General features: G+C 38.4%; 117 protein-coding genes (2 of these 117 cut by a window edge). 48 read left to right on the forward strand and 69 right to left on the reverse strand.

Features of this window, described 5'->3' with window-relative positions; translation table 11 throughout:
* Positions 1-3, reverse strand: the 5' portion of a protein-coding gene (locus JN11_RS18650; protein WP_144914997.1) for a hypothetical protein. The gene continues 1,167 nt to the left of window position 1, outside the view; only the first 3 of its 1,170 coding nucleotides appear in the window; it begins with the start codon at positions 1-3; the stop codon falls past the left edge of the window.
* A 151-nt stretch (positions 4-154) separates the two neighbouring features.
* Here JN11_RS18650 and JN11_RS18655 point away from each other — a divergent pair, with 151 nt between their 5' ends.
* Positions 155-892, forward strand: a complete 738-nt coding sequence (locus JN11_RS18655; protein WP_144914998.1) for a DUF5020 family protein — start codon at positions 155-157, stop codon at positions 890-892.
* Positions 893-898: 6 nt separating this feature from the next.
* Here JN11_RS18655 and JN11_RS18660 read toward each other — a convergent pair whose 3' ends face one another.
* Positions 899-1,252, reverse strand: coding sequence for a SnoaL-like domain-containing protein (locus JN11_RS18660; protein WP_144915000.1), 354 nt, complete (start codon positions 1,250-1,252; stop codon positions 899-901).
* Between the two features lie 456 nt (positions 1,253-1,708).
* Between JN11_RS18660 and gltB the strand changes: the two genes are divergently transcribed.
* The 4 genes from gltB (at position 1,709) to JN11_RS18680 (ending at position 10,111) form a co-directional block, all read left to right on the forward strand.
* The gene (gene gltB / locus JN11_RS18665; RefSeq protein ID WP_144915001.1) at positions 1,709-6,229 is read left to right on the forward strand and encodes a glutamate synthase large subunit; all 4,521 of its coding nucleotides are present in this window, start codon (positions 1,709-1,711) and stop codon (positions 6,227-6,229) included.
* Complete coding sequence (locus JN11_RS18670; RefSeq protein WP_144915003.1) at positions 6,229-7,707, forward strand: glutamate synthase subunit beta; 1,479 nt, start codon at positions 6,229-6,231, stop codon at positions 7,705-7,707. The genes gltB and JN11_RS18670 overlap by 1 nt, the downstream gene beginning before the upstream one ends.
* Positions 7,708-7,916: 209 nt before the next feature.
* Positions 7,917-8,714, forward strand: a complete 798-nt coding sequence (truA, locus tag JN11_RS18675; protein WP_144915005.1) for a tRNA pseudouridine(38-40) synthase TruA — start codon at positions 7,917-7,919, stop codon at positions 8,712-8,714.
* Between the two features lie 86 nt (positions 8,715-8,800).
* The gene (locus tag JN11_RS18680) at positions 8,801-10,111 is read left to right on the forward strand and encodes a DEAD/DEAH box helicase (RefSeq protein WP_144915006.1); all 1,311 of its coding nucleotides are present in this window, start codon (positions 8,801-8,803) and stop codon (positions 10,109-10,111) included.
* Positions 10,112-10,140: 29 nt separating this feature from the next.
* Here JN11_RS18680 and JN11_RS18685 read toward each other — a convergent pair whose 3' ends face one another.
* The 3 genes from JN11_RS18685 to JN11_RS18695 all read right to left on the reverse strand — a co-directional run bounded on the left by JN11_RS18685 (position 10,141) and on the right by JN11_RS18695 (position 11,552).
* Positions 10,141-10,362 carry a VF530 family protein gene (locus tag JN11_RS18685; protein ID WP_144915008.1) on the reverse strand — a complete coding sequence of 74 codons (222 nt, stop codon included), beginning with the start codon at positions 10,360-10,362 and terminating at the stop codon, positions 10,141-10,143.
* Positions 10,363-10,424: 62 nt separating this feature from the next.
* On the reverse strand, positions 10,425-10,853 hold the full coding sequence (locus tag JN11_RS18690; RefSeq protein ID WP_144915009.1) for an SRPBCC family protein: 429 nt from the start codon (positions 10,851-10,853) through the stop codon (positions 10,425-10,427).
* 39 nt (positions 10,854-10,892) lie between these two features.
* Positions 10,893-11,552 (reverse strand): YdeI/OmpD-associated family protein, encoded by a 660-nt coding sequence (locus JN11_RS18695; RefSeq protein WP_144915011.1) that lies wholly within the window; start codon positions 11,550-11,552, stop codon positions 10,893-10,895.
* 109 nt (positions 11,553-11,661) lie between these two features.
* Between JN11_RS18695 and JN11_RS18700 the strand changes: the two genes are divergently transcribed.
* Together JN11_RS18700 and JN11_RS18705 are read left to right on the forward strand one after the other, a co-directional pair.
* Positions 11,662-12,270, forward strand: a complete 609-nt coding sequence (locus tag JN11_RS18700) for an HAD hydrolase-like protein (protein WP_144915012.1) — start codon at positions 11,662-11,664, stop codon at positions 12,268-12,270.
* Positions 12,271-12,335: 65 nt separating this feature from the next.
* Positions 12,336-13,904 (forward strand): S41 family peptidase, encoded by a 1,569-nt coding sequence (locus JN11_RS18705; RefSeq protein WP_144915014.1) that lies wholly within the window; start codon positions 12,336-12,338, stop codon positions 13,902-13,904.
* Between the two features lie 78 nt (positions 13,905-13,982).
* Here JN11_RS18705 and smc read toward each other — a convergent pair whose 3' ends face one another.
* Positions 13,983-17,522 (reverse strand): chromosome segregation protein SMC, encoded by a 3,540-nt coding sequence (smc, locus tag JN11_RS18710; RefSeq protein ID WP_144915016.1) that lies wholly within the window; start codon positions 17,520-17,522, stop codon positions 13,983-13,985.
* A gap of 213 nt (positions 17,523-17,735) precedes the next feature.
* Between smc and JN11_RS18715 the strand changes: the two genes are divergently transcribed.
* Entirely contained in the window at positions 17,736-18,374 is a 639-nt protein-coding gene (locus JN11_RS18715; protein ID WP_144915017.1) for an NAD(P)-dependent oxidoreductase, read from the forward strand.
* Positions 18,375-18,421: 47 nt separating this feature from the next.
* Here the strand turns inward: JN11_RS18715 and JN11_RS18720 are convergent, their stop codons facing one another.
* From JN11_RS18720 to JN11_RS18750, 7 genes are all read right to left on the reverse strand, one after another.
* Complete coding sequence (locus JN11_RS18720) at positions 18,422-19,207, reverse strand: PhzF family phenazine biosynthesis protein (RefSeq protein ID WP_144915019.1); 786 nt, start codon at positions 19,205-19,207, stop codon at positions 18,422-18,424.
* Positions 19,208-19,264: 57 nt separating this feature from the next.
* Complete coding sequence (locus JN11_RS18725; RefSeq protein WP_170227792.1) at positions 19,265-20,635, reverse strand: hypothetical protein; 1,371 nt, start codon at positions 20,633-20,635, stop codon at positions 19,265-19,267.
* Positions 20,636-20,712: 77 nt separating this feature from the next.
* Entirely contained in the window at positions 20,713-21,687 is a 975-nt protein-coding gene (locus JN11_RS18730) for a pepsin/retropepsin-like aspartic protease family protein (RefSeq protein ID WP_144915022.1), read from the reverse strand.
* A 138-nt stretch (positions 21,688-21,825) separates the two neighbouring features.
* Positions 21,826-22,686 carry a sigma-70 family RNA polymerase sigma factor gene (locus tag JN11_RS18735; protein WP_094570678.1) on the reverse strand — a complete coding sequence of 287 codons (861 nt, stop codon included), beginning with the start codon at positions 22,684-22,686 and terminating at the stop codon, positions 21,826-21,828.
* Positions 22,687-22,845: 159 nt separating this feature from the next.
* Positions 22,846-23,685, reverse strand: coding sequence for an MBL fold metallo-hydrolase (locus tag JN11_RS18740; protein WP_144915024.1), 840 nt, complete (start codon positions 23,683-23,685; stop codon positions 22,846-22,848).
* A gap of 79 nt (positions 23,686-23,764) precedes the next feature.
* Positions 23,765-24,061 (reverse strand): ATP-grasp domain-containing protein, encoded by a 297-nt coding sequence (locus tag JN11_RS18745; protein ID WP_144915025.1) that lies wholly within the window; start codon positions 24,059-24,061, stop codon positions 23,765-23,767.
* 13 nt (positions 24,062-24,074) lie between these two features.
* Complete coding sequence (locus JN11_RS18750; RefSeq protein WP_144915027.1) at positions 24,075-24,728, reverse strand: ABC transporter ATP-binding protein; 654 nt, start codon at positions 24,726-24,728, stop codon at positions 24,075-24,077.
* A 155-nt stretch (positions 24,729-24,883) separates the two neighbouring features.
* On the opposite strand from JN11_RS18750, the gene sucC reads away from it, so the two are divergent.
* The 8 genes from sucC (at position 24,884) to JN11_RS18790 (ending at position 32,664) form a co-directional block, all read left to right on the forward strand.
* A complete protein-coding gene (sucC, locus tag JN11_RS18755; protein ID WP_262713294.1) occupies positions 24,884-26,107 on the forward strand; it encodes an ADP-forming succinate--CoA ligase subunit beta in 1,224 nt (407 codons plus the stop codon).
* A gap of 99 nt (positions 26,108-26,206) precedes the next feature.
* Positions 26,207-26,410 carry a fructose-6-phosphate aldolase gene (locus JN11_RS18760; RefSeq protein ID WP_144915235.1) on the forward strand — a complete coding sequence of 68 codons (204 nt, stop codon included), beginning with the start codon at positions 26,207-26,209 and terminating at the stop codon, positions 26,408-26,410.
* Positions 26,411-26,542: 132 nt separating this feature from the next.
* Complete coding sequence (locus JN11_RS18765; RefSeq protein ID WP_144915030.1) at positions 26,543-27,226, forward strand: cell division ATP-binding protein FtsE; 684 nt, start codon at positions 26,543-26,545, stop codon at positions 27,224-27,226.
* 256 nt (positions 27,227-27,482) lie between these two features.
* The gene (locus JN11_RS18770) at positions 27,483-28,037 is read left to right on the forward strand and encodes a nucleotide exchange factor GrpE (protein WP_144915237.1); all 555 of its coding nucleotides are present in this window, start codon (positions 27,483-27,485) and stop codon (positions 28,035-28,037) included.
* A gap of 150 nt (positions 28,038-28,187) precedes the next feature.
* Complete coding sequence (gene dnaJ / locus JN11_RS18775) at positions 28,188-29,354, forward strand: molecular chaperone DnaJ (RefSeq protein WP_144915032.1); 1,167 nt, start codon at positions 28,188-28,190, stop codon at positions 29,352-29,354.
* A 77-nt stretch (positions 29,355-29,431) separates the two neighbouring features.
* Positions 29,432-30,424: an ABC transporter ATP-binding protein gene (locus JN11_RS18780; protein WP_246139055.1), complete on the forward strand. Its 993-nt coding sequence runs from the start codon at positions 29,432-29,434 to the stop codon at positions 30,422-30,424.
* A 3-nt stretch (positions 30,425-30,427) separates the two neighbouring features.
* A complete protein-coding gene (locus JN11_RS18785; protein WP_144915035.1) occupies positions 30,428-31,663 on the forward strand; it encodes an ABC transporter permease in 1,236 nt (411 codons plus the stop codon).
* 74 nt (positions 31,664-31,737) lie between these two features.
* Entirely contained in the window at positions 31,738-32,664 is a 927-nt protein-coding gene (locus JN11_RS18790; protein WP_144915036.1) for a Ppx/GppA phosphatase family protein, read from the forward strand.
* A gap of 16 nt (positions 32,665-32,680) precedes the next feature.
* Here the strand turns inward: JN11_RS18790 and JN11_RS18795 are convergent, their stop codons facing one another.
* The 4 genes from JN11_RS18795 to JN11_RS18805 are packed head-to-tail and all read right to left on the reverse strand — an operon-like array spanning position 32,681 to position 35,080.
* Positions 32,681-32,944: a hypothetical protein gene (locus tag JN11_RS18795; RefSeq protein ID WP_144915038.1), complete on the reverse strand. Its 264-nt coding sequence runs from the start codon at positions 32,942-32,944 to the stop codon at positions 32,681-32,683.
* Complete coding sequence (locus JN11_RS24785) at positions 32,944-33,492, reverse strand: hypothetical protein (RefSeq protein ID WP_246139056.1); 549 nt, start codon at positions 33,490-33,492, stop codon at positions 32,944-32,946. The genes JN11_RS18795 and JN11_RS24785 overlap by 1 nt, the downstream gene beginning before the upstream one ends.
* 12 nt (positions 33,493-33,504) lie before the next feature.
* Complete coding sequence (locus JN11_RS24790; RefSeq protein WP_246139057.1) at positions 33,505-34,341, reverse strand: radical SAM protein; 837 nt, start codon at positions 34,339-34,341, stop codon at positions 33,505-33,507.
* Positions 34,334-35,080, reverse strand: a complete 747-nt coding sequence (locus tag JN11_RS18805; RefSeq protein WP_144915039.1) for a prolipoprotein diacylglyceryl transferase — start codon at positions 35,078-35,080, stop codon at positions 34,334-34,336. Before JN11_RS18805 ends, JN11_RS24790 begins: the two co-directional genes overlap by 8 nt.
* Positions 35,081-35,198: 118 nt before the next feature.
* Between JN11_RS18805 and JN11_RS18810 the strand changes: the two genes are divergently transcribed.
* The 3 genes from JN11_RS18810 (at position 35,199) to JN11_RS18820 (ending at position 39,449) form a co-directional block, all read left to right on the forward strand.
* On the forward strand, positions 35,199-37,199 hold the full coding sequence (locus tag JN11_RS18810) for a M1 family metallopeptidase (RefSeq protein ID WP_170227793.1): 2,001 nt from the start codon (positions 35,199-35,201) through the stop codon (positions 37,197-37,199).
* Positions 37,200-37,337: 138 nt separating this feature from the next.
* Positions 37,338-38,090: a helix-turn-helix transcriptional regulator gene (locus JN11_RS18815; RefSeq protein ID WP_144915041.1), complete on the forward strand. Its 753-nt coding sequence runs from the start codon at positions 37,338-37,340 to the stop codon at positions 38,088-38,090.
* 105 nt (positions 38,091-38,195) lie between these two features.
* Positions 38,196-39,449, forward strand: coding sequence for a M48 family metalloprotease (locus JN11_RS18820; protein WP_144915042.1), 1,254 nt, complete (start codon positions 38,196-38,198; stop codon positions 39,447-39,449).
* 27 nt (positions 39,450-39,476) lie between these two features.
* Here JN11_RS18820 and JN11_RS18825 read toward each other — a convergent pair whose 3' ends face one another.
* The 16 genes from JN11_RS18825 to JN11_RS18900 all read right to left on the reverse strand — a co-directional run bounded on the left by JN11_RS18825 (position 39,477) and on the right by JN11_RS18900 (position 53,845).
* A complete protein-coding gene (locus JN11_RS18825; RefSeq protein WP_144915044.1) occupies positions 39,477-40,043 on the reverse strand; it encodes a Maf family protein in 567 nt (188 codons plus the stop codon).
* Positions 40,044-40,099: 56 nt separating this feature from the next.
* Positions 40,100-40,621, reverse strand: a complete 522-nt coding sequence (locus JN11_RS18830) for a KdsC family phosphatase (protein ID WP_144915045.1) — start codon at positions 40,619-40,621, stop codon at positions 40,100-40,102.
* A gap of 80 nt (positions 40,622-40,701) precedes the next feature.
* The gene (gene iscX / locus JN11_RS18835) at positions 40,702-40,944 is read right to left on the reverse strand and encodes a Fe-S cluster assembly protein IscX (RefSeq protein WP_144915047.1); all 243 of its coding nucleotides are present in this window, start codon (positions 40,942-40,944) and stop codon (positions 40,702-40,704) included.
* 60 nt (positions 40,945-41,004) lie between these two features.
* Positions 41,005-41,337 carry a 2Fe-2S iron-sulfur cluster-binding protein gene (locus tag JN11_RS18840; protein ID WP_144915048.1) on the reverse strand — a complete coding sequence of 111 codons (333 nt, stop codon included), beginning with the start codon at positions 41,335-41,337 and terminating at the stop codon, positions 41,005-41,007.
* A 23-nt stretch (positions 41,338-41,360) separates the two neighbouring features.
* Positions 41,361-42,140, reverse strand: a complete 780-nt coding sequence (locus tag JN11_RS18845) for a Rossmann-like and DUF2520 domain-containing protein (RefSeq protein ID WP_144915050.1) — start codon at positions 42,138-42,140, stop codon at positions 41,361-41,363.
* A gap of 113 nt (positions 42,141-42,253) precedes the next feature.
* Positions 42,254-42,973 (reverse strand): phytanoyl-CoA dioxygenase family protein, encoded by a 720-nt coding sequence (locus tag JN11_RS18850; RefSeq protein WP_144915052.1) that lies wholly within the window; start codon positions 42,971-42,973, stop codon positions 42,254-42,256.
* Positions 42,974-42,983: 10 nt separating this feature from the next.
* Positions 42,984-45,452: a cytochrome c biogenesis protein CcsA gene (gene ccsA / locus JN11_RS18855; protein ID WP_144915053.1), complete on the reverse strand. Its 2,469-nt coding sequence runs from the start codon at positions 45,450-45,452 to the stop codon at positions 42,984-42,986.
* Positions 45,453-45,460: 8 nt separating this feature from the next.
* Positions 45,461-45,871, reverse strand: a complete 411-nt coding sequence (locus JN11_RS18860; protein WP_144915055.1) for a cytochrome c maturation protein CcmE domain-containing protein — start codon at positions 45,869-45,871, stop codon at positions 45,461-45,463.
* Between the two features lie 223 nt (positions 45,872-46,094).
* Positions 46,095-47,531, reverse strand: a complete 1,437-nt coding sequence (locus tag JN11_RS18865; protein ID WP_144915057.1) for a Glu/Leu/Phe/Val family dehydrogenase — start codon at positions 47,529-47,531, stop codon at positions 46,095-46,097.
* 153 nt (positions 47,532-47,684) lie between these two features.
* Complete coding sequence (locus JN11_RS18870; RefSeq protein WP_144915058.1) at positions 47,685-47,894, reverse strand: CcmD family protein; 210 nt, start codon at positions 47,892-47,894, stop codon at positions 47,685-47,687.
* A gap of 11 nt (positions 47,895-47,905) precedes the next feature.
* Positions 47,906-48,580, reverse strand: a complete 675-nt coding sequence (gene ccsA / locus JN11_RS18875; protein ID WP_394348832.1) for a cytochrome c biogenesis protein — start codon at positions 48,578-48,580, stop codon at positions 47,906-47,908.
* 127 nt (positions 48,581-48,707) lie between these two features.
* Positions 48,708-49,892: a carboxypeptidase-like regulatory domain-containing protein gene (locus JN11_RS18880; RefSeq protein ID WP_144915060.1), complete on the reverse strand. Its 1,185-nt coding sequence runs from the start codon at positions 49,890-49,892 to the stop codon at positions 48,708-48,710.
* Between the two features lie 123 nt (positions 49,893-50,015).
* Positions 50,016-51,293, reverse strand: a complete 1,278-nt coding sequence (locus JN11_RS18885; RefSeq protein WP_144915062.1) for a porin — start codon at positions 51,291-51,293, stop codon at positions 50,016-50,018.
* Positions 51,294-51,376: 83 nt separating this feature from the next.
* Positions 51,377-51,805, reverse strand: a complete 429-nt coding sequence (locus tag JN11_RS18890) for a Rieske (2Fe-2S) protein (RefSeq protein ID WP_144915063.1) — start codon at positions 51,803-51,805, stop codon at positions 51,377-51,379.
* A gap of 3 nt (positions 51,806-51,808) precedes the next feature.
* The gene (locus tag JN11_RS18895) at positions 51,809-53,041 is read right to left on the reverse strand and encodes a di-heme oxidoredictase family protein (protein WP_144915065.1); all 1,233 of its coding nucleotides are present in this window, start codon (positions 53,039-53,041) and stop codon (positions 51,809-51,811) included.
* Between the two features lie 120 nt (positions 53,042-53,161).
* The gene (locus JN11_RS18900) at positions 53,162-53,845 is read right to left on the reverse strand and encodes a heme exporter protein CcmB (protein WP_144915066.1); all 684 of its coding nucleotides are present in this window, start codon (positions 53,843-53,845) and stop codon (positions 53,162-53,164) included.
* Between the two features lie 95 nt (positions 53,846-53,940).
* Between JN11_RS18900 and JN11_RS18905 the strand changes: the two genes are divergently transcribed.
* A complete protein-coding gene (locus JN11_RS18905; protein WP_144915068.1) occupies positions 53,941-54,426 on the forward strand; it encodes a methylated-DNA--[protein]-cysteine S-methyltransferase in 486 nt (161 codons plus the stop codon).
* A 22-nt stretch (positions 54,427-54,448) separates the two neighbouring features.
* Here the strand turns inward: JN11_RS18905 and JN11_RS18910 are convergent, their stop codons facing one another.
* The 7 genes from JN11_RS18910 to JN11_RS18940 form a co-directional block, all read right to left on the reverse strand.
* Positions 54,449-55,036 (reverse strand): chemotaxis protein CheB, encoded by a 588-nt coding sequence (locus JN11_RS18910; RefSeq protein WP_170227794.1) that lies wholly within the window; start codon positions 55,034-55,036, stop codon positions 54,449-54,451.
* Complete coding sequence (locus tag JN11_RS18915) at positions 55,026-55,856, reverse strand: CheR family methyltransferase (RefSeq protein ID WP_144915071.1); 831 nt, start codon at positions 55,854-55,856, stop codon at positions 55,026-55,028. The genes JN11_RS18910 and JN11_RS18915 overlap by 11 nt, the downstream gene beginning before the upstream one ends.
* A gap of 2 nt (positions 55,857-55,858) precedes the next feature.
* Positions 55,859-59,299, reverse strand: coding sequence for a response regulator (locus JN11_RS18920; RefSeq protein ID WP_144915073.1), 3,441 nt, complete (start codon positions 59,297-59,299; stop codon positions 55,859-55,861).
* Between the two features lie 110 nt (positions 59,300-59,409).
* Entirely contained in the window at positions 59,410-59,826 is a 417-nt protein-coding gene (locus JN11_RS18925; protein ID WP_144915075.1) for a hypothetical protein, read from the reverse strand.
* A gap of 2 nt (positions 59,827-59,828) precedes the next feature.
* On the reverse strand, positions 59,829-60,161 hold the full coding sequence (gldC, locus tag JN11_RS18930; RefSeq protein WP_144915076.1) for a gliding motility protein GldC: 333 nt from the start codon (positions 60,159-60,161) through the stop codon (positions 59,829-59,831).
* 7 nt (positions 60,162-60,168) lie between these two features.
* Entirely contained in the window at positions 60,169-60,435 is a 267-nt protein-coding gene (locus JN11_RS18935) for a hypothetical protein (RefSeq protein ID WP_144915078.1), read from the reverse strand.
* A gap of 93 nt (positions 60,436-60,528) precedes the next feature.
* Complete coding sequence (locus tag JN11_RS18940; RefSeq protein ID WP_144915079.1) at positions 60,529-61,881, reverse strand: DEAD/DEAH box helicase; 1,353 nt, start codon at positions 61,879-61,881, stop codon at positions 60,529-60,531.
* 138 nt (positions 61,882-62,019) lie between these two features.
* Between JN11_RS18940 and JN11_RS18945 the strand changes: the two genes are divergently transcribed.
* Positions 62,020-62,631 carry a GDSL-type esterase/lipase family protein gene (locus JN11_RS18945; protein ID WP_144915081.1) on the forward strand — a complete coding sequence of 204 codons (612 nt, stop codon included), beginning with the start codon at positions 62,020-62,022 and terminating at the stop codon, positions 62,629-62,631.
* Positions 62,632-62,665: 34 nt separating this feature from the next.
* The gene (locus JN11_RS18950; protein WP_144915083.1) at positions 62,666-63,394 is read left to right on the forward strand and encodes an esterase family protein; all 729 of its coding nucleotides are present in this window, start codon (positions 62,666-62,668) and stop codon (positions 63,392-63,394) included.
* A gap of 14 nt (positions 63,395-63,408) precedes the next feature.
* Here JN11_RS18950 and JN11_RS24510 read toward each other — a convergent pair whose 3' ends face one another.
* Positions 63,409-63,573 (reverse strand): hypothetical protein, encoded by a 165-nt coding sequence (locus tag JN11_RS24510; protein WP_170227795.1) that lies wholly within the window; start codon positions 63,571-63,573, stop codon positions 63,409-63,411.
* Between the two features lie 243 nt (positions 63,574-63,816).
* On the opposite strand from JN11_RS24510, the gene JN11_RS18955 reads away from it, so the two are divergent.
* On the forward strand, positions 63,817-65,778 hold the full coding sequence (locus JN11_RS18955) for a glycoside hydrolase (protein WP_211360837.1): 1,962 nt from the start codon (positions 63,817-63,819) through the stop codon (positions 65,776-65,778).
* 24 nt (positions 65,779-65,802) lie between these two features.
* Positions 65,803-66,030 (forward strand): hypothetical protein, encoded by a 228-nt coding sequence (locus tag JN11_RS18960; protein WP_144915084.1) that lies wholly within the window; start codon positions 65,803-65,805, stop codon positions 66,028-66,030.
* A 17-nt stretch (positions 66,031-66,047) separates the two neighbouring features.
* On the opposite strand, the gene JN11_RS18965 is transcribed toward JN11_RS18960, so the two are convergent.
* Together JN11_RS18965 and JN11_RS18970 are read right to left on the reverse strand one after the other, a co-directional pair.
* Positions 66,048-66,599 (reverse strand): ferritin, encoded by a 552-nt coding sequence (locus JN11_RS18965; RefSeq protein ID WP_144915086.1) that lies wholly within the window; start codon positions 66,597-66,599, stop codon positions 66,048-66,050.
* A gap of 74 nt (positions 66,600-66,673) precedes the next feature.
* Complete coding sequence (locus JN11_RS18970) at positions 66,674-67,015, reverse strand: hypothetical protein (protein WP_144915088.1); 342 nt, start codon at positions 67,013-67,015, stop codon at positions 66,674-66,676.
* Positions 67,016-67,296: 281 nt separating this feature from the next.
* On the opposite strand from JN11_RS18970, the gene JN11_RS18975 reads away from it, so the two are divergent.
* Positions 67,297-67,680: a VOC family protein gene (locus JN11_RS18975; protein ID WP_144915089.1), complete on the forward strand. Its 384-nt coding sequence runs from the start codon at positions 67,297-67,299 to the stop codon at positions 67,678-67,680.
* A 9-nt stretch (positions 67,681-67,689) separates the two neighbouring features.
* Here JN11_RS18975 and JN11_RS18980 read toward each other — a convergent pair whose 3' ends face one another.
* Positions 67,690-68,043: a VOC family protein gene (locus JN11_RS18980; protein ID WP_144915091.1), complete on the reverse strand. Its 354-nt coding sequence runs from the start codon at positions 68,041-68,043 to the stop codon at positions 67,690-67,692.
* Between the two features lie 125 nt (positions 68,044-68,168).
* Between JN11_RS18980 and JN11_RS18985 the strand changes: the two genes are divergently transcribed.
* The gene (locus JN11_RS18985) at positions 68,169-68,954 is read left to right on the forward strand and encodes a class I SAM-dependent methyltransferase (protein WP_144915093.1); all 786 of its coding nucleotides are present in this window, start codon (positions 68,169-68,171) and stop codon (positions 68,952-68,954) included.
* A gap of 6 nt (positions 68,955-68,960) precedes the next feature.
* Here JN11_RS18985 and JN11_RS18990 read toward each other — a convergent pair whose 3' ends face one another.
* The 3 genes from JN11_RS18990 to JN11_RS19000 all read right to left on the reverse strand — a co-directional run bounded on the left by JN11_RS18990 (position 68,961) and on the right by JN11_RS19000 (position 71,377).
* On the reverse strand, positions 68,961-69,713 hold the full coding sequence (locus tag JN11_RS18990) for a copper homeostasis protein CutC (RefSeq protein ID WP_144915095.1): 753 nt from the start codon (positions 69,711-69,713) through the stop codon (positions 68,961-68,963).
* Positions 69,714-69,876: 163 nt separating this feature from the next.
* Positions 69,877-70,884 (reverse strand): N(4)-(beta-N-acetylglucosaminyl)-L-asparaginase, encoded by a 1,008-nt coding sequence (locus tag JN11_RS18995; RefSeq protein WP_144915096.1) that lies wholly within the window; start codon positions 70,882-70,884, stop codon positions 69,877-69,879.
* A 106-nt stretch (positions 70,885-70,990) separates the two neighbouring features.
* Complete coding sequence (locus tag JN11_RS19000) at positions 70,991-71,377, reverse strand: putative signal transducing protein (RefSeq protein WP_144915098.1); 387 nt, start codon at positions 71,375-71,377, stop codon at positions 70,991-70,993.
* 59 nt (positions 71,378-71,436) lie between these two features.
* On the opposite strand from JN11_RS19000, the gene JN11_RS19005 reads away from it, so the two are divergent.
* The 4 genes from JN11_RS19005 to JN11_RS19020 are packed head-to-tail and all read left to right on the forward strand — an operon-like array spanning position 71,437 to position 73,821.
* Positions 71,437-72,399 (forward strand): helix-turn-helix transcriptional regulator, encoded by a 963-nt coding sequence (locus JN11_RS19005; protein WP_144915100.1) that lies wholly within the window; start codon positions 71,437-71,439, stop codon positions 72,397-72,399.
* 49 nt (positions 72,400-72,448) lie between these two features.
* Entirely contained in the window at positions 72,449-72,862 is a 414-nt protein-coding gene (locus JN11_RS19010) for an EVE domain-containing protein (RefSeq protein ID WP_144915102.1), read from the forward strand.
* Positions 72,863-72,921: 59 nt separating this feature from the next.
* Positions 72,922-73,353, forward strand: a complete 432-nt coding sequence (locus tag JN11_RS19015) for an SRPBCC family protein (RefSeq protein WP_144915103.1) — start codon at positions 72,922-72,924, stop codon at positions 73,351-73,353.
* Positions 73,354-73,821 (forward strand): GyrI-like domain-containing protein, encoded by a 468-nt coding sequence (locus JN11_RS19020; protein WP_211360839.1) that lies wholly within the window; start codon positions 73,354-73,356, stop codon positions 73,819-73,821. It abuts the gene before it with no gap.
* A 77-nt stretch (positions 73,822-73,898) separates the two neighbouring features.
* On the opposite strand, the gene JN11_RS19025 is transcribed toward JN11_RS19020, so the two are convergent.
* Both JN11_RS19025 and JN11_RS19030 read right to left on the reverse strand, forming a co-directional pair.
* Positions 73,899-74,819: a helix-turn-helix domain-containing protein gene (locus tag JN11_RS19025; RefSeq protein ID WP_144915105.1), complete on the reverse strand. Its 921-nt coding sequence runs from the start codon at positions 74,817-74,819 to the stop codon at positions 73,899-73,901.
* Between the two features lie 15 nt (positions 74,820-74,834).
* Positions 74,835-75,722: an NmrA family NAD(P)-binding protein gene (locus tag JN11_RS19030; protein WP_144915106.1), complete on the reverse strand. Its 888-nt coding sequence runs from the start codon at positions 75,720-75,722 to the stop codon at positions 74,835-74,837.
* A 286-nt stretch (positions 75,723-76,008) separates the two neighbouring features.
* Between JN11_RS19030 and JN11_RS19035 the strand changes: the two genes are divergently transcribed.
* The 5 genes from JN11_RS19035 to JN11_RS19055 all read left to right on the forward strand — a co-directional run bounded on the left by JN11_RS19035 (position 76,009) and on the right by JN11_RS19055 (position 81,794).
* Positions 76,009-77,103 (forward strand): YncE family protein, encoded by a 1,095-nt coding sequence (locus JN11_RS19035; RefSeq protein WP_211360843.1) that lies wholly within the window; start codon positions 76,009-76,011, stop codon positions 77,101-77,103.
* Between the two features lie 71 nt (positions 77,104-77,174).
* Positions 77,175-78,185: a YncE family protein gene (locus tag JN11_RS19040; protein WP_144915108.1), complete on the forward strand. Its 1,011-nt coding sequence runs from the start codon at positions 77,175-77,177 to the stop codon at positions 78,183-78,185.
* A 224-nt stretch (positions 78,186-78,409) separates the two neighbouring features.
* On the forward strand, positions 78,410-79,084 hold the full coding sequence (locus JN11_RS19045) for a vWA domain-containing protein (protein WP_144915110.1): 675 nt from the start codon (positions 78,410-78,412) through the stop codon (positions 79,082-79,084).
* Complete coding sequence (locus JN11_RS19050; protein ID WP_144915111.1) at positions 79,081-79,845, forward strand: PP2C family serine/threonine-protein phosphatase; 765 nt, start codon at positions 79,081-79,083, stop codon at positions 79,843-79,845. The genes JN11_RS19045 and JN11_RS19050 overlap by 4 nt, the downstream gene beginning before the upstream one ends.
* Positions 79,845-81,794 (forward strand): protein kinase domain-containing protein, encoded by a 1,950-nt coding sequence (locus JN11_RS19055; protein WP_144915113.1) that lies wholly within the window; start codon positions 79,845-79,847, stop codon positions 81,792-81,794. Before JN11_RS19050 ends, JN11_RS19055 begins: the two co-directional genes overlap by 1 nt.
* A gap of 6 nt (positions 81,795-81,800) precedes the next feature.
* Here JN11_RS19055 and JN11_RS19060 read toward each other — a convergent pair whose 3' ends face one another.
* Entirely contained in the window at positions 81,801-82,604 is an 804-nt protein-coding gene (locus tag JN11_RS19060) for an SDR family NAD(P)-dependent oxidoreductase (protein WP_144915114.1), read from the reverse strand.
* Positions 82,605-82,732: 128 nt separating this feature from the next.
* Between JN11_RS19060 and JN11_RS19065 the strand changes: the two genes are divergently transcribed.
* On the forward strand, positions 82,733-84,637 hold the full coding sequence (locus JN11_RS19065) for an AAA domain-containing protein (protein ID WP_144915116.1): 1,905 nt from the start codon (positions 82,733-82,735) through the stop codon (positions 84,635-84,637).
* A 143-nt stretch (positions 84,638-84,780) separates the two neighbouring features.
* Here JN11_RS19065 and JN11_RS19070 read toward each other — a convergent pair whose 3' ends face one another.
* Positions 84,781-86,178 carry a DUF4403 family protein gene (locus JN11_RS19070; protein ID WP_144915117.1) on the reverse strand — a complete coding sequence of 466 codons (1,398 nt, stop codon included), beginning with the start codon at positions 86,176-86,178 and terminating at the stop codon, positions 84,781-84,783.
* Positions 86,179-86,596: 418 nt separating this feature from the next.
* Between JN11_RS19070 and JN11_RS19075 the strand changes: the two genes are divergently transcribed.
* From JN11_RS19075 to JN11_RS19085, 3 genes are all read left to right on the forward strand, one after another.
* Positions 86,597-87,409 carry an oxidoreductase gene (locus JN11_RS19075; RefSeq protein ID WP_144915119.1) on the forward strand — a complete coding sequence of 271 codons (813 nt, stop codon included), beginning with the start codon at positions 86,597-86,599 and terminating at the stop codon, positions 87,407-87,409.
* Between the two features lie 37 nt (positions 87,410-87,446).
* On the forward strand, positions 87,447-88,268 hold the full coding sequence (locus JN11_RS19080) for a helix-turn-helix domain-containing protein (RefSeq protein WP_144915121.1): 822 nt from the start codon (positions 87,447-87,449) through the stop codon (positions 88,266-88,268).
* A gap of 100 nt (positions 88,269-88,368) precedes the next feature.
* Positions 88,369-88,884, forward strand: a complete 516-nt coding sequence (locus JN11_RS19085; RefSeq protein WP_144915122.1) for a hypothetical protein — start codon at positions 88,369-88,371, stop codon at positions 88,882-88,884.
* Position 88,885: 1 nt separating this feature from the next.
* Here the strand turns inward: JN11_RS19085 and JN11_RS19090 are convergent, their stop codons facing one another.
* Entirely contained in the window at positions 88,886-89,629 is a 744-nt protein-coding gene (locus tag JN11_RS19090) for a hypothetical protein (protein WP_144915124.1), read from the reverse strand.
* A gap of 241 nt (positions 89,630-89,870) precedes the next feature.
* Between JN11_RS19090 and JN11_RS19095 the strand changes: the two genes are divergently transcribed.
* Positions 89,871-90,590 (forward strand): DUF4397 domain-containing protein, encoded by a 720-nt coding sequence (locus JN11_RS19095; RefSeq protein WP_144915126.1) that lies wholly within the window; start codon positions 89,871-89,873, stop codon positions 90,588-90,590.
* Between the two features lie 111 nt (positions 90,591-90,701).
* On the opposite strand, the gene JN11_RS19100 is transcribed toward JN11_RS19095, so the two are convergent.
* From JN11_RS19100 to JN11_RS19145, 10 genes are all read right to left on the reverse strand, one after another.
* Positions 90,702-91,541, reverse strand: a complete 840-nt coding sequence (locus JN11_RS19100) for a universal stress protein (RefSeq protein ID WP_144915127.1) — start codon at positions 91,539-91,541, stop codon at positions 90,702-90,704.
* Positions 91,542-91,599: 58 nt separating this feature from the next.
* Positions 91,600-92,058: a MarR family winged helix-turn-helix transcriptional regulator gene (locus tag JN11_RS19105; protein WP_144915129.1), complete on the reverse strand. Its 459-nt coding sequence runs from the start codon at positions 92,056-92,058 to the stop codon at positions 91,600-91,602.
* Between the two features lie 141 nt (positions 92,059-92,199).
* Complete coding sequence (locus tag JN11_RS19110; RefSeq protein WP_144915131.1) at positions 92,200-93,024, reverse strand: universal stress protein; 825 nt, start codon at positions 93,022-93,024, stop codon at positions 92,200-92,202.
* A gap of 46 nt (positions 93,025-93,070) precedes the next feature.
* Positions 93,071-94,492 carry an inorganic phosphate transporter gene (locus tag JN11_RS19115; protein WP_144915132.1) on the reverse strand — a complete coding sequence of 474 codons (1,422 nt, stop codon included), beginning with the start codon at positions 94,490-94,492 and terminating at the stop codon, positions 93,071-93,073.
* Between the two features lie 232 nt (positions 94,493-94,724).
* Positions 94,725-95,297 carry an NADPH-dependent FMN reductase gene (locus JN11_RS19120; protein WP_144915134.1) on the reverse strand — a complete coding sequence of 191 codons (573 nt, stop codon included), beginning with the start codon at positions 95,295-95,297 and terminating at the stop codon, positions 94,725-94,727.
* 223 nt (positions 95,298-95,520) lie between these two features.
* Positions 95,521-95,709 (reverse strand): DUF3606 domain-containing protein, encoded by a 189-nt coding sequence (locus JN11_RS19125; protein ID WP_170227796.1) that lies wholly within the window; start codon positions 95,707-95,709, stop codon positions 95,521-95,523.
* Positions 95,710-96,010: 301 nt separating this feature from the next.
* Positions 96,011-97,420: an efflux transporter outer membrane subunit gene (locus JN11_RS19130; protein ID WP_144915137.1), complete on the reverse strand. Its 1,410-nt coding sequence runs from the start codon at positions 97,418-97,420 to the stop codon at positions 96,011-96,013.
* A gap of 104 nt (positions 97,421-97,524) precedes the next feature.
* Positions 97,525-100,740 (reverse strand): efflux RND transporter permease subunit, encoded by a 3,216-nt coding sequence (locus tag JN11_RS19135; protein ID WP_144915139.1) that lies wholly within the window; start codon positions 100,738-100,740, stop codon positions 97,525-97,527.
* A gap of 79 nt (positions 100,741-100,819) precedes the next feature.
* Positions 100,820-101,956, reverse strand: a complete 1,137-nt coding sequence (locus JN11_RS19140) for an efflux RND transporter periplasmic adaptor subunit (protein ID WP_144915141.1) — start codon at positions 101,954-101,956, stop codon at positions 100,820-100,822.
* Positions 101,957-102,294: 338 nt separating this feature from the next.
* On the reverse strand, positions 102,295-102,894 hold the full coding sequence (locus JN11_RS19145; protein WP_144915143.1) for a TetR/AcrR family transcriptional regulator: 600 nt from the start codon (positions 102,892-102,894) through the stop codon (positions 102,295-102,297).
* A 464-nt stretch (positions 102,895-103,358) separates the two neighbouring features.
* On the opposite strand from JN11_RS19145, the gene JN11_RS19150 reads away from it, so the two are divergent.
* A complete protein-coding gene (locus JN11_RS19150) occupies positions 103,359-104,735 on the forward strand; it encodes a sensor histidine kinase (protein WP_144915144.1) in 1,377 nt (458 codons plus the stop codon).
* A 6-nt stretch (positions 104,736-104,741) separates the two neighbouring features.
* Here the strand turns inward: JN11_RS19150 and JN11_RS19155 are convergent, their stop codons facing one another.
* From JN11_RS19155 to JN11_RS19170, 4 genes are all read right to left on the reverse strand, one after another.
* A complete protein-coding gene (locus JN11_RS19155; RefSeq protein ID WP_144915146.1) occupies positions 104,742-105,638 on the reverse strand; it encodes a cation diffusion facilitator family transporter in 897 nt (298 codons plus the stop codon).
* Between the two features lie 37 nt (positions 105,639-105,675).
* Positions 105,676-106,167 (reverse strand): TspO/MBR family protein, encoded by a 492-nt coding sequence (locus JN11_RS19160; protein WP_144915148.1) that lies wholly within the window; start codon positions 106,165-106,167, stop codon positions 105,676-105,678.
* Positions 106,168-106,231: 64 nt separating this feature from the next.
* Positions 106,232-107,653, reverse strand: coding sequence for an ATP-dependent DNA helicase (locus JN11_RS19165; RefSeq protein ID WP_144915150.1), 1,422 nt, complete (start codon positions 107,651-107,653; stop codon positions 106,232-106,234).
* A 90-nt stretch (positions 107,654-107,743) separates the two neighbouring features.
* Positions 107,744-108,256 carry a GtrA family protein gene (locus JN11_RS19170; RefSeq protein WP_246139058.1) on the reverse strand — a complete coding sequence of 171 codons (513 nt, stop codon included), beginning with the start codon at positions 108,254-108,256 and terminating at the stop codon, positions 107,744-107,746.
* 148 nt (positions 108,257-108,404) lie between these two features.
* On the opposite strand from JN11_RS19170, the gene JN11_RS19175 reads away from it, so the two are divergent.
* Both JN11_RS19175 and JN11_RS19180 read left to right on the forward strand, forming a co-directional pair.
* The gene (locus tag JN11_RS19175; protein WP_144915153.1) at positions 108,405-109,217 is read left to right on the forward strand and encodes a DUF3822 family protein; all 813 of its coding nucleotides are present in this window, start codon (positions 108,405-108,407) and stop codon (positions 109,215-109,217) included.
* A complete protein-coding gene (locus JN11_RS19180; protein ID WP_144915155.1) occupies positions 109,193-109,747 on the forward strand; it encodes an RsmD family RNA methyltransferase in 555 nt (184 codons plus the stop codon). Before JN11_RS19175 ends, JN11_RS19180 begins: the two co-directional genes overlap by 25 nt.
* On the opposite strand, the gene JN11_RS19185 is transcribed toward JN11_RS19180, so the two are convergent.
* A complete protein-coding gene (locus JN11_RS19185) occupies positions 109,731-110,483 on the reverse strand; it encodes a DeoR/GlpR family DNA-binding transcription regulator (RefSeq protein ID WP_144915157.1) in 753 nt (250 codons plus the stop codon). The two genes, JN11_RS19180 and JN11_RS19185, sit on opposite strands and share 17 nt — an antisense overlap.
* A gap of 59 nt (positions 110,484-110,542) precedes the next feature.
* Between JN11_RS19185 and nudK the strand changes: the two genes are divergently transcribed.
* Positions 110,543-111,121: a GDP-mannose pyrophosphatase NudK gene (gene nudK / locus JN11_RS19190; protein WP_144915158.1), complete on the forward strand. Its 579-nt coding sequence runs from the start codon at positions 110,543-110,545 to the stop codon at positions 111,119-111,121.
* A 1-nt stretch (position 111,122) separates the two neighbouring features.
* Here the strand turns inward: nudK and JN11_RS19195 are convergent, their stop codons facing one another.
* Entirely contained in the window at positions 111,123-111,851 is a 729-nt protein-coding gene (locus JN11_RS19195) for an SDR family oxidoreductase (RefSeq protein ID WP_144915160.1), read from the reverse strand.
* Between the two features lie 299 nt (positions 111,852-112,150).
* Here JN11_RS19195 and coaD point away from each other — a divergent pair, with 299 nt between their 5' ends.
* Positions 112,151-112,612: a pantetheine-phosphate adenylyltransferase gene (gene coaD / locus JN11_RS19200; RefSeq protein WP_144915162.1), complete on the forward strand. Its 462-nt coding sequence runs from the start codon at positions 112,151-112,153 to the stop codon at positions 112,610-112,612.
* Here the strand turns inward: coaD and JN11_RS19205 are convergent.
* Positions 112,587-113,219, reverse strand: coding sequence for an NUDIX hydrolase (locus JN11_RS19205; RefSeq protein ID WP_144915163.1), 633 nt, complete (start codon positions 113,217-113,219; stop codon positions 112,587-112,589). The two genes, coaD and JN11_RS19205, sit on opposite strands and share 26 nt — an antisense overlap.
* On the opposite strand from JN11_RS19205, the gene pyrE reads away from it, so the two are divergent.
* The 3 genes from pyrE to JN11_RS19220 all read left to right on the forward strand — a co-directional run.
* On the forward strand, positions 113,218-113,859 hold the full coding sequence (pyrE, locus tag JN11_RS19210) for an orotate phosphoribosyltransferase (protein WP_144915165.1): 642 nt from the start codon (positions 113,218-113,220) through the stop codon (positions 113,857-113,859). The two genes, JN11_RS19205 and pyrE, sit on opposite strands and share 2 nt — an antisense overlap.
* Before the next feature lie 55 nt (positions 113,860-113,914).
* A complete protein-coding gene (locus JN11_RS19215) occupies positions 113,915-114,310 on the forward strand; it encodes an SRPBCC family protein (RefSeq protein ID WP_144915167.1) in 396 nt (131 codons plus the stop codon).
* 375 nt (positions 114,311-114,685) lie between these two features.
* Positions 114,686-115,343, forward strand: partial view of an ABC-F family ATP-binding cassette domain-containing protein gene (locus JN11_RS19220; RefSeq protein WP_144915169.1) — the start only. It continues 971 nt past the right edge of the window; only the first 658 of its 1,629 coding nucleotides appear in the window; it begins with the start codon at positions 114,686-114,688; its stop codon lies off the right edge, out of view.

The raw sequence follows: 115,343 nt of genomic DNA on the forward strand, positions 1-115,343 counted from the left end.
CATAAGACACTAACAATCAATTATATAAAATACAAAAATAGAATTCCGTAAGATTTACGCTGCAATTACGCCCGCTTAAAATCCATTCAAAGATATTTACAATTGAGCCACAAGGCGATGAATATTATCTGTCAAATCATCAAAAATTACAACAATGAAATATCTGATATTATTAGCACTCATTATGCTATCTGCAAAATTATTTTCGCAAAACATTCAGCTGCATTATGATTTTAGGCATACCATTGATCCTGCCCACAATTCCCAAAACTTCCCAACATTGTATTTTGAATATTTTAAATCGCTTGACAGCGGCAAGTCGTTTATAAAACCGGGGGCATTTTTTATAAAGATGGAAAGCGATTTGCAGGGAGATAACTACAATATTGGTAAAGCCTTTATTCAAACATCACAAACATTTCGTTTCTGGCAGCCTAAAATATTTTTAAGCGTGCAATATAGCGGCGGATTGGGGGTGACCGATCCTAAGCAGTACAGCTATTATATTAATAATGCGTTGTCAATAGGGCCGAGTTACTCATTTCAATGGCTCGGCGCTTATTTCAGTTCTACCATATATTATACCTATAATATGCTCCAAAAAACCAGTAATGATGTAATGCTTTCCTTTTATTGGGGCAAAGGATTTTGGAATTACAAAGTGGAATTTGCAGGAGATTTTGAGTTGTACACGCTCAATAAAAATTTAGGCGATGCTTTAACACAGAATCTGCATGGAAAAACAGTCTCTTTTTTTGGAGAACCACAAGTATGGTTTAAAATTCACAACAATTTTTCAATGGGATCAAAGATTTTGTTGTATTACCACGTGATCACCACCCAAAATCTGTTCGAAGTCTATCCTACTATAGCAGCAAGGATTAAGTTTTAGCGGACGTTATCCAATAAAAAACTGTTGACTTACAATTTTCCCGTTTTCAACTTTGTAAACGCAAAGCTCTTCTAATGCTCTTTCGGTTTGATCAGCAGAAGTAAAACCCATAGCGAGTACTACACTAAAATAGCTACCCGCAAATATCGGTTCAGATAATCTCACCTTGTTAACCTTATTCGCTTCTAAAAAATTCTTCTCTCTTTCAATTAAGGCTGACAGACCTGTTAAAGGTTCATTCTTATAAATAGGGTCGGTACTTACTGCATGTTCAGAAAACAAACTGCTATAAGCCTCTACAAATTTATGTTCGGTACACAACGATGATAAACGGTTCGCAATTTCAACTATGCTATTCATTTTAATTCAGATTTAAATGGTGAATACAATGTAGTACAATAGCAATGGCATCATTGTTTTTTTAAAGCTAGGTTTGTTACATAGAGATGACCCGGCAATGTTTATGTAATAAAAACAGATTAAAAAATAACACAATATTAAATACTGTTATAATTAAAAACAGGTCTTAAATAATCGGAAAAACCAAACAAATTCAACCGTTTTAATGGTTTTTGATGGGTTATACCAAAAACTATAGACTTAGTAGAAGTTTTAGCCAGTAATGAAACTTCAATAACTAAAAGCTTAAATTATCAAGTTCAAATAAAAAACAAGTATTTATTAACAAATTATCAATTTAAAAACATATTAATATCAGATTATTTAGAAAAATTTAAAAATTTTAAGATATTTTAAATTAAACTTCAAAATCAGTAATTTCGTTGTTACACCATTTTATAAACGGGTTAATTTACGATGGATCAGACTGAAAGCCGACAGGGCCTTTACAGGCCAGAATTTGAACACGACTCTTGTGGTACCGGATTTATAACCAACATTAACGGACATAAATCTCACCAAATAATTGATAACGCGCTAACCATGTTGGAGAACATGGAACACCGCGGTGCATGCGGATGTGACCCCAAAACCGGCGATGGCGCTGGTATTTTAATTCAACTACCTCACGAATTTTTACTGGAAGAATGCTCTAATCTGGAGATCAGTTTACCTGAGCCGGGCGAGTATGGAGTTGGGATGATATTTTTTCCGAAAGAGCCTGCGCTGAAAAAAGCATGCCGTACTATTATAGGCAATGCTATTGAAAAGTTAGGTTTACACAAGCTTGGCTATCGCAAACTGGCGGTTAATTCGTCAGTAGTTGGCGAAACTGCCCGCAAAGCCGAGCCGGATGTTGAACAACTATTCATTTTAAGGCCACATCACCTAACTAATACTGAAGATTTTGAACGTAAGCTTTATATATTAAGGCGTTATATTAATAAAACGGTTACCGAAACCATACCTGCTGCTGCTGAGCATTTTTACTTCACCTCGTTAAGCTGCAAAACTATTATTTACAAAGGTCAGGTAACTACTTATCAGTTGCGTCAGTATTTTTCTGATTTAACTGATCCGCGTATTGCATCGGGTTTTGCCATGATCCACTCGCGTTTCTCAACCAATACTTTCCCATCATGGAAACTGGCTCAGCCTTTCCGCTTAATTGCGCATAATGGTGAGATCAATACCCTTACAGGAAACTTAAACTGGTTTTATTCAGGTTTAAAATCGTACGCTTCATCCTACTTTACTCAGGATGAAATGGAAATGCTGTTACCTGTTATTGATAACAATCAATCAGACTCAGCATGCTTGGATAACATTATAGAAATTTTATTGCACAGTGGCCGTTCGTTACCACACGTAATGATGATGCTGATACCTGAAGCATGGGATGGCAATGAGCAAATGGATCCTATAAAAAAGGCATTCTACGAGTTCCATGCCACCTTAACTGAGCCATGGGATGGGCCTGCTGCAATTACCTTTACTGATGGTAAATTAGTAGGTGCTTTGCTGGATCGTAACGGACTACGCCCACTACGTTTTGTAATTACCAACGACGGCCGCGTTATTGCAGCTTCAGAAGCCGGTGTATTAAACATTGACGAAAGCCTGGTATTACGTAAAGGTCGTTTACAACCGGGTAAAATGCTATTGATTGATACCGAAAAAGGTAAAATCATTACTGACAACGAAATTAAACACCAGATAGCATCACGTCAACCTTATGGTCGCTGGCTGGAAAATTATAAAATCCGTTTAGGTGAACTGGGTGAGCCGCGTTTAGCATTTGCCAGTTTATCAGAAGATTCTGTTTTCCGTTACCAGCAGGTATTTGGTTATACCCGCGAAGATATTGACACCATTATTAAACCAATGGCGCTTGAAGGTAAAGAACCGGTTGGTTCAATGGGTACTGATGTGCCTTTGGCTATACTTTCTGATAAACCACAACATTTATCAAGCTATTTTAAACAATTTTTCGCCCAGGTTACCAACCCGCCAATCGACCCGATCCGTGAACGTTTGGTAATGAGTTTGGCTACCTTTATTGGTAATAACGGTAATTTATTGGATGAAGATAAAATGCATTGCCATTGTGTGGTATTGCAACATCCTATTCTGAAGAACCATCAGCTTGAAAAACTAAGAAGTATTGATACAGGCATGTTCCATGCCAAAACGCTGCAGACTTATTATAATGCAGATGGAATGCCTGGCTCACTTGAAAAAGGTATTGCAAGGCTTTGTCGCTACGCAGAAGATTCTGTGGATGACGGATTTGAAGTATTGATCCTTTCTGATCGTGCTATTGATTCTGAACATGCCCCTATCCCATCGCTATTAGCTGTATCCGCGGTTCATCATCATTTAATAAAAAGCGGCCGTCGTGGTGCGGTAGGCTTAGTTGTTGAGACCGGCGATACATGGGAAGTACATCACTTTGCTTGCTTACTTGCATTTGGTGCTACAGCTATCAATCCATACCTGGCCCTGTCAACCATTGAAACATTGAAAAACAATGGCAGCCTGGAAACCAATCTGGATTTGAAAACACTACAGAAAAATTATGTTAAATCCGTTAATGATGGCTTATTGAAGATTTTCTCAAAAATGGGAATCTCTACCTTGCAGTCTTATCATGGGTCACAGGTTTTTGAAATATTAGGTATTAACCAAACCGTTGTTGACAAATACTTTACCGGTTCTGTAACTAGGATTGGAGGTTTAGGATTAGACGAAATTGCCCGCGAATCGCTTTGCAAACATAAAATAGGTTTTGGTGGTTCAAAAACAGGTGCACACTTACTACCTGAAGGTGGTATTTACCAATGGAAACGCCGCGGCGAATCGCACTTGTTTAACCCAACAACGGTTCACTTGCTGCAACATGCTACCCGTAGCAATGATTACTCTGTTTACAAAAACTATGCTAAAGAAATAAATGAGCAAACTGAAAAGCATTTCACCATAAGAGGATTGCTTGACTTTGCCCATCACCGTGAATCTATCAGCATTGATGAGGTTGAACCGGCAGAAAACATCATGAAGCGTTTTGCTACAGGTGCTATGTCTTTCGGATCTATTTCTCACGAGGCGCACAGTACTATGGCTATTGCTATGAACCGTATAGGCGGTAAAAGCAATACAGGTGAAGGTGGCGAAGACGAAATACGCTACGAACGTTTGCCTAATGGCGATTCCATGCGTTCAGCTATTAAACAGGTAGCATCAGCACGTTTCGGTGTAACTTCAAATTACCTGACCAATGCTGATGAATTGCAGATAAAAATGGCGCAAGGTGCAAAACCAGGTGAAGGTGGCCAGCTACCGGGGCATAAGGTTGATGACTGGATTGCAAAAACAAGGCACTCTACACCAGGTGTTGGTTTGATATCACCTCCACCACACCATGATATTTATTCAATTGAGGATTTGGCTCAATTAATATTCGACCTTAAAAATGCTAACCGTGCTGCACGTATCAATGTGAAGTTGGTATCAAAAGCAGGTGTAGGTACCATTGCTGCCGGTGTAGCGAAAGCACATGCCGACGTAATTTTAATTGCTGGATATGATGGCGGTACAGGTGCATCACCAATCAGTTCTGTTAAGCATGCAGGTTTACCATGGGAACTTGGTTTGGCCGAAGCACATCAAACATTGGTACGTAATAAACTGCGCAGCCGTGTGGTATTGCAAACAGACGGTCAGTTAAAAACCGGTCGCGATTTGGCTATTGCCTGTTTAATGGGAGCCGAAGAATGGGGCGTTGCTACAGCCGCATTAGTTGCAGGCGGATGTATCATGATGCGTAAATGCCATCTGAATACCTGCCCTGTTGGTGTAGCCACTCAGGATCCTGAATTGAGAAAATTATTCTCGGGCAAGCCAGAACATGTGGTAAATCTGTTCCGCTTTATGGCCGAAGAATTACGCGAAATAATGGCTGAACTTGGTTTCCGTACCGTTAATGAAATGGTGGGTCGTGTTCAGTTCTTGAAAGTAAAAGACGGCTTAAAGAGCTGGAAGGCTAAGAAAATTGACCTTTCGGGCATCTTACACCCGGTAAATAATCCAAAAGATGTTACGCTTTACAACAGTGAAAAACAGGATCATGGAATGGATGATATTCTTGATTGGAAATTACTGGAAGCAGCAGGACCAGCTTTAGAAGATAAAACTCCGGTATTTGCCAATTTTGATGTTAAAAACGTTGACCGTACTATCGGCACATTGTTATCAAACGAGATCTCCAAAAAATATGGTTCAGTAGGATTGCCTGACAATACCATCAACTTTAAATTTAAAGGTTCAGCAGGGCAAAGCTTTGGTGCATTTGCTACCAAGGGATTATCTTTTGAACTGGAAGGCGAAGCCAATGACTATGTAGGTAAAGGATTATCAGGTGCTCAATTGGCCATCTATCCTTCTGAAAAAGCAACCTTTACTCCTGAAGAAAATATCATCATCGGTAACGTAGCGCTTTATGGTGCAACATCGGGCGAGGTATTTATCCGCGGTATGGCGGGCGAACGCTTTGCTGTACGTAATTCAGGCGCCACAACTGTAGTTGAAGGTATTGGAGATCATGGATGCGAGTACATGACTGGCGGCCACGCATTGATATTAGGCGAAACAGGCAGAAACTTTGCAGCTGGTATGAGTGGCGGTATTGCCTGGGTGTACAATCCTAACCAAACATTCAGCGACAATTGCAATAAGGAAATGGTTGATTTGGATCCTTTGTCAATTGCTGATGAAGAGCAGATTATTGCTTTATTGCACAAACATGTTCACTTAACAGGTAGTGAAGTTGCTAAGCAATTACTAAGGGACTGGAAAAAGGTTTCCACACAATTTGTTAAGGTATATCCGAAAGAGTATAAAAAGGTTTTAGAAAAATTACAATATCAAACTATCAGCTAATGGGAAAACCAACAGGATTTCAGGAATTTAACAGAGAGCTTCCCGAAAAAACACCGGCTGCCGAACGCGTAAAAGATTATAAAGAATTTGTTCATCCATATTCTGACGAAAAACTAAATCAGCAATCAGCACGTTGCATGAATTGCGGCATTCCTTTTTGTCATTCAGGCTGCCCCCTGGGCAATATCATTCCGGAGTTTAACGATGCGGTGTATCGTAAAAACTGGGAAGAAGCTTATAACATTTTATCATCAACCAATAACTTCCCGGAGTTTACCGGAAGGATTTGTCCTGCTCCATGCGAATCAGCATGTGTATTAGGTATTAACAAACCGGCAGTAGCAATTGAGGAGATAGAAAAACACATTATTGAAATAGCTTATTCCAAAAACCTGGTAAAACCGGTTGCACCCCTTATTAAAACAGGCAAAAAGGTGGCTGTAGTGGGTTCAGGCCCTGCTGGTTTAGCTGCTGCTGCACAATTAAGCAAAGCAGGTCACTCTGTTACTGTTTATGAGCGCGATGACTATCCTGGTGGCTTATTACGCTACGGCATCCCTGATTTTAAATTAGAAAAATGGGTTGTAGAACGCCGTATCCAGGTGATGGAGCAGGATGGGGTTAAATTCAAATGCAATACCGAAGTAGGTAAAGATATTGCTGCCGATGAACTGGTTCGTAATAATGATGCTGTAGTACTTGCAGGAGGTTCGACGATACCGCGCAATCTTAACATCCCCGGCAGGGAATTAAAAGGCATCTATTTTGCAATGGACTTTTTAAAGCAGCAAAATAAGCGTGTTAGCGATACCAAATTTGAACAGGAAGAAATTTTAGCAACCGATAAAGACGTAATTGTAATTGGCGGCGGCGATACTGGATCTGACTGTGTGGGTACATCCAACCGTCAGGGTGCAAAATCCATTAAACAATTTGAGGTGATGATGCAGCCACCAGCACAGCGTACTCAGCATATGCCATGGCCAACATATCCAATGGTATTAAAAACAACCAGCAGCCACGAAGAAGGTGCTGACCGTTTTTGGGGTGTTAATACCGAAGAGTTTTTAGGCGATGCCGATGGCAATCTAAGGGCACTGAGAGTAGTTGACGTAACCTGGGAACTGGATGTTATGGGCAGACCAATGAAATTTGCTAAAGTGGAAGGCTCTGAACGGGAAATTCCTTGCCAAAGAGTATTCCTGGCGATGGGATTCTTATTTCCGCAGGCACAGGGAATGATTGAAAACCTTGGCATTGAGCTTGACGACCGCAAAAATGTAAAAGCTAAAGAAGGCGTTTACCGTACCAATGTAGGCAAAGTATTTGCCGCAGGCGATATGCGCAGAGGTCAGTCACTGGTGGTTTGGGCCATATCTGAAGGCCGCGAAGCTGCCCGTAAAGTAGACGAATTTTTAATGGGACACTCGATACTGGAAAGTAAAGATGCAGTAAACCAGTTTGAGCAGGTCTTTTAAAATTTGTGATCAGAATTATCTTCTGAAATAAAAAAAGCAAACCAATCAATCAACTATAATGTAAACCGGGTAGCAAAAGCTGGCCGGTTTTTTTTGTTTATAAATCGATAATTAAGTCATACAGTCAAGAACTGCAAAGTTTTTAAAACTTAACCAGTTTAACTAAAAACCATTGAGTAATTTCGAACAAAATTTCAAGTTTTTAAATTTTGCGATACTTCTTCCACATAGGCTATCATGGTACTAATTACAGCGGCTGGCAAAGGCATCCGAAGGTGATAACCGTGCAGGAAGTTTTGGAAACTGCCCTTAGCAATATTTTTAAGCATGCTATAGCTGTGAATGGCTGCGGACGCACAGATGCGGGAGTGCATGCCAGTCAATACTTTTTCCATGTAGATATTGAACAGAAATGGGATTTCGACCTGTTTTTCAGATTGAATAAAGTATTACCCGATGATATTGCCTTGTTTGATATTATCCCTATGCAGGGCCTCCCCCATGCTCGTTTCGATGCCGTACAAAGAGCTTATGATTATTTTGTCCATAATTATAAAGATCCGTTTCTGAGTGGGTTTAGTTCCTTATATCTCGAACCAAATCTCAATTTGGATAAAATGAAGGCTGCAGCGGCTTTACTACCGCAATACAACGATTACAGGTGCTTTTGTAAAATGCCCGACAGAAATGACAATACCATCTGCAACGTTTCATCAGCCGAATTCTTTGTCGATTCGAAAGGCGATCGGATAAGGTTTCATATCTCCGCAAATCGATTTTTAGGCAAAATGGTGCGGATAATAATGGGCAGATTATTAGAAATTGGCACAGGTAAAATGAGCGTTGACGAGTTTGAAAATTATCTGATCCAGAAAGAAACACCGAAAATTATTATACCCGCACATCCGCAGGGACTTTACCTCTCAAAAGTTACTTATCCCTACCTTGACTTGTCGCCACGAACCTCATTCCTAGCTACTTTAGAAACGGATTGGATAACCGTGTAAAGCCTTAAAGAATGAATTATTTCAATTAACAAAAACTACGCTGTAAAAAGGGTAAATTTGTCGTCCGCTATTTTAAAGAAGAGTTCATGGCCTGGTCAGAGAAATTAAAACTGAATAAACAATTAATCAAATCGGTAACCGAAGCCGGGTACATGTCTCCAAAGGAGGTACAGCAAAAAAGCTTGTCGCGCATTTTCGGAGGGCAGGATATTATTGCAGTAGGCCATGAAGGATGCGGCAAAACCACTACATACGTTTTGGCAGTTTTAAATCGCTTAAAATACAATACCGAAGGCGTACCTAACGTATTAATCTTGGTGCCCGAAAAAGATGATGTACTGGCAGTTATTGAACGCTTTGAATTGTTAAACAGAAATAAATCGTTATCAATAGTTGGTTTATATGCCGCTCCTGGAATTGAAAGTCAGATGAATGCCCTGGCTGATGGTGCAGATGTAGTTGTTGCTACGCCCGACAGGGCACGCGCCATTTACCTTAAACTGGGTCTTAACCTCAATAAAGTTGATTTGCTGATTATTGATGATGCAGAAAAAATAGTTAAACAAGGTTTGCAATTACCTGTGGTTGAACTGGCAAACAGCATTGACAAATGCCAGCACCTGGTATTTTCGGAAGTATTGCATTCCCGGCTGGAAAAAATGATTGAGCCGTTTATGAACTTACCGGCTATTATTGAAATTGATGAAACGGGCGAAACAATAATTGAAACCTTTCCGCAAGTTTTATACATTGTACCAAACTTTGGCACCAAGCTTAACCTGCTTAACTTATTTATGCAGGATGATGAGCTGTTTACCAAAACGGTAATTTTTGTAAACACCCGCCAAACAGCCGAAAAAGTTTACCGAAGTCTGCAAAATAGGCATAAAAAGAACGTTGCTCTTCTCAATTCAACCTCCATTGAAATTAATGGTTTAGATAGTACAGATGATTTTAAAACATCCCCATCAGTTAAAATTCTGATTATTGCTAATGATACAACTCAGGAAATAAACCTTGACGGAATCCCTTTCATTCTTCATTTTGAACTTCCGGAAGAAAAGGAAACTTATATTTTCAGGGTTGCAGCTGGTAATATCAGCGAAGAAGATGAAACCTTAGCCATCACTTTTGCCACCGATCTGGAATTGAGCATGGTTAAAAAGATAGAACTTGCAATTGGCCAAAAAATACCTTTAGGTGATATTCCTGAAGGCGTAATAATTGAAAAGGACAAAAAAGATGCTGAGCTGGAAGCTAAGAAATCTAAAAAGAGTAAAGATTCTGAGCCGGTTGTAGGTGCAGCTTTCCATGAGAAAAAAGCCAGTAACGTTAAAAATTACAATTACAGTTCGGGCCAAAAAGCCAAAATGAATAAGAAAAAGAAACACTCTTAATCAAATAAGGATTAAACTATCCGGCACAATTAATCAATAGGAGATTGCAAATACAAATCTTCAACTTTTTTGCGTGCCCATGGGGTTTTACGGAGAAAAGTGAGACTCGATTTAATACTCGGATTATCTAAAAAACAATTGATGCGAATGAGGTAGCCCAACTCTGGCCAGCCGTAATGAGCTACCAAAGCATTCAATATCATTTCTAAAGTTTTCCCGTGAAGCTTGTTGTTTGGTTGCTCTTGAGTCATTTGGCAAAAATAAATATAAAAAGCAGATACATGAAGTATTCTGTATCTGCTTTTTATACCTTTTAATTTTTATCAAGATACTCTGGTAATACCACGCCAAGAATATGGTTCCATCCAAAATTAAAATTATTCACTGCAAAATCAGGATTATCCTGTGGAAATGTTTCCAAACCTTCATGTGTTAATATTAACCGTGTTTTATGCCCTTCGGGTATAAACTCGAAAGTAACATTAGATTCGCCCGGATAATTTTCATATCGCCAGCTATGTTTCAGCTTTCTGTTTAAAATAGCTTCTTTAATTATACAGATGTGCAGAAACTCCCTGTCTTCATTTTGCCCTTTAAAATGAAATACAAAACCAACTTCGGGTTTAAAATCATCTACATCAAAATACCACTCCCTCATTTTAACCTTGTCAGTTAATGCTTGCCATACTTTTTCTACCGGCGCCTCATATTCTTTCTCCACAACTAATATTTCTGCTTTCATATATCGGTTTATAAATAATTCAAATCTAATCAACCTGTCTTATTTTTCCGAAGGATTTTTCTTTCCCGCCAATAGCTTATCAATTAGTTTCTCCAAACGATCGGTCTTGGTATTTGCCAGCTTGGCAGAAAGTATCCAAATCACGTATTCTTTTTTGTTACTATAAGATAAGGATTGGTAAAAACTCATTGCAGCAGATGACTTGCATAAAACTTCTTCCATCTCCTGTGGCAATGTAATCAGCTTTTTTTCCACATTTATATAAGCCGAATATTCGTTTGTTTTAATTGCTGCATTTCTGGTTTCTGACAATTTTGACAGGCCCTCCATCCTGAAACGCAATGCCGTCCAGGTTTCATTTATGGATACAGTAGAAACAACGCGTAACCCATATTTAGCAGGTTCATCCCAATTACCCATCATTTCCAAATCTGATTCAATACCCGAACTTTTTTTGGGGTAGGTAAGCCAAAATACTGTTTCTGCTTTTAATAAAGGGACAATCACCTTTAAGCTGTTCATAAGCTGGAGGCTGTTTAAAACAAATAACTGTATGCCATCAAAATTATCAGTAGGTGTAAAACTAGTTGTAACTCCATCAGGAAGTGGGGCTATAATGGGCAAGTAATTGTCAGGCGCATTATAAAACAGCCAACGTTGACCCGATTTTATATATAATTTTTTAGCTACCTGATTCATTTTATCTGCTCTTTAATCAGTAACCTGCAAGTGGGTTTGTAATACATGTGAGTAAAAATAATAGATTTTTATAAGCAATTTATGATCTTTGAGGCAGCAATTTATATTAATGACGTACAGCGATATTGACAGCCGTAAAAATGCGTTCATCTTTGAACTGGATAATGTTCTTTACCCCGAAAAGGATTATATATTCCAGGTTTATTATCTTTTTGCAGGATTATTGGAGTATACCCTACTAATTGATGCCAAACAGACAACTGATTTGATGGTAAATACGTATAATGATGAAGGAGAATGTTTGGTTTTTGAACGTTTAAAGGAGAAGTTAAATATTGAAGAGAAGTATCGGGAATGCTTTGATGACTTATTTATCACAGCCAAACTCCCTTTAAAACTGTTACTTTATAAAAACATACTTACCCTGCTGCAAGAAATTGTTATTAATCGTAAAAAGATATTTATTGTAACTAATGGCAATCCAGAACAACAGTTAAATAAAATAAAGCAAACAGAGTGGCATGGACTTGAGAAATATTTAACCGTCTATTTTGCAGAAGAAACTTTCCCGAAGCCAGAGCCGGATATTATTAATGAGCTATTAAAAAAACATGATTTGGAAAGGCGTGAAGTTTTGATGATCGAAAATTCTGAAACAGACAGGCTATGTGCAGAAGCCTGCGGAATTGATTATCTGAATGTAGCGAATTTTCTATAAGTTATTAATACTGATCATTAATGTAGTAGTCCTACATTTTTAACAAGAAACACATATTCATTAAGATGAAAAAACTATACCCCCTAATTATCTTATCACTATTTACAATTATCATATCTGCCTGCAAAAAGTCTCCCAATATTATAACTCCAAACTCACCCGGCACAACGCTGGATAAAATTAAAGACTCCATATATCTATATGCTAAGGAAGATTATCTATGGAATTCGGCACTGCCAACTTATGCAAATTTTCAGCCGCGTACGTATACTAATGCCAGTGATTTAACAGCTTTGGCAAGTGAAATGAATGCACTTTCGCAATATGCCATCAATCCGGCTACCAGTTTACCTTATGAATATTATGCTAATGATCCAGGAGCTGCGAAATACTCTTTTATTGATGATGGCACCGAAACAGCTGCATTAAACGGAACAAAGGGTGATTATGGCTTTGATTTACAATACAACCTTGTAAATGACCTGCGGATTGAATATGTTTATCCAGCTTCGCCAGCAGGATTAGCAGGTATAAAAAGAGGATACAGAATAATTAGTATAAACAACAATACTAATATCTCTTATGACGCGCAGGGATATGGAACCGGCACAGGTGTTAACCTCGCTTACGTAAACAATGCCATATTCAATAGCAGTACTGTTACCATGACTTTAGAAAGACAAGACAGCACTACATTTTCAGCAACATTAAACATAGCAAATTACACAGTGAACCCCGTATTAAAAGACACTATTTTAAACCAGGGTAACGGACATATTGTAGGCTATCTGGTATTTAATAGTTTCACCACCGATGCCATTGCCGATCCGGTATTGGATGCCGCTTTTTCTGACTTTGCATCTAACGGAGTAACAGATTTGGTTGTAGATCTTCGTTATAATGGTGGTGGTTACGTTTCAACTGCCGAGCATTTAGATAATTTAATTGTACCAGCGTCTAAAAGTGGTAAATTGATGTACAATACTTTTTATAACAGTAACCTGGTAAGTGGCAAAGATCCTTTGCTCAGCCATCAATGGCGAACCGGTACCAATGGCGATTACAACTATGGTCAGCTTGACTTTTCAGTGGCCGGCAACGTGGTTAATTTTTCAAAAATCGGGACACTAAATGTGGGTCGTGTATTTTTCATTATTACTGGCAATACAGCTTCAGCGAGTGAACTCACTATAAATAATCTTAGACCAGAAATGGATGTTGAATTTGTAGGTGAAACAAGCTACGGCAAGCCTGTAGGTTTTTTTGATATTGATATTAATAAGTACATAATGTACACACCTGAGTTTTATGTAGAAAACTCTTCTGGCCAGGGTGGATATTACGCAGGTTTCACACCAGGCACAACAGATTACCCTGGAGTGAAAGACATTGATGACCTTACAAGAGACTTTGGTGACCCAACTGAAGGATTGCTTGCAGACGTTTTAAGCTATGTAAATACAGGCACCTATGCTGTAAATAAACCGGCAGTGCAGAGCCTTAAATCTGCAGCCAGGACATTTGCACTAGCTACGGGTAATCGTATTAATATGCACCCGCAAAAGCCCAAATTTACCGGCATGATTATTAAGCATAATTCTCTGATAGATAAATTAAAGATAAAAAAGAATTAAGACCTTAAAAGCAAAAGCCTAAAGCAGAAAGATTTTACACTTTCGCTTTAGGCTTTTCTATTTCTAACAATCTATAGTTTAGTCAACCAGTTCCCTTAAATCAACCGGAACAACTCTCGATATACCTTGCTCAACCATGGTTACGCCATAAATAATATCGGTGCTGGCAATGGTTCTTTTATTGTGGGAGATAATAATGAACTGCGACTCTTTTGAAAACGCCCTGATAATATTATTGAATTTATCAATATTGGTGTCATCCAAAGGAGCATCAACCTCATCAAAAATACAGAAAGGGGCAGGTTTTAAAAGGTATAATGAAAACAGGATAGCCGTTGCTGTTAATGTTTTTTCACCACCTGAAAGCTGGTTGATGGATAGCGGCCGCTTACCTTTTGGTTTGGCAATGATATCAATATCTGATTCGAGCGGATGCTGAGGGTCAGTAAGAATCAAATCGCATGAATCCTCCTCATTAAACAATGAACGGAATACTTTTATAAAATTTTCCCTTACCAGCGTAAAAGAAGTCATGAACTTCTCACGTGCAGTGTCATCAATTTCCTGAATTGTTGCCAGTAAAGAAGCCTTAGCATCACTCAGATCTTTCTTTTGTGATTTGATGAAGGTACAACGTTCATCCATTTCGTTATAAGCTTCTACCGCCATTGGGTTAATGGCGCCAAATTCGTCTAACTGCTTTTTAAGTTTCTCTGTTTTATCGCGTATATCATGCTCATTTTCGCCTTCGGCCATTTCAGTTTCCGGCAGGTCCTGAATATCAATATTAAATTCAACTGATAGCCTTTCTTTCAGGGCATTTAACTCCAGCTTCAGATTTGTTCTTTCATCTTTCAGCGCATTTTCTATGGTTTCGGCATTGTCCTTTTTACGGCGCAATACGGTTACTTCGTTTTCTGACTCTGATATTTTACCCCGCCACTCATAATATTCCTGTTCTGCCTGCTGGGTTGCTTTTTCCAATGCATCCTTTTGCTCGTACATTTCCAACAAATCATCATCAGAATTATCTGCCTGTTGCAAATTTTCCTGTATGGCTACTTTTACCTTTTCAAGTTCAAGGTTATTCTGTGTTATCCTTCCTTCAAGACTCTCCTGTTGAGTTTGCCTGTAATCCAAATCCTTCACCAGCCCCGATACTTTATTCTGCTGCTGATGGAACCGGATATTCTCCTGGTTATACGCATTGGATTGAACGGACACATATTCATTCAGCTCATTAAAGGCAAACTGCTTTTCTGCCAGTAAGTCGATTTGAATTTGCTTTTGCTCTTTCAGCTCTTCCAATTGTGGCAATAGTGCTTGCTTTTCTTCTGTAATGCTTTCAATTTTGCGGGCTATATCTTCTTTACGGTTAAGACTATTTTCGATAAAGGTTTGATACTGCTCCTGCCTTGTTTTAACGGTAATGAGCTCCGTATTTAATAAGTTAAGCTCCTGCTGCTTTTGCTTTATTTCGGCAGCCTTACCTGATGCTTTTAATGCTACAAGTTTATTTTGCAAGGCTTCAAAACGGGTTTTAAAATCATTAACCTCTAAATCTATCAGCTTAATAACCTTTAAAAGATTCTCCAGATTCTTGGCCCGTCCTATCCTTTTACCTTCAAAAAGACCAACAGAGCCACCGGCCATGGTATATTTTGATTTATTAAACTTACCACTCTTGCCAATTAATACTACGCCATTGGTTAATTCTATATTATTAAGAGCCTGTTCACTGTTATCGTCAATCAGGTAAACATTGTTAAGCAGATAGCTGCATAAGTACTGATACCGTTTATCAACCTCAACCACGTTTAAAGCTGGGATAGCACCTTCAACATCTATTTTGCTTGCTTCAGGCTGATCTTTATAACTATTTAAAACAAAGAACTGAGCCCTACCCTGTGCCGCTTTACTTAATAAATTAATGGCCTTAATGGCTTCATCATAACTATCAACTACATAGTGGTTCATTAACGGCTCCAGGTAGTTTTCTATGGCAACACGATACTCCTCGCGGCAAAATAAAATATCACTAAAAAGTGGAGCATTTTTTGACCATTCGGTATTCTTTTTCAAAAAGCGGATTGATTCTGGAAAGCCTTCCAGGTTATCAACCATGCTTTTGGTTAAATTATATTCGTTCTGCTTGGCATCAAGCTTACGACCTTCGCGTATAATTCCCTCCTGTACGGTGTTAAGCTCAGCCTCGGTAGCTTTTATATCTTCCTGTAATTTATTTTCAAAATCAACTATCTCCTGAAAATCTTTTTCTGCTAGTTCAACCCTATCCTGCAAACCATAAACTGCTTCGTTAAAATGTGAAAGCTCTGCTTCTTTATTAGTAGCATCTTCCATATTACGCTGACTTTCCTGCTCTAGCGCCTGCTGTTGTATTTGCAGAATATCTAAATCCTTTTCCGCTTTATAAGCCTGATTTTGCAAACGGGTATTGATATTTGCCAACTCATTCAGCTCATTACGCGCTGCTGACTGCTGTTCCCTTAGTTCATCAACAGCTTCTTTTAAATCAGCAACTTTTAACCTTACTGTTTCAAAGTTTTCATCTTCCTGGGCTTTTTCTTCCGAAAGGCGTTTAATATTGTACAGTACATGGTTCAGCTGGGTTTTATCGCGATCAAGTTCTTCTGTTAAGCGAGATTCTTTGTCCTGCTGAAACTTTAGCTGTTCATTTTTTATCTTTTTTTCACTCTCATAAGCCCGTATTTTTGACACGTACTCATTGGTAGCTTTTTGTTGGGTTGATAAGTTTTTTTCCTTGGTTAAACTATCGAGTTTATGTTGCTGTAAAACAGCTTCCAAACTATCAATCTGGGTAACAATACCCGATTTTTCTTCCTTATGCCTTTGTTCCTGTTCTTCAATTTTAGCAAGAGATTCACTGAAAGATGCTATCCTGAATGAGGCCAGCATAACACTGAGTGCTTTATACTGATCTTTAAGCCTGTAATAACGTTCTGTTTTTTTGGCCTGATTCTCCAATGTCTTCAGGTTCTTTTCTATCTCAAAAAGCAAATCCTCTACCCTTTCCAAATCAGCTTCTGTATCCTTTAGCTTATTGAAGGTTTGCTTTTTGCGAAGTTTATATTTTGAGATACCTGATGCTTCTTCAAACAAATTACGGCGCGAACCTTCTTTATTGGTAATGATTTCATCAATCATCTTTAACTCAATAATAGAATAAGAATCGGCACCAATACCCGTATCTAAAAAAAGATCAGTAATATCTTTTAGCCTGCATTGCACATCGTTTAAGCGATACTCGCTTTCACCCGAACGGTACAGCCTGCGTGTTAATGTTACCTGGGTGAAATCAGTAGGTAAAACATTTTTTGTATTATCAAATGTGAGCGATACTTCGGCCAGGTTAGCGGCTTTACGGCTTTTGGTACCGTTAAATATCACATTATCCATTTTTTCAGAGCGGAGCGTACGGGTGCTTTGTTCACCCAGCACCCAACGGATAGAATCAACTACATTTGATTTACCACACCCATTTGGCCCCACAATAGCTGTAACACCTTCATTAAAGTTAATGGTAATTTTATCGCCAAAGCTTTTAAAGCCCTTGATTTCTAATCGTGTAAGCTGCATTTATAGTATCCTGTTCCTGAAAAATTCGAACCTTCAAAGTAATCATAAAAAAATCAATTTTCTATGTTTTTTTTAGCTCATTGAAAGCCTGATATTAAAGCTTGGCAATAGCTCTTTTTAATGATTAATTTTACATTCCTGATTGATCTGAGAAGGCTGATCAATAACCTTCATTTATCAAAACAATTATACCCTTTATAACATTTATACATTATGAAAATAGCAGTATTTGGTGCTAGTGGCCGTATTGGCAGCCGCATAGTTACAGAAGCCTTAAACCGGGGTCACAATGTTACCGCAATAGTACGCCACCCCGAAGATTATAAAAACGAAAGATCGCATTTAAGAGTTGCTAAAGGCGATCTGTTTAATACCCAGGACGTTGAAGCGGCAGCATTTGACCATGATGCCGTAGTTTGTGCATACAATTATACCAATGGAGCAACACCCTCATCAATTGTTGAAATTGCAACTCCCCTGCTAAATGGGTTAAAACAAGCTCATGTAAAGCGCCTTATTATAGTTGGCGGAGCAGGCAGTTTGGAGGTTTCTCCCGGCTTGCAATTGGTTGATACGCCTAATTTCCCTGTGGAGTATAAACCCGCCGCCCTTGCACACCGTGAAGCATTAAAGGTATATAAGCAGGAAAAACAAATAGAGTGGACGTATGTAAGCCCTGCTGCAGAAATTGCACCTGAAGAACGAAGAGGAAGTTTTCGTACAGGTACAAACCAACTGATCAAGGATGAAAACGGCCGTAGTTTTATTTCAATGGAAGATTTTGCAGTAGCGATTATTGATGAAATAATGAACCCACAGCATATCAGAGAAAGGTTTACAGTAGGGTATTGATTGTACGGTAAAAGGTGATTCTATTGTTCGCCTTTTACCGTATTTTCTCAAAAAAATATTCCGCCTTTTAAATAGGTTACGGCCTTACCACTCATTAGCACTCTGTCGCCCTTTAGTTCACACCAGAGTTCACCTTTTCGGGCGGATAATTGGTAAGCGTGCAATTGCGTTTTATTCAGTTTTTCGGCCCAATATGGTATCAGGTTACAATGTGCTGAACCGGTAACAGGATCCTCGGGTATCCCCGCACCGGGCGCAAAAAATCTGGATACAAAATCAACTTTCTTTCCGTGTGCGGTAACAATTACCCCAACCGTATCCATTTTTGATAAAGCAAAAAAATCGGGGGCTATATCTTTAATATCATCCTCTGATTCATAAACCAGGAAATAATCCCTCGATCTTAAAACTTCTACAGGCTGTTTTTCACTCAATGCTTCAATTAATCCTACAGGCGGATCAATATGAATGGGAGGTCTTGACGGAAAATCCATCGTGTATTTATCACCATCCTTTTTAACCGTTAGTATACCAGCTTTTATCGTTTCAAAATGAATTTCAGCGTCTTTATGGCCTAATTCGGTAAACAGGATATGCGCCGAAGCCAATGTAGCATGGCCACACAGATCAATTTCATACTCGGGGGTGAACCAACGTAGCTTATATCCGTTTTCATTTTTAACAAAAAAAGCAGTTTCAGCAAGATTATTTTCAATTGCTATCTTTTGCATTGTTTCATCAGGGAGCCATTTTTCCAAAGGACAAATAGCGGCAGGGTTACCACCAAAAAGCTTATCAGTAAAGGCATCAGCCTGATATATAGGAATAGTCATAAATTCAATATCACTTAATTATGAATGCTAATTTACTTTTTTATTAAATATCCACAACTATTCAATCCATAAAACGGAATTACCCGTATTAAATTCATTTTGTTCCCAAAATTTATTTCCCGGGTCAAGGATCCATCTATCGTCAACTATAAATTTGTACAGATACTTTCCAGGCTTAAGGTTAAAACCAATTATCCAATCATCACCTTTGCGGGCCATGGTATAACCATGCGGTTCCCAATTATTAAAGGAGCCATGTATGGTAACTTTTTTAGCGCTGCTAAATCCTTTCAAAATAAAGTAATGCGTGGGTTTCAATGCTAAAAACGATTTAAACTCGCCTTTTTCAAACAACGTAAATGGATTCTGAGGATCAACCATTGATATTCCATCAACGATAAACCTATAGCTATAATTTCCGGCAGGAAACGTTTCCGGAAGGATCCATCTATTTGCAACCCGCTGCATCTGCAACGTATTTTCGTCCCAATTATTAAAATTGCCGGATATCGTTACATTTTTCGCACTTGAATATCCATCAAGCTTAAAAGTCACCATTTCGCCAATATTTAATACTGAACTTAAATTACCTCCAATATTGTTTTCTTTATGCGGGTTTAAAGGATCAGTTATCCGCTGGTCATCAACCATAAAACAATATAAATGTTTTCCCTCGCTCAGGTACATCTGTAGCTGCCAGATATTATCCTTTTTCCCTAGTGATAATTCATCGGTATTCCAGTTATTAAATTCGCCTGCCACAGTTATCTTGTGCGCTAAGGAGTATCCTGATAATTTAAACGTATAATTATATTTATAATAAACCGAGTTTACATTACCGGCTCCATCATTAGTTTGAATCAAATTATCCGGATCTGTAGTCCACCTGCCATCTGTTATAAATTTATATTCACAAGCCCCAGCCTCCAGTTTAACATCCAGCAGCCAACCTCCATCGGCTTTTTTCATCAGTCCTTTTAAGGTGCTCCAATTATTGAAATTGCCTGATAAAAAAACTCTTTTTGAGCGTTCATACCCCGGCAAAATAAAGCGGGTTAAACCGGACGCCAGTTCATAAACAGTAATTTTGGCAAATTTATTTATACCATAATTTACAAGGGGTGATTTTTTTGATTTGCCATTAATATCTGGTATTTGAGTAGTAACAAGATATGGCGTACGCTGAGAGTTATTGCTCAACACAATCAACGGCCTGTTAAACTTTACAATATTATCTTGTTTGGCTTCAAAAACCCAGCCTTCATTCTTAAAAAAACCAAAATCGCCTTTTATTATGTTATCCGTGTTTGCTTCACGAATGCCTGCAATCTTAAGAATACTATCCAACTGTATTTTAGACGACCTCAGGTCAATCTGTATAATCAGCCGATCTTCTTCTATAATAAGGGCATTGTGCCCTTGTGCCATTATGACATTTATATTATTAGAAAACCATACCGTTATAACAGCTATAAGTACCTTACACCTCATTTTTGTAATGGAGTTTACTGATTAGTGTAAATGTACATTTCAAATTCTTTTTTCACGAAATTGATCGTAAAAATACCCCTTGAAAAAAAATCGTTTCCTAAAACACCGTCTACTCTATATCCATAACACTCCCCTATTTTTTCCAGGCTGGTAATTAAAACCTGATTTTTCATAAAGGTTTGCTCCCCGATCGTTAACTGATCAAAACAGGCATAAATTACTTCAAAACTAAAACCACCAATGCATGTTAGTTTAGAACGCCCCATTACATGCATTGACGACATGATATTTTTTGTTTTTTGATAATCCAACAAATTGGTTTCAGCAGCAGTATCAAAAGCGAACCAAAAAACATTATTATTTACGCTGCCTTTAAAAAACATGATATCATCCAGATATTTAAAAGGGCTTATCAGAAACGGATTATGATAAAAAAGTTCAGATTCAGGGATATTACCATCCTTACCAAGCTTTTGAATATAAAGTACATTACGGAAAAGATCAACCGTTAAAGCAAATTTTGAAAACAAACGAGTACCTAATAATCCTAGTATTTTTATGTGCCTACCATTTTCAATGGACGATAAATTGGTAACCTGTGCTGTTAACCTATTATATTTAAGATCAAGAATTGAAAAGTCACGAACAATGGTAGCATAGGAGCCCGACGATACACCAGTAGCTCCGACAACTTCATCATTACCCATATTAGGATAATTTCTAAAATAGGTTTCATTAAGGATAAGATAAGGTGCACCTGTATCCAGTACAAAGTTTCCTTCAAGCGTGTCAACAGTAGCTTCAACTATTATCAGGTTTCCAACTCTTTTTATAGGAACAATAAGTGTTTTAAAATCTGCTGTGGGTATTACATCAGGATCAGCAAATAAACTCTTAAAAGTAACATTACCTAATGTTAATTTACTTTTGCCAGCCGCAAAGCTATAGCATAACATAAAAGTGATTATCAATAGACAGATTTTGCTCATTGGGTATATTGTTAAACAATAGACTTACTTATAAGCAAAGAGGTTGCAGCATTTTTAAAAAAATAGGTATAACAAAAAGGCTTGAGAACTTTTAATAAGTTATCAAGCCTTTATTTTTAATACCAAAATGGAATTATATTATCCTAAATAGGATTTAAGAATTTTGCTTCTTGAAGTATGACGCAGGCGTTGTAATGCCTTGTCTTTAATCTGCCTAACACGCTCACGTGTTAAATTAAATTTTTCACCAATTTCTTCAAGTGAAAGTGGGTGATTAGTACCTAAACCGAAAAACAATACAATAATTTCGCGCTCACGCTCAGTTAGTGTTGAAAGAGAACGTTTTATTTCTTCTGATAATGACTCATTGATCAGTATCGAGTCAGTATTAGGTTCTTGATTTTCTAATACATCAAGCAAAGTATTTTCTTCACCCTGTACAAACGGAGCATCCATTGATACATGACGGCCTGAGTTACTCAGCGTATCCGAAATTTTATCAACGGTAGTTTCCAGCATATCAGCCAGCTCTTCAGGTGATGGCTCACGCTCATATTCCTGTTCAAGCTTTGAAAATGCTTTACTAATTTTACTTAATGAGCCTACCTGGTTCAATGGTAAACGCACAATACGTGATTGTTCAGCAATAGCTTGTAATATTGACTGACGGATCCACCAAACGGCGTATGATATAAATTTAAATCCTTTGGTTTCATCAAAGCGTTTAGCTGCCTTAATTAAACCCAGATTACCTTCATTAATTAAATCACCAAGTGTTAGGCCCTGGTTTTGATATTGTTTAGCAACTGAAACCACGAAACGAAGGTTTGTCTTTGTTAAACGTTCTAATGCAGCCTGATCGCCCTCTCTTATCTTTTGCGCTAATATTACTTCTTCTTCGGCTGTTATCAGATCAACTTTACCAATCTCGTGAAGATATTTATCAAGCGATTGTGATTCGCGATTGGTAATGGATTGAGTTATTTTGAGTTGTCTCATTTATTTAAATTACCTCGATTCTTCTTTTAGAATAGAACGTGCAAAGGTAAGAAATTGTTATGACATATTTTAACTAAAATTTATATAAAAAAAAGAGTGTTATTTTATTGATTTTATGCAATTTATTGCACGGTTTTTGTGGTTTAAATTAAATCAATATTAAAGCTCTTTTAAGCTAAAAGTTTCAGCTAATCTTATACCTTTTTCTGTTTTTTGCAAAGTACAGCATTCGTTTACCGGATCGTGCTCCAAAAATAAAACGTACTCTTCTTCAACAGCTTCAGTCAGAAATTGTTTTTTTTCAGTTAAAGTTTTAAGTGGGAACATATCATAAGCCATAACATAAGGGAGCGGAATATGCCCTGTTGATGGCAGCAAATCAGCCATATACAAAATACTTTTATCCTTATAGTTAATCAAGGGCAGCATCATGGCATCAGTATGCCCATAAACAAAACGGACATGTACATTTTCGCTAAACTTAACCCCATCTTCGGCAGAAACAAACTGCAATTGTCCGCTTTCCTGAATGGGTAAAATATTCTCTTTTAAAAACGAGGCTTTCTCCCGCTCATTCGGATTTACCGCCCAATCCCAATGCTGCGGGTTACTCCAGTAGGTGGCATTTTTAAATGCAGGCAATAACCTTTCACCATCTTTCACCACAGCTCCCCCCACGTGATCAAAATGCAGGTGTGTTAAAAACACATCCGTGATATCATCTTTATGCAATCCCAGTTTAGCCAGCGAAGCATCGATTGTGGCGTCACCATGCAAATAATAGTGACTAAAAAACTTTTGATCTTGTTTATTACCAATACCTGTATCAACCAAAATCAATCTGCCTTCATCTTCAATCAGCAGACAGCGCATGGCCCAAGTGCATAAATTATTTTCATCAGCCGGGTTTGTTTTATTCCAGATAGTTTTGGGCACAACGCCAAACATAGCGCCACCATCTAACTTAAAAAATCCGGTATCTATTGTATGTAAATTCATCTTCCACTTGTTTGATAAACAGTAAACAACATCTTACCGTTATATAATTTATCAATTGTATTAAAACTGTTTATAGCTTTTAACCACGAACAATCACAATTCCAAACTCCACAAATAGAGTTGCAGCCTCGGCAAGGCTTTCAAACTCCTCATCGCGTAAAGCATAAACTTTACTGATTCCCTTATCCAGACATAAAGTCAGCATTTCATGCGCATAAGCTATTGACGATGGTTTGGGCAGCCTGATCATGTCATTGCTATTTAACATAATTGCCGGAAGTTCCAGATAATCGCCCAAAATAACATCTGGCTGATTTAACTCATTTTTAAGCCGGTAAGCATTTGAAGATGTAGCCGATGTTATAAGTGTGTACATGGATATTTCTTAATTATAAGTCTATCAAACCATCTTTCATAGAAACGGTACGGTCGGACAGATCGGCCAGATCTTGATTATGGGTTACAATTACAAAGGTTTGGTTAAACTCATTTCGGAGTTTAATAAATAATTGGTGCAACTCCAATGAATTGGCCGAATCCAGGTTACCTGATGGTTCATCGGCAAATATGAGCGACGGATTATTGATCAGCGCCCTGGCTACGGCCACCCTTTGTTGTTCACCACCTGAAAGTTCATTTGGCTTATGATTTAACCTGTCGCCAAGTCCTAATAATTGTAACAATTCAGTTGCTCTCTTCTCCGCATCCTTACGTGATGTACCCGCAATAAATGCCGGAATACATACATTTTCAATAGCATCAAATTCGCCCAGTAAATGATGAAACTGAAAGATGAAACCAATGCGTTGATTTCTGAAATTGCTTAAAGTTTTATTATTTAAGCCGCTAACTTCTACATTATTTATAAACAGCTTTCCTGAATCAGGTCTGTCTAAAGTGCCTAATATATTAAGCAGGGTACTTTTTCCGGCGCCTGATGCGCCAACGATGGTAACAATTTCGCCTTTTTCAACTTCAAGATCAACGCCTTTCAGTATTTCAAGTTTTCCGTATGCTTTGTGAATATTATGGGCTTTGAGCATACAGCAAATGTAGATTTTTTGTCCGAAAGTGCGAAGCGCGCAAAAGTCATTACTATTTGATATTTATTGAACGATGTAAACAATTGAAATCTATTTCAACACAACGTAATAAATTTCTTTCGGGCTTGCATACTTGATGACTTTCGGACTTATTTATTAGCTTTACGGCAAATTCTTCAAAAGACATGAATATTCACGAATATCAAGGTAAAGCTATATTAAAAAGCTTTGGCGTAAGGGTTCAGGAAGGTATTGTAGCCGATACCGTTGAACAAGCTGTAGAAGCTGCTCAAAAAATGAAAGAAGATTATGGATCGAGCTGGGTAGTTATAAAGGCCCAAATCCATGCTGGTGGCCGTGGTAAAGGCGGCGGTGTTAAATTAGCAAAGAACCTTGATGAGGTGAAGGAAAGAGCCGGAGCCATCCTGGGAATGCAGTTGGTTACCCCACAAACCGGCCCCGAAGGTAAATTAGTACGCAAGGTTTTAGTAGCACAGGATGTTTACTATCCGGGCGAAAGCGAAACAAAAGAATTTTATATCAGCGTTTTACTTGACCGTGCAAAAGGCCGCAACATTATCATGTATTCAACCGAAGGTGGTATGGATATAGAAGAAGTTGCACACTCAACCCCTGAGTTGATACACAAAGAAGAAATTGACCCTAAAGTTGGTTTACAAGGTTTCCAGGCGCGTAAAATCGCCTTCAATCTTGGTCTTTCAGGTGATGCATTTAAGGATATGGTGAAATTTATCACAGCCTTATATAAAGCTTACGATGCAACCGATTCTTCACAATTTGAAATTAACCCGGTTTTAAAAACATCTGACAATAAAATACTGGCTGTTGATGCTAAGGTAAACCTGGATGATAACGCTTTATACCGTCATCCTGATTTTGCTGCATTGCGCGACACCAATGAAGAAGACCCGATGGAAGTTGAAGCCAGCAAATCAAACCTTAACTATGTAAAGCTTGACGGTAACGTTGGCTGTATGGTTAATGGTGCAGGTTTAGCTATGGCTACAATGGATATTATTAAAATTGCCGGTGGTGAGCCTGCTAACTTTTTGGACGTAGGCGGTACTGCTAATGCACAAACAGTAAAAGCGGCTTTTAACATCATCTTAAAAGATCCGCATGTTAAAGCCATCCTAATTAACATTTTTGGTGGTATTGTTCGTTGCGACCGTGTGGCCCAGGGTGTAATTGATGCTTATCATGAAATAGGCAATATCCCAGTACCAATTATCGTTCGCTTACAAGGAACAAATGCTGTTGAAGCAAAAGAATTAATTGATAACTCTGGTTTAAAAGTATTCTCGGCTATACTGCTTAAAGAAGCTGCAGCAAGAGTGAAAGAAGTATTGGCGCTGTAAGAAATAAGTCCATGGTCGATAGTCCATGGACCATAGTTATTCCTGTAATTATTTACAAATACTGACTATGGACTATCGGCCATGGACTATGGACTAAAAATGTATATTATAAAAGTAAAAGGCGTTGCCAAAATACCTGATTACGTACAGCTTAGGGATGATAAGTTTACTCTGCTTGCTTATTTCAGGGTGGATAGGCCCGAAAAATCCTTAGATAAGGCGGGCTTGCACGACAAAACTGAGTACATAATGAATATTATAAAAGATCTGCCTTTTGGGCAGATCTTAAAATTAGAGCTTTGACTATGTTCATTAGTTCAGTTGTTCATTAGTTCATTGGGGTTAACGGATATTTATTATCGCCTATCCTTCTCAACCACACATTACCAATGAACTAATGAAGCGGTGAACCAATGAACTAATTAACCAAAAAACATGATCGGTAATTCCATAATAAAGTTAAATAACGTTGATATTTTTCAACAGACTCACCTGGTACTATCAAACGTTAACCTGCATATTGACAAAGGCGACTTTGTTTGGTTGATAGGTCAAACAGGATCGGGCAAGAGTAGTTTGCTTAAAGTTATGTATGGCGATTTGACCATTAATACCGGCAATGGTCATGCTTGCGGTTATGACCTGAACCATATTAAATCAAAAGACATTCCTTTTTTACGTCGTAAACTGGGTATTGTTTTTCAGGACTTTCAGTTGCTTACAGACCGATCTGTGGAGGAGAACCTGCGATTTGTAATGCGTGCCACCGGCTGGACAGATAAAAAACTAATTGCCGACAAAGCACTTGACGTATTGGAGAAAGTAGGCCTGCGTTCTAAACTTAAAAAAATGCCACATGAACTTTCAGGTGGGGAGCAACAACGTGTGGTTATTGCCCGCGCACTACTGAACGATCCAGAAATTATTTTGGCAGATGAACCCACAGGTAACCTTGACCCGGATACTTCTGAAGAGATTGTATTACTGCTTAAGCAGATCAGCCAATCAGGCACTGCCGTATTGATTGCTACTCACGATTATCACATTATCCGTACTTTTCCCTCACGCATTATTAAATGTGAAAACAGTAAGGTATTGGAGGATGCGAAGATTGCTTAGGTAGTTGGCAGTTTTGAGTTCGCAGTTTCCGAATAATTGAACTAACAAGTGCAAACTGATAATTGTAAACTGCAAACTATTTCTTAATCTGTTAAACACAAACTGACAAAGCATACTTTTCCTCATCTGCATACTGACAACTGCATACTGCAAACTGCTAACAAATCAGTTCCAAACAAATATTACTGCCACCTTGTCGGCTTTATAGCAATGGCAAGATACTTGATTGGCACTATCAGCTATGAATTTTAACGATATGTTAAAGAAAAAAAAGAAAGAAGACATGGAAACCCCAGAAGGTTTGAACGAAATAATTAATGAAAACGAACAAACTGATGCGCAGGCTGCAGAAAATGCGCCTTCGGCAGTTGATGTATTGAAAGAAGAAGTATCTGCAGCTAACGACAAATACTTGCGTTTATATGCTGAATTCGATAACTTTAGAAGACGTACCGTTAAAGAACGCGAAGAAGCCCGTAAAATGGAAGGCAAAGATGTAATTGCTGCCCTACTACCTGTTCTGGATGATTTTGAACGTGCCTTACGGTCAATGGAAGGTGCAAGTGATGTAACTCCGGTTAGGGAAGGTGTTATACTTGTTCAAAACAAACTAAAAAGCATATTAACACAAAAAGGATTAAAAGAGATGGAATCTATTGGAAGTCCATTTGACCCTGAATTACAAGAAGCTATCACCAATATTCCCGCTCCAACAGATGAGTGGAAAGGAAAAGTGATTGATGAAATGGAGAAAGGATATTTTCTTAATGATAAAGTGATCCGTTTCGCAAAAGTAATCGTAGGGGCATAAGTTGATGTCGGATTTCGGATGTTTCATTTCGGAATTATCTTAAATCTATCATTAAATATTGTTCTCCCATAATTAAAAATAAGTATTGAAAGGATCCGAAATCGGCTAAATCTGAAATCGAACATCCTAACTCCGAAATAAATAAAAGACATGGCTAAAAGAGATTACTACGATGTGCTTGGCATAGCGAAAGGTGCAGATGCTGACGAGATAAAGAAAGCATATCGTAAAATGGCTATTAAATATCACCCGGACAAGAATGAAGGTGACAAAGCTGCCGAAGATAAGTTTAAGGAAGCAGCCGAAGCATACGAAGTATTAAGTAATCCGGAGAAACGTCAGCGGTATGACCAGTTTGGGCATGCGGCTAACGCACAGTCTGCCAATGGCGGCGGATACGGTGGTGCCGGCGGCATGAACATGGATGATATTTTCAGCCAGTTCGGTGATATTTTTGGCGGTGGCAGTCCGTTCGAAGGCTTTTTTGGCGGTGGCAGACAAGGCGGCGGTGCTGGCCGTCGTGTAGCGCGTGGCAGCAACCTGCGCATCAAAGTAAGGTTAACATTGGAAGAAATTGCCAATGGCACTGAAAAGAAAATAAAAGTAAACAAGCAGATTGTTTGTAAAACCTGCGATGGCACAGGTGCAAAAGATAAGGCATCGTTCCAAACCTGTAAAACATGCGGTGGCTCAGGCGCTGTGCGCAGGGTAACCAATACCATTTTGGGCCAGATGCAAACTACCAGCACTTGTCCTACCTGTAATGGTGAAGGCTCAACCATCCTGTCAAAATGTACTGTTTGTCATGGTGATGGTGTGGTACGTGGCGAAGAAACCATCAGCATTAATATCCCTGCAGGGGTAAGCGAAGGCATGCAGCTAAGCATGAGCGGAAAAGGCAATGCAGCGCCACGTGGCGGCATGCCGGGTGATTTGATCATCCTGATTGAGGAAATCCCTCACGAAACTTTAAAACGCGACGGCAACAATGTTATCTATGATCTGCACATCACCTTTATTGATGCGGCCTTAGGCACCAGTGTTGAAGTACCAACTATTGATGGAAAAGTTAAAATTAAAATAGATCCCGGAACTCAGGGCGGCAAAATATTAAGATTAAAGAGCAAAGGTGTGCCCGAAGTAAATTCATATCATCGCGGCGACCAATTAGTGCACATCAACATCTGGACACCGAAAGCCCTAAGCCGTGAAGAGCGTGAACTACTGGAGAAATTGCAAAACTCACCAAACTTCAAACCCAATCCGGGCAAAAACGAAAAAAGTTTCTTTGAGCGGATGAAGGAATATTTTGAGTAGTTTTTAACGTGCAAAAATATAATCAAAGGCCTGAGATCATTAAGATTTCAGGCCTTTTTTATTTACAATCGCATCCAATGTTCAGCATTCCACCTAAATATGTAACTTTATTGCACCCATCGTATCTAACACAAAAAATCTTAACTATTAATTCTTTATCTATGTTAAGCATCCGCAACATTGTTAAACAATATGCCGGGCACACGGCTTTAAACGATGTAAGTCTGGAAGTAAAAAGCGGGCAGGTATTTGGTCTGTTAGGGCCAAATGGAGCCGGTAAAACTTCGCTTATACGTATCATCAATCAAATTACAGCGCCTGACTCGGGTGAGGTTTATTTTAATGGCGAGAAGCTCAATCAATCACACATTGACCGGATTGGTTATTTACCTGAAGAACGTGGTTTATATAAAAAAATGGAGATCGGCGAACAGATGATCTACCTTGCCCGCTTAAAAGGTTTGAGTCGCGATGAAGCCATCAAACGATTAAAACTCTGGTTCGATAAGCTTGGTATGGAAACCTGGTGGAAGATGAAGATTGAGGAGCTATCAAAAGGAATGCAGCAGAAAGCCCAATTTGTGGCTACAGTATTACATGAGCCCGATCTGATCATCCTGGATGAACCATTTAGCGGCTTCGATCCTGTTAATGCCGAAGTGATAAAAGAAGAGATATTGGAGCTGAATAAAAAAGGTGCTACCATCCTGTTCTCCACCCACCGCATGGAATCGGTTGAAGAACTTTGTGATGCAATTGCTTTACTCCACCAATCAAAAAAAATATTGGATGGCCCCATAAGGGATATTAAAAACACCTACCGCAACAACATTTATATTGTAGAATATTCAGGCGAAAAAATCGGATTTAATGGATCACAGCCTTTTGAATTGATTGATGAAAAAGAAGGATATGATAATAGCCACGCCATTAAACTAAAGCTAAAAGAAGGTAATACATCAAACGATGTGTTGCAATACCTGCTCCCTAAAACACGCATCAATATGCTGCAAGAAGTTATACCCAGCATGAACGAAATATTTATTGAAAAAGTAAGCCTAATCCCGTAAGCCATGAACAAAATTTTACTAATTATACAACGCGAGTACATTACAAGGGTAAGGAAAAAATCATTCATTGTGATGACAATGCTAGTACCAGCCCTTATTGCCGGCATGTATGCTATTATTGCTTACGTCGCCACGGACAAGAGTGAAACCATGCATATAGTAAATGTAATTGATAACAGTAGCGAGTACAAAGGGAAATTTCAGGATGAAAAATATGTAAAGTTTAACTATCCTGATGGATCACTGAACCAGGCAAAGGCCAGTTTAAAAGACGATGAGGATTTGGTACTTAACATTCCAGCCAATGCAAAAGACACGGTTACCCTTTATGCTAAAAAGAAAACAACGCTTTCATTAACGGATAATATTCAGCGTCAGATGAATGATATTGCATCCGGCATTAGTTTGGTAAAAGCCGGTATTGATACAGCGCGATTGCATAAAATAAAAAGCAATATCGTTATCAAATCAAGTGAAATGACTGATTCGGGTGAAAAAAGCACCAGCATAGGTGCTACTTATGCCTTAAGTTTTGCCGGCGCCATTTTGATTTATATGTCGATATTTATTTACGGTGCACAGGTGATGCGTGGGGTTATTGAAGAAAAAACAAGCCGTATAATTGAGGTGATTGTATCATCGGTAAAGCCATTTCAATTAATGATGGGTAAAATTATTGGTGTTGGTTTAGTTGGACTTACACAATTTGTTTTATGGATTGTCCTTTCGGCTGCAATAGGTTATTTTGTCGGGCATAACACAGCTGCTTCATCGCAAAACCCGATCTATATCTTCATGCATAACCTGGGCTCTAACGCTGGCTATGAAATAGGTTGTTTCATTTTTTACTGGATCTCAGGCTTCCTGTTTTACAGTGCCCTTTTTGCAGCAGTAGGTTCGGCGGTAGATAGCGAGACCGAAACACAGCAGTTTATGTTCCCAATTACCTTGCCGTTGTTGTTTACCTATTTGCTATCGGTATCCTGGCTTTTCCAGGCACCTGATAGTCCGCTGGCAGTATGGTTATCCATGATTCCGCTTTCGGCTCCTGTTGCTATGATGGTGCGCATTCCTTATAATGTTCCTACTTGGCAGCTTGGTGTTTCAATGGCATTGATGATTCTTGGCTTTTTATTTACCACTTACGTGGCATCGCGTATTTACCGGGTGGGCATTTTAATGTATGGCAAAAAAACAAGCTATAAAGAACTGGTAAAATGGTTCTTTTATAAAGAATAATGCAATAAAACTATCATAAATCATGACAATCCCTTAAATGGCAAACAATTTAAGGGATTGTTTATTTTAGCTGCATGAATAAACACTTAGCCGTAATGGATCTTGGCACCAACACCTTTCACTTGCTGATAGTTGAGGCTGATCAATTTGGATTTAATGAAATAGTACATGAACAACAAGCCGTTAAAATTGGTGAAGGCGGTATTAATAAAGGGTTTATTGTTCCTGCCGCTTTTGAACGTGGCATTAAAACGATGCAGCATTTTAGCGAGTTGATTGCAAAGAATAGCGTAGGGAAAGTAAGAGCTATTGCCACTTCAGCCCTGCGAAGTGCTGCTAACGGGCAGGAGTTTATTGATGAGGTTAAAACCCAAACCGGCATTGCTATTGAAATTATTGATGGCGATGCAGAAGCTACTTTTATTTATAAAGGAGTTAAGGCCGATGGCTGTTTATCCCAGCAAAATAGCTTGATTGTTGATATTGGCGGTGGCAGTGTTGAGTTTATTATTTGCAATAAAGATGAAATACTTTGGAAACAAAGTTTTGAAATAGGTGCCGCAAGGCTGATGGACAAATTTCATCGAAATGACCCTATTCCACCCGATTCCATCAATGCTTTAAACCTTTACCTTGAAGATTGTTTAAAAAATCTCTTTATCGCGGCAGCAAAGTATCCTATTGAAAACATGATCGGTTCTTCAGGCGTATTTGAAAGCTATGCTGAAATAACTGAACTGGATAAAGGAAACGCATTCGATATAAAGCAAATTAGTCATTATAGCTTTGAATTAGATAAGCTATTGGCTTTGATAGAGAAAATCGTACTGTCAACCCATCAACAGCGGTTGGAAGCTAAGGGAATTATATCTGTACGGATAGATATGATTGTTGTGGCATCATTATTAACTCGCTTTGTTATCGAAAAACTGGAAATAAGCAAAGTAACCATGTCTACCAGTTCATTAAAAGAGGGTGTTTTGACAGATATGATGGGGTAAGGATCAATTGATCTCTTTATCTCCAAAGAATTCCAACGCATGTTGAGAAACCAATTAACAAAACCACTAAAGCTGTTAACCACCATATTCTTTTGCTGGCTATAGCTGCCCATAAAATACAAACTGCAACATGAATTGCTATAAGAAATGCATCAAGAAGAGGGCCCAACTCTGTATTAGCTTTCGAAATCACGGTATATACAGCTAGTACAGCCAAATTTACACCAACAACCCACATGTTATAAGACTGCTTTTTTTCGTCGATTTCTTTATTGTCCATTATACTGGTATTTCTGTTCTCAATTGGTTAAGGTATTCCACTTTGTCATCACGGTAAAAAATATTCATAGTTTCAAACGGAATAATTTTCATGTCTTTATTTACAATATGCACACATGATTTTTTTATAGCCCTTACATCAAAATTTTGTGCATCAATAAACTGCATTATGATTACCCTGAAAAGGTTGTCATAACTCAAATTTGATGCATCAATTTCGGGTAAACAACACATTATCGACTTTAAATGTTCACCGGCTTTGTCAACTGAATTGCCCGTACTGAACATATTGAGCAGGTGCATTTTCAATTTTTCGTCCTGTTCATACACAATGGTATTTTTAGAGTTATCAAGCAGGTCATCCGGCTTAATCATCCGGGTTAGCGGGAACACCTGGCCTCCCAATTTCAAAGCATAGCCCATTACTAAAGCATCAGGATTGCAGGGAACCGGGATTAGATCATTTTTATTAAAAACATTGGTCTGTTCCAGTATGGCAGAACGTACATCCGTTAAAGTATAACGATCTGTTTCAGGATTAAAATTCACCAGCCTTCCGGCTTATTGCGTAGGTTGAAAAGTAACACCACGTACACAAGGTTGTTGCAAGGCATACTCAATGATTTTGCCAATCTCATCAGTGTTCAATCCTTTTTGCAGCGTAACCACTAATGTGGTAGATAGATTGTACTTATTCAGATTTTCCAATGCTTTGGTTCTTACTTCTCTTAAATCTTCCCCCCGTAACTGCTCTAAAGCTTCCTTTTTAAAGGAGTCAAACTGCAGGTAAATTTCAAAATCAGGCATATAAGTTGCCAGCCGTTGCACAAAACTTTCATCCTTTGCTATCCTTATACCATTGGTATTGAGCATTAAATGCTTTATAGGTTTGGTTTTGGCTATATCAAGTATCTCAAAAAATTGAGGATGCACAGTAGGTTCTCCACCGCTGATCTGAACCACGTCGGGTTGTCCCTCGTTTTCAATGATCACATCAAGCATCTGCTCAATTTCGGCAAGTGTACGGTGCCTGCCATAGCTTGGCGACGACATGGCATAACAGGTTGGGCAATTTAAATTGCACCGATCGGTAACTTCTACCACAGTAAGGCAAGAGTGCTGCTCATGATCCTGGCATAAACCACAATCATACGGGCACCCATAATGTGTTTTCGCATTAAACTTCAGCGGCATTTCGCTGCGTTTGGCATAGTTACGGCAGTTTTTGTAATATTCAATATCTGTGGCTATTAACACCTTCTCAAAACCGTGCTGCCTGCAAGTCTTAAGCATATACACCTTATCATCTTCAAAAACTATTTTTGCATCTACGCGGCGTAAGCAGGTTGAACAAATACTAAGTGTAAAATCATAATAAATATACGGGCGTTCAGGCATTGGATTTTATAAGCTTTGATGGATATAGAAATACTTTATAATAATACAAAATACCTGCAATACAAACCAACTGAATTACTGACAAACCAAAACTAAAAAAATAGTTGGGTTTAATAAACTCAACCAGCAGGCGAAAAACAAGGTATGATGACAGAAAAACTTTAAACCTGGCACCATCTGCAAACTGGTATTTACGTTGCACAACAACTAATCCGATCCATAAAGAGACCCAAAAGATTATTTCGTACAAATTGGTTGGATGCCGGTGAATGCCATCGCCAAAATCAACAGCCCATGGCAAATTGGAGGGTATCCCAAATGTACCATCTTCCAATCCGGCTAAAAAACAGCCGCACCTTCCTATTATCATAGCCAATATAAGAGGATAAGTCATTAAATCGCCTGATGATACGGTAACACCAATCTTCTTTTTGGTTAATTCCACCCCTACTAACCCTCCTAATAATCCCCCCACTATGGTCTTATTGCCCATAATATAAAAAATATTTAACCGGAAAGATGACGGGTTTTCAAACACTCCTACCAAGTGTGAGCCGATTAATGCCCCAAAAGCGGCTCCAATAAAAATAACCAACCTATTTTCGGCATCGATGGCGTCATTATTATGTTTTCGGAGATATAGATAGTATCGGTAGCCTAAAAAATAAGCCAGCGTTTCGCAAATAAAGTGAACAGGGATAGTAAATTTTCCTATTGGGAGGTTAACCGGAAAGTGCACAGCATTTTTTGTTGAAATATAACAACCTTTTAGTGCAGATCAACAATTTGTATCATTTTAAAAGCAAACTCAAATTTAAATTCATCCTTTGTATATTGCTGCCAGCAAAAAGCATTAAATGAAATTAAAACTCAACTTTATTATTTTACTGTCGGCCTTAGCTGTTACGGCAACAGCCCAAAGACGGCACCGTGCAGCAAGCACCAACGATACCATATCTTCTAACTATCAACCTTCAGAACTTTTCTCACCTTTATTTTATAGCGAAAAAGGGAATGAGTTTCATTCGGCTAATGGGGCACCCGGAGAAAAGTATTGGCAAAACCGCGTAGATTATTGGCTAAATACCACATTAGATACTACCGCCAAAACCATAACCTCTACAGAAAAAATCAATTATATCAACAACAGTCCGGATGCATTGCCTTATTTATGGTTGCAGCTTGATCAGAATACTTATAAAAAAGATGCCCGATCAAATTTTGTAACAGCATTTGCTCCGGCAGCTGAGCAACATACCAGCGGCTATCAGATTGAATCGGTTTATATTAATAATGGACAAGTATCAACAAAAGCTGATTTTATTGTAGCCGACACCCGTATGCAAATCCGTTTACCTAAAGTGGTTTTGCCACATGGCGGAGTAATCACTTTTACTATTAAATATAAATATACTATTCCCGGCAACTTCGGCAACCGGACCGATTATGTGGATACCAAAAATGGTAAGATATATGAAATTGCTCAATGGTTTCCCCGCATGTGTGTTTATGATGACACCCGTGGCTGGGATACCCTACCGTTTTTAGGTCCTGGTGAGTTTTATCTGGAATATGGCAACATTGATTACCAGGTAACTGTCCCTGCTGATATGATTGTGGCTGGCTCAGGCGAATTATTGAATCCAACAGAAGTACTTACTGCAAAACAAATCAACAGGTTAAATGCAGCGCACAATAGTGATAAAACTATTATGATTAAAACTGCTGATGAGGTGAATGACCATTCGTTCCGTCAATCAGCAAAATCAACCTTAACTTGGCATTTTAAAATGCTCAATACCCGAGATGTGGCCTTTGGTGCATCGAAAGCCTATATATGGGATGCTGCCCGGGTTAATTTGCCGGAAGATAAGAAATCACTTTCCATGTCTGTTTATCCGGTTGAAAGCGCCGGTGATGAGGCCTGGGGACGAGCCACCGAATACCTAAAAAAATCCATTGAATATTTCTCAGAAAAATGGTTTGTTTACCCTTACCCTGTTGCTATTAATGAAGCAGGCATTGCAGGCGGTATGGAATACCCGGGCATTGTATTTGATGGCATTACAGACAAAGGAAAAGAACTTTATTGGGTAACAGCACACGAAATAGGCCACAACTGGTTCCCGATGATTGTTGGCAGTGACGAGCGTCGTTTTGGTTGGATGGATGAAGGTTTTAATACTTTTATTGACATCTACGCTTCGGATAATTTCAATCATGGTGAGTTTGCGCCAAAAAGAGATGGGGAATATGCCCCGGGTGGTGGCGATCCTGCGGATGAAATAGTGCCGATAATTGCAGACCCAAAAGCCCCGGTTATTATGACTGCTGCTGATGCTGTTCCTGAAAAATATCGCCACCCTATCGTTTATTTCAAACCTGCATTTGGCCTGGTATTGCTTCGTGAACAAATTTTAGGAAAAGACCGATTCGACTATGCCTTTAAAAATTACATTCATAACTGGGCCTTTAAACATCCACAACCTGATGATTTCTTCAGATCAATGGATAATGGCGGTGGCGAAGATCTTTCCTGGTTCTGGAAAGGCTGGTTCTATAACAACTGGTCGCTTGATTTAGCATTGATAGACGCCAAATATGTTGGCGGCGATCCCAAAAAAGGAATATCGGTAACCGTTTCAAACAAAGAGCAAATGGCTATGCCGTTTACTGTTGAAGTTAAGCTAAAAGACGGCAGCAAATACCGCATGAGCTTACCTGTAGAAACCTGGTTACAGAATAAAGCTATCACCTTCACTATCCCAACAACAACCGAAGCAGAAAGTGTTACTATCGATCCGAATGGAGCATTGCCCGATATGGATAGGAAAAACAATACATTAACAGTAAAATAAGACCTCCAATCTCAAAATTCAACCATCATAAGAAGTAATTATCCGCTTTTTATGATGGTTGAAATATTTTATAACATTGCTTACCTTAGTTTTACATATCAAAATGATTAGTTAAAACACGGTTTAAAGCTGTTATAAATGAAATACGTTAAATATATACCTGATATTTCATTACAAAAGCATATAGCATACTATTGGGTTTTGCAAACCGATTCTACTTTTACAGCGGTCAATGTACCCCTGTTTGCTGATGTTTGTACAGACATTTTTATCAATTTGGGCAGCTCCGAAGCTAAATTTAATGAGCAGGCATCGCTATCGCCCGGCTGCATTTATATGGGTGGCGCTTCCACTTCATCGAGTTTTATAAATAGTTTACCTAACAGTACTTTTATAGGCATCAGGTTTAAAGCAGGCGGACTACCTGTTTTTTATAAACTACCTTTATTTGAAATTGTTGACCAAATCATTGAGTTTCAGGACAAGCATCTTTCTTTAATTTTAGATATGGATGAAATGCTGCCAAAAAGGCTCGATAATTTTTTCATCAATAAGAAAAGTAACACTACGTGTATTCCCGCCATAACCGAAATGGTTCACAATTACAGGGGCATTATACCTGTAGAAACACTTTCGCAAAAATTCAATATGAGCACCCGCACAATGGAGCGGGTATTTAATAAAAATGCAGGCATGGGGCCGAAGGAATTTATAGGGATAATCCGCTTTCAGAAAGCGTTAAAAATGCTCCAAAAAAATAAATTAAAAGGCAAATTACTTGATGTAGCTTTCGAAGCCGGTTATTATGACCATGCACATTTAACTCGTGAAGTAAAAAAATATTCGGGATTAAATCCGTCCCAAATATGGCCCGGTCCCCGTTTTCCTTAATAGAATCCGGTAGTAATAAGTTGTCGTGTTTGTACAAATTTCTTTATTGCCAGAGCATTTACTTTGTAATCAGTATTAACAATATTACTTACAAAGTACATCCTGATGAAAACCCCCATCATTCTTTTTTTTTGTCTGCTAAGTTTTACGCTTGCTTGTGCACAAACTAATCAAACAATAAGTAACCATATCATCAGCCATATAGATGCTGAAAAAGGAACCACACAATTAATAAATACTATACCATTGTCTGTTCGTGAAAAAGCAAATAACTATTGCGAGGGCAGTTATTGGTTATTGCTTTGGAATATAGTATGCGCTGCTCTTGTTGCCTGGTTATTTCTTTTTGGCGGTTTAAGTAAATACATACTAAAACGTAGCAACAAAATTAAAGCCATCAACCGTGGTAATTTCATTTTTATTGTCTTTTATTTCCTGCTTACTTTTTTGCTATTGCTGCCGCTGGATATTTATCAAAACTTTATCCGTGAGCATCAGTATGGTTTTTCAAATCAGGGCTTTGTGCAATGGTTCTTAAATGACTTGATCACTTTTATAGTTGAACTAATTATAGCAGCGCCCTTCTTTGTGCTGGTTTACGGTATCTTCAGAAAAACAAAAGAAAACTGGTGGATTTGGGGTACAACTGTTTCGATTGTTTTTATAACAGGACTTATTATCATTTACCCTGTTTTTATCGCTCCTATATTTAATCAATACATCCCGCTCAAAAATGGCTACCTAAAAAACCAGATATTATCCATGGCCAGGGCGAACCGGGTAAATGTAGACAACGTGTATGTCTATAATGAATCGCAGCAAACAAAGGTATTTAATGCAGAAGTAAGCGGTTTTGCCGGTACCGCGAGGATATCTCTAAATGATAATATGCTTAATCATTGCACTAATAATGAGATTAAGGCAGCCCTGGCCCACGAAATGGGTCATTATGTATTGCGTCATCTTTTTATCTTAACGCTGGAATATGGATTACTGATTTTAATTGGATTTAAATTGATCCAATGGTCTGTTACCAAACTGATTAATAAGTATAGTGATAAATGGCAGATGAAGAGCATACAGGATATTACCAGCTTACCTGTGCTTGTATTTTTATTTACGTTTTACTTTTTTATACTTACTCCGGTAACCAACTCCATAACACGTGTGATTGAAATTGAGGCAGATAACTATGGTTTAAACGCAGCACGTCAACCAGATGCTTTTGCTTCACTGATGTTAAAATCGGCTGATAATCATAAAATTGATCCGGGATATTGGGAGGAAATTATATTTTTCGATCATCCTTGCAGAAAACAAAGAATACTATCTGCCATGATTTGGAAAGCAGAAAATTGATGTTAATTATGTTGAAACATTTACCATTTATAGTTTGGCTAACGCTTGATATAATTTTTCGGTGGGCAAGCCAACCACATTGGTATACGAGCCATTAATACGTTCAATACCGATAAGCCCTATGCGCTCCTGGATACCGTAAGAACCGGCTTTATCAAAAGGTTTATACTTTTCAACGTAGCTATTAATCTCCTCATCAGATAGTTCACCAAAGTATACCTCCGAGACATCTGAAAAACTATGGTATTGTTGTTTATAAAACAAACAAACACCAGTTATTACTCTATGCATCCTGCCTGACAGTAATTGTAGCATTTCAACAGCATGTTCTGCATTTTCTGGTTTGCCCAATATTTTATTATCAATACAAACAATCGTATCAGCAGTGAGTACTATCTCGTCAGTAACGTTCTCATCAAAAGCTTTGGCTTTTTTTTCGGCAATGTAAACAGCTATCTCTTCCGGATTTAAATCAGCAGGATAAGATTCATCTACTTCCTTTAAAACAATGCGAAATTCAAGATCCATCAAACGGAGTAATTCCTGACGACGAGGCGATTTTGAAGCAAGAATGATTTTATGATTGTTTATCATTGTTGGTAGTAATATTGACAACTATGAATAGCTAATTTGGACAGTATAGCCTTAAACTACCAGCTATAAGCTTCCTCATTTAACCACTTACCCTGTATTTTAAGCACCTTCTCAATTACATCGCGGGCGCATCCTCTGCCACCAACAATTGGAGAAACGTATCTGCTCACCGCTTTGATCTCTTCAACAGCATCAGCAGGGCAAACAGGCAAGCCTACATGTTTCATGGCTTCCAGGTCAGGAATATCATCGCCCATGTATAATACATTTTCGGGACTGATGCTCTTTTCTTCAAGATAAATTTTCAGCTTTTCAATTTTAGTGTGGATGCCCATATAAACATCCTTTACGCCTAAACTATTTAAACGGTATAGCTGACTTTTGGAACGGCTTCCGGAAACAGTACAAACATTATAGCCGCACTTAACAGCAAGCTGCAAGGCATAACCATCTTTAATATTAAAAGCACGGCTTTGCAAACCATCTTCTGTTACAAAAACAGAACCGTCTGTTAATACTCCGTCCACATCAAAAACCAAGGTGGTTATTTCTTTTAGTTTGCTTAAAAATGATTCCATATTTTCAGGATTCGACCGATTTTTTTAAGATATTATGATTATAAATTTACTGACTGAAAGACTCAATATAGCAAATTATCTTATTGATTATCGCGCCACTCGTAAACCCAGGCTGATTGAATTTGCTCCAGGTGACCTTCATTTGATTCTTCACGGGTGCCTGCAAAATTAGGAAGCGTAAGCACCCACTCTAAAAGATCAGTAAAACGGATGCGGTATATTTTTGATTCATCAAAATCATCACCAAACTTTTCATAAAGTTCAATAGCAATGTCTTCATGATCATTCCAGTGAATTGGCAGGCTAAATTTATTATCTGTCATTTTTTTTGAATATTATAGCTTATTGGGTTTATTTTCTCAACAGGGGGCATTTCCCCCTTATTAATGTCCTAAAAACTGTGATTGATCAGGCAAGGTTACTTCAATATCGCCATCCAGTATCACACATTGACAACCCAGACGTGAATTTATACGCGGGTTAACTGCCCTGTCGATAAAGTCTTCTTCTTTGTCAGATATTTCCTGGACATTATCCATTCCACTGTTCACGTAAACATGACAGGTGCTGCATCCGCATACACCTCCGCAATTATGCTGCAATTCAATGCCGTTTTCCAGGCACACGTCTAATACAGACTCACCTTCGGCTATTGGAAGCTCAACGCTTTCTTGTCCTTTCGCCTCAAAGTTTATCTTAACTTTAAAAATGTTCATTTCAGCAAAAGTAACAAAATTACTTATCCTGTGGCCTTATCATTATCGTTTTTGATAATCTGCTGACTTAACAGCTCATAAATCACTTTTAATGCAGGTTTATCATCTAACATTCCCAAATGCGTGGCCATAGTTTGATGATCATTACGGACTGCCGGCCCCGTTTGCACCTCACCCGGTAAATACTCCTGTACTTTCTGGGCTGTTTCTAAAATCAAGGGACGCAATAGTTCAAAATCCATTTGATTTTCAGCCAAAAGCTGCCGGGCTACACCATAAAGATAATTAGGAAAATTACAGGCAAAAACGGCTGCGAGATGCAGCACTTTTCGCTGTGCGGAATTTACCCTGTATACATTATTGCTTATGGTTTGGGCTAGTTCTATTAGTTGACGGGTTATTTGTTCATCAGCCCCCTCAATACATAGAGGAACGGTGCGAAAATCAACCTCCTTAGTTTTGCTCAAGGTTTGTAATGGATAAAACACACCTGCCCAAGGCGTAAATGCCTGTACGGCTTCCATGTGTGTAGCACCAGAAGTATGTACTATCAACTTGTTAAACGGAGCCAGTTTTTCGGCAGTTATACCAATAGCCTCATCTTTTATTGAAATAACAAACAAGTCTGTTTCACCGCTCACCAACGTTAAATCATCAATAGCCTCAGCCCCTACATGATAAGCAAGTAAGGCAGCATGTTGCATATGCCTGCTGTAAACCTGTACTATACGATGGCCCGCATTTTTAAAAGCCGCAGCAAAATGTGTTGCAACATTTCCAGATCCTATTATGGTGATACGCATTTCTTAAATTCAATTATATATTGCCCAAGGCAAATTTATCGCTGCAAAATTAGTGAGATAAAATGATCTTCCTTAGGTTATTTATGAGTATGACGGACTATAATCAAATGATACTAATATGAAGCCTTTTCTGCCCAATTAATTCCATCAGGCAAACTATAACGACTAAATTCTATATGTACTACCCTTCGCTTTTTATTTGTGGTAGTACGGCTGGAAGCATGCATTAACAAGGGACGCATAATCATAACTCCACCGGCTTTCACATTGCAAACATTCTCTACTTCAGTATTCCAATCTATACTTTCAGTACGGTAAATCCCTTTTAGGTGAGACCCGGGGATAACCTTTAATGCACCATTACCTTCATCTGTATCATCCAAATGAATGCGAACTGTAAAATTATCCTCAAGTATTGTAATAGGTGGTTGAACTGCATATTGATTTGGCTTAATTGTACAGGGGCCATAACCCGGCAGATCAATCTTCTTATCCACAGAAATAGTAAGGTCCTGATGCCAGGCCACAAACCAGTTTGATTTTCCAGGCTTATCAAAATAAATAGATTTTACTACGAAGTAATCGTTTCCAAACAGGCTTTTAATTACCGATCGTAATCTATCATTAAACACTAAAGAATAAATACCTGGCACTTCGATGAAAAAACGGCGAATGGCAAACAGATCATCTGTTTTACGGAATACAATACCTGATTGATCGGTATTATCAATGATGTCAATTAGTACCTTAACTTCGTTACAAGTAAAAACCTCATCAACAATGGTAAATCCATTATTGATGAGGTCCTGTTGCAGATTGGTTAAATCAACCACTTAAAAATATTTATACCGTCTTTAATTCTTTGTTTCTTCTGAATATTGACAATAAGAAACCGATGATCATAATTAAGGTACCCGCCCAAAGGAAATTGATATAAGGGAAATCTAAAGCGCGCATTACTATCCATGGTTTCAGTTTCTCAGGCTGTTGATAAACGGTAATTTCTACCTTTCCTTTTTCAGGGATTATTTTGGTAAGTCGCAGCTTTAGGCCAACATCATCAACTTTTCGGGCAAAATCAAATACACTTTTATTTTTGATCATATAAACCGGCTCAGCATCGTAAGTTTTATCGTGAGAAAACACTTCCAGTTTAGCGCCTACAGCCACGTCATTGGCAGTAAGTGGTATATTTTGAATTGATGTTTCTTTAGCCAGCGATTTTAATATCATATAACCTTCCCTAAAACGGATGGTATCGCCAGGGGCCACTTCATGGGTAACCGGGGCTTCATAATTCTTATCATCATTCTCTTCGCCATGTGCAGCGCCTGCCTGTGGGTCGGCTGATGAACTTTGAGGCATTGGAGGCAATGCGGTTATATGTGTGTATAAATCGTGCAACAGATAGTGCTTGGTATCTGGTGATACAGCTAAACCTAGTTGCGGATTAATCTGCACCTTGGGCATTAACACAAATTCCTCTTTTAGTTTACCCGTATTATCGTAGCGTTTGTAATCAACTTTATAAAAGTGATTGGGCTCTGAAGTTGAATCACCGATATAGGTAACGGTATAATCGCCCATTTTTACCGGCTCATTTTTATAGATCATGATATTTTCGCGGGCATCGCCAGCAGCTTTATCAAAACCAGATACATTAACTATACCCTTGTCGTTTTTAGAAACAACACCTCTTGTACCCGCCGCAATTAAAGCGCCTACCAACATCAGTGAAAAGCCGATATGAGCAACTGCCGATCCGGCAAGTTTAAATTTACCTTTTACTGCATCAGCCAAAACTTTACCGTTAGCCAATATAGAATACAGTGAACCAAACATTACCAGGATAAATACAAAATGCAACTTATATAACCCACTTGCATAAACTACCAAAGCTGTAACTAACGCAGCAAAAACAAAATAAACCAGCGTAGTAATAAAGAAGCGGGTAATATCTGTTTTTTTATACTTCATAAACTGGCTAAAGCCCGTTAATAAGGTAATTACCATAGCAAACGATGCCTGGATAATATTGTAATGGCCAACCAAATCTGCAGGCGGCGCTACTTTTGTACCAAACATAGCATTCCACACCGGGATAGAGGTTACCAATAACAAATGGAAACAAGAAAGTCCAAGGAAAATTGCTCCAACAAACATCCAGAATTCACGTGAATAGGTTTCTTCATCCTTTTTGGTGATGGGCATTTCTTTAAATCTTATTACCAACAGGTAAATTGATAAAACTAGAAATACCAGGATGTAAGCAACCAATTGCCAAAACATACCCAAATCTGTAAATGCATGTACAGATGTTTCACCCAGGATACCGCTACGGGCAAGGAACGATGAGTAAAGTACCATCACAAAGCTGATAAGTACTAAAAAGGTTGCTGTAAAATATGAATGACCTGTATTTTTAAATACGATTAGTACGTGCAGCCCGGCCAATAATGTTAACCATGGAAAGATAGAGGCATTTTCTACCGGATCCCATGCCCAGAAGCCGCCAAAGTTTAACGACTCATAGGCCCATAATGACCCCATTATAACACCTGTACCTAATATCATTGCTGCAAACAGTGCGTATGATATAGCCGGAGCTACCCACTCTTTATAACGTTTTTGCCATAAGCCTGCAATTGCGTAAGCAAATGGCACTACCACTGAAGCCAAACCAAGGAATAACGTTGGCGGATGTATTACCATCCAATAATTTTGGAGCAGGGGATTCATTCCCTGACCATCTTTTATAAAAGATAAATAATCAGGGCGAGAAAATATAGGGGCTTCAATTCCTGAATTTCTCAACAATAAAAACGGAGAACTTCCTATTCTTGCACCCAAAAACTCAATACCAAGCATCATTGATGCTAAAAACACCTGGGAAAACGCAACTATTGTCATTACCGGCTTTTCCCATGATTTTGCACGCCAAATTAATATGTTACCTAATACGGCTTGCCAAAAGGTCCAAAGCAAAAAGCCTCCCTCCTGTCCGTTCCAGAAACCCGAAACCAGGTAATAAACCGGCAAGGATCTGGAGGTATATGACCAGGCGTAATGATATTCGAAAAAGTGATTGTAAATAATGTAAAACAGCGATACGCCTACCCCTAAAATAGAGGCGCTATTGATAAAAAATGCCCACCGGCCCATTTTAAGCCACGAAGTATCGAGCTTATTGGTGTTCGTAGTAGCAAAATAATAGCTTGTTGCTGATAAAAGGGCTGAGCCAAAAGATAGAATAACAAATATCTGACCCAGATTACCGGGTAAAAGGTGTTCGCCTTGAAAGACTGTACTCATTAAGTGATTTATATGCTGGCCGTTTTTGCTTTGACCTCTGTAACGTTCAATTTATCCTGGGTATATTTTGATGGGCATTTCATCAGGATCTTTGATGCATGAAACTCATTGCCAACCATTTGACCGGTTAATACAATTTGTTCTGATTTTTCAAAATCCTGGGGTTTAGTACCTGTGAAAACTACTTTGCATTCCTGTCCTTTCTTATCTTTCATATAAAATGAAAAATAATTGGCATCTTTTACTGCATCATAGTATAACTCCTTTTGCTTATCCAGATGGCCAACAATACTCAATTCACTCTGAATACCTTTAGCATCATTAAAGGTACTGTAACTACTTGATTTTGAAATCACAGAAATAATAACGGCAATTGCTATTGCAATAACAACAAGACCTAATATTGAACTCTTTTTCATCAGCGATTTAACTCCTATACTTCGGATCACAAAAATACGAAACGTTATTCGAATAATGTTTATTACAAGACATTAATCTTATTTAGAATTATTCTTGATATCGAATTTCGGATGTTCGATTTAGGATTTATAATGAGTAAAAAACTCAAAAGGCTTCTTTTCGATGAAAAGAAGCCCTCAATAAATTTCAATTCCGAAATCGAAAATCCGAATTCCGAAATCCCTACGGCCAAATACCTAAATTCTGATAAGAAACTGCAATTTTATTTATCGCACCCACCATAGCGGCACTGCGCAGGGTACCAATTTTAGGGTTATTGATATAAATTTCTCTTATTTCGTGATATGATCGGATCATGGTATCTTCCAATCCAGAATTAACCAGTTCTAATTCTGATGCACCTTTGATAATAGTTGAACGTTGCAGCGGTGTTAACGCAACACCCGTAATACCTTCAACCATGTTTACCATGTTAAGATTAGTATTCTCTTCAAAACGTCTGTTCATACGGCCAAATGCTACGTGCGAAAGGTTTTTTAACCACTCGAAGTAAGACACTGTTACACCACCTGCGTTGGCATACATATCAGGAATGATGATACCACCATTTTTGTAGAATATGGCTTCCGCTTCAGGAGTTGTTGGACCGTTTGCACCTTCGGCAATAATTTTTGCTTTTATGTTTTTAACATTTGCTTCCGTAATCTGATTTTCAAGAGCTGCCGGAACCAAAATATCGCAAGGTTGCTCTAAACCGTCGTGTGAGTTTTTAAACTCTTTTTTTGCACCTGCATAACCTAAAATGGAGCCGGTTGCTTTACGGTGTTGAAATACTGCTTCAACGTCTAATCCGTCTTCATTATAAATTGCACCTTCAAACTCGCAAAGACCAACTACTAATGCACCAAACTCAGCAAGGAAACGGGCCGAATGATAACCCACATTTCCCAAGCCCTGAACAATAACTTTTTTGCCTGATATACCGGGTAACAAGCCTATCTTTTGCATGTCTTCGCCAACACTAACACATTCACGGATGGCAATTGCTACTCCCCTGCCTGTTGCTTCACGACGACCGGCAATACCATGCAGTGCAATTGGCTTGCCGGTTACAGCACCCATAGCATCCAGTTGACCAGGATTCATGGTGGCGTAGGTATCTGCAATCCAGCTCATTTCGCGCTCACCCGATCCATAATCCGGTGCTGGCACGTCAATGCTGGGGCCGATAAAGTTTTTCTTTATTAATTCAACTGTGTAACGACGGGTGATATTTTCAAGCTCCTGTATGGTGTAGTTTTTAGGGTTGATTTTGATACCACCCTTAGCGCCGCCAAAAGGTACATTTACAATGGCACATTTGTAGGTCATCAGTGCGGCAAGCGCCATCACTTCATCCTCGTTAACCATTTCACTATAACGGATACCTCCCTTAGTTGGTGATTGATGCTGTGAGTGCTCTACGCGCCACGCATCAATTACTTCAAAACCATTGCCCCTGCGAATAGGGAAACGAAAACGGTAAACACTATTGCATGATTTTATCTGGTCTAAAAGGCCAGCATCATGTTTTGTAAACTGAGCTGCATAATCAAAATTCTTGCATACATCACCAAAAAAGTGAGTATCCTGATCAGCGGCCGGATTATTAGTAGCCATAAATTTTATTGAATAATTATTAAATCGTTAAAAAAGTGCACAAAGTTGATACATTTTTTATCAAATTCGCAAATATATTATTAACAGATATTCACCACCTCACTAATCTTACACTCAGATGTATGTTTAAATCGTTTAAACCTATTTTTTGAACTATTTTTCTTTTTCGATTTTTTTTAATCGCCTGTCGATCGAGAACAAATAAAGGGATAACCCGACAAAAATTATCACGATAACGGCTATTACAACATATATTTTCCCTGAGCCACGTAAGGCATCAGCCATTTCAACCTGCTGGCCTTGCTGTGCAAAAGCTCCTAAGTAACCCAACAGCAAAAATGCTAAAAGAGATATTCTTTTCATGTTAATTCGTGTTAACTTATTTCGTTCTTTTTATATTCAATTAAACGGATACGATAGCGTAAGGATGCGATCCAAACTGCTAATGCGCTCCATGCAATAAATGCAGGGTATAAAACAACCCGCATACTGTTATCCATATCCAGTTTGCCAAATGCAGGGTTGCCCCCGTTGCCTGGGTGTAATGAATCAGTCATTCGTGGTAAAACCATAATAAGCACTACCAGAATAGGAAATGCAAAAATATTATAGATGGCGGATATTTTGGCGCGTTTTTGCTCTTCATCAATAGAGTTGCGTAAAACAGCGTAAGCACAATATAATAGAAAGGCTACTGCAGCACTGTTTTGTTTGGGGTCATTGCTCCAAAATTCACCCCAGGTATATTTGGCCCACATCATACCCGTTATTAATCCCAGTACATAAAAAAACATGCCGGTATTTATGCATTCAACAACCACAAGGTCATATTCTTCTTTACCCGTATTCAAATACATAATACTGTAAACAACAGATATGCCAAAAACAGTGAACATAGCCATCCACATAGGTACGTGGAAGTATACGTTTCTTATGGTTTCGTGTAAAATGGGCAGTGTTGGTACCTCAAATAAAAATCCTGCGATTAAGGTATAAAGAATAACAAGTACAGCTAATACTTTCCACCAGGTTTGATATATAAATTTCATATTATTTATGCCTGCAAAGGTAGGAAATTTAGTTCATTGGTAATGATATTGATTGGATTAGTTCTTTTGCACTGTAAGATGAAAAGTAATATATTTAGAAGTAGTTGAACTAAAATAATAATCGCTCTTAGTCTTTATCAGGAATATAATCAACGGGCAGCTCATCCGAAAGCCTATTTTTCGACCATGAACCTTCATAAAGTGGGCCGCCTTCAACTACAATTCCATTATTATCGAAAACCGCAGGCCCATTTGTTAAGGTAATTACGCTAATTTGGTAATTAGTCATATTCAAATCCCGATAGATATCCTTGAAGTCAACCTCTTCCAACTTATTTTTATAAATAACATACAAAAAATGAGGAAAATGCAATGAATACAAACCTTCTGATACTGTGCTTGTTACTTCAAATTCCTGATAAGGTATTTTAGAAATACTTTCGTTGACATATTTGGACATTTTTGATAACTCAACCATCCTGTTTGCTGAGTCACGCATTCTCAATTCAATAAATCTTTTATATTTCTTGTGAATAGTCTCATCATCCGGCCTTTGCAAATTCAACGATCTTGTATAAGACCGCAACTCGAAGCCTTCATGCGCCAGTTTATCAGCATGCAAGGACCTATAGAAGTGCATTGCAGAACCATAGTATGCATTTTCCCTATTCTGGTGCCATTTATCTTTTTGGCTTTTAGTTCCTGGCAAATCTTCAAAAATACGTTTACCATCGTAAGAAGTAATACCGGCTAATTTGTCAAGCGTAAAATCTCTCAATAAAAACTTTATACGGTACCCTAATGCTCTGTTTTCAACAATCAAAAATTCATCTGCATCAGCGTGTAGTACTTGTTTGGTTGGATTATAGGTTAGGTTAAGAATCCGGGGATTCATTACTACGCAATTCTTTGCATTCAAATCCGACCCAATAAATTCTTTTCTAAATGTTTCATAATTTTTCCTGAAGTCTGCTTCTGATGAAATCACAACCTCCCTGAGCATCATTGGTTTTTGCACCATTTCGATATTCAGTTTTATAGGTTCACGTCCTACCAGAACTGTTTTGTTGTAGTCTTCATATCCCAATACAGTCACAACCAGGGTATATTGTCCAGGTCTTATTCCACTGAGTGTGAAGGTGCCATCTTCGGCAGTTGCAGAACCAACAGAAGAATTACTTAAAAACACACTGGCCCTTGGTATAGGCTTTGTTGTACCTTCTTGTACTACCTTACCGGTAATAATGCCATTTTGGGCAAGTGCTATAAATGGGATAAAAATAAATAAAAGGATGAGCCAGGGGAATCGCATCGCTAAAAATTACAATTTGTTTTTTTAAAGATGCTAAAAAACACAATTAATATGAACAAAAGATGAAAAGTATCAATATTGTTAGGTTTATTGATACTTTTCGAGGATATTTTTTCAGAAGAGTTAGAAATAGGTAGAAACTCCAAAACTTAACCCGCGTGTTGGGCCTATGGCAGCGCCTATTGTATTGCCAGTAATATCGCGTGCGTTTTGGATGCGATAATTTACTCTCAATACCGTTAAAGGTGTAGGTCTGAAACTTATTGCCGGCATAATGCTCCAAACGTCATTATACATCCGTTGCCCAGTGGCAACAAAGTTACCTTGGTTCCAGTCAACATATTCACCCCTTACTGCCAGGTTAACGGTGGCATTATCCCAATCCAATATTCGTCCATGAATAATTGGCTGTACAATATCAATATAACCACCATATTGCCTGTGCGAATATTCAGGTGTATAATCAGCTGGTAAATCAACAAATATCCAGGCCCATTCGGTTGTTATAGCAGTATGCAATCTGGGAATAGTAGTATTAAAATCTACATCAAAAACATTTACACTTCTTTTATTGTCAACCTGAGCACCTTCAATGCGCCAGGTATTATAAACACCACCCATGTACGATAAACCCAATTGTCCTATTTTATCATTGCCGATAGAAAGCTTACCGGTGTATAAAGGCTCGCCACTTGCACTTGATGTTAAACGGGTAAGGCTTGCATTGGCGGCCGGCAGAAAGGTTTTTCCCTGGGTATTATCAATAATAGCATCGTCAAAGCCTCCGGTTACATAAAACTCATACCCAAACATCCAGTGGTTGGCATATTGCTTGCCATATAAGCCAAACCCTGTATTTGACCATGTATCCGGAAGCATTTGGGTCATTGCTATAGGTCGGTCGGTAAATTCATATTTGGGTCCATCATGATTTTGATTAAATGAACCTATAGGATTTAAAATTAAACCTCCGCGTAAATTTACCAGTGGATTAAATTCAATATCAATTGCTGCGTATTCAATTCCGAATTGTGCTCCTGATGATTCACCCGGATCACCTGTAGGATCATTTTCATATTCAATCTCTGATAAAAATTTAACATGTTTTGATATGGTTGACGCCACAAAAAGGCTGAACCTTCTGAACTGAAACTGACTGCCATTAGTAATACCCGAAGTGTTACTATAAAGTACGTCCGATTCTATATAGCCGCCAATAGAAACCGGCGTTTTGCCAAGCTTTAAAAACGGGCGATTGTACACAGCATCCATGCTGAGACTATGCTTAGTTGTATCGGTTTTGGCAGGCGTGTTTAGCAGTGTGCTGTCAATTTGTGCAAATGCACTGCCACTACAAAAAAGCAAAGCCGCAGCCGCTATAATTTGTAAATTTATTTTCATTAGAATAATTGTTTTTAATGGTAATAAAGCTGTCATGAGGCGTTTTATTCATCCGGTTTTTTGAGCGGCGACTCATGATAGTTTTACTTAAGTGATATTAAAATTTGATCGTTAGCTATGGTTATCGGGAAGGTTCTTAAGTTAGCATCCGCAGGGCCGTTTTTTACCTGCCCTGTGCTGCTGAACTGACTCCCATGAGCAGGACACTCCAATCTGTCGCCAAATACCTGTAGTTCGGCTCCCTGGTGCGTACAGCGCATTAGCAAGGCAGTGTATGCTGTTTCGGAAAAGCGATAAACGCAAATAGGATATTTAAGTTGCTGGTTTTGAACCACTACATGCTTCTTGAATGAGTTACTGTCCCTGAAAGCAGCCAAAGGCACTACCATATCAGAATGATTAATTTCAGCAGAAATGATTTTACTGCCATTGCAACCTTGTAAAATGGCTCCTAACAAGGTTCCGCCTACGCAGGCAAATCCGCAGGTTTTAATAAACTCTTTTCTTTCCATTAATTATAGTGATTTAAGGAACGTAATAACCGCAGCCTGATCTGAAGATGATAGCTTGCTGAAACGTGCTGAACTTACAGCAGCTTCGCCACCATGCAATTGTATGGCCTGCTCTATGCTGTGGGCACGTCCATCATGCATTAAATAATAGCTGCCACCTTGTACACCTGGCGCAAGTCCAAGCCCCCATAATGGCGCGGTACGCCATTCGGGCGTTTTTGCATCACCTTCGGTATATCCATCGTCTAAACCTGGCCCCATATCATGTACCAGCAAATCTGTAAATGGATTTATAGTTTGATAAGACAGTGCCGCAACCGGTGAATAGCCCGTAGTAAGGATTTGTTTATGACAGGTTTCACAACCAATTTGAACGAACAATGCATTACCACGTTGTACTGTAGCATCATTGGGATTACGCTGAATAGGTGTTTGTAAACAGGTTACGTAAAATACTACTGAGTTAAAATCATCACTGCTAACTTCAGGAGTTGATGATGGAGGTGGCGCCGATTGATCCAGATAGTTAAATGGATTTTGTGGCAGATAGGTTGAAGTAATACCCATATCATGATTATATGCCTGCGCTACCTGCTGTACCAGGTTATAAACCGAAGCTTTGCGCCCAAAACGGCATATATATTTACCATCCCCACGCGGAATAGCTCCATTTAATGGTGTTACATACGATGGAATAGTACTGTAATTAGGATGGCCCCGTACGCCATCAGGGTTATTTACGTTTGCTGCTGCCATTGCAAGGATGGCAGAATCGGGCACAACCTCTAAAAATCCAACACCAGCTGTAATAGGCGCTATGAATTTTGAACTGGTGGCTCCTGCCGGAATTTGTTCCGGGGTATAACCTGGCAAAGCAAAAGTACCTAACTGTGGGCCACCTTCTGCCAGGAATTTATTCCCGGTACTGTCTGTTTGGCCAAAACGGGTTAGGATGGTAAAAGGATGCCCTCTGTTATCACTCGAGTGGCAACTGCCACATCCGGTTGCTACAAAATAAGGGCCGAGTCCTGTTGCCGTGGTACGGTTGGCAAAGAACTGATCGTTACCGTGTGAAAACAGTATGGTTTGTGAACTTGAAAGATCAACCGGACCGCACAGGCCGTCTTCAGGGTTAATCATTGCCGGGAAAATTTTCTTACAAGAAGAAAAAGAAGCAATGCAAATAATTACCAATGAGGTAAATAAAAGTATAAGTGTAGTAGATTTTTTGCCCATGTATTTAATGGTTGAATTGTAATCCTTTTGTCAGGGGCGAAAATAAATCTTATTTAGACTTAATCCAAATAAAAGACCAAAAGAATTTCAATACTACTTAAAAAGGCAAAAATTAGTGGATTAATCGCGCCACAAAAACGGGAACAACAATAAGGCAGTAGCTATTACAATGGCATTTATAGCTAAAAGCACCCCCATATTTCCATAGCTAAAGCTTCTGTCAATACCATCCATTGCATTTTTACTTAAGCGGATGAGCAGCAGAATAACCGGGATAATAATCGGGAAACTTAAAATAGCCATCAACGTGCCATTATTGCCTGCTTTGGAGGCAATAGCTGAAATCATGGTAAACACTGTAGAAAAACTGATACTTCCTAAAAGCACAGTTACAACGTAGAAGAAAGGATCGCCCAGGGTGTTGGTAAAAAAAAGCAAGTAAACTACTAATGCCAAAATACTCAGTAGAGACATCAGCATTATATTGTAAATGGTTTTGGACAGGATAATGGCCTGCGGACTAGCAATAGAATAATAGTATAATAAGCGACTCCGGCTCTCCTGCATAAAACTTTTGGCAATTGCGTTAACGGATGCAAAAAGCATAATTATCCAGAATAAAACATTCCAAACTATGGGATACCCTTTACTTGTGCTAAATCCCGGGCTTAAGTTAAAAGATATATAGCAAACAAAAACAGTTGAAACTACATAAAGCAACACTCCATTAAAGGCATATTTTGAACGCCATTCAAGTAATATTTCTTTTTTTAAAAGTTCCCAGGTTTGGCTGATGAGTTGCATAGGCGCAAAGATAGAAGATTGTGTTGATTTAGTTGAATAGCATGGTGAGCCTAAAAATTGATATTTTTGTTGGTATAATATTTCAAATTCAATTTATGCCTTTTACCTATTGTAAAACACCTGTAGGCGTTGCCAGGATAACTGAGGAAGATAATTTCATTACCTCTATATCCATCCGTGATGAAGAATTTGAAATCAGCATACCTGAATCACCGGTATTAAAAATGGCAACTCAACAGTTGGATGAATATTTTGAAGGAAAGCGTAAAGAATTTGATTTACCTATCAAACAATCCGGAAGTGATTTTCAACAAAAAGTTTGGCAACAATTATTAAAAATTGAGTACGGTAAAACCATCAGTTATCTTCAGCAATCCAAACTGATGAATAATCCTTTGGGCATAAGGGCTATTGCAGCAGCAAATGGTAAAAATAATCTTTGGATAGTAGTACCCTGTCACCGGGTTATTGGCTCAAACGGAAGTTTAACCGGATATGCGGGTGGTTTATGGCGCAAAAAATGGCTACTGGAACATGAAGCCAGCATTATGGGGATTGGTCAGACAACGTTAAACTTTTAATCTGCTTTATTAAAAAAGAGGCTTATTTCTTCAAAAGCTCATATATTTCTTTAGCAGTCAATACATAATCAACTGCATTTAAATCAATAGCAGCCTGTGGCATTTCAGGCATTATCGCATCTTCAGGTGATTGAGCAATGGTTAATGAACCCGCATTTCTTAATTTTAGCAAGCCCTGTGCACCATCCTGATTGGCCCCCGAAAATAAAACAGCTGTACACCGGTCATTATAAACTTCGGACGCGCTTTCAAAAGTCACATCAATTGATGGTTTGGAATACCACAGCGCTTCAGAAACATCCAAAGCAAATGAATAATCTTTTTCAATTAAAGTATGGTAGTTTGCCGGCACTATATAAATGGTATTTCTATTTATTTTATCCTTGTCACTTATCTCACGTAACAGCATACTTGCATTTTCTGCAAATAACTTTTCCACTTCGCTCAAAAAATTTCGTTTGCGATGCATTACAATAAGCACAGTTTTATTAAGGTTTGAAGGCAGTGTTTGTACCAGGTGAAACAGTAGTTTAAATGAGCCCGCAGATCCCCCTAACAACAAAATTTCTGAGTTGTGCCAGCGATCATATATGCTTTTATCAAGAGCCAATTTTTTGGTAAATATTTTCTTTTTGATTGATGACCTTAAACTTTTTCTTAAAAACGTCAGAACGGATGGTTTCCTTACTTCCTAAGCATAAAAAACCATGCGGACATAAGCTTCTATGAAAAAGATCAAGTATTTTTTCTTGCAGCTGCGTTTCAAAATAAATAAAAACATTACGGCAACTAATCAATTGAAACTCGTTAAAAACAGTATCGGATATTAAATTATGTACCGAAAAGAGTGTATTTACTTTTAAATCACTGTGAATAGCTGCGGCATCATATAAGGTGGTAAAATGATCCGTTAATGATCCACTTAACCCCGACAACTGGTAATTTTCTGCGTAGGTCTTTATGCTCCTGAAACTATAAATGCCTTTACGCGCTTCTTTTAAAACCACGGTATTTACATCGGTTCCATAAATGAATGACTTATCTTTAAGAGCAGCTTTAGCCATCATTATGGCCAGAGAGTAAGGTTCTTCACCTGAAGAACAGCCAGCTGACCATATTTTAATATGCTGATAGGTTGACAGGTAAGGCAATACCTGCATATTGAGCGCTTTATAGAACGATGGATCACGAAACATTTCCGTAACATTTACGGTAATCTCCTCCAGAAAAGTTTGAAAAAATGGATGATCGTTGACCAATTTATGTTTAAGATCATAAAAAGTCAATTTCTTTATCATCATCACCCGGGTAAGCCTTCTCTTAAGGGATGCTTTTGAATAATCAGAAAAGTCAAAACCATGGACCTTTTTAACAAGGTCAATTAATTCAGCTATCTGTTCTGTAGTTAATCCCTGCGAAGTAATATCCATAACTAACTTCCCAGCCAAAGCTGCATTAATGAGATTAACCGGTCCATATCAACAGGTTTTGTTATATAATCATTTGCTCCTGCCGCAATGCATTTTTCACGGTCATCCATCATGGCTTTAGCTGTTAAAGCTATTACAGGTAACCTGGCCCATTTGTTTTGTTTACGGATATACCTGGTAGCTTCGTAACCGTCCATTATCGGCATCATAATATCCATCAGTACAATATCAATATCGCTGATGCTTTCAAGCTTCTCAATGGCTTCCTTACCATCATTAGCAATTTCAACGTGCATATCATAGCTTTGCAAAGCACTGCTTAGCGCAAAAATATTACGCATATCATCATCAACTATTAATACTTTTTTACCTTTTACAATTTCCTTTCCGTGTGTCACTATTTTTAATTTAGGGTTTAGGGCAGTTTCGGCAAATTGAACAGTCATTTCGCTAACTTTATTTAAAAACAAATTAACCTCATCAATCAATCTATCTGCTGATTTTGTGGTTTTCACTACCATGGCATTAGCATATTGCATTAGCCTGTTTACAGAAGTTTTATCTAACTCCATAGCGGTGTTAATAATAACAGGCAAGGCTTTAAATCTATCTATAGCTTTTATTTTATCTAAAAAGTCAAGGCCTGATATATCAGGAAGGTTAAGATCAAGTATAACACATTGATATTCGTTTTCATGAAGCATTCTGAAGGCCGATGCACCATCAAAAGCCTGATCAATGGTTATTCCCTGGCTTTGCATTAGCTCATTTAATGCATGGCTCTGTGTTTTGTTATCCTCAATTAATAGTATCTGCTTAAATTTTGTTCCGCTTTGCTGCATATCGCCAAACAGTTTATCAAGAGCACCCTTATCAACTGGTTTTTTAAGAAAGCTTATGGCGCCCTCTTTACTCACGCGGTTTGAAGCCGCATCACCTGCCGACATCAGATGCACAGGAATATGAGCGGTTGCTGCATGCTGTTTAAGTTCTTTTAATATTTGCCACCCATCTTTACCCGGAAGCATAATATCTAATATCACAGCATCAGGTTGATTTTTTTCAATGATTTCGACAGCGTTGATACCTTCATTTATAATGATAGATTTATATCCATGATCAGCAGAGTAATCTTTTAAAATATCGGCGAAATTTTTATCGTCCTCAACAATTATCACCAAAGGCTCATGCTCGCGTTGCTTTATAATCTGTTTAGCAGGCGCTAAAAATTCCTTTTCTGGTTTAAAGTTTTCAACCGTTACCAGACTCTCAAAAGGTTGGGCATTTAAATCAGCTTTAACCGGAATGGTTAATACAAACTCGCTACCTATACCTAGTTCACTGGTAAGGGTGATTTTACCACCAAGCAATGCTACCAACTCACGACTTATGGAAAGACCTAAGCCAGTACCCCCATATTTACGGCTAGTTGAACCATCGGCCTGCTGAAATGCTTCGAATATTAACTTTTGCTTATCAAACGCAATGCCAATACCAGTATCTTTTATACTGAAGCTTATGGTTTCATCAACTTCGTTATGCTTAACGTTTATATCAATTGATCCTTTTTCCGGTGTGAACTTGAAGGCATTTGACAATAAATTCTTAATTACCTGTTCAACTCTTACCTTATCGGTAAATACATTTTCGGGTACATTTGAATCTGTATTGATGGTATATTTTATCTTCTTTTTGCGGGCAATCTCCGTAAACAGCATTTCCATATCATGCAAAATTTCGGTGATTTTTATCTCCTCATTTTGTAATTCCAGTTTGCCTGATTCGATTTTTGAAAGATCAAGAATGTCATTAATCAGGGTAAGTAAATCATTACCGGCATTAAATATCACGCTGGCATACTTTATCTGATCATCAGAAAGATTGGCCGGTTTATTATCCTTTAAAATACGGGCAAGTACCAGTATGCTGTTTAAAGGCGTCCTTAATTCATGGCTCATATTTGCCAAAAACTCCGATTTATATTTACCGGTAGTTTCCAGCTCTATTACTTTTTGGTTTATAGAATTACGGGCTTCTTCTATTGCCTGGTTTTTTTCTTCTAATAAACTGGCTTTTTCTTCCAGTTCAGCATTGGTGGCACGTAATTCTTCCTGTTGCACTTTAAGCTCTTCTTCTGATGCCTGCAGCATTTCAGTTTTACTCATCAGTTCCTCATTGGTAACACGCATTTCTTCCTGCTGTGCTTCCAACTCCTCGGCTTGCTGTTGTACCTGCAATAACAACTCGTGCATAATGGTACGGGCCTGCGCAGTATTTATTGCTATACCTATATCATCGGTTACCGTTAAAATATAGTTCTTATTAGTTTCAGATAATTCATCGCGGAAAGCAATCTCGATAACCCCTTTTAACTTTTTATCAAAAAAGAAAGGGACAATAAAACTTTCGGTAAGTTCATTATAAACAACTGAGGATGTCAGTTCAAGTACTTCATTTAATTTGCCTTTTACAATTGCTGCTTTTTGATCTTTAGCTACCTGCCCTATCCAGCCTTCGGCTAGTTTTATTGTTTTTTTAATAGCATTTAAATTACTAAAAGCATAGGAAGCATAAAGCTCAAGCGTTTCCGTTTCTTCATTATACAAGTAAAATGTACCGGCCGAGGCTTTTATGTAGCCGCAAAGCTCTGTTAAAATATTGTCGCTAAGCTCACGCTCACTTTGCTGGCCCTGCATTTTCTCGTTCAGTAAACCAGTGCCGGTAAGCAGCCAATTTTGGGCGCGGTTTTCTGTGAGTACTTTTTCGAGCTCAGCATTGGTTATTTTTATATTATTTTCAACTATTTTTTGCCGCTCAAAAGTCCCCTGGATATACATGAACAACACAATAATGATAATCAGAAAAACTACAGAGCCTGTAATAATAACATCAAGGGCTGCGGCTGAAGCATTTTCTGTACTCTCTTTTCTAAGCGCAAGGAGTTTATTTTCTGTTTCTCTTATATTGTTAACCAATGATCTTACCTCATCCATGCTTTGCTTCCCATTAAGGAGCATTGCATGCTGAACCATAAAATCCAATCCCTGAGCTGACCTGGCATTAATATTTTGTTTCAGGATATCTAATTGGATGCTAACAAATGCATTTAGTGAATCAACCCTTCGTGCTTGAACCGGGTTATCGGCAATCATACTTTTAAGCAACTCAATATCGCCATGAATACGGGGCAATGCTTCATTATATGGATCAAGAAATGCCTTATTATTTGTAGCCACGTAACCACGTACCCCGGTTTCTGCATCAATCATTAACTGGAGCAAGTTTGATGATGTTTTTATTACCCTTTGGGTATGATCAACCATAGCAGAATCGCTACGTAGTTGATGTATGCTGTTGTAGGAAAGTATACCTACTATTAAAACCAAGATAATGGATACAGAAAAACCAGCAAAGACTTGTTGCCTGAAAGAAAATCTTAACATTTAATGTTTTTTAAGGAAATACAAATATGTTAAAAAAATTATTTTCCGAGTGCCTTAAATCAACAATAACGCAAGCTTCTTAATTAAGAGCAGATGTATTTTGTTTTTAATTAAGCTACCGGCCTTGTAAATTTTCTATTTTGGGCAAACGTTATGCCCCCTATAGCAAATAGCGGACCAGCGAATAACAAATACCATCCCCATTTAAATTTTATTTTACCAGATAGGTACTGCGCTACAGAGCGAAAGGGGATAAAACTGAACGAGGTGCGCACTTTGAGCTGTGCAAGGATATAAAACAAGATCACTAAACCCAGTGAAAACCAGGCTGCTGTAAGGGCAATTTTAGGCTGATTTAACACAATACCTAATATACCAATTACAGCAACCAGTAAAATAACAATTCCATAAGGTTTGTTTGCATCATAAACATCCCAATTGCCAATAAAAGGATGCAGAATAGGACAATAAGTTCCGGCAATTAAAATAACAAAGCCGGCAAAGGAAAGTAAAGCACTGAGGCGCATTTTTATTTTTGACTTATTTCCATTTTATCGGCAAAATGGGCACAATAATCGCGCAGATCCTCTACAATGTTTGTTTCGCCTGTGGCGCGTAAAAAGCTGTCGCCCATAGTTTGCAGGGTTTCATAAAAAAAGCGTTTCATTTCATCTACGGGCATATCTTTTGTCCATAAATCAATGCGCAGGGTATTTTTATAGTTTTGATCCCAAAGAGCAAGCATCATTGATTTTACCGGAAGCGCTTCTTTATTTTGCGCATCGGTTGATTCCCACATAATGCTTTCAGGAACGTTATTATCATCTAATTCAATAGTAAGCTTTATTTCGGCTTTTTTCATTTAAAAATTATTTAACAAGTAAAAATATAATAGCCGCCAAAGTTATAAAGCTTAGCTCTACTATCCATACTTTTTTGGTTTGAGGAAAGAAATTCCTGAACATTATATCCATAAATGACACTACGACTGCAAAAAGTATAAAGATCCAACCGATAATGCTATTAAAATGCAGAAACTGTACACCAGATAATTTCACTCCATAAATCCAGCTGTAAACTGCGAGAAATAAAAAAAATGCACTTGCAAAATTCAGTGGTGTTATTCTTAGTTTCATTGAATGCTATAATTTATTATTAGGATGTTGAACTAATGGCGGATTAAGGCTTTTATTCACATCCTTTAAGTACCCCTTCTTTGCACTTATTTTTTAATGTTTCTTTTTAAATGATCTGCCAGATTTGCTTTTACCACCTTTTGGACCAAATGTTCCTTTAGTTTTAGCTTTTTCGGCATCAAATTTTTTACGCTGGTTAAGCGTTTTCTTTTCGTGGAAGGCCCCTTTAAAATCGGGATCTTCACGACGTTTCTGCATATCAATCTCCCTTGACTGATCCTGTCTTTCTTCGTAAGGCGTTTCTTCAATAAATACATCAGCAGGCATATCCTTTACCGGGATAGTTTGTCTGATCAGTTTCTCCACCTTACGTACGTAATACTCTTCGGCTGGGTTGCAAAAGGTAACGGCAACACCTAATTGAAATGCTCTTCCGGTGCGGCCAATACGATGAACATAATCTTCAATCACTACCGGAACGTCAAAATTAATCACGTGGCTAACATCACTCACATCAATACCTCTTGATGCCACATCTGTTGCCACCAAAATCTTTACTTCATCATTTTTAAATGCGTTAATGGCATTGATACGAGTATTTTGCCCTTTATTGGCATGTAATACCTTCACCTCATTTTCGCCAAACTTACGGAGTAAAAACTTGTACACATCTTCGGCAGCAATACGGGTTTTACAGAAGATAATTAGTTTTTTAATATCATCCTCTATATCCAATAACTTTTTAAGCAGGTTGATTTTAGTTTTAACATTTGGCACAAAATACAATTGCTGATCAACAGTTTGTGCGGGTGTAGCCTGCGGTGTTACTTCAATTATAGTTGGGAACTCCAGGAAATTATTAGATAGTTCATGGATTTTATCAGACATGGTAGCCGAAAACAGCAGATTCTGACGTTTTACAGGCACAACTTCCAATATTCGGTTTATTTGTGGCATAAAGCCCATGTCCATCATCTTATCGGCCTCATCCAGCACCAGCACCTGAAAGGTTTTGGTAACAATATGACCAGCAAGGTAAAGATCCATAAAGCGGCCAGGTGTGGCTACAATAATATCAACACCTTTGTTTAATTGCTCTATTTGTGTTTTGGGGCCAAGGCCTCCGTATAGTACCACAACGCGTAAATCGGTATTTGCAGCAAAGGTTTTTACATTTTCCTCAATCTGCATGGCCAGCTCACGGGTTGGCGAAACAATAAGCGCCCGGGCATGCTCGCCTTGTGCGTACTTCAGCTTCATAATAATAGGCAATACATAAGCAGCCGTTTTACCGGTACCTGTTTGCGCTATACCCATTACATCCTGCCCGTTTAAAATTGGTGGAATAGCTTTCTCCTGTATCGGCGTAGCTTCGGTATAACCGGCATCGGCAATGGCATTTAGTATTTGCCGGTTAAATTTAAAATCTTCAAAAGTTACGCCCATTGGGCAAAGATAGTTTTTAAAGTTGGGAAGTCCGAAAAATGACCATCAGTGATTAAAAAGGGCGGATCATCAAACAAACTTTTCCGACACTTTTACGTACTAAATAATTACATTTGAAGCCATTAATTTAAATTTTTTATGTTCTGGTACGAAGACGAGGTTAAACGCCTTGAAAAAGAAAGGTCGCAGTTAAATTATACACCAGCTACTTTATTTTATGGTAGCTCGTCTATAAGGTTATGGAATACACTGAAATCTGATTTTGAATCTTTAGCCCCGGTAAACTTGGGTTTCGGAGGATCGACCCTGGCAGCATGCACCTGGTTTTTTGACAGGATAGTAGCCCCTTATGATGCTAAATCAATTGTATTTTATGCAGGCGATAATGACTTAGGGGATGGCAGGCATCCCGAAGAAATCTTCATCTTCTTTCAGCAACTGGTTTATAAAATAAAAGAGCGTTATGGAGATATCCCCTGTTATTTTATTTCTATTAAACCCAGCATAGCCCGTTGGAAACTGATAAATAATTTAAAATATGCCAACAGCATTATTGAAAATGAAATAATAAGAATGGATTCCAACTGGAAGTTTATTAATATATTTAACAGCATGCTGGATAAAAATGGATATCCGGCAAAAGAATATTTTGAAAATGACGGACTTCATTTAAACAGTAATGGTTATGCGCTTTGGAAAGAAATTGTTTCGACCAAACTTTTAGAAAATTTTCATACTGAATTAACTTAAACCTCATTTAATACTACCATCTTGCTTTATTGATATGGACAGGGAATATGTAAGCTGGTATAGCCCCACTCTTCAGAAAAATATGGAGATGCTTGTATTTGGCAATGCAGGGGCTTCCATCCTATTTCTGCCTCCAAGGATGGGCCGGTTTTATGATTACGAAAACTGGAAAGTAATTGAAGTTTTACGTAATAAAATTGAAAGCGGACATATCCAGGTATTTTGTGCTGATAGCTATGACTTGCAGAGCTTTTATAATGAAGAGATCACTTCATCACAAAAAATACTAGCCCACATACAATATGAGCATTATATTATTGATGAGGTGATGCCATTTATCAATAAGAAAAACCCTGGCGCTTTTATAATTGTTGCCGGTTGTAGTTTGGGCGCCTATCATGCATTGAATTTTGCTTTAAAACACCCTTCTCTATTTAACAAGGTGGTTGCCATGAGCGGGAGGTACGATTTGACCATCAACATTGCCTATTATCATGATTTGTTTAATGGTTATTGGGATGAAAACATTTATTTTAATATGCCTTTGCAATACGTCCCCAATTTAAATGAGGAACAAACATTACAACAAATAAGGGAACTGGAAATTGTTTTAGTAATTGGAAAGGATGATGTTTTACTTGAAAACAATTACTTAATGAATAAGGCACTTCTGGACAAAGGCATAAAATCAACCTTACATACCTGGGATAGTGAAATGCACCGCGCAAAATCATGGCGCCAAATGGTAAACGTTTACTTGTAATTTACCGAATGCAATTAAATTTGGGTGTTTAAACTCCAGTTGATAACTATCATTCCGACAGATAAGGTTATAAGGAAACCCAAAATAACCATTATCCAAAATATAATTTGTTTTACAAATTGATCGCCTGGTGGTTTAAGAAAATAATAATGTTCTATTTGTGCGCTATACGTTTCCATTTTTGGCCCCTAAGTTTATCAACTTAGTAGAGCATAATGCGTGCCAATAATTAAAATATAGCCTGCAAATCAACCTATTATTCAAAAAAGGAGTTTCTTTTTCATATTATAACTCATTAAATATTTATTAAAACGAAAATGAATAATGTAAAAGTTTTGCTGTAATACTTTCAGTATAATTTTTTTTCTGCAATTAACATTAATTTTAATCAATCATTATTAACCTACAAATACCTCAGACAATTGAAAGCATTATTTACCATAAAAAGCCATCCCCTTCTGTTTACTTTCATGTTGTTACTAACCACGTTGGTTAACCAGGCTTATAGCCAGGCGAAAGTTGAACCATGGGGCAACATTACCGGTATTCGCAAGCATGGGCAGCTGTTTGATTTTGAATCGAGTATTAAGGTATTTAGTGATAATGGCAAACATATTATCTCCACAGGTAAGGAAAGGCAACGGCCTCATTTTAAGCGAAACGGAAATATTCAGGAAGTTACTACCAGCATTGATAGTTTATATTTGGACGAGCAGGTAAAAGACGCAGGATCGGGCAGAATTAAGGTTAATTTGAAGCTTTCGGCGCATGCTGATATAGTAATGAAAGGTATTTATTTCTGTATTACACTTTCAGATAAGGAGTACTCGGACGGGTTTTTACGAATGAGTGGGGCAAGTGATTCGTTGAAAAAGTTTGTAAATGCCAACAATACTTATGATGAAAACAACATCGCCGGCATTGAATTCAAATCGATTAGTAAGCAATTAAAAATCAGCTTTGATGAGCCTGCTGCGGTAATGATAAAACATGATACTACGCATGGAAAAACTGAGTTACAATTATACATGGCCATTAAACTTAATAGTTTGCATCAGGGCGATATTATAGAAAAAACTTATACCCTAAAAGCTTCTGGACAGATAGATAGAACGCCTGTTAATTTAACGCTTAACACCCAAACACAAGGGCGTGAATTTGATGGACTTGGTGGAAACTTCAGGTTACAAAATCCAAAAAACGATCCACAAGTTATTGATTATTGCCTGCAAAATTTAAGGGTTGCTTTTGGCCGGGTTGAGTTGCCATGGCGTTTTTGGCAACCAAACAGGGATATCGATCCTATTGCATCGGCAGATTCGGGGAAATTGCACCCCGCGATACTTAAAGCCATGCAAATGGCGCATAGACTGGATAGCATGGGTGCCCCTGTTATTCTTTCGGCATGGTTTCCACCTGCCTGGGCTGTAACAGGTAAAGTTAATTACCAACCCGTAAATGGTATTTGGGGTAACCCGCTTAATAAAACTAATATGGATGCCATTTATAAATCCATTGCCGATTACATCGTCTACCTAAAAAATAAATATGGCGTTGAGGTGAAATTATTTTCGTTTAATGAATCAGACCTGGGGATCAACATTCGCTTAACAGGTCAGGAACATGACGATTTTATAAAAGGCTGCGGAGCCTATTTTGCAAAAAGGGGACTTAAAACCAAAATGCTGCTGGGCGATAACTCAGATGCTACCACCTATAAATTCATTTACCCGGCATTGAACGATGCTGAAGCCAAGCCATATATCGGTGCTATATCTTTTCACTCATGGCGGGGTTGGGACAATGAAACCCTGCAAAAATGGGCCGATGCCGCCACACAATTAAACGTACCGCTAATTGTGGGTGAAGGCAGTATTGACGCAGCAGCTTATAGTTATCCAGATATTTTCCAGGAGCCCACCTATGCGTTGCAGGAGATTAACTTATACACCCGTTTACTGGCCATTTGCCAACCCTTATCCATATTACAGTGGCAATTAACCTCAGATTATTCGCCATTAATTGGTGGTGGCATTTTTGGCAATAATGAACCACTTCACCCCGGACAAAGGTTCTGGAACCTGAAACAACTTTCCATAACCCCAGGCGGTTTATATGCCATGCCAATAAGGAGTGATAACGTAAATGTTAGCTGCGCTGCATTGGGCGATAATGGCAAAAATAGCTATGCAATACACCTGGTAAATAATGGCCCAACCCGAAAAGTAACCTTAAATGGCATACCAACATCGGTAAAACAAATTCAAGTGTATACCACCAACAAAAAAAAGGCTATGAAACAAAGTGGCCCCCTTGTGGTAAATAATGGCACTGTCACTTTTAAATTACCAGCCACCAGTTACATTACATTAATAAGCAGGTAACATCTTTTATTTACTTTTACGGCGATGAAGAATGACCCTTTAAGCATGCCGCTTTTTGAGATGCGACTGGAAGAAATACATCGCGCTGATCCATGGCTGCGCTATGAAATTTCCATTCGTGATTTTGTTACGCTGTTTCCGGTAAGGTATAAAAATGGCGCCCCGATTAAACCAGAACACCCCGCAGCTTATGGAGTTGACCGCGAGGTGTTTCTGAAAGTTTTAGTAGCCTTTAGTCAATGTTTCCATTAATCAGTGGGCTTCTTGATTTAAGGATTTTGAACACTTGTATCCTGTGCTAAAACAGCGTCATCGGCAGTTTTGGCAATATCATTATCCAGTACATACAAGGCATCATTATCAGCGTTTGCTCCACCTGCAATCTTTATCTTCGCCAGCAGATCAAGTGCCATAGTTTCTTCTTCTGTTTGTTCTTTTACAAACCATTGCATAAAATTCCAGGTAGCCCAGTCCTTTTCTTCGAAACTCATATTTACAATATTATAAATAGACTTAGTATTTTCAATTTCTGATTGAAATACTTTCTCAAAGCAATCATTTACGCTTTTCGGATCAGGACCGGGATGTGGGATTTCTGTAACGGTAACTTTTGCACCCCGTTTTAAAATATACTCCAGAAATTTCATCATATGATTACGCTCCTCACTTGAATGACGGAACATAAAATTGGCAATACCCTCGTAACCTTTATCACTAGCCCAAGCTGCATAAGCCAAATAAATTTGGGCATTATGTGCTTCGTTAGTCATTTGCTGATTAAGTGCCTTAGCAAGGGTATCAGATAACCTGTTAGTGTCCATAAATAAATGTTTATTGCTAAACCATCAGAACACAAAAAAGTTTGAAAAATTGAAGTAACGAATTATTACGGCGCTTATTTATAAGCGGAGATATAAGTGGTTTTTATGGTAAGCACAAAAGTTTTACCTACACTTATTTTTACATTTTTATCCTGCAAAATAGCCTTTACAGCCTCATCAGATCTTAATACTTCAAAAAGGTCACGCGCTACGGGTGAACCACCTACACTGTTTAACAACTTGCCATTTTCCATGGTTAAACTAAAGATATAGCCTGATTTACCACGGTCACCAGCAGATTCGAAATCCTGAATATTCAGCTTAAATTGTTGTTCTTCATTTAAACTTTTCTTTAAGTGTAAACGGATAACGGGCAGGTACCTTTTCCAGGTAGTTAAGTATTGTCTTTCTTCCATCTGAGCCTGTAAAAGTAGGATAATAAAAGCATCTATTAGTAAAACGTTTACTAATAACAGTTAATTATTTAAAAATGAGTAAAATAACTTATTTCAAACTATAGGAAAATGAAAGTTTTTACAAAATCGAGAACTTTTAATCAATTCAATTGTCGTAATATACCAGCAAGATTGGCTTAACTCCCCCTTTTATTGTGAGTTAAACCAAGGTAAATTAGTACATAAATAATGGATTGATTAATAACCAAATCCGGAATTAAGAATCAATAATATTTACTGATATGTTTAAAGACATCAAAGCAATTAGTGGTTTTTCGGTCAATGACCTGCAAAAAGCCAAAGAGTTTTATCACCATAAGCTTGGGATAGCGCTTTCTGAAGAAAAGATGGGTATTTTAAAATTACATTTTAATGGAGGGGGTACGGTTATTATTTATCCAAAGCCTAACCATGAGCCTGCCACTTTTACTATACTTAATTTCCCGGTACCTGATGTAGAGAAAGCAGTTGATGAGTTAACCACGCTAGGTATTACTTTCGAGCAGTACGGTGAACCCATAAAAACAAATGAAAAGGGAATATTGAAAGGGAATGAAAACGGGCCTGATATTGCCTGGTTTAAAGACCCGGCAGGTAATATTTTATCCGTATTACAAGAAAGCTGATTCAGATTTTTATTTTTTTATAGCCTGCCCTACAAACATCAATGTTTTAGTATGGGGGATAATGATATGCAATTCGCGCATACCGTATTCCCGGTCAAATGGCGCACGCACCTTCATATCATCCAGTTTATCTTTAATACTTTCCCATAATTTATCAATTGCATCTACCTCCAGGTAAAACTCCATTTCGCCAATATCAGTACCAGCATTAAGGATGTGAATAGATAGATGATCCTTAAATAAAACGGCATAATTATCAGTATTCAAAAAAGGAGTAAAACTAAAAAGCTCCACAAAGAAACGGGATGTTTCCGCAATATTGTACGATGGAATCATCGGGCTTAAATAAACTGCTTTATACATAATTGCCTTATTTAAGATGATTATTTATTTTGCTTTTTTTATGTTTAACATCGTTTAATTATAGAATGTTTACAATAAAATATTCTATAATCTGACGCTATTAAAAATACACAATCTGAATATAAATGGAAGCTATTTATAATACCATTGGTAATGGATATAACTTCACGCGTAAAGCAGATCCGTATTTAACCAGCAGGATAATACATTTTTTGCAACCGCAAACTAAAGCTACATATCTTGATATTGGATGCGGAACCGGGAATTACACTATCGCCTTATCAAAACATGGCCTAAACATTACAGGTGTTGAACCTTCTGAAACAATGCTCGAGGTAGCCAAAGGTAGAAATAAGCAAGTAAACTGGCTGGCCGGAACAGCAGAACAGATCCCGGCTAAAAATGAAGCTTTTAATGGTGCAATTGCCACATTGACTATTCATCATTGGACTGATATTAACCAGGCACTTAAAGAAATATACAGGGTTACTGATATGAATGGCAAATTTGTGCTGTTTACCGCAACTCCCCAACAAATGCAAGGCTACTGGCTAAACCATTATTTCCCTAATATGATGCAATCATCAATAAATCAAATGCCAGGTTTAGATATCATCCAAAATGGGTTGCTTAAAGCTGGCTTCAATCATATTATAAAAGAGAAATATTCTGTTCAGGATAACCTGGAGGATCATTTTTTATACTCAGGAAAACTCAAGCCCTCATTGTATCTTGATAAGGAAATCAGAAACGGAATTTCTTCATTTACAGCGTTAGCGAATGCCAAAGAAATTGCAGACGGGCTTTCGGAACTGGAAAAGGATATCAGCAACGGTAAATTTGAAGAGATAAAATCCAGATATGAAAATAATTCAGGAGATTATCTATTTGTTGTTGCTGAGAAAATTTAGAGATAATCAGGAATTGGCCATCTTTAAAATTCCCTTAACCCGTTCGGTGTCTGTTACATCTATACTATACTCATCGGTATAATCACTGCCCATCATAATATGGGTATTTTTATAGCTCATTTTACTTTTTACACGCACGCGCGCTGAGCTATGTACCTCTGTAACGCCAGTGAATTTAACCAGGTCGCTCACATTTTTTTCGGCAACGCCACTTCCCGGCATAATTTGTATCCGTCCGGCAGCTTTTTCAACCAGGTGAGCTATGGTATTTACGCCTTCCATTGCTGTACTTTTACCGCCTGATGTTAAAATGCGTTCGCATCCTAGTTCAATAATATCTTCCAGAGCCTGGTACATATCGGCACACATATCAAATGCACGGTGAAAAGTGACCCCGACTCTCCACTGTTTGGCCAGGTTCACTAATTCGGCACATCTTGGTTTATCAACAGTTCCATCCGCATTTAACATACCAATTACAATACCATCGCAGCCGGCTTCAATACAATGCCGTACATCGGCCAGCATCACTTCAAATTCTAAATCGGTATATAAAAAATCACCTCCCCGTGGCCTTATCAAAACATATAACTTGATATGAAGCAGTTTACGGGCCTGTAATATTTCTCCATACGAAGGTGTGGTTCCTCCTTCATACAAATTTTCACAAAGTTCAACCCGGGCAGCACCACCATCCTGAGCAGCTAAAGCAGAGGTAATGGAATTGGCACAAACTTCAAGCAATACAGTTGACTTCATTTTCCAAATTAGAGTTGCAATGTATAACAATAAACCCCCAAACTCATTTGGGCGTAATTTACTGTCTCTTTTACGGTTATTTTATTTCAATAGTTTATAAACTTCTCAGGTCATTCATCCTAAAATATCTATAAAACTGAATATCAACCACTTTAATTATTTACTAATAAAAGCTTTTTCCGGGTATTAAAAGATCTTGCTTTGCCGCATTACAAACAGCAAATGAAAAGCCTTTTTGAATAGCATATGCACCGTATTCGCCTTTTTTGTTAATGGCCAGGAAACCTACCTGGATATCTTTTGCGGTTTGCGGTTTCTTTTTAATAATTCGTCTTACTGCTTCTTTACAAGCATCTTCTGGCGAATATCCCTGGCGCATTAATTCAACCACCAAAAAACTGCCTACGTTCCGAATTACCTCTTCGCCTACACCTGTTGATGTTGCCCCACCAACTTCATTATCAACATATAAACCGGCGCCAATAATAGGGCTATCGCCTACACGGCCATGCATTTTAAAGGCCATACCGCTGGTAGTACAAGCTCCGGAGATATTTCCTTTTGCATCCAGTGCCAGCATACCAATAGTATCATGGTTATATTGATTACCGGGAGCATGCTGTTTATTCTCGATATTCATCACCGGCGAATATTTGGCAGTTTTAAGCCATTCTTTCCAGGCAGCTTCTGACTCCGGTGTAAGCAATTTTTCTCTTTTAAAGCCTTGTTCAACCGCAAACTGGGTTGCACCCTCACCTACCAGCATTACGTGCGGTGTTTTATCCATCACCAAACGGGCAACAGATATAGGGTGGGCTATATCTTCCATTCCGGCAACTGATCCGCAATTACCCAATTCATCCATAATACATGCATCCAGCGTAACGTGACCATCGCGATCAGGGTAACCGGCCCTACCTACGGTGTGGTTGCTCATATCGGCTTCAGGTATTCTAACTCCGGCTTCTACTGCATCTACAGCACGCCCTCCTGATGAAAGTGTTTTCCAGGCCTCTTTATTGGCTACAATCCCAAAATCCCAGGTCGAAATGACTATTGGAAAACCATCTGCCTGGCCCAAAAAAGAAGCCTTTGCTAATGCTGATGATGACAGTGCTGCCAGTGACGCCCCGGCTGCTGATATTTTTATAAACTTACGGCGGTTATACATTGGGCTAATATAGAAATTAGCTGCGCAAAACGGAATTTTTGTAACTTTATTGATGCATATTTTATTCAAAATCGCCCTGGCAATTGTTACAATGCCAGTTATTTTGCTAATGCAATGGATTTACCAAATTAACAATCGAATTTAAAAAATCAGACCATTGCTCTTTGCTTTCGTCCTTGATAATATTACTTACGTTAGTTGAGGCACAATACGGGCAAACAACATAGGTATTTTCCTCATTAATGCCATAATGATCCTGTTCGTGTAAATCCCCTTCTGAGGCAAGGATATCTTTACATTTCTGCAGATCGCGTTCAAAAATCTTAAGTTTAACACCACCTACTGCCTGGTTATAAAGTGGGTTGGCGCCGATGGTATTTTCATCGGCAATAAAACACAGAATACCATTAGCCTCCAGCCGTGTACGCACAATATGCGCCAGCATGGGATCATAATAAGATTCAAAAGTGATGATATTATCTTCAGTGTTCATTTAAAGCAAATTAAAAAAAATTAAACGAAAAACTTCATTTTTTATGTAATTTGCTTTGTATGAATCGTATCGACAGAGTCTCCGCTATCTTAATTCAGCTGCAATCGCGCAGGGTTGTTAAAGCAAGTGATATTGCCGAACGTTTCAATATTAGCCTGCGTACGGTTTATCGTGATGTAAAAACATTGGAAGAAGCAGGCATACCGATTATTGGTGAAGCAGGTGTTGGTTACTCCATTATGGAGGGCTACCGTTTACCACCTGTAATGTTTACCCGTGAGGAAGCCACCGCATTTTTAACTGCCGAAAAGTTTGTTGAGCAGTGGACCGATGCCTCTACAATGGAGCATCATAAATCAGCCATGTATAAGATAAGGGCCATATTAAAAACGGCCGAAAAGAATTTGCTGGAAGAAATTGACAGCAAAATAGAAGTATTAAAAAGCCACAACCATATTGACACTGATAATAAAGATCATATCCAAACCCTGCTAAACAGTATTGTTCACAGAAACATTATCAATATTGATTATTTTGCCAATCATAGCCAGGAACATACAAAAAGGGATATTGAGCCGATAGGTATATTCTTTAAGCATGGCCACTGGCACCTGATTGCTTTTTGCCGCATGCGGAATGATTACCGCGACTTTAGGGTTGACAGAATAAACTGCATAAAGGTTACCGAAAAGATATTCGACAATAAACATCCTACCCTGAAAGCTTACATAGCTCAAACAGCCAAAGAGCAAGAGTTAGATCTGGTGGTAATCCGTGTAGAAAAATCGATTTACAGCTACCTGGAATATCAGAAATATTACAGCGGCTTTGTCTCCGAAAAAACAGTGGGCCATCAAATTGAAATGACTTTTTTAACCATGTCGTTAGAAGGTTTTTCACGCTGGTTTATGATGTTTGGCGACAAGGCCGAAATTATCAGTCCGGATAGTTTAAAAGAGCGAGTAAGCAATATAGCCACTGCTATTTCTCAAAAAAATCTTCAATTATCAAATTCCTACTGACATAGGGCTGTCAATACCATGCGGTTAATTTGTATAAACAATTACCCGCATGAAGTATTGGATAGTAGTAGTTTCAAAAGATCATATTGCCAACGGTGTTGCCGGAGGCTTTATGCAAGCTAATTATGGCAAACATGGTCCATTAAAAAGAACGACTGCTAATGATTGGGTGATTTGCTATTCGCCCAAACAAAGTTACGGCGGTGATGAAATATGTCAGTCTTTTACGGCAATTGGCCAGGTTGCTGATGATCATATTTATCAGCATAAAATGGCCGAAGATTTTATTCCTTACCGCGGAAATATCAATTATCACCCCTGCAAGGAAACTCCGATTGCTCCCCTGATTGAACAATTAAACTTTATTACAAACAAAAGCTCATGGGGCTATCAATTCCGCTTTGGCTTTTTTGAAATTCCGGAACAAGATTTCAATCTTATCAAATCAAAAATGATTAGTTGAGGTTAAAATCAGGAAGAAAAGAATAAACCAACATATACGCTCACTTAATTAACAAAAAAATGGAAACACTCACCTTAAAAACAACCGTCACCTTTAATGAACCTATTGCAAAAGTTTGGCGGGGCATTACCGTTCCTGCCCTGGTAAAAAAATACTTTTTCGGAACTGATCTAAAATCAGACTTTAAAAAAGGCAGCCGGATAACATTCAATGGTGAATGGGAAGGAAAAACTTATGTTGATGGTGGTATCATACTGGAAATAAATGCGCCCCAATTATTAAAATACAATTACTGGAGCAGCATGGCCGGTACGGAGGACAAGCCCGAAAACTATGCCGATGTAACCTATCAATTAGCCGAATCAAACGGTGTAACCACTTTAACCATTACCCAGGATAATGTCAAAAACCAGCAAGCTTTGGAACATTCGGAACAAAACTGGCACATGATTTTTGACGGATTAAAAGAACTGCTTAAAACCATATCATAAATGATTACCAAAATTGAACTAACTAACCTTACCGGGTTTTATGTAACCGGTATTGCTGTTCGTACTACTAACCAAAACAACCAATCACAAAAGGATATTGGCGATCTTTGGGCCAGATTTATGGCTGATGATGTAATGAGTCAGATTAACAGCCGTATTTCGGATGATATCTATAGCGTTTATACTGATTACGAAACTGACCATACTGGTTTTTACACCACCATATTAGGCTGCAAAGTAGTGGCAACTGATCATATTCCAGAAGGTTTTGCAAGTATTTTTATTCCGGCGGATAATTACCATGTTTATTATTTAGAGGGCAAATTTCCCAATAAAATAGGTGAAGCCTGGCAGCACATATGGCAAAATGCAAACAACCGTAAATACACTGCCGATTTTGACCTTTATACTTTTGATGCCGAAAGCTTTGAAGAAACGGAAGCAAAAATTTACCTGGCAGTAAATTGACATGTCTTTCTTATCATGCCTGATCGCAACAAAAAAGATGCTTCATTGCGATCAGGTATGACAAAAAAATATAAACATCAGTTAAACCGCTGCCTGAATTCCAAAGGCGAAAGACTTGTTTTTGTCTTGAATAATTTACTGAACGACTGTGGGTGCTCAAAACCTAATTCATAAGCAATTTCGCTTACCGATAACCCGGTGGTAGATAATTTCTCTTTTGCTTTATCAATCAACTTTTGATGGATGTGTTGCTGGGTATTAAGACCGGTAAGTGCTTTTAACAAACTACCTAAATAACTTGCAGAAATATTTAATGCCTGGGCAACATATGCTACGGTAGGTAAGCCGTTTTTCACCATTTCATCGCTGTTAAAATAGGAAGAAAGTAAACTTTCTAAACGTGCCAGAATTTGATGATGGCTTATTTGCCGGGTAATAAATTGGCGGTCATAAAATCTTTCTGCATGTTTAAGCAGTAACTCTAACTGAGCTATAATAATTTGCTGACTGAACTTGTCAATCCTCGACCGGTATTCCTGCTCTATACTTTGTATGAGGCCGACAATAGTTATTTCCTCCTTTTCCGAAAGAAACAACGCTTCATGTACAGAGTAATCAAAAAACTCATATTGCTTTATCGTTTTAGCTAAAGATGTATTCCAAAGAAAATCGGGATGGACAAACAACAGCCATCCCGACCTGTTTAATATTGTTCCTTCTCCAACCTCAATCCCAAAAACCTGACCGGGCGAAATAAAAAACATTGTCCCTTCATCAAAATCATATTTTTGCTGACCATATTTCACCTTGGCATTGAAATTTCTTTTCAGAGAAATAGAATAAAAATCAAAAAACAAACTGGTTATTTCAGCACCACCCATAGTCGTAATAGATTCCATATTGATTACACTTATTAATGGATGCTCCGGTTTAGGGAGGCCCATCAACTGGTGATATTCGCTTATTGTTTTTATCCTATAGGGTTGTGCGCTTGCCATATTACAATATAACCATTATTGGTTAAAAGCAACTGCAAATTCCTTTGCAAAATCTTCAAGCTTAACTTTTCCAATTTTTTCTGGCCTGTGATGATCATAATCTTCGTGCAATAAACCGCTATGGATAGCACCAAACATTTCAACCAGAGCCGATGCCGTATGTGCAGGAACACCGTTGGTTTCATAAGCCTTTTGCATTTCATCGTCAGAAATAGTTAACCATTTTAAGTCGGGTTTGCCAATAGCTTTGCCTAAAAGCCGGGCAATCTCATTACAGGTACGTTCATCACTAGCTACGTATCTAACCCTTTTGCCTGTTACTGTCGATTCTATTTCTTCAACCGCAGCGGCAGCAATATCTTCCGGCGATACCATTACTACCCTATCATCGCCACCATAATTTGCAGCAATAAAGCCGGCATTTTTGATCATGCCAACAAGTTGGTATAAATTATAATAAATATAAGTGGCCCGGAGAAGCGTAAGTGATTCCAAACCCTGCAAATTAAGAAGAGCATTTTCAATATGATGGTGGCCTACAATTAAACCGGCACCTTTCTCTAACTCTGCACCGTAACTACTTACGTATACCACTCTCTTTACCCCCGATGTCTCAATCGCTTTTGCCTGAATAGCACCTGCTTTACGGGCATGTTCTATCATGTCAGGTACAGCAAATGTTGGCGGTATCATGGCATGCACCACATCGGCACCGGTAAACGTAGCTGTTAAAAAATCAACATCATCTACCAAACCAATGGCTGCTGTAGCACCCAATGCTTCGATTTCTTTTTTCCGTTCCGGATTACTGCTGATTACGGTAACCTCATGTCCTTTTTGCACTAACGCTTGTGTTAATGGCTTACCAATGTTTCCTAATGAACCTATTACTATGATTTTCATTTTGTATTGTTTTAATATTCCAAAATTCCACAATAAAAAAGGGACAGGTATAACCAAATCCACTGTTGTTGTAGTCAAAATGATGGTATTTTATATGCTGCTTGTCGGGTAAAATTGGCTTGCCGTCTATAATCTGCCAGTCCTTATCGGTTTGTATTTTTATGGGTGATAAAAGCTTAGCCGGGTTGCCTATCTTTGTTTTAAAGAAAACTTATTGTTGCCAAAACAATACACCAAACTACCTGATTAAACCAATATCTAATTACTTCAATAAAGCTCCCATAGTATGAAAAAAGCATCCGATAATCAGTATTCTGCAATTGTCAATTTTATCAAACCATCAATAGCATCGCTTGCTGCTGTTCTTATCTTTATGGCATTGATTACTGTTAAAACCAATTGCAATGCTCAATCTGCACAGCAATATTACCTGCTTGCGCTTTCTAAGGCCGATCACACATTAGCCATTGTTGATCCTGTTACTTTTAAAGTTATTGCACGTGTGCCGGTAGGTCCTGATCCGCATGAAGTTATTGCTTCTGCAGATGGTAAAACGGCATATGTTTCAAACTATGCCGGTGGAAGTCTCCATGAGCTTGATATTATTGATCTAGTTGCGCAAAAACCATTACCAAGTGTAGATACAAAACCACTAATCGGCCTGCATGGTCTTGACTTTGCAAATGGCAAAGTGTGGTTTACTGCCGAAGGTTCAAAAACTATTGGCAGCTATGATCCGCAAAGTGGCCAGGTTGATTGGGCCATGGGTACCGGGCAGGGTCGAACCCATATGATATACGTTACACCTGATGCAAAAAGAATCTACACCACAAACGTAAGTTCAGGTACGGTAAGTATTTTGGTTGATTCACTGCTTCCGCCACCAACTTCGCCAACAGGGCAAACATTTCCAGGCGCCAAACCACACTGGGATTGGATACATACCATTATACCGGTTTCTATAGGTTCGGAAGGTTTTGACGTATCGCCAGACGGAAAAGAATTATGGACAGCTGCTGCACCTGACGGGGTTATCTCAATCATAGATCTGACCGAACTGAAGAAATCAGGCAAAATTGATTCAAAGGCACTGGGAGCTAACCGCCTTAAATTTACTCCTGATGGGAAACGCGTATTGGTTACCAGTTTAAGTAACGGCAACCTTTTTATTTATGACGCAGCAACACATAAAGAACTAAAACGGATAAATACAGGGCGCGGTGCAGCCGGCATCCTGGTATCTCCTGACGGATTGCGTGCTTTTATAGGTTGTACTGCCGATAATTATGTGGCTGTTGTTGATCTTAAAACATTGCAGATAACAGGCCATATTGACGTAGGCGGCGGCCCCGATGGTTTGGCCTGGGCGGTTAAGCCTTAATATTATTCATTTACGGCTTTATACAGATTTTTTACAGAAACGATTAATAGCTTAACGCCAAATTATAACAAATGAAAAAGATTACGATACTAAGCTTTGTGATTTTATTAAGCACCTTGACTATTGTTAAGGCACAAAAAAATGCTGCTTACCATATTGTAAAAACTTTTCATATTAAAAGCAGTGGCGGCTATGATTATACAACGGTTGATACAGCCTCAAACCGGCTGTATGTATCACATGGCACCCAAGTTAATGTAATTGATAAAGTCACAGGTGATTCTATAGGGGTAATTAAATCTGAAAAGGATGTTCATGGTATAGCATTGGTTCATGCCGTCGGCAAGGGTTATATTACTAACGGAGGAGCTAATAGTGTAATCGTATTCGACCTTAAAACATTCCAAATATTGGGGCATGTGCCTACCGGCCAATTTGCTGATGGAATTATTTATGATGATTTTTCGAAGAAGGTAATTACCTGCAATGGAAAAAGTAAAAGCATGACAGTAATTGACCCGGTAAGCGATAAAGCCATTGCCACAGTACAACTAACCGGATGGCCCGAAACCGCCGCAAGCGATGGCCGAGGAAAAATTTATGTTAACAATGCAGAGAAAAGCGAGATTGACGTTATTGACGCGACAACTTATAAAGTAATTAATAACTGGCCTATAGCACCAGGTAAAAGTGCTTCTGGACTGGCAATTGACCGTGTTAACATGCGTCTGTTTGCCGGTTGCGACAACAAACTGCTGGTAGTAATGAACGCCCTTAATGGCAAGATAGTTACCACCCTGCCTATTGGTGATGAATGCGATGCGGTTGGATTTGATAAAAAACTGCGCACCATCTATTCATCAAACGGGGAAGGTATGTTAACCATTATCAAAGAACTCAATGCAGACAAATTTATAGTGGCACAAAACCTGAAAACCAAAGAAGGAGCACGAACACATGCAGTTGATCAGCTTACACATATCATTTACCTGCCCACAGGCGAATTTGAACCAAAGAAAGCGGGAGACTTCAGACCTAAAGTAAAGCCGGGAACATTCCAGATATTGGTTGTTAAACCTTAATCATATAAAGTTTACTGCGCAGATTAGTTTAATCCTTGAAACTTGCCTTTGAGTTTATTTTCGGGGCATCGTTATGCCATAGCTATAACAATTGTCAGCTGCAACAAACCTAATGAGGTCAGTGCGTACTCCTACTGATGTTGATTTCTTACTCTACTTTAAAGCAAATTTATTTTTAACTATTTTAATATCTTTAAGCTTTTAAATATTTTGTGTTTATGAGTATGGATGAATATATATCGTTCGAGCAAGTCCCCTTTGGTTCAGATGATTTTGCCAATAACCCGGAGTCAAGATGTCCGTGTATGTTATTGCTTGATACCTCTGGTTCGATGGGAGGAATGCCGATACAACAGTTAAATGAGGGAATACAAACTTTAAGAAATGAGCTGATTCAAGACTCTCTTGCTTCTAAAAGAGTGGAAGTAGCGATGATCACCTTTGGACCGGCAAAATTGGAATCAGATTTTTCAACTGTAGATCACTTCTTCCCTAAACCGCTGACTGCTGAAGGGGATACTCCGATTGGTGCAGCCATTACCATGGGTATAGAGCTGATTAACCAGCGTAAGCAGGTTTATAAAGAAAATGGTGTAGGTTATTACAAGCCCTGGATCATTCTGATCACTGATGGCGCACCAACCGATAATTGGTCAAATGCAGCACAGCTTGTTCGTGAGGGAGAAGCTAAAAATTCTTTTGCATTTTTTGCAATAGGTGTGGAAGGCGCCAGTATGGATACCTTAAGCAAAATTGCAGTACGTTCTCCAATCAAACTTCGCGGTTTAATGTTCAGGGAGTTTTTCCTGTGGCTGTCTTCATCCATGAAAATGGTATCCAGCAAAAACCCGGGTACAACTACACAGCTGTTACCACCATCGGGCTGGGGCGAAGTATGATCTGGAAAGTAATTGGTCAAAGTATTATCGGTTCGTCTCATGTACAGTCCGGAAAAACTTGTGAAGATGCTTTTCAATTTCAGTTAGTTGATCTACCTGAAGAAGAGCAGGCCTTGATTTGTTTTGTGAGCGATGGCGCCGGGAGCGCCGTTTGTGCTGCCGAGGCTTCACAACTTGCCGTAAGCAGTAGTGTTGCAACACTTTCTGACTGGATAAGTACCGGCAGAATAGTTGATGATGCTGCATTAATGGAGCTGGCAGAAATTGTTTATGATTCATTAAAGGCTGCAGCCGAAGAAAAGGAATTACCACTGAATGAATTTTCATGCACTTTACTGGGTGCTATGATCCTGCCGGATAAGGCTTGCTTTTTGCAGATAGGTGATGGCGCAATAGTAAGAAATGATGGTAAGGATTATTTCACACATATTTGGTGGCCACACAATGGCGAGTATCAGAACACAACCACCTTTGTGATTGATGACCCGAATTTGCCCAATCTTAAAACCAAAATAGTTGAGGAGCAAATTACTGAAGTAGCCATTTTTTCGGATGGATTACAAATGTTGGCGCTTAATAACGAAACAGAAAGCGTTCATCAGCCATTTTTTAATGATCTGTTTAAAGTTTTACGTATGGCAGGCAACCAGAATCACATAGATATTTTGAATAAAAGGCTGTCTGATTATCTCTCTGGCGATGCAATTAACAGCCGAACAGATGATGACAAAACACTGGTACTGGCAACGAGGTTAAGGTAATGGCGGGATTGATTTATAACGGACTAAAAGGCGACCGCTATGTAACCGGGCGGCGGATTGGAGAAGGTGGTGAAGGCATCATTTATGAAGTGCAGGGAAGCACGGAATTCGTTATAAAGGTTTATAAAGAAAAAACGGACCGGGATAAGGAAGATAAGCTGATTTTTATGGCTTCAATGGCTATGCCAGAGCTGTTAAAGTTTGCTGCGTGGCCCGTTGATGTAATTAGAGATGCTGCCGGACAGGTTGCCGGTTTTGTGATGAAGAAACTCGTTTCCTTTGTCCCATTACATATGCTGTTCAATCCGATGGACAGGAAAAGGATTTTCCCGGATAAGGGGTATAACTTTTTGATCCATGTAGCCAGAAACCTTGCCATTGCTTTTCATCAGATCCATCAGCAGGGTATTGTTGTTGGCGATGTTAATGAGGCCAATATATTGGTGAGTAATACCGGTATGGTGGTACTGATTGATTGTGATTCGTTCCAGGTAAAAAACGGGAGCCGTTATCATTTCTGTGAAGTAGGAATTCCACGTTATACCCCACCGGAACTGTTGGAAAAAGGCTCATTTGAACAGGTCGTTCGTACCATTAATACCGATTCTTTTTCATTAGCTACGCTGATTTTTCAATTGATCTTTTTAGGGCGAGCTCCTTTTACCGGTATTAACTTAAGTAAAGAAGATTTTGAAGAGGATAAAGCAATCAGGCTGGGAGAATTTGCTTACTCATTGAGGAGGTCAAACAAAAAACTTAGTCCAGCAAAATATAGTCTTGATTTAAATACCTTCACCCCTGGGGTGATTAATGATTTCCACGAGGCATTTGAAAACAGGGTAGCCCGACCAACACCAATTCAATGGATCAATGACCTGGAAAACCTGAGTAAAGAAATCAGGGTATGTGATCGTTCCGGCCTTCATTTTTATCCTAGGGGATTATCCAAATGCCCGTGGTGCACCTTTAAAGAGCAGGCCGGGATCATTTACTTTTTTGATGATACCTATTTACACATACTGCCCGAATTAAAGGATATTGAACAGTTTGTTAACGGATACAGGCTCGAAAAAATTGAGATTAAAAGACTGCCGGATACTTTTGTTTCCGGTTCTCTTGCACCTACCCCTATTCCACAGCAGTTTTTCAAATCATATTATATTAAAATTGCGGTATTAATTTGTTTGTTGCTATTAATAATTGGGCTTTGTTTCACTCCTTTTTGGTATTGCACCCCAATACTTTTTTCCCATCTAATTTTTAAAAAAAGGCTCCCTTATCATGTTAATTTGGATACAGAACTAACACAGCGGGAAATAACTTACGAACGTTTAAATGCGGCTTTTTTGTCCTTGGTTAATAAACATAATTCCCCAGCCGAGCTGAAACGCTATAATCAATCAGCCAGTAAGCTTTCAGATGCCATCACTCAGCTCAGAAGATTACCAGAGGATTTAATTATTCGGAAAAAGAAAATTGAAGAAAAATATTATCATGCTAAATACCAGGTACATTTGCAACAATTTGATATCGGGCATTACCCTATCCCCTCTTTCGGGCTGGCAAAAAAACAACTGATCCAAAAAAACGGGATCAAAACAGCGGCTGATCTATTTAAGTTAAAATCTGTCAAAATAAGCGGCATCGGCCCAAAAAATATCCAGATTCTTTTTGACTGGCAAAGGCATATAGGCACCGGCTTTGTTTACATCCCTGATACCGCCGCCATTGACCGTGAAATGGCCATAGCTGCCAATCAGATTTTCGTAGAAAAATTAAAATTACAAAACATAGTCAAAAAAGAATACCAGGAAATAGTTAAGCTAAAAGACAGTATCATAACTACCAATGATCAGCTCGAAAAGCAATACATAACCACAGGCAAAAAACTGTACCAGGCTCAACTGGATTTAAATGCATTTAAAAAGCTGGCTAACAAGTGGTTTTAATAATAATTATTTAGGAGTCAGTTTGGGAGCTATCCTAAAGAAAATACCCGGAGCCAACCGCATCAGCCAAAGCGCTATCCTCTCACCGCCAAACCTACCGATGTAAGGCTCAAAAGATCCTTTTCTAATAGCTTTCAAAATCTGCCTGGCAGCTATTTCAGGTGCAAGCCCATTGCTTATATCTTCTGAATGCTTACCCAATCCGTAAGGATTTTTCGTAATGGCATATAAAGAAATATTAGTTCTGATATAACCCGGCGTAAGCACTGTTACTTTAATATTATCGGGAGCCACCTCAGCACGCAGGCAATCAAAAAATCCGTGTAGGGCATGTTTGGCAGCAGCATAAGCGGCCCGCATAGGTGTGCCTATTTTACCCATAACACTGCTGGTTACTACAAAATGCCCGGTTTTTCGTTCTTTAAAGTGGGGCAGCAAATCTTTGGTGAGCGCTACATAACTAAAATAATCTAGCTCCATAACTTGCCGATGCGCATTCAATTCTGTTTCTATCACGAGCGACCGTTGGGTTACGCCGCCATTATGCACCATGATATCTATCCGGCCAAAATAACCGATAGCCTGATCAGTTTTCCCTTGCAAAGAAGGGATATCTGATAGATCAAGGGGAAAAACCACAACCTGTTCAGGAATACTGCAGGCCTGTTTAACCCGCTGTAATTCTTTTTCTCTCCGGCTGGATAAAATCAGTTTAGCTCCTTGGGCCGATAGAGCATATGCCAGAAATTCTCCTATCCCGGAAGATGCTCCGGTTATCCAAACAACCTTGTTGTTAAAATAGTTGCTCATTTAAATGCTTTTTTAATTTTAGTAAAAAAAAAACATTAATCATTATCTCTCTTATGAAAATGAAGTCACCATGTCACAATTAACAGTAGTAAAATAAATGCATGGCGGTAATTTTTACCTTTGCGCCAATGCACTATTTTAAAAATTTACAGGATCTTTTAAAAACTGAACGTACTGAAGACCGTGATGCCTATTTAAAACTCGCCGAAAGCACTTCTGTTATTGACAGGCGAGCGGCTGGCATTGCCTGGTATCCCATTGCTATTACCGGCACTGAACCTAGCCGTGGTGATTATCTGAATGTAGAAGTTGAACGCAAAACACATCTTGATGTAATCAGCCAGATAAGGTTTGGCAGCCCGGCGGTATTATTTTCCAATCATGATCCTAAAAACAACCGGGTTGAAGGTGTAATTTCTTATACAGGTGGTAACCGTTTAAAAATAAACTTGTTTACCGAAGAACTTCCGGATTGGTGCTCGGAAGGTAAGCTGGGCATTGATCTGTTGTTTGATAATAACAGTTACGATGAAATGTTTAGCGCCCTTAACCAGGCAGCAAAGCTTTTGGACGATCCTAAAGAAGGACGTTTAGTACAGGTTTTAACCGGCCAAAAACAGCCGTCTTTCCAGCCACAAAAAATCAACTCGTCTTTAACTGGGTTAAATGAATCGCAGCAAGCTGCCGTAGAAAAAGTAGTTACTGCGCAAGACCTTGCCATTATTCACGGGCCGCCGGGGACGGGTAAAACCACTACACTTGTACAGGCTATCAGGATATTGGTTACTGAATTCAGTGAAAAAGTACTGGTAGTTGCACCCAGCAATACAGCTGTTGATTTGTTAAGCGAGCAATTGTCATTAGTAGGATTAAAAGTTTTACGTATTGGTAATCCGGCTAAAATTTCAGACAGACTAATTGACCTGACGCTGGATAAACAAATGGTTGATCACCCTTACTCAAAAGAAGCCAAACGTTTAAAAAAGCAGGCGGCCGAATTTAAAAATATGGGGCATAAATATAAGCGCAACTTTGGCAAAGCAGAACGCGATCAGCGCAAGGCACTATTTAATGAGGCCCATAAAATAATGAAAGAGGTTGGCAAAACGGAGCAGTTTATTATTGATGATCTGACAGCCAAAGCACAGGTAATTACGGCAACGCTAGTTGGTTCAAACAATTACGCTATCAAAAGTTTGAGTTATGATACGGTAGTTATTGACGAGGCCGGCCAGGCTTTGGAACCCGCCTGCTGGATCCCCGTGTTAAAAGCAAAGAAAACTATTTTTGCAGGTGACCATTTGCAGCTCTCTCCAACCATTAAATCGGCAACTGCTGCAAAAAATGGGTTAAGCCAAACGCTGATGGAAAAATGCATTGCATTGCACCCGGAAAGTGTAACCATGCTAAACATTCAATACCGAATGAATGAAGCGATAATGGCATTTTCTGCACAGCAATTTTATGATAGCCATTTAAACGCGCACCCTTCGGTAGCGCAACGCACACTTTTTGACGGGGATATGCCTTTTACTTTTATTGATACTACCGGATGCGGATTTGAGGAAAAGCCCGAAGGCACCAGCGTTGTAAACCCGGAAGAAGCTTCTTTTTTATTTAAATACCTTAACCATTTTATTGAGAAGTTGGTGCCTCATTATTCAAAAGCCGATTTTCCATCGGTGGCGGTTATATCGCCTTATAGTCAGCAGATCCGCTTGCTTAAAGAGCAGCTGATTAATACGCCAGAGCTTAGTGTATATCAGCAAAACATCGCTGTAAACACTATAGACAGCTTTCAGGGCCAGGAGCGTGATATGGTGGTTATTAGCATGACCAGGAGTAATACCGAGGCATCTATAGGATTTTTGTCAGATATCCGCCGGATGAATGTAGCGATGACACGGGCCAAAAAGAAGCTGGTTATTATTGGCGACAGCGGCACATTATCTATCCTGCCATTTTATGCTGATCTGATTAAATATGCAGAAAAAATAAACAGCTATCAAAGCGCCTGGGAATACCTGTCGTAAGAAAAATTTCGATCTGGCTCAATCACCTTTCCATCGCCATAAATGTAAACTGGCATAGGTGCGCGGAAAAGATTTAAGCGAAGACATAAATAATTAGTCTTCGCTTTTTGTTTTAAGTATGATATAAACTCATCATCAAGCTATTACATCACTACCTTAACCTTAATTTGTCCGGTAGATAAGGTGCGGATAATCAGTTTTTCGCTGGTTGGGTAAATGGCCTGAATGTCTAGGTCCTGGATAGTTACATAAGAGTGAACGCCTTTATCATAGTCGCGGCTGAGTTCTTTTTGCAACCTGGTTTTGCTATCGGCAATAAACGAAGTAAAGTTATAGGTAGCCCGCTGACGAATCATGCTGGTTATCTTTTCATTAAACATCCATTTAGCCACCTTTAGCATCCAGGCTTTGGTTTGTAAGTCAAAACTCAAATCAGGGAACGATAGTTCATGTTTTTCAGCATTATAAACAGGTGTGCCTACCAGGTAAATCGTCCCGGTGTTTGACCCGCTAAAATCTATCTTCATCGCTATTTTAGTACCTATTCCGTAAACCCGGGTACTATCAACAATAAACTCCTTACCGGCAATGTCCATTTTTTGGCCCACTACCTGTTGGTTTACAACATTGGTAAGGTGTTTGTAATTCTCTAACAGATCAAGGTATATATTAAACCCATTTGCAGGTACATAAGTACTTAAGTTTGGTAAGGGCTTTATTGGTTGAGGATTACTTACCGTAGTTACATATGGTTTTGCAGATATCCCAACTGAAAAATTAAGCAAAGAGCCATTTAAGTTAAAGCTGCTTAAACGCACCGATTGCGGATTAATATAAACGAAGCCCACATCGCCAACTTTATATTCTACGGCCAGGCTTTTCCATAATTGTTCAAGCATGGGTTTGGTATTGTAGGCTGCAACCTTAGCGTCAACCTGTTTACCAAGGTCATTAAGGGGTTGATTTAAATAGTCAATCAAACGGTCAGTTACATCAATATTACCCATAAACACATTACAGCGATCCAATGCTTTTGGAGCCGGATACAATATTGTTTTGGACTTTAAATGATAATCAGGCATTACATTGATGGTTGATTGGTAGGATATTTCCATCCTGCGTAATGGTTCACCAACCCCGCATTGTGCAGAAATAGTAGGTACAATACACTGAGGCCCCGAGCCCAAAAGAGATGAGCACTTAGCACAATATGATGCCGTGAAACCATAGCTACCCGTAAATTTCAGGTTAACTACATTATTACTGCCCGTTATAGCAAATGGTGTCCGTAAAAAAGTATAGCTATAGCTCAAGCCCTGGCAAGGTTGCTGACTATCTGCATATTTGGTTGGTACCGAATTTTCGGCTTGTACAAAATAGGTTTTCAGGTCAACGGTTACGGGTACTTCAATGTTAGATAACGGCTGAACAATACCGGGGATTTCGGCACCTGTATTTACAGGGGCCACCGGTTTTAATGTTTTACATGAATACAAAAAAAATGGAAGTGCAAAGGCTAAAAGTAGATGTTTAAATTTCATGCTTAGGGGATGATTTTCAATGGAGTTTAATTGATATACTATTTTTAATGATGATAAATTTAATAAAGCTCCAGGGGTTTCCGTCAAATGTTTTTACTTCTCCCTGGCTGCATCTCTTAACTGTTTAAGTTATTCTTTAGTATCAATGTTTAATTTTTCTAAGTGGCTGACATATTTCAACAAGTAATTTCAATCGCAAAAATAAAATATTGCCCCGGCTATGAGCCTATTAAAAGCAGGATATTATTCTTTTTCTGTTTGACCAGTTGTATCCCTGGTAAATAAGTGTGAAATTATTTGGTCAGCTTGCCAAATCTTCTCCTTATATGAGCCTTACACTAAAGTAAATTGAGCTGCACACTAAAGTTAACATCACATTTAGTATTGAAATTTGTTATATAAAACAAACCCATAAAAAATGAAAAAAGTAGTATTAATAACCGGGGCTTCTGCGGGTATCGGTAAAGCAACAGCAATTTTTTTAGCGGCTAACGGCTATACGGTTTATGGCGCTGCCCGCCGGGTTGATCGCCTGAATGATCTGATCCCACTTGAGATAAAAGTTATACCAATGGATGTTACCGATGAAGATTCAATGGTAAACGGTGTAAATCAAATCATCAATGAAGAAGGTAAGATAGATATTTTGATCAATAATGCAGGCTATGGATCATACGGAGCTATTGAGGATGTACCTATTGCTGATGCTAAGCAACAGCTGGAAGTAAACCTGTTTGGTTTGGCCCGCTTAATTGAATTGGTATTACCTAAAATGCGTGAGCATCACTACGGTAAAATAGTGAATATCTCTTCAATAGGTGGTAAAATGGCTACTCCATTTGGAGGCTGGTATCACGCCAGTAAATTTGCAATAGAGGGTTTGAGTGATAGTCTTCGTAATGAAGTAAAGCAGTTTGGTATTGATGTTATTGTGATTGAACCAGGCGGCATAAAATCTGAGTGGGGCCAAATAGCGATGGATAGTTTGATCAAAACATCAGGCAATACGGCTTATAAAACATTGGCCGGAAAGTTTTCAAAAGCTTTTGAACAAACCGTAGATAAAAATCCGGAGCCTGTTATTATTGCCGAATTAATTAAAAAGGGAATTGAAGCTAAAAAGCCAAAAGCACGCTACTCCGCAGGTTATATGGCAGCACCCGCTCTTTTTATGGCCTGGTTTCTTCCTGACAGATTAAAAGATAAAGTGATAATGAGTCAGGTAAAATAATAATACAGGCTGTTTTAATATATTTACTGGAGCATTTATGAGTAATAAAGACCCTCAATACACTATACAGGAAATATTTTTCTCCTGCACCGAAAAAAGATACCTATCCAAAGAGAGCTTGGTTCCTGAGCATGGGATATCACACATCTACTCCGGGGAAGTTACGGTTATTGAAGAAAACAAGAGGAAAACTTTCTGCGCCGGGGATACCATATTTTTCCGGCGCAATTACCTCGCTAATTCTTTAAAACAACCTGCTCCTGATGCTCCTTTCAAATCAATAAGTATATTTTTCACGCAACCCTTTCTTAAAAATTATTATTCTTTTCACCCTGTAAAAGAGCCTAAGGGAAAAAGCACAGAAGGATATTCAATTAACACTGCAAGGTTTTGGAAAAATGCCTTGTTCGATAGCTTTTTTAACTCGTTGTGGCCTTACTCTGATTTTTCGGGCCCACTTTCGGACGATCTGATCAATATAAAACTGGCAGAAGCCATCACTATTCTGCGTACTGTTGACCCAGGGATAGATGTCATTTTATCAGAATTTTCAGAACCGGGTAAAATTGATCTGGAAGATTTTATGCTGAAGAATTACTATTATAATGTACCCATTGAGCGTTTAAGCTATTTAACCGGGCGAAGTCTGGCTACCTTTAAAAGAGATTTTAAAAAGCTGTTTGATTTGCCGCCTCAAAAATGGTTAATACAAAAACGATTAAAGCAGGCACATTTCCTTATCACCGAACAAAAACAAAAACCTTCAGAAGTATACGTTCAGGTAGGTTTTGAAAGTCTTTCGCACTTTTCAGTTGCTTTTAAGCAGCAATTCGGGTATAATCCATCTACCTTATATTAATGGGGATTCAAAATCAGCTCACTGATTTTGAAAATTTCGCAGAATTTTATGTAAATTTCCATTCATTAAATCAGGTACTTACAGCTTAACTATCACAATCATGCCTAATCACCTTTCAATACTTGGAATTATTCATACAGCCATCAGTATACTGGCTATTTTTAGTGCATTTTATGCTTTATCGCTTGAAGGTAAAATCAACCCGGCTGATAAGCTCGGTAAAATATATATCATATTAACTATCATAACCTGCTTAACCGGCTTACCAATCATGAAAACCGGGCACCCAACTGCAGGGCACTACCTTGCCATTTTAATATTGGTGTTATTGCCTATTGCTATGTTTATACGTTCATTACGCATATTTGGTAAACTGGCCAATTACGTTCAGGTAATATTGATGTCAGCAACCTTGTTTTTTTCAATGATCCCCGCCGTAGTCGAAACACTTACCCGGCTGCCTATCAGTGCACCATTAGCCAGCGGCCCCGATTCGCCTATTGTTCAAAAAGGGTTAAGCTGCCTGGTAATTCTTTTTGTTGTTGGTGTTTGTTATCAACTGGTAAAACTACGAAGCGAAAGAAAATCAAGCTCAAAACAAGCTGCATCGGCATAAATTAGCCGGCAGTAATTTTTTGCAGGTCCTGTTTTAATGATGCAAGGTTAAAGCCGTTGGGTGCAGTATTATTTGAAGCAAAATCGGCGCTGATAATAGCATACGATTCATCGCAGTAGGCATTCCAAAAATCCCAGGTCATGGTTTTTGTTATACCCCAGGTAACTAGGGTTAAGCCATTCGCATCGTATCCAATTACGGGAACAACGTGCCCCCCCCATGATCCTTTTGTGCTACTAGCCTGCGTTCCGGCAGGTGGTATGGCCCATACAGTTTGGGTCTGAGCTGATAAGGGTAAAGATAGGCCAACATAACAGCCTCCAAACAAATAAACCGATTGCATAATATGCTGATGATTTTGTGGTGCAAGAGCGGCATATGCCAATATATTATGCCCTGCTATACCGGTTTTACGCCAATAGTTTAGAGCATCCAGAGTACCCGCACCGCCATCGCCTGTACCTGTAAGCGGGTTATAACCGCTAATGGCTGCATATGCTTTAATAATATCCTGGTCTGCGGGGGTAAACATTGCACCATTGGCATTTGTCCATTCCATAATTAAATGCCCGGCAGCAGCACAGGTGCATATATTTATTTTATCGTTACCCATCATTCCCCATGCACTAATATTACCATCATAGTTATATTGAGCAGGTGCAGCCGGAAGTGCATTTTGATCTATATAATCAGCAAGTTGCAGGGTTTTAGGATCATCAACCGGAGTTGATTTTCCTAGCTTCATTTTTGAGTGATCTGTTTCCAAAGGTCTGGTTGTTTGTTCTTTATTTAAAACGGGTTAAATCTATAAATAAAAACATCAAAAAGCAGTGCTATTTAAGGTATTCTTTACATATGCTAAACCATTCAAAATCTGCATAGAAAGCACCTAAACACACTTATGCATTAAAAAATTTAATATGTTTTGTAGCGTATTTACATCCTATTCCGTAAAGGCAATTAATTACATATAAAATACCTTTATTATGAAAATTTATAAAAATGCCCCTAAAAATTTATTTGCAAAGATCGGTGCGGCCTGTTTAATATCCATAGCGCTTTCATCTTGCTTAAAAGACAATAACACCTACTACAATCCGCCTGTTGCGCTAGTTACGGTTGTACAGGCTTCACCTGATGAGCCTAACCTTGATTTCTTCCTCGAAAGTACCAAAGTAAACCAGAATCCCATTACCTACAATAGTGGTGTTGATTATTTTAAAGCTTACACCGGAAAAAGAACCTTAAATTTTTACACCACCGGCACTACCACTAAAATATTTTCAGACACTGCTACATTCAAACAAAATTACATCTACTCTGTATTTCTGGCTAATAAAGCTACCAGCCCAGAATTAGTAATACTAAGAGACTCTATCAGCCAGCCTTCAGGTAATAATGCAAGTATCAGATTTATAAATTTAAGTCCAGATGCGCCTTCGGTAGATTTTGCTGTTAAAGGGGGATCCTCCGTTATTACGGCTAACAAAGCCTATAAAGGATTTTCATCATTTGCACCAATTGCCGGAAACAACAGTTACACTTTTCAGGTATTACAAACCGGCACAAATACTGTTTTGGCTAGTTTGCCTTCAACAACGCTTCAAGCCGGTTCCGTTTATACCTTTTGGTTTACAGGCTTAGCGACGCCAACCAATACTACTGATGGTTTATCACTTAATATTATGTCAAACGCTACTTATTAATAAAATCGGAAACAGAAAATAAGATATGCCTCGCCTTGCCCTCTCAAAAAAAGAATTTAAAGTTTACACTTTTAATGCACTTGCCTCTTGAGAGGATTGGGTGGGGCTAACTTATTTAAGTATCAAAACCGGATGTAAGGCATTTAAGGCTAAAGCATCTGTAATGCTTTTGTGCGTAAAACTATAAAAGAAGCTGTATTTGCCAGGGAGAGCTATAATTAGCTGCACTGCATGCTTTTGGGCGAAATCCAATATCCCCTTAACAGTATTGTCATATTCGGAACAATATACTTTGTATTCATAGTGCTGCAATAACTCCTTTAGCGCAGTGGTATGGTTATCATTTTCTGTAAGATGTTTTTGATGAGTGGCTACATTTAACACTAATAACTGAGGATGGATCCACTTTTTGGAGCCGGGGATATTCTTCAGCATATCTAACCGGGCTATTGCTGCAAAATCACAGGGCACTAAAGCTTTTTCTACTTTTTTATATTTTACTTTTGATGGTATAATTAGCACAGGTATAGCACTTGTTTTAGAAATAGCTACCACCTGCCCGCCAATATAGCTATCATCCAAAAAAGAGCTCCCACCGCTGCCAACTATTATCAAATCAGGCTTTTGTTCTTCTACCACCTGATGAATGGAGCGTAATAAGGGTAATTCGCTAATCGCTGTTTCAACTTTCAGTGCTCGGTTACACTTATCTACAAACTGGCTGCCTATTTCTCTTAACTGATCCTGAGCCTTTTGCCTGGCTGCATCGATGTCATTGGCGCTCAGCTGTACAAAATCTGCCGAGGGCATTAATTGTGCGTACATGGATAGATAAACACTTTTCAGTAAAATGATACGATCCGCATCAATATCCTTACTGAAATCTGCAGCATATTTTAATGCATTAGCAGATGTTTCTGAAAAGTCAACAGGTACCAGTATTGTTTTCATCTTAGTAATTTACAAAATCAAATCCAATAACCCACATCAACCATCAAAAACGTAACAGCTACATCTTTAAATTGTTGAGCATTTTATTAACCATCATGACACCATCCTCCAAAGCCCTCATATCAACATCAACAGTAGCCATTTGGTAAACTTCTGCAACCCAAGGCATCAATGTTGCACGAAGCTTATTGCCTTCATCTGTCAGGAAAATCAGTTTATTACGCCGGTCAACCTCATCTTCTACCCTTTTTACCATTTGTCTTTTTACCAGGTTATCAATCAGGTAAGTCATGCTTGATTTATCTCGCAAGGTAATGTCGGCTATCTCCTGCTGGTTTATTCCATCTTTTTTCCAAAGACACGCCATTACCTCCAGCATTTCAAAAGTTATATTGATATTATGTTCCTTTATTTTAACCTGAATATACTGACGAATAAAGCTTTTCATTTCGGTCATTGACCGCCCAAACTCCAACGCCAGTTCTTCTTTACTTTTAGGTTTTATTTTAGGTTCCATTGGTAAACAAATTTAATCAAAGTATTCCATAAAGATTAATGTACTGAACCTTCAAGACTCATCTTAATTTAGCTGCTTTTGGGAACAAAAAAACCCGCGCCAAAAGCGCAGGTTTAACAAGGTATAGGTCTAAAGTATTTTCTATTCGTGCAGAACAAGTATGGCTTTAACCAATTTCTTCATTACCTGGTTTACTGTGCTTCTGTTAAACAAGCGGTAAACAATATTATGATGGTGCTTTACCAGGCAAAGAATATCAGTTTCATTTTTTTCGATAAACTCCATTATGCCATTTAAAGGGCGGCTTTCATTAATATAATTAAATTCGAGCTCGGTATCTTTTATCAGCTCTTTCAGCCTGTTCTCGTTAGTTTGCAGATTTTTTGCTTCTGATTTTTCGGCTACATAAAGAACCTGCATTTTTGGCGATCCGAAAGCTTTCACCATTTCATTTAAGGCGTTTACATCATCGGCAGATAAACGGGTCTCATAATCAGTTGCCAGTGTAATTATAGGCGATGAACTTGAAAACTTAGTTTCCAAAGGCACAATCAACGTTGGAATTTTCACTACCGACACCATCATACTGGCATTGCTACCTACAATTCCGGCAATTCCGGTTGAGCCGGTAATACCCATTACCAATAACTCAACATGGTGCTCATCAATATAACGGGTAATAACGTTTTTTAAAAATCCAACCCCGCAAATGGTGTTTACCTCCACGTCCTTAAACTCATCTTTACTGGTATAGGTAGCTGCCCACTCTTTCAGAGCTTCTTTTTTATTGTTATAATAATCATCAATAAATATGGCATTGTAGGTATTATTATTGATGCCTTCGGTAGGATGTATAGCATGTAAAACGCACACCTCCATGTTTAATATTTTGGCTAAATGTAAAGCATATTCCATGGCATTACCTGCACTATTGGAGAAATCGCTTGCTACAAGTATTTGTTTCATTTTTTTAGAACTTTAAGTTACATTAAATGCGTTAAAAAATTACTACTTAAATAAATAAGTGAAAGAACATAAAAAGCAAAAACGCTAAAATTATAGCTACCGGCAGAGTTAATATCCAGGCCATAGCAATACTTTTTAATGTTCCATTATTTAAGTTACTGGTACCACCTGAGGCAACCATTGATCCGGCAATACCGCTCGATAGTACGTGTGTTGTACTAACCGGTAAGCCCGCCCAGGTACTTAAACCTATGGTAGACGCAGCAACAATTTCGGCGGTTGCTCCCTGTGCATAGTTTAAATGCTCATTCCCAATCTTTTCACCAATGGTTACTACTATTCTTTTCCAGCCTACCATTGTACCAATACCTAAAGAAATGGATATGGTTGCAATAACCCATATTGGTGCAAAATCTGTAATTCCGGTTAAATCTTTATTAGCTATAGTTAAAACAGCTTTATCTTCATTAGCAAGTATAATTTTTTTGCTGCTCATTACTTCTGTAATTCCTTTGGTAACGCTTTTTATCTCCTTACGGAACAAATATGTTTTAGCAGTATCTTTAGGATTATTACTGGCCAGCATCGTTTTTGTTTTGATGATGGATGAATCCAATTTAAGCAATATCCCTTTGGCTACCGGATCTGTAGCTGAATTCTTGCTGATCACCTGTTCTGTTTTATTTAACGACAGTAAGATCTTATCGTTTGATATAGAGTGATTAACTGCAAACTTTGCAGGCAAAAATGCTATAAGGATAAGCATTAACAAGCCCACACCTTTTTGTCCGTCATTGCTTCCGTGAAAAAAACTCACCAGCGTACAGGTAGTGATCAATAATAAACGTACTAGAATGGGTGGTTTATCATTCTCACCTTGTGGTATATGAAATAAAGCTTTTGCCTTTAACACATTTTTAATAAACCACATCAGCCCCGCCGCTGCACCAAAACCAATAAGTGGCGAAATAATTAGTGATGTACCTATTTCGCCTGCTTTTGACCAGTTTACGCCAATGCCACCATAATATAAAGTAAATGCTAAGCTTGCTCCTATCATTGCCCCTATTAAGGTGTGCGAACTTGAACAAGGTATACCCAAATACCAGGTACCTAAATTCCACACTATTGAGGCTAACAAAACAGCCAGCACCATGCAGGCACCAACATTTACGGGAAGCTTCATCAAATCATCAAGAGGTAATAGTTTTAATATACCCATTGCAACACCTACCCCACCAAGAAAAACGCCCAGGAAATTAAAAAAACCCGACCAGGGTATAGCAACAACGGGCTTCAGTGCCTTGGTATAAATCACCGTTGCAACGGCGTTTGCAGTATCGTGAAAGCCATTTACAAACTCAAAGCCTACAACGGCCAATAAGCATATAAAAAAAACGATCAGAATTGAACCGCCCAAATTAACCTCGCCTAAAAAAGGGAGGACGATTGCGTTTAATAAGTGCATAATTTTTCAGCTTTTTTTTGAGAGATATGAATCAGGTTATACTAAAAATTAATTTATCACTCAAAGAAATAGATAAGAGTTGTATTTGCTGAAAAATTCTGATTACCAAATTATTATGTTATTATTCAATTAGTGTTACTGTTATATTTCCACTATCAAAAAAACTATTAAACAAAAACAGCAGCCCAATTTGGACCGCTGTTTTTATGCGTTTCTGAACTTAAAAAATGCTTTATTTATCTTCTTTAATAATTTTCAATCCTTTTGCATAACGCGCCAACTGATTAAACATAATTTTTGAAGCAGCAGTAAGTTTTTCGTCACCTACAAACACTCCTTCTTCTGTAAGATATTGGTTATATAATGGAATATTCACCATTTCAGAAAGAGATACTGTTTTTAGTGAAAGCAAATCTGACTTAAGGCTCATAACAGCTCTGACACCGGCAAATGGACCGGCAGAATAACTTACAATACCGGCAGGTTTATACGCCCACTCATGTACCAGGTATTCCAAAGCATTTTTTAATGATGCGGGATAGCTATAATCATATTCGGCGGTTACAAAAACAAAGGCATCAGCCTCTTCAATTTTGGCACTCCACTGTTTGGTATGCTCATGTTCATATTGCTTCATTACAGGGTGAATAGCCTCGTTCATTAACGGCAGGTTTATTTCACCCAAATCCAGAAATTCTACTTCAAAACCACCGTGTTTGGCAGCTTCGTCAACTATCCACTTGGCTATAACCGGTCCTTTTCTACCCGGACGTACGGTTGATGATATAACTTTTAATTTAAACATTATTTGTATCTAATTTTCTGACTCTTTTTCTGAAATATTCAGCGAGAACAAAAGTATCAGAATACCATCTAAAAAATTAAGCTATTCCATAAGTTTACAATGCACAAACATGTGTGTTGCAACATTAATTATTAAAAAGAAGCAGTAACTTGAAAATTTGGTCATAAAAAAAAGCGTAAAACATATATATGTTTTACGCTTTTAAATGTTTTATATAAATACTTTAAACAGCGAATGCATTATTTTTAATATTAGCCGCTATAATTTTAGCTGTAATACTGATATTGTTTGCTGCCTGTTTTAATTCTTCGGCAGTAACACCGTATTTTTTTGCCCAATACTCGTCGTTGTAATTGTCAAGTATCTGGTTATATTCCTTTTTCTGCTCTTCTGTTTTAATTGTAGTTTCCATGTGTTGATGCATTTAAGTGTGAAACAATTATGTATCCGGAAGTTTTATTTTACAAATTGAGTTTCCTCAATAATTTATCTTGTTGTGTTGATTAATAATAACTTAACAAAAGTAAGCCTGGTAGATTAACTAACTATGCTTTTAATGTTAATTTAATGTTAACACTGTCATATTTAAATGACAATCATACGCCTAAAGGCATCTTTTTTTATTATATCAAAGTTAATAGCTATCCACCAATATTTATAAAAAAGGCCTCCGGAGTATTCTCCGAAGGCCCGTCAAAAAAATCACTCACACGTTATCTCCATCCACCGCCTAAAGAGCGGTAAAGATCTGAAACTGCATTCAGCTCATCTCTTTTGACAGAAGCCAGATCCAGTTCGCTCTGTAACACATTACTTTGAGCGGTAATTACTTCAAGATAGGTGGCCATACCATTTTTAAACAACAGATTTGCATTTGATGTAGCATGCTGTAGAGTACTTACCCTGTTGGCAGCTATATCCTGCTGTACTTTCAGTTTTTCAATTTTCACCAGCGCATCTGATACCTCACCCACCGCATTTAAAACTGATTGCCTAAACTGCAATACCGCTTTATCTCTTTGCACTTCTGCTACTTCGTACTGGGTTTTTAATTGTTTATGCTCCAACAATGGCTGTGCAATGCTGCCTGCAACAATTCCGAATATGGATGCCGGAATATTAAACCAACTGCTGGCCTTAAAAGATTCCAAGCCACCGCTGGCTGTGATCCGCAGATCCGGGTACATGGCAGCTTTGTTAATACCTACATTGTTGTTGGCTATAACCAGTTGCAATTCGGCGCTTTTTACATCGGGCCTGCGGCTTACCAAAGCTATCGGCAATCCTGTTGATATATTTGCAGGAATGGTCATTTCGTCTAGTTTTACCGTACGGGCAATTTTATCAGGCAGGCTGCCAGTTAAAATTCTCAGCGCATTTTCCTGGATGGCAATATTCTGCTCAAACTGCGGCACTAATTCGGCAGCCGACTGTAATTGAGCCTCCTGCTGTTGCACAGCTAGCAAAGTAACCTGTCCGGCATCATATTGTAAGCGGATAATACGTAAAGTACTGTCGTTAAGTCTTACATTACTATGTGCAATATCCAGCTGGGCATCCAGCATCAATAGGTTATAATACCCCTGTGATACATTGGCCACCAACGTAGTTTGTATAGCATTTTTAGCCTCTTCGGTTTGCAGATAAGTAGCAAAAGCAGCTTTTTTCTGATCGCGGATCTTACCCCATATATCAGCTTCCCATGATACATCAAGGCCAACCAAATAATCTTCAACATGGTTTGGAAGCCCATATTGCGCTAAACTCAATCCGTTCAACGTATTTAATGAAGAACGGGTGGTATTTGCTGTAACGCTAAGATCGGCAGTAGGTACATTATTCCATTTTGTTTGCTTAAACAGCAATTGCGAAGCTTCAATATTTTTAACCGCTATCTGCATATCGTAATTTCTCACAATCGCGCTGTCAATCAATTTTTGAAGGGTAGCATCAGCAAAAAAGCTTTTCCATTGTATATCAGCAATGCTGCTGGTATCTTTTGCTGCAGCCGCATTCCTGAACGTATCCGGCAGGTCGGGCTTGGGCGTTTTTACATCTTTCGAAACTTTGCAGGCGCTTAGTACTACCAGTAATAAAGCAAACCCGCTAATATATTTTTTCATTGTGTTTTAATTCTTTAATTGTGCATTCAAACTGTTCAGTAAATCGCAAAGCTTACTCACCCTGGCAATCACATCGATTGACCGGGTGAGTTATTAGCGATCACTTATGCTGTTACTTCATCTTTCAACTCCGCAACTGAATGTCCGTTCATATGATCATGTGCATAGCTATTATTCAATACTGCCAATGGCACCCCTGTTATGCGTTCCTGCAACGACTGGAAGATTACGAACAATACCGGGATAATAAATAAGCCCAATAATACGCCCGAAACCATCCCTCCTGCTGCACCGATACTAATAGAGTGGTTACCCTGTGCTGAAGGGCCTGTAGCAATACTCATCGGGAACAAACCGAACACAAAGGCCATTGAAGTCATAATAATTGGACGGAGTCTTAACCGCGCTGCCTCAATAGCTGCTGCAACCAATGGCTGCCCGGCCTTACGGCGCTGTACAGCAAACTCCACAATCAAGATGGCATTTTTAGCCAGCAAACCGATGAGCATAATCAAAGCTACCTGTACGTAGATGTTATTTTCGATACCAGTTAAACCTAATACCACAAACACACCCAAAATACCTGTTGGAATTGAAAGTATTACAGCTAATGGCAATATATAACTTTCATACTGAGCTGATAATAAGAAATATACAAAAATCAAACACAGCATAAATATAATAGCCGACTGACCACCTGACGAAATTTCTTCGCGGGTTTGACCAGAGAACTCATATGAATATCCTGAAGGCAATTGCTCTTTGGCTGTTTCCTCAATGGCTTTAATAGCATCACCTGAGCTATAACCAGGTTTGGGGATAGCATTAATTTCGATGGAATTAAACAGGTTAAAACGTGAAGCTGTTTCAGAACCGTAAACGCGGGTTAGTTTAACCAGCGTATTGATAGGTACGCTCTCGCCCTTATTATTCTTAACAAATACCCGGTTAATTGTTGACGGATCGGTCCTGTCCGCAATATCTGCCTGAACAATTACACGGTAATATTTACCAAAACGGTTAAAATCTGATGCCTGTGCAGTACCAAAGTATGCCTGCATAGTTGAAAGGATATCTCTAACACTTACACCCAACTGATTAGCCTTTTCATCATCAACCTCTAACTGTAACTGAGGATAATCGGCTTTATAAGAAGTGAAAGCATAGGCGATTGCCGGTTTAGCCATCAGTTTGCCGATAAAGTTGTTAGCAACACCGCTAAATTTATCCAGCCTGCCATTTGTTTTATCCTGCAGCACCACGTCCATCGCTTCTACGTTACTAAACCCTGGCACAGTTGGAAAACTGAACACAAAGAACGTACCGCCTGGTATGCCAGCTAATTTACCTCTAACTATATTTTGTATATCATCAATATTCTTTACTGCGCCTCTTTCATCAGTCGGTTTTAACAATAAGAAAATTACACCAGCAGACGGACTGCTTGATTGTGTTAAAAAGTTAAAACCAGATAACGCCGTAACAAATCTTGACGATGGTAAAGTTTTAAGCTGATCTTCAGCCTGTTTGAAAATTTTGTTAGTACCACTTAAAGAAGTTCCTGATGGTGTACTAACAGCTATAGCCACAAAACCCTGATCCTCGGTAGGAATAAAGCCCGTTTTTGTTCTGTTTACCAGGTAAACAGTAAGTGCTATAACCAACACTAATCCGCCTATGCTCAGCCATTTTTTATTGATCAGGAATTTTAAGCCCCCTACATATCTGTTGGTCACATAATTAAAACCACCATTAAAGCCGGCATAAAATTTTTCTACAAAACCTTTTTTAGGTGCATCATGACCATCTGCGCTATGTTTGTTCTTTAAAAACAAGGCAGCCAAAGCCGGACTTAAAGTTAAAGCGTTAACAGCTGATATAACAATAGCTATAGCCATGGTTAATGCAAACTGCCGGTAAAATATACCTGTTGAACCCGTCATGAAACTAACCGGTAAAAACACGGCTGCCATAACCAATGTAATAGATATAATGGCACCCGTAATTTCGTGCATTGCCCCGGTAGTTGCCGCTTTCGGGGTAAGCCCCGGGTTGTGCTCCATTTTGGCGTGAACGGCCTCTACCACCACAATGGCATCATCCACCACAATACCTATTGCCAGCACCAGTGCAAACAGGGTTAAAAGGTTAACAGAGAAGCCAAACAGGTTCATGAAGAAGAAGGTACCGATAATGGCCACAGGAACTGCTATAGCCGGGATCAATGTAGACCTGAAATCCTGAAGGAAAAGAAATACTACCAAAAACACCAATATAAAGGCTTCTATCAAAGTATGTTCAACCTGGTTGATTGATTCATCAAGATCGGTTTTGGTACGATAAAACTGGTTGTATTTGATGCCAACAGGAAAATCCTTTGACAATTTCACCATCAGCTTATCAATATTAATCTGAATTTCGTTGGCGTTTGATCCTGACAGTTGTATGATACCGATGATGATACCGTCGTGTCCGTTCAGGTTACTTACGCTGTTATAAGAATACGCACCCAGTTCAACACGGGCTACATCTTTTAAACGCAATACAGAACCATCAGCATTTGCCCGGATAGCAATGTTCTGATATTCTTCTGGTTGGGTAAGTTTACCTTTATATTTAATTACGTATTCAAAAGCCTCATCACTGCGCTCGCCAAATTTACCAGGAGCGGCTTCGAGGTTTTTGTCCTGTATCGCAGCCGTCACTTCGGCAGGCGTAACATTGTGGGCAGCCATTTGACTTGGATTAAGCCAAACACGCATAGAATAATCCTTAACACCACCAAATATACTGGCAGAACCTACACCCGGGATACGTTTCATTTCGGGGATGATGTTGATCTGCGCATAGTTGGCTACAAAGGTTTGATCGTATTTTTTGGGATCATCGGAGTAGATAGCCATAGCGCCAATGAAGCTATTTTGCTGCTTTGTAGTGGTTATACCATATTGTACAACCTCTGCAGGTAACTGGCTTGTAGCCTGTGACACACGATTTTGAACATTTACTGCCGCCTGATCGGGATCGGTGCCTTGTTTAAAATAAACAGTGATACCCAATGAACCGTCGTTACTGGCAGTGGAAGTCATATAGGTCATATTTTCCACACCGTTAATAGCTTCTTCTAACGAAGGCGTTACGGAACGTAAAATGGTCTCGGCATTGGCACCCGGATAAACGGCAGACACCAGTACTGCCGGAGGGGCAATATTCGGAAACCGCTCTAAAGGCAATTTCGTTAGACCTAATATCCCAACTATCACCAAAAGGATGGAGATAACTGTTGAGAGCACCGGTCTTTCTATAAATTTCTGAAACATAACGTTTGTTTTAGTATAAGTTTAATTTGCCTTACGCTGTATCCTGCAAAACCAGGTAATTTACATAAGGCAATACATATTAATTTTTAGAAACAGCTGCAACTTTATCAGTAGCCTTTACAGGTTGTATAACCTGTCCTTCCTGTAAATGGTCAAAGCCGCTTAATACAATCTGGTCACCGACTTTTACACCATCTTTAACCAAATAATTGCCGCCGCTTTTACCTACAATAACAATAGGCTGTTTTTTAACTTTATTGCTGTCAGCAACGGTAAACACAAAGACCTTGTCCTGCATTTCAACAGTGGCCGATTGAGGAACAATCAATGCATCATTATGCAATTGGCTCAACCTAACTTTTCCGGTATTGCCAGAGCGTAAAAGGCCCTGTGCATTAGGGAAGCTTGCCCTTAAAGTGATAGCGCCGGTAGTTTTATCAAACTGACCGTCAATCATATCAATTTTGCCGGTACTGCCATATGAAGTATTATCAGCCAGTAATAAAGTTACTGATGGCAGGTGTTTTAATTTATCATTTAAAGTTTCACCCGGATATTGTTCTTTAAAGTTTACAAAATCCTTTTCGCTCAATGAAAAATATACGTGAACGTTGTGCACATCTGATAAAAGGGTTAATGCATCAACATCAGCCGGGGCAACTAAACTTCCTTGTTTCTTTGCTAATCTGCCTATGTAACCATTTACAGGTGCTTTTATTAAGGTATAACCTAAATTGATCTCGGCAGTTGAAACAGTTGCTTTTGCCTGTTCCATATTTGATTTAGCCACCTGGTAGGTCGCTTTTGCAGTTTTTAACTGGTAGTCAGATACCACTTTGTTTTGAACCAGCGGTGTTAACTTGTCAATTTCTAACTGGGCATTTGCCACAGCAGCTTCTGTAGCATGTAAGTTGGCTTCGGCATTGTTATATGCAGCGCGGTAAGGCAAATCATTTATTTTAAATAATGGTTCACCTTCGCTTACTTTAGCGCCTTCGTCAACAAATACTTTATCTAAAGTACCGCTTACCTGCGGGCGTATTTCAACGTTAACAGTACCTTCTACCGATGCAGGGTATTCCTGGTAAGTAGTATCGGTTCCGGTAACTATGCTTGATACCGGCAATGCCGGTGGTGGTGGCGCAACAGGCGCCGTTTGTTTTGATGAGCAACTGTATAGTGCAAGCACAATGAGTGCTAAAGAGAGACTTTTCATGTTTGATTAATTAAAATTTGTTGTTGTTTTGATATATGATTTGGTATTAAGTTCATTAGCAACACACTGCACAGCAGGCAGTAGTATTGATTGATTTAACAGTGTTAAATTGTTTAACATTGTTAATTAAGTGGGCGTGGGTTTGAGTTGTTGTTTCCATAGTTTTCTGTATTTAGTTCAAAATATTTTATGGTTGGCGGCGCCAGTATTTCACGCCGTCGTTTGTTATTTAAAGCAAATATTGATCATTTATAAGGGTATTAAAACCCGTTTCTTGCTTATTTCAGATGATTAAATTATCAGGGTGATATTAATTTACACTTGCTTTTTATTAAAATTTATTCTTTTATTGACCGGATTATCCCGCTGATAGCTGTTTTTAATACTTCGTGAGTAATATCATCAGAAATATTTCTGCGTACCATATTTATCGAAATCAATCCATGCACAACCGACCAAAAAGTATAATACTTAGTACATATCTCATCTTCAGATGGTTTATGCGGCGCCATCAATTGTTCTATTGCATCATTTACCAGCAGGGATGGCTCTTCGGCTTCTGGTAAAATTTCACACATCAGGCAACAATTCACATCCACCCCAAACATCACCTGGTATAATTCCTTTTCGGCGAAGGCAAAATTCCAATAAGCCAGCCACATGGCTTCCAATTGTTTTTCAGGCAGGCGGTGTTTTTCCTTAGCTGCCCTCATATCCTTGCTTAATATTATAAACCCTTTGCGGGTAAGTTCCAGCAATATGGCATCCTTGTTCGAAAAGTATTCATAAATAATCGGCGCTGTATATTCAATTGCATCAGCAATTTTGCGCATACTTAAGGCTTGCCATCCCTCTACTTTCACAATGTTAAGGGCAGCCTCCAGAATGTTAATCCTGGTTTCTTCCTTTAAACGTAATATCCTGTCTTTACTCGCCACTTTGTTTATACGTTATTAAATTATTTAACAGCGTTAAGCAAATGTACAGAGTTAAATAATATCATGTATTCATCCAATTGTCAAATTCCGGAGAAACAAATGGCAGTCATTTAATTATTTTTTCTGTGGAGGGCCAGGCAATAAATAAACTATAAAAATAGTTTTAAGATAATTAAACCTTGAACCAAAATGAAGTTCAAACATCCATTTACAAATAATATTGAAAATGATGTGTACAGATAATTAGCATCTATTAGAAAAGAGCATTTTAACGAAAATTTCACTTTTTTTCACATCAAATTTTATCTAATGGTTAACCATGCATTTTAAGTCAATAATAATATTTTGTCATAGAAATCACTGTTTTTAATACTTTAATAACCTTATTAGCATTAGTTCCGTATAACAACCCATCGGAATACTTTTAGTAATGGTTAATAAAACATTCCTGAAGGAGGTAAAAAATGAAAAGGGTTATTATTACTTTATCTGTTGTAGTATTGATTGCCACCATTATTATCGGTGTAACTAACTACTATTCAGTAAAAATACTTTCTGCTACCAGGGCGTACTCAAATTTTGAATCACAATATTCAAAAGGTGAAAAGGATGCGTCGCGGCATTTAATGAGTTATATTTATTCTAAAGATGATTTGGATTATCTTTTTTTTAAAGATGACATCAATATACCCTTAAGTGCGGGTGTTGCCCGGAATGCCCTGGAAACCGGGAAAGACATTGAAATAGTCCGCATTTGTTTTTTAATGGCCGGCAATCATTCTGATGACCTGCAACAACTTATCTGGTTTTTTCAACATTTTAAAAAAGTACCGCTTTTTAAAGGAGCTGTTATGAAATGGCAGCAAGCCGATGTAATGGTTAATAAATTAAATGCCATTGGCGTAAATGCACATAAAGGAATAAGTAAAGGGCAACCTATTGATAAAGAAGGTTTGGTATTACAGATTAACACCATTTCTGATAATTTAAATATCATACAGCAAAATTTCTCCACCGAACTAGGGATAACCGCCCGTATGGTTAATTATTATGTTTTTGTTATTAATATCACCATTCTAATAGTCATTTTGGGCTGTACCGCCATATTGATGGGTATTATGCTTACTAGGCTTTACTCATCTAAAAAAGTGATTGCCGACCAAAACCAGGCTTTGGTAAGCATGAACGGGCGTATCAATAAATTAGTTTATAATGTAACTCATGATCTGCGTGCGCCACTTTCTTCTTTAACGGGACTTATCTCTGTACTTGAACGTGAAAAAGATATTGCCAAGCTTCCGGATTATACTGAAATGATGAGGGCAAGTATTGAGCAGCAGGACAAATTTATTCAGGATGTTTTGTATGCTATAAAGAATGGAACGGAATACAGATCAGAAGTTTGCAACTTAACGGAGATAGTGAATGATGTAATTAGTCAGAATAATTTTTCGGCCGAGGGCAAACAGGTAACATTTGTAAACGAACTGGAAGTTTCTGAATTGAAGTGCAATATTATGGGGCTTAAAGTGATATTTAATAACTTAATATCAAATGCTATTAAATATGCTGATTTCAGTAAACCTGAGCAATGGGTTAAATTTAAATCATACCGCACTCCAAAACATTGTGTTATTGAGATAGAAGACAACGGGTTAGGTATAAAACCCGAACAAAAGAACCGCATTTTTAATAAATTCTTTAAATCAGGCTTCAATAAAAAAAGTATGGGGCTTGGGCTTTATTTTACCAAACAGGCAATTGAAGAAATGAACGGCACCATTACTGTAAAATCATTCCCAGGCAGCGGCACCTCTTTTATTGTATCGTTGCCGCTGTGATTTAAATTACTTTGCAACAGGCTCAATAAAAATCTGTTTAATACGCGGAAATTCAGTTTGTATAGATTTAGTTATACGTTCAATAGCATCTGTTATTTGTTTGGTGGTAAGATTATCCTCAAAAACAGTGTTAATATGCAAAAGCACTTCCTCAGGCCCCATATACATACTAAAATGTTTTTTAACCTTTATTACCGCAGTATCAGCTTCGGTAAGCAATACTATTTTGTGCAAATTTTTACGCCCTATAGTCTCACCCATTAACAAGCTTTTACTTTCGCGAAGCAATAAACCCGCTATAATGAGTAATACCGTTCCAATAAGCATAGAGGCTATACCATCAAAATAATTATTATGAAATAGCCTGCCTAAAAATATACCCAGAAAAGCGATAACCAAGCCAACCAGATCACCAACATCACCCAGCATTACAATAAAAGTTGATGGATCTTTACTGCGTATAATAGCATTCCAGAAAAATGAACGGCCACGTTCTTTATTAAAAGCCTTTAATGCCGATACTAATGAAATGGTATTGAAAATAAAAGCGAGTAACAGAATAGCATAGTTCCACACGGGGTTACCAATCATATCGGGGTGCTCAAAGCGCAAAAAGCCTTCATAAAAAGAAATACAGCCCCCAACAACAAAAATTACCAGCGATACAATAAAAGACCAGAAATATAATTCCTTGCCATATCCAAACGGCCGGGTTTTATCAGGTTGCCTGGTGCTTGCTTTTACGCCCCAAATAAGTAATAACTGGCTTACAGCATCAATTACTGAATGTATTCCTTCTGAAAGCATGGATGAACTGCCTGTAAAAGCTGCGGCAATAAATTTTAAAATTGCTATGCTAATATCAACCCCCAAAGAAATATAAAGGAATACTCTTGATTTCATTCAACGCGATATATACAGAACACCTGGTAAAAGCTAATTATCTGTTAAGAATAAAAATATTGAAATTAAGGAGGCTGGCAAAAGCAACCCATAACAGGTAAGGTGCTAATAACCAAGCAGCTGCTTTGCTCATTCTTTTAAAAACCACAATATTTATCATAATGCTAATAAATAGTAACCCAATAATTATTAGCGCCTGTAATATCTGATGCAGCCCAAAAAACACTATCGACCATGAAAAATTAAGCAAAAGCTGTATAAAATAAATTGTTCGTGCATGAAAGAAGAGAGCCCGGTTATTCCGTTTTTCCCAAATCAAATATGCTGCAATAGCAATCAAAATATACAAAACAGTCCAAACAGGTCCAAAAATCCAATCGGGGAGATTAAAGGAAGGTTTATTCAAATTAGCGTACCAATTACTAATTTGTGGAGTAGTAACAAAGCCAGTCACTGTTCCAATACTCAATGTAATTAATAAACTGATAACAAAAGGCCAAACTTTAAACCGTTTTTTCGACTCACCCATAATTGCTAAACAACTGTGTTAAGTTCAAAATTGTTTCATCAATTAAATAGCAGCAATTCAATAATTAATCATCTGCTCCAGCCACAAAAAATTTGTCATTAAAATTCACCAGGAAAAGCTCATTGGTGGCACGGGTGCAGGCGGTATAAAACCAGCGTAGAAAGTCGGTATTCACCATCTCTTCCGTCAGATAACCCTGATCAACAAAAACAGCATCCCACTGTCCGCCCTGGGCCTTGTGACAGGTAATGGCATAAGCAAATTTAATTTGCAGGGCATTATAATAAGGATTTTGTTTGAGCTCTTCCCAACGGGCACGTTTATTAGGGATATGCTCATAATCTTTCATTACCTCCTGGTAAAACTTTTTCTGGTCATCGCTGGGCAAAGCCGGTGCCTCGGTATAAAGAGTATCAAGCAATATTTTACAGTCAAGCGTAGGGTCTTCGGTATAGTCAATAAACTCCAGCTGTACATCGGCAAACCTAAACCCATACATATCTTCAAACCGGCGCACTTTTTTAATACGGGCAATATCGCCATTGGCAATAAAACCGGTGCTGCCTTCTTCCTGTGCATTAAGCCAGAAATAATTGTTCTTTACAATCATTATCTGGTCGCCGCCGGTCAGTTCTTCCTCCCGGTATAATATCCGCCCGCGAATTTGCCGGTTGTAAGCATTTGCATTTTTATTGGAGCGGCAAATAATCAGCGTATTATCATTACCATATTTATTATAAGCGTAATTTAGTCCTTCTTCCAGCATATCGCCGCGCATACGGTACATATCTGTATAACCCTTGGTAACAATCTGCGGCATTTTTTCTTTTTTGCGGCGGATAATATCTCTAACCTTAGTTACATTATATAATATGCCCGAATCTTTTTGCTGTCTTAATACATCGGTAAGCTCAAAACTAAAAACATTCAACCCAAATTTATCTTTCATTAAGGCAATATCCAATGCAGGGCTATCGATCGATCCAACAGGTGGCAGCTGTGCGGTATCGCCTACCAGCATTAGTTTACAGTTTTTGGTGTTGTAAACATAATTGATCAGATCATACAATAAAGATGCCCGGTGATTCATCCCAATCTCGTCCGATATCATGGAAGCCTCATCAACAATAAACAAGGTATTCTCTGCCAGATTATCGCCCAATAAAAACCCTTCATCAACATTTAATGCCGATTTTTTACGGTAGATGCGTTTGTGAATGGTAAAAGCCTTACGGCCCGAGTAAGAAGTAATCACCTTGGCTGCCCGGCCTGTAGGTGCCAGTAAAACATATTTAAAGTTGTAGTTGCGCAAAGCCTTTACCAGTGCACCCAAAACGGTGGTTTTTCCGGTACCGGCATAACCTTTTAAAATAAAACATTCATCGCCATCATCGCTTGTTAAAAAACCGTCCAACTTGCCAAACAATTGCAGTTGTTGCGGAGTTGGCTCATGAGGAAAGGCTTTTTGAATATGATCTGCAGGCACTTTTTATTTTTTGTTGATGGAGTAAATTTATGAATTAATTAACATCCATAAGATGATATGGCAATATCACCATTAATTAAGCCAAGCTAATCAGTTAAGATTTTGCACGGCGTGCTTTTGCTTAAACAGGATAAATGTTTGACTGGTATAACTAAACACAATTACAATTATGGTAGTTACAATTTTTGAAATGGTGGGATACCAGTGCAGGTAATCGACAAATAGTTTCAGGAAAACAAAATTCAAAAATATGCTAACTGCTACTACCAAAATATAACGGGACAACTGGCTTCTTTTTCTTAAGCCGGATTGTTGAAAAACAACATACCTGTTTAAGTAAAAACCCACAGGCAATGAAATACTCATAGCCATAAACAAAGATGCTATGTGCGGACTTAAGGTAAATGGCGCCAGATGAAGGTTGTGCTTCTTTAAAATAAGGTTATAGCTAATAGCAAACAAAGCAATATCCAAAAAAGTATTTACCCCGCCACTGGCTGCATACCTGAAAGTTTGTAGTGACATGAGCTTTTTGAAAAGAGGATACAACTGATCAATAAACCACAAAATGGTATGCCTTATTTTTTCATGTATCTTTTTCATCAAACAGAATTAAATGCCAGGGGTTATTATAGTGGCTGAAGATAATACTTTTTAAAAACAGTTTCTTTTCGATATTAATTTCCGTATAAATTGAACTAATTGATACCATGATTTTTTATACCAAAAAATATTACTTTTGCGTAACCGCATGAGCGAAAATTATAACAATAACACCGATAGTAGCTTTAACCTGTACCAGGCTTATAGTTATACCCTATTGATACAGGTTGAACCAACCTCTTTTAGTTATGCCGTTGTTCATGACAACCGTTTACTAACATTTAATCTTAATTGCGATCTTGATGAGCTTGCTCACCCTAAATTGTTAACAGATCTGTTATCGGCAACTTATAATAAGGTAGTTATTGGCTTGCCTGCAACAGGTTTAACCCTGGTACCTAAAAGCCTGTTTAGCGAAGAACATGTTGGTGACTTTGCCCGCTTTCTGGATGTAAAAGAAACCGAAAAGGTTTTTGCTCAAACACTGGATGAAGAAAATGTAATTATTTACAAAACCGATGAACAATTGGTTTCAGCAGTTAAAAAATTCGGCCTGCAAAATACGGTACATGCCGCCAAAGGCTGGATAAAAGCTATTGCAAAGAGCAGCCCGCCAGATAGTAACCTATATTTAAATGTAGGTAAGGATTATGTCCAATTTCTTTACTTTTCATCATACAAACTGCGTTTCTACAATACGTTTGAGTTTAAAAACCCTGATGAACTGGTTTATTTTACTGCGTTTGTTGCCGAAGAACTTAATTTACGCTCATCGGCCACTACACTTGTAGTAAGTGGTGATATTGTTTATGGCGATGCTTACCTGACGCGCTTAACCGACTTTTATCCCAAAATTGAAATAAACGGATTAAAAGTAGCTGAACTTACCGGACAAACTGCTTCACATAAACTTTTGGCACTTGTTGCTTTATCATTATGCGAATCATCGGAGGCTCTTTAAAAGGATTAAGGCTTAACCCGCCAAAAAACTTGCCTGTACGCCCCACAACTGATTTGGCGAAGGAAGCGTTGTTTAATATTCTGCAAAATCAAATAGAATTTGAAGGTATCCGTGTGCTTGATCTTTTTAGCGGCACAGGAAATATATCAATGGAATTTGCTTCACGGGGAGCTGAACAAGTGGTTTCTGTTGATCGCAGCATCCACTGTGTACACTACCTTAAGGATACAGCCCGTCAGCATGGCCTAACGCAGATAAAAGTTTTTAAGGATGATATTTTCAAATATCTTCAATTGGAAACAGATCAGTTTGACCTCATATTTGCTGATCCGCCCTATGATTTGAATAGGATACCGGAAATACCCGGCATTATTTTCGATAAAAACTTATTGCTTCCAGGAGGTTTACTGATAGTAGAACATCAGTCCATGCAAAACTTAAGCAAACACCCCACATTTGTTGAACAACGCCAATACGGCTATTCGGCATTTTCCTTTTTTAAAGCACCGGATGTTACTGACCAACAGTAATAACAACCACACCCTGCTCTTTAAAGCCATCTAATTTACTTTCTTCTGCATCTGTAATAATACAATTAACCAAACTGAGATCTGCAAATTTCAAGTACGTCTCCCTTCCAACTTTACTGTTATCACATAGCAAATAGGTATAATTACTTTGTTTGGCAAGTGCAGTTGTAATAGCAGCCTCCATTTCACTATTGGCAAAAAGTCCATTCTCCGAAATGCCATCAACCCCCAAAAAAGCTTTACCTGCCCTGTACCGGGCAATATGCTCATTCGCTATACTGCCATGAACTGCCTGCCTTTCAATATCCAATTCACCCCCTATTATATTTAATGATACGGCACAGTTTTGAAGCTCATAAATAACCGGCAGGGAATTGGTAATTACTTTAATTTTTTTATTCTTTATAAACTGACACAAGCGAAAAATGGTACTCCCGCAGTCCATAAAAATAATATCACCATCACTTATCTGCTCTGCTGCCTTACGACAGATATTATCTTTTGCTGCCACATTTTGAGCAGTTTTATTAACAAAGCCTACAGGCTTTTCTAATGGATTAACCTTCATTGCTCCTCCGTGGGTGCGATACAGCAAACCATCTACAGCTAATTGATTTAAATCGCGGCGGGCAGTAATTTCAGAAATCTGCAAATCAATAGCCAGTTGCTTTACATCTACTTCTCCTGATTTATCCAGTTGACTTAATATTTTTTGCTTTCTTTTTTGAAAGTTCATTATTAAAAGCTTTAATTTGATCAAATATAATCAATATCGATCAAATTAAATCAAAATAAATGAAAATCAATATTATTAACACCGAAATACTTTCAAACAATTGGTACACCCTGAAAAAAGTAACCTTTGAAAGCCACCAACCAGATGGGTCAAGTTTAATACAGCACCGTGAAGCTTACGACAGGGGAAACGGTGCCACCATATTATTATATAATAAACAGCAGGGAACGGTTATTTTAACGAGGCAATTCAGACTGCCAACTTATATAAATGGCAACCCAACGGGACTTTTAATTGAATGTTGCGCTGGATTATTAGACAAAGACAACCCCGAAGATTGCATCCGTCGTGAAACAGAGGAAGAAACCGGTTACAAAATAACGGATGTAAAAAAAGTATTCGAAGCGTACATGTCGCCCGGTTCCGTGACTGAACTTTTATATTTTTTTGTGGCCGAATACAGCAAAACGATGAAAGTTAGCGAAGGCGGTGGGGTACACGAAGAAAATGAAAACATTGAAGTAATGGAATTACCCTTTGCCAAGGCTTTGCAAATGATAACAACTGGTGAAATAAAGGATGGAAAAACTATTGTGCTTTTGCAATATGCGGCTATTAATAAATTGATGGAATTTTAATTCACTTCATCTTTTTAAATTGAAACTCTGGAATGCATTTCACCATCAGCATTATATATTTCCAAAACCATTTAACGTAAACCACATCTTTCTTTTGCTGATAGCTGCAATAAAGGATCTGTGAAAATTCTGTTGGAGTGGCTGCAAGTATTTTGGGCAATTTAAAACTGGTAGTCATCCGGGTTTTAACAAATCCTGGTTTTACTGTCATAACATGTACGTTTTCCTTAAAGCACTTATTACGCAAGCCGGACAGGTAAGTATTTAAAGCTGCCTTTGAACTACCATAAACCAGTGTGCTTGCTTTCCCCCTATCGCCTGCTATAGAACTTATACCTATTATAGTGCCTTTTTTTTGCCCGATATAATGTTTTGATACAATGTTAAGTATGGATACTACACCTGTATAATTGGTATTAATCATGCGCTGAGCAATGTCCCAATCATTAAATGCCTCATATTCATTTTCTGTTGCTCCAAAAATCGATATTACTACATCGGGTTTCGGTATCAGATTTCCAAAAAATTCATGATGGGTATAATATTGAATGGCATCAAATGCATGTATAGTACAGTTTACTTTGTAACTGATCTTTATTTCTGCCTGTAATAATTTAAGCTGAGCAGGCTTCCGGGCGGCTAACTGGATATTATATTGTTGTTCAGCAAACTTTTTGGCTAAAGCTACAGCAATATCAGACGTGGCACCCAGAATAAGTACAGTTTTCATTTGTATTTTGTTACACAGCACGTAAAGCACCAATCAAACTGCACAGATCTGACCTTGCTATCCGGGTTATATTTATAGTTTTTAATTAACTTAATCGGGGTTTGTATCCTGCAGCACCTTATATGGTTATCCTCTTAGGGCATCTTCCATATCCTTGTAACCATTTGCAAAATCAACCGTTAATACGATACTTTACGGATAAGGTTGCAGATTCGCTACTACTTTATAACTATAATTTTAATTGAAGAATATTGAATAATGATTTATAAATTTGTGAACATAAATCATCCTGCAAGCTAATGAAAATAGCACTTTTCCCTGGTTCATTTGATCCGGTTACCAAAGCACATGTTGATATTGTTAAAAGGTCAGTAGGCTTGTTTGATAAGGTTTATATTGGTATTGGCGTAAATAGCTCAAAAGCCGGTTTATTAAGCATTGAAAAGAGAGAACAGATACTGCGTGCTGTTTTTGAATCGGATCCGCGTATTCATATTATAGCTTACGAGGGGTTAACCGTTAATTTTTGCCAGAGCATCGGTGCAAGCTATATGATCAGAGGTATCCGTACAGTATCTGATTTTGAATACGAAAAAGCCATTGCGCAGATGAACCATTCTCTTGCACCCGAAATTGAAAGCATATTTATTGTGAGCAAACCTGGTTATTCATCTATAAGTTCAAGCATTGTTCGCGAAATTATGCGCTACAATGGGGATGTAACCCAATTTATCCCTAAAGAAGCACTGGCGTTCCTGTAATCAGCTTTTCTTTTACCAGCACATCAATAATTGAGGGGAATGTATTTTTTAAAATAGGCTCAATATGCTCTTTATTGAACCATCGCACATCAGTTATCCCCTCTTCTTTTTGAGGTTTTAGTTTATACTGCCCTTTACACCGCATCATAAACCAGTGTGTTTTCTTTAATACTACATCGCCTTTAAAAATGTAAACATGATAGGTTTTACATATTTTTTCTTCAAGCTTATTTACTTTTATGCCGCATTCTTCTTCCACCTCGCGCACGGCAGCCTCTTTTACTTTTTCGCCTTTTTCAATTTTACCTTTTGGCAAATCCCATTTATTATTGCGGTAGATAAATAAGAAAGTGTTGTTTTCGCTTTTTACCAGGCCGCCTGCTGCTTCAATAAGGGTAACACTTTTAGCTACCGTTTTTATAAAAGACTTGGCATCTTTACATAAAACATAAAAGAATTTCCTTTTATGATTGAGTACCCAGGTGTAAATAACTTTCAGATCAAATACATCTGCATCGATCTTTTCGTAGTCTTCAACCATTTTAGGTGTTGATTCTGTTAAAAGGACCACTTTTTCGTTGATATAAATTCTGTATTTTTGAGCCATGATAAATAATACTGAGACAGAGCAACAGGTAGCTGAATTTCTGCTGCAAATTAAAGCAATAAAATTACAACCTAACAATCCTTTTACATGGGCCTCTGGTTGGAAATCTCCAATTTATTGTGATAACCGCATCACCCTATCTCATCCTACTATCCGTACTTACATCAGGCAGCAGTTAGCCAGTTTAGTTCAGGATATATTTGGCCCGGTTGGTTGTATTGCAGGCGTAGCCACAGCAGGTATCCCACAAGGTGTATTAATAGCGCAGGAATTAGGTTTACCATTCATTTATGTACGCTCAAAACCAAAGGATCACGGTACAGGTAATTTAATTGAGGGCGAAGTATTAAGCGGCAAACGGGTAATTGTTGTGGAAGACCTTATTTCAACCGGAAAAAGCAGTTTACAAGCTGTTGATGCTTTACGCGCAGCTGATTATGACGTTGCGGGACTTGTAGCTATTTTTAGTTATGGATTTGATATTGCTACTGAAAACTTCAAGCAAGCAAATTGTCCTTTCTATACTCTATCAAACTATAGCGCTTTAATAAAATACGCCAGCGAAAATCAATACATTTCAAAACAGGATGTGCAGTTATTAGAACAATGGCGAGAAGATCCGGCTGCATGGGGCAAATAATTAATTTCCTTTCGCCCAGCAACACAACTCTATAAATAGCTAAATAATTAACCGGATGACTACATTTGAAAGTAAAGCAACTATCAATCTTCCTGCAAATACCATCTATAATTTTTTGTCTGATTTTAACAATCATCAGCAATTAATGCCCGAAAATATTCAGAACTGGACATCAACTTTTAATACAGCTGCCTTTGCTATTCAAAACATGGGCAGTATCAGCCTTAAAATAAATAGCCGAACAGAAAATAGCCAAATAGTTATCATCCCTGATCAAAAGCCACCTTTTGACATGGAATTAAAATGGGAGCTGGCTACAAATGGTGCAGACACGCTGGTTACGTTCACCATTTCAGCAGAGCTGAACATGATGCTAAAAATGCTAGCTTCGGGTCCATTACAAAAGTTGGCGGACCACGAGACCACAGCACTTGTTTCTGTGATTAAATAAAAATGCGGGCTTATAAAAGCAATTAATTAGGGGCAGTTAATATTCTTTCCTCTTCTCTAATTGTCTAATAAAAACCAGCACATTCGTTACAATCAGCAGTGCGATTAATAATGCCATAACGGTTTATAAACTATTGGTTAATGCAAATATAGATATATAACGTAAATATATTGATGCATAGTTTATTATCTTTCAAAAACTTATTAACTTATCAACAATGTCAACAATATCAACCTTTAATTACCTATAAGAATTATTTATAAACCCTTGGTTATGGTTAAAACAAAAATGGTGCCTGTTGGTACTATTAAAGTGTGCAGGCGCCATTTTTGAAGGATTTAACGTACTTTTGCACTTTAAAGTACAGGAATTAGCATGATCACGGTATCCAATCTCTCACTACGCTACGGCAAACGCACATTATTTGAAGACGTTAACCTGAAATTTACCCAGGGTAACTGTTATGGTATTATTGGGGCTAATGGCGCCGGCAAGTCTACTTTTTTAAAGATACTTTCGGGCGAAATTGATCCCAGCAGCGGTTCAGTAAGCTTTACCCCGGGTGAACGTATGGCTGTTTTAAGTCAAAATCACTATGCATTTGATGAATTTACCGTAATTGAAACCGTAATGATGGGGCATAAGGAAATGTACGCCGTAATGAAGGAGAAGGATGCCATTTACCTGAAAGAAGATTTTAGTGATGCCGATGGCGAGCGTGCCGGCGAACTGGAAAACCTGTTTGCTGAAATGGATGGCTGGAATGCCGAAAGCAATGCAGCTACCCTGTTGAGCAACTTAGGGATAAAAGAGGAATTTCACTACAGCCTGGTTAAGGACCTGGACAATACCCAAAAAGTACGTGTATTACTTGCACAGGCATTGTTTGGTAAACCTGATATTTTATTACTGGATGAGCCTACCAACGATTTGGACATCCACACCGTAACCTGGCTGGAAGACTTCCTGGCATCATATGAAGCTATTGTACTGGTAGTATCGCACGACAGGCACTTTCTGGATACCGTTTGTA

It is taken from the genome of Mucilaginibacter frigoritolerans (assembly GCF_007830615.1).
GTDB lineage: Bacteria > Bacteroidota > Bacteroidia > Sphingobacteriales > Sphingobacteriaceae > Mucilaginibacter > Mucilaginibacter frigoritolerans.

Coding starts and splice junctions, on each gene's coding strand:
- JN11_RS18655 (WP_144914998.1), top strand. CDS start 155: ATGAAATATCTGATATTATTAGCACTCATTATGCTATCTGCAAAATTA.
- JN11_RS18660 (WP_144915000.1), bottom strand. CDS start 1,252: ATGAATAGCATAGTTGAAATTGCGAACCGTTTATCATCGTTGTGTACC.
- gltB (WP_144915001.1), top strand. CDS start 1,709: ATGGATCAGACTGAAAGCCGACAGGGCCTTTACAGGCCAGAATTTGAA.
- JN11_RS18670 (WP_144915003.1), top strand. CDS start 6,229: ATGGGAAAACCAACAGGATTTCAGGAATTTAACAGAGAGCTTCCCGAA.
- JN11_RS18680 (WP_144915006.1), top strand. CDS start 8,801: ATGGCCTGGTCAGAGAAATTAAAACTGAATAAACAATTAATCAAATCG.
- JN11_RS18685 (WP_144915008.1), bottom strand. CDS start 10,362: ATGACTCAAGAGCAACCAAACAACAAGCTTCACGGGAAAACTTTAGAA.
- JN11_RS18690 (WP_144915009.1), bottom strand. CDS start 10,853: ATGAAAGCAGAAATATTAGTTGTGGAGAAAGAATATGAGGCGCCGGTA.
- JN11_RS18695 (WP_144915011.1), bottom strand. CDS start 11,552: ATGAATCAGGTAGCTAAAAAATTATATATAAAATCGGGTCAACGTTGG.
- JN11_RS18700 (WP_144915012.1), top strand. CDS start 11,662: ATGACGTACAGCGATATTGACAGCCGTAAAAATGCGTTCATCTTTGAA.
- JN11_RS18705 (WP_144915014.1), top strand. CDS start 12,336: ATGAAAAAACTATACCCCCTAATTATCTTATCACTATTTACAATTATC.
- smc (WP_144915016.1), bottom strand. CDS start 17,522: ATGCAGCTTACACGATTAGAAATCAAGGGCTTTAAAAGCTTTGGCGAT.
- JN11_RS18715 (WP_144915017.1), top strand. CDS start 17,736: ATGAAAATAGCAGTATTTGGTGCTAGTGGCCGTATTGGCAGCCGCATA.
- JN11_RS18720 (WP_144915019.1), bottom strand. CDS start 19,207: ATGACTATTCCTATATATCAGGCTGATGCCTTTACTGATAAGCTTTTT.
- JN11_RS18725 (WP_170227792.1), bottom strand. CDS start 20,635: ATGGCACAAGGGCACAATGCCCTTATTATAGAAGAAGATCGGCTGATT.
- JN11_RS18730 (WP_144915022.1), bottom strand. CDS start 21,687: ATGAGCAAAATCTGTCTATTGATAATCACTTTTATGTTATGCTATAGC.
- JN11_RS18735 (WP_094570678.1), bottom strand. CDS start 22,686: ATGAGACAACTCAAAATAACTCAATCCATTACCAATCGCGAATCACAA.
- JN11_RS18740 (WP_144915024.1), bottom strand. CDS start 23,685: ATGAATTTACATACAATAGATACCGGATTTTTTAAGTTAGATGGTGGC.
- JN11_RS18745 (WP_144915025.1), bottom strand. CDS start 24,061: ATGTACACACTTATAACATCGGCTACATCTTCAAATGCTTACCGGCTT.
- JN11_RS18750 (WP_144915027.1), bottom strand. CDS start 24,728: ATGCTCAAAGCCCATAATATTCACAAAGCATACGGAAAACTTGAAATA.
- JN11_RS18760 (WP_144915235.1), top strand. CDS start 26,207: ATGTATATTATAAAAGTAAAAGGCGTTGCCAAAATACCTGATTACGTA.
- JN11_RS18765 (WP_144915030.1), top strand. CDS start 26,543: ATGATCGGTAATTCCATAATAAAGTTAAATAACGTTGATATTTTTCAA.
- JN11_RS18770 (WP_144915237.1), top strand. CDS start 27,483: ATGTTAAAGAAAAAAAAGAAAGAAGACATGGAAACCCCAGAAGGTTTG.
- dnaJ (WP_144915032.1), top strand. CDS start 28,188: ATGGCTAAAAGAGATTACTACGATGTGCTTGGCATAGCGAAAGGTGCA.
- JN11_RS18780 (WP_246139055.1), top strand. CDS start 29,432: ATGTTCAGCATTCCACCTAAATATGTAACTTTATTGCACCCATCGTAT.
- JN11_RS18785 (WP_144915035.1), top strand. CDS start 30,428: ATGAACAAAATTTTACTAATTATACAACGCGAGTACATTACAAGGGTA.
- JN11_RS18790 (WP_144915036.1), top strand. CDS start 31,738: ATGAATAAACACTTAGCCGTAATGGATCTTGGCACCAACACCTTTCAC.
- JN11_RS18795 (WP_144915038.1), bottom strand. CDS start 32,944: ATGGACAATAAAGAAATCGACGAAAAAAAGCAGTCTTATAACATGTGG.
- JN11_RS24790 (WP_246139057.1), bottom strand. CDS start 34,341: ATGCCTGAACGCCCGTATATTTATTATGATTTTACACTTAGTATTTGT.
- JN11_RS18810 (WP_170227793.1), top strand. CDS start 35,199: ATGAAATTAAAACTCAACTTTATTATTTTACTGTCGGCCTTAGCTGTT.
- JN11_RS18815 (WP_144915041.1), top strand. CDS start 37,338: ATGAAATACGTTAAATATATACCTGATATTTCATTACAAAAGCATATA.
- JN11_RS18820 (WP_144915042.1), top strand. CDS start 38,196: ATGAAAACCCCCATCATTCTTTTTTTTTGTCTGCTAAGTTTTACGCTT.
- JN11_RS18825 (WP_144915044.1), bottom strand. CDS start 40,043: ATGATAAACAATCATAAAATCATTCTTGCTTCAAAATCGCCTCGTCGT.
- JN11_RS18830 (WP_144915045.1), bottom strand. CDS start 40,621: ATGGAATCATTTTTAAGCAAACTAAAAGAAATAACCACCTTGGTTTTT.
- iscX (WP_144915047.1), bottom strand. CDS start 40,944: ATGACAGATAATAAATTTAGCCTGCCAATTCACTGGAATGATCATGAA.
- JN11_RS18840 (WP_144915048.1), bottom strand. CDS start 41,337: ATGAACATTTTTAAAGTTAAGATAAACTTTGAGGCGAAAGGACAAGAA.
- JN11_RS18845 (WP_144915050.1), bottom strand. CDS start 42,140: ATGCGTATCACCATAATAGGATCTGGAAATGTTGCAACACATTTTGCT.
- ccsA (WP_144915053.1), bottom strand. CDS start 45,452: ATGAGTACAGTCTTTCAAGGCGAACACCTTTTACCCGGTAATCTGGGT.
- JN11_RS18860 (WP_144915055.1), bottom strand. CDS start 45,871: ATGAAAAAGAGTTCAATATTAGGTCTTGTTGTTATTGCAATAGCAATT.
- JN11_RS18865 (WP_144915057.1), bottom strand. CDS start 47,531: ATGGCTACTAATAATCCGGCCGCTGATCAGGATACTCACTTTTTTGGT.
- JN11_RS18870 (WP_144915058.1), bottom strand. CDS start 47,894: ATGAAAAGAATATCTCTTTTAGCATTTTTGCTGTTGGGTTACTTAGGA.
- ccsA (WP_394348832.1), bottom strand. CDS start 48,580: ATGAAATTTATATATCAAACCTGGTGGAAAGTATTAGCTGTACTTGTT.
- JN11_RS18880 (WP_144915060.1), bottom strand. CDS start 49,892: ATGCGATTCCCCTGGCTCATCCTTTTATTTATTTTTATCCCATTTATA.
- JN11_RS18885 (WP_144915062.1), bottom strand. CDS start 51,293: ATGAAAATAAATTTACAAATTATAGCGGCTGCGGCTTTGCTTTTTTGT.
- JN11_RS18890 (WP_144915063.1), bottom strand. CDS start 51,805: ATGGAAAGAAAAGAGTTTATTAAAACCTGCGGATTTGCCTGCGTAGGC.
- JN11_RS18895 (WP_144915065.1), bottom strand. CDS start 53,041: ATGGGCAAAAAATCTACTACACTTATACTTTTATTTACCTCATTGGTA.
- JN11_RS18900 (WP_144915066.1), bottom strand. CDS start 53,845: ATGCAACTCATCAGCCAAACCTGGGAACTTTTAAAAAAAGAAATATTA.
- JN11_RS18905 (WP_144915068.1), top strand. CDS start 53,941: ATGCCTTTTACCTATTGTAAAACACCTGTAGGCGTTGCCAGGATAACT.
- JN11_RS18915 (WP_144915071.1), bottom strand. CDS start 55,856: ATGGATATTACTTCGCAGGGATTAACTACAGAACAGATAGCTGAATTA.
- JN11_RS18920 (WP_144915073.1), bottom strand. CDS start 59,299: ATGTTAAGATTTTCTTTCAGGCAACAAGTCTTTGCTGGTTTTTCTGTA.
- JN11_RS18925 (WP_144915075.1), bottom strand. CDS start 59,826: ATGCGCCTCAGTGCTTTACTTTCCTTTGCCGGCTTTGTTATTTTAATT.
- gldC (WP_144915076.1), bottom strand. CDS start 60,161: ATGAAAAAAGCCGAAATAAAGCTTACTATTGAATTAGATGATAATAAC.
- JN11_RS18935 (WP_144915078.1), bottom strand. CDS start 60,435: ATGAAACTAAGAATAACACCACTGAATTTTGCAAGTGCATTTTTTTTA.
- JN11_RS18940 (WP_144915079.1), bottom strand. CDS start 61,881: ATGGGCGTAACTTTTGAAGATTTTAAATTTAACCGGCAAATACTAAAT.
- JN11_RS18945 (WP_144915081.1), top strand. CDS start 62,020: ATGTTCTGGTACGAAGACGAGGTTAAACGCCTTGAAAAAGAAAGGTCG.
- JN11_RS18950 (WP_144915083.1), top strand. CDS start 62,666: ATGGACAGGGAATATGTAAGCTGGTATAGCCCCACTCTTCAGAAAAAT.
- JN11_RS24510 (WP_170227795.1), bottom strand. CDS start 63,573: ATGGAAACGTATAGCGCACAAATAGAACATTATTATTTTCTTAAACCA.
- JN11_RS18960 (WP_144915084.1), top strand. CDS start 65,803: ATGAAGAATGACCCTTTAAGCATGCCGCTTTTTGAGATGCGACTGGAA.
- JN11_RS18965 (WP_144915086.1), bottom strand. CDS start 66,599: ATGGACACTAACAGGTTATCTGATACCCTTGCTAAGGCACTTAATCAG.
- JN11_RS18970 (WP_144915088.1), bottom strand. CDS start 67,015: ATGGAAGAAAGACAATACTTAACTACCTGGAAAAGGTACCTGCCCGTT.
- JN11_RS18975 (WP_144915089.1), top strand. CDS start 67,297: ATGTTTAAAGACATCAAAGCAATTAGTGGTTTTTCGGTCAATGACCTG.
- JN11_RS18980 (WP_144915091.1), bottom strand. CDS start 68,043: ATGTATAAAGCAGTTTATTTAAGCCCGATGATTCCATCGTACAATATT.
- JN11_RS18985 (WP_144915093.1), top strand. CDS start 68,169: ATGGAAGCTATTTATAATACCATTGGTAATGGATATAACTTCACGCGT.
- JN11_RS18990 (WP_144915095.1), bottom strand. CDS start 69,713: ATGAAGTCAACTGTATTGCTTGAAGTTTGTGCCAATTCCATTACCTCT.
- JN11_RS18995 (WP_144915096.1), bottom strand. CDS start 70,884: ATGTATAACCGCCGTAAGTTTATAAAAATATCAGCAGCCGGGGCGTCA.
- JN11_RS19000 (WP_144915098.1), bottom strand. CDS start 71,377: ATGAACACTGAAGATAATATCATCACTTTTGAATCTTATTATGATCCC.
- JN11_RS19005 (WP_144915100.1), top strand. CDS start 71,437: ATGAATCGTATCGACAGAGTCTCCGCTATCTTAATTCAGCTGCAATCG.
- JN11_RS19010 (WP_144915102.1), top strand. CDS start 72,449: ATGAAGTATTGGATAGTAGTAGTTTCAAAAGATCATATTGCCAACGGT.
- JN11_RS19015 (WP_144915103.1), top strand. CDS start 72,922: ATGGAAACACTCACCTTAAAAACAACCGTCACCTTTAATGAACCTATT.
- JN11_RS19020 (WP_211360839.1), top strand. CDS start 73,354: ATGATTACCAAAATTGAACTAACTAACCTTACCGGGTTTTATGTAACC.
- JN11_RS19025 (WP_144915105.1), bottom strand. CDS start 74,819: ATGGCAAGCGCACAACCCTATAGGATAAAAACAATAAGCGAATATCAC.
- JN11_RS19030 (WP_144915106.1), bottom strand. CDS start 75,722: ATGAAAATCATAGTAATAGGTTCATTAGGAAACATTGGTAAGCCATTA.
- JN11_RS19035 (WP_211360843.1), top strand. CDS start 76,009: ATGAAAAAAGCATCCGATAATCAGTATTCTGCAATTGTCAATTTTATC.
- JN11_RS19040 (WP_144915108.1), top strand. CDS start 77,175: ATGAAAAAGATTACGATACTAAGCTTTGTGATTTTATTAAGCACCTTG.
- JN11_RS19045 (WP_144915110.1), top strand. CDS start 78,410: ATGGATGAATATATATCGTTCGAGCAAGTCCCCTTTGGTTCAGATGAT.
- JN11_RS19050 (WP_144915111.1), top strand. CDS start 79,081: ATGATCTGGAAAGTAATTGGTCAAAGTATTATCGGTTCGTCTCATGTA.
- JN11_RS19055 (WP_144915113.1), top strand. CDS start 79,845: ATGGCGGGATTGATTTATAACGGACTAAAAGGCGACCGCTATGTAACC.
- JN11_RS19060 (WP_144915114.1), bottom strand. CDS start 82,604: ATGAGCAACTATTTTAACAACAAGGTTGTTTGGATAACCGGAGCATCT.
- JN11_RS19065 (WP_144915116.1), top strand. CDS start 82,733: ATGCACTATTTTAAAAATTTACAGGATCTTTTAAAAACTGAACGTACT.
- JN11_RS19070 (WP_144915117.1), bottom strand. CDS start 86,178: ATGAAATTTAAACATCTACTTTTAGCCTTTGCACTTCCATTTTTTTTG.
- JN11_RS19075 (WP_144915119.1), top strand. CDS start 86,597: ATGAAAAAAGTAGTATTAATAACCGGGGCTTCTGCGGGTATCGGTAAA.
- JN11_RS19080 (WP_144915121.1), top strand. CDS start 87,447: ATGAGTAATAAAGACCCTCAATACACTATACAGGAAATATTTTTCTCC.
- JN11_RS19085 (WP_144915122.1), top strand. CDS start 88,369: ATGCCTAATCACCTTTCAATACTTGGAATTATTCATACAGCCATCAGT.
- JN11_RS19090 (WP_144915124.1), bottom strand. CDS start 89,629: ATGAAGCTAGGAAAATCAACTCCGGTTGATGATCCTAAAACCCTGCAA.
- JN11_RS19095 (WP_144915126.1), top strand. CDS start 89,871: ATGAAAATTTATAAAAATGCCCCTAAAAATTTATTTGCAAAGATCGGT.
- JN11_RS19100 (WP_144915127.1), bottom strand. CDS start 91,541: ATGAAAACAATACTGGTACCTGTTGACTTTTCAGAAACATCTGCTAAT.
- JN11_RS19105 (WP_144915129.1), bottom strand. CDS start 92,058: ATGGAACCTAAAATAAAACCTAAAAGTAAAGAAGAACTGGCGTTGGAG.
- JN11_RS19110 (WP_144915131.1), bottom strand. CDS start 93,024: ATGAAACAAATACTTGTAGCAAGCGATTTCTCCAATAGTGCAGGTAAT.
- JN11_RS19115 (WP_144915132.1), bottom strand. CDS start 94,492: ATGCACTTATTAAACGCAATCGTCCTCCCTTTTTTAGGCGAGGTTAAT.
- JN11_RS19120 (WP_144915134.1), bottom strand. CDS start 95,297: ATGTTTAAATTAAAAGTTATATCATCAACCGTACGTCCGGGTAGAAAA.
- JN11_RS19125 (WP_170227796.1), bottom strand. CDS start 95,709: ATGGAAACTACAATTAAAACAGAAGAGCAGAAAAAGGAATATAACCAG.
- JN11_RS19130 (WP_144915137.1), bottom strand. CDS start 97,420: ATGAAAAAATATATTAGCGGGTTTGCTTTATTACTGGTAGTACTAAGC.
- JN11_RS19135 (WP_144915139.1), bottom strand. CDS start 100,740: ATGTTTCAGAAATTTATAGAAAGACCGGTGCTCTCAACAGTTATCTCC.
- JN11_RS19140 (WP_144915141.1), bottom strand. CDS start 101,956: ATGAAAAGTCTCTCTTTAGCACTCATTGTGCTTGCACTATACAGTTGC.
- JN11_RS19150 (WP_144915144.1), top strand. CDS start 103,359: ATGAAAAGGGTTATTATTACTTTATCTGTTGTAGTATTGATTGCCACC.
- JN11_RS19155 (WP_144915146.1), bottom strand. CDS start 105,638: ATGAAATCAAGAGTATTCCTTTATATTTCTTTGGGGGTTGATATTAGC.
- JN11_RS19160 (WP_144915148.1), bottom strand. CDS start 106,167: ATGGGTGAGTCGAAAAAACGGTTTAAAGTTTGGCCTTTTGTTATCAGT.
- JN11_RS19170 (WP_246139058.1), bottom strand. CDS start 108,256: ATGAAAAAGATACATGAAAAAATAAGGCATACCATTTTGTGGTTTATT.
- JN11_RS19175 (WP_144915153.1), top strand. CDS start 108,405: ATGAGCGAAAATTATAACAATAACACCGATAGTAGCTTTAACCTGTAC.
- JN11_RS19180 (WP_144915155.1), top strand. CDS start 109,193: ATGCGAATCATCGGAGGCTCTTTAAAAGGATTAAGGCTTAACCCGCCA.
- JN11_RS19185 (WP_144915157.1), bottom strand. CDS start 110,483: ATGAACTTTCAAAAAAGAAAGCAAAAAATATTAAGTCAACTGGATAAA.
- nudK (WP_144915158.1), top strand. CDS start 110,543: ATGAAAATCAATATTATTAACACCGAAATACTTTCAAACAATTGGTAC.
- JN11_RS19195 (WP_144915160.1), bottom strand. CDS start 111,851: ATGAAAACTGTACTTATTCTGGGTGCCACGTCTGATATTGCTGTAGCT.
- coaD (WP_144915162.1), top strand. CDS start 112,151: ATGAAAATAGCACTTTTCCCTGGTTCATTTGATCCGGTTACCAAAGCA.
- pyrE (WP_144915165.1), top strand. CDS start 113,218: ATGATAAATAATACTGAGACAGAGCAACAGGTAGCTGAATTTCTGCTG.
- JN11_RS19205 (WP_144915163.1), bottom strand. CDS start 113,219: ATGGCTCAAAAATACAGAATTTATATCAACGAAAAAGTGGTCCTTTTA.
- JN11_RS19215 (WP_144915167.1), top strand. CDS start 113,915: ATGACTACATTTGAAAGTAAAGCAACTATCAATCTTCCTGCAAATACC.